This is a genomic window from Methylophilus sp. VKM B-3414 (assembly GCF_032248435.1).
Classification (GTDB): Bacteria; Pseudomonadota; Gammaproteobacteria; order Burkholderiales; family Methylophilaceae; genus Methylophilus; species Methylophilus glucosoxydans.
In genome coordinates this window covers 115344-230686 of record NZ_JAVTLI010000011.1, presented here as the reverse complement: position 1 = coordinate 230686, position 115343 = coordinate 115344, and the positions used below count along the sequence as shown (strand labels likewise).

Annotated in this window: 114 protein-coding genes and 2 tRNA genes (2 of these 116 cut by a window edge); 80 read left to right on the top strand and 36 right to left on the bottom strand. The window is 51.6% G+C overall.

Features of this window, described 5'->3' with window-relative positions:
• The 5 genes from Q9292_RS12230 to xseA all read right to left on the bottom strand — a co-directional run.
• Positions 1-757, bottom strand: the 5' portion of a protein-coding gene (locus Q9292_RS12230) for an EAL domain-containing protein (RefSeq protein WP_228518762.1). The gene continues 1316 nt to the left of window position 1, outside the view; only the first 757 of its 2073 coding nucleotides appear in the window; its start codon is at positions 755-757; its stop codon lies off the left edge, out of view.
• 269 nt (positions 758-1026) lie between these two features.
• Positions 1027-1854: a 2,3,4,5-tetrahydropyridine-2,6-dicarboxylate N-succinyltransferase gene (gene dapD, locus Q9292_RS12225; RefSeq protein WP_194748213.1), complete on the bottom strand. Its 828-nt coding sequence runs from the start codon at positions 1852-1854 to the stop codon at positions 1027-1029.
• 100 nt (positions 1855-1954) lie between these two features.
• The gene (locus tag Q9292_RS12220; RefSeq protein ID WP_313988443.1) at positions 1955-2767 is read right to left on the bottom strand and encodes a M48 family metallopeptidase; all 813 of its coding nucleotides are present in this window, start codon (positions 2765-2767) and stop codon (positions 1955-1957) included.
• A gap of 156 nt (positions 2768-2923) precedes the next feature.
• Complete coding sequence (locus Q9292_RS12215) at positions 2924-4807, bottom strand: potassium transporter Kup (protein WP_194748211.1); 1884 nt, start codon at positions 4805-4807, stop codon at positions 2924-2926.
• Positions 4808-4929: 122 nt separating this feature from the next.
• The gene (gene xseA / locus Q9292_RS12210) at positions 4930-6144 is read right to left on the bottom strand and encodes an exodeoxyribonuclease VII large subunit (protein ID WP_313988439.1); all 1215 of its coding nucleotides are present in this window, start codon (positions 6142-6144) and stop codon (positions 4930-4932) included.
• Between the two features lie 252 nt (positions 6145-6396).
• Here xseA and Q9292_RS12205 point away from each other — a divergent pair, with 252 nt between their 5' ends.
• Positions 6397-7347 carry a lytic transglycosylase domain-containing protein gene (locus tag Q9292_RS12205; protein ID WP_313988436.1) on the top strand — a complete coding sequence of 317 codons (951 nt, stop codon included), beginning with the start codon at positions 6397-6399 and terminating at the stop codon, positions 7345-7347.
• Between the two features lie 140 nt (positions 7348-7487).
• Positions 7488-7988, top strand: coding sequence for a disulfide bond formation protein B (locus Q9292_RS12200; RefSeq protein ID WP_313988434.1), 501 nt, complete (start codon positions 7488-7490; stop codon positions 7986-7988).
• Here the strand turns inward: Q9292_RS12200 and Q9292_RS12195 are convergent.
• Together Q9292_RS12195 and Q9292_RS12190 are read right to left on the bottom strand one after the other, a co-directional pair.
• Complete coding sequence (locus tag Q9292_RS12195) at positions 7933-9012, bottom strand: hypothetical protein (RefSeq protein WP_313988431.1); 1080 nt, start codon at positions 9010-9012, stop codon at positions 7933-7935. The two genes, Q9292_RS12200 and Q9292_RS12195, sit on opposite strands and share 56 nt — an antisense overlap.
• A 53-nt stretch (positions 9013-9065) precedes the next feature.
• Positions 9066-10193 (bottom strand): GGDEF domain-containing protein, encoded by a 1128-nt coding sequence (locus tag Q9292_RS12190; protein WP_228518760.1) that lies wholly within the window; start codon positions 10191-10193, stop codon positions 9066-9068.
• Between the two features lie 225 nt (positions 10194-10418).
• Between Q9292_RS12190 and cysM the strand changes: the two genes are divergently transcribed.
• Genes cysM through Q9292_RS12170 form a run of 4 tightly spaced genes read left to right on the top strand, consistent with a single transcriptional unit; the run spans position 10419 to position 14037 of the window.
• Complete coding sequence (gene cysM / locus Q9292_RS12185) at positions 10419-11312, top strand: cysteine synthase CysM (protein WP_313988426.1); 894 nt, start codon at positions 10419-10421, stop codon at positions 11310-11312.
• A gap of 50 nt (positions 11313-11362) precedes the next feature.
• Positions 11363-13297, top strand: a complete 1935-nt coding sequence (locus tag Q9292_RS12180) for a hypothetical protein (RefSeq protein ID WP_313988424.1) — start codon at positions 11363-11365, stop codon at positions 13295-13297.
• A gap of 42 nt (positions 13298-13339) precedes the next feature.
• The gene (locus Q9292_RS12175) at positions 13340-13588 is read left to right on the top strand and encodes a hypothetical protein (RefSeq protein ID WP_194748204.1); all 249 of its coding nucleotides are present in this window, start codon (positions 13340-13342) and stop codon (positions 13586-13588) included.
• Positions 13585-14037 carry a YdbL family protein gene (locus tag Q9292_RS12170; protein ID WP_313988421.1) on the top strand — a complete coding sequence of 151 codons (453 nt, stop codon included), beginning with the start codon at positions 13585-13587 and terminating at the stop codon, positions 14035-14037. The genes Q9292_RS12175 and Q9292_RS12170 overlap by 4 nt, the downstream gene beginning before the upstream one ends.
• A 90-nt stretch (positions 14038-14127) precedes the next feature.
• On the opposite strand, the gene Q9292_RS12165 is transcribed toward Q9292_RS12170, so the two are convergent.
• Positions 14128-14778 carry a porin family protein gene (locus tag Q9292_RS12165; RefSeq protein WP_275355841.1) on the bottom strand — a complete coding sequence of 217 codons (651 nt, stop codon included), beginning with the start codon at positions 14776-14778 and terminating at the stop codon, positions 14128-14130.
• Between the two features lie 318 nt (positions 14779-15096).
• Positions 15097-15222, bottom strand: a complete 126-nt coding sequence (locus Q9292_RS12160) for a hypothetical protein (RefSeq protein WP_313988418.1) — start codon at positions 15220-15222, stop codon at positions 15097-15099.
• Between the two features lie 48 nt (positions 15223-15270).
• Here Q9292_RS12160 and Q9292_RS12155 point away from each other — a divergent pair, with 48 nt between their 5' ends.
• The gene (locus Q9292_RS12155; RefSeq protein WP_313988415.1) at positions 15271-15750 is read left to right on the top strand and encodes a hypothetical protein; all 480 of its coding nucleotides are present in this window, start codon (positions 15271-15273) and stop codon (positions 15748-15750) included.
• Between the two features lie 121 nt (positions 15751-15871).
• Here Q9292_RS12155 and Q9292_RS12150 read toward each other — a convergent pair whose 3' ends face one another.
• On the bottom strand, positions 15872-16567 hold the full coding sequence (locus Q9292_RS12150; protein ID WP_313988412.1) for a hypothetical protein: 696 nt from the start codon (positions 16565-16567) through the stop codon (positions 15872-15874).
• A gap of 289 nt (positions 16568-16856) precedes the next feature.
• Here Q9292_RS12150 and Q9292_RS12145 point away from each other — a divergent pair, with 289 nt between their 5' ends.
• Entirely contained in the window at positions 16857-17645 is a 789-nt protein-coding gene (locus Q9292_RS12145; RefSeq protein ID WP_313988409.1) for a 3'-5' exonuclease, read from the top strand.
• Here the strand turns inward: Q9292_RS12145 and Q9292_RS12140 are convergent.
• Positions 17642-18130, bottom strand: a complete 489-nt coding sequence (locus tag Q9292_RS12140; protein WP_313988406.1) for a hypothetical protein — start codon at positions 18128-18130, stop codon at positions 17642-17644. The two genes, Q9292_RS12145 and Q9292_RS12140, sit on opposite strands and share 4 nt — an antisense overlap.
• 67 nt (positions 18131-18197) lie before the next feature.
• Here Q9292_RS12140 and rlmD point away from each other — a divergent pair, with 67 nt between their 5' ends.
• Positions 18198-19571, top strand: a complete 1374-nt coding sequence (rlmD, locus tag Q9292_RS12135) for a 23S rRNA (uracil(1939)-C(5))-methyltransferase RlmD (protein WP_194748197.1) — start codon at positions 18198-18200, stop codon at positions 19569-19571.
• Positions 19572-19641: 70 nt separating this feature from the next.
• Positions 19642-21042, top strand: a complete 1401-nt coding sequence (locus Q9292_RS12130) for an ABC transporter substrate-binding protein (protein WP_313988487.1) — start codon at positions 19642-19644, stop codon at positions 21040-21042.
• Positions 21043-21048: 6 nt separating this feature from the next.
• Here Q9292_RS12130 and Q9292_RS12125 read toward each other — a convergent pair whose 3' ends face one another.
• Positions 21049-21744, bottom strand: a complete 696-nt coding sequence (locus Q9292_RS12125) for a VIT family protein (RefSeq protein ID WP_313988401.1) — start codon at positions 21742-21744, stop codon at positions 21049-21051.
• Between the two features lie 156 nt (positions 21745-21900).
• Between Q9292_RS12125 and Q9292_RS12120 the strand changes: the two genes are divergently transcribed.
• From Q9292_RS12120 to Q9292_RS12070, 11 genes are all read left to right on the top strand, one after another.
• A complete protein-coding gene (locus tag Q9292_RS12120; protein ID WP_313988398.1) occupies positions 21901-22389 on the top strand; it encodes a L,D-transpeptidase in 489 nt (162 codons plus the stop codon).
• Positions 22382-23293, top strand: a complete 912-nt coding sequence (nikB, locus tag Q9292_RS12115; protein ID WP_313988396.1) for a nickel ABC transporter permease — start codon at positions 22382-22384, stop codon at positions 23291-23293. Before Q9292_RS12120 ends, nikB begins: the two co-directional genes overlap by 8 nt.
• Positions 23290-24087, top strand: a complete 798-nt coding sequence (locus tag Q9292_RS12110; RefSeq protein ID WP_313988392.1) for an ABC transporter permease — start codon at positions 23290-23292, stop codon at positions 24085-24087. Before nikB ends, Q9292_RS12110 begins: the two co-directional genes overlap by 4 nt.
• Positions 24084-24776, top strand: a complete 693-nt coding sequence (locus Q9292_RS12105; protein ID WP_313988389.1) for a queuosine precursor transporter — start codon at positions 24084-24086, stop codon at positions 24774-24776. Before Q9292_RS12110 ends, Q9292_RS12105 begins: the two co-directional genes overlap by 4 nt.
• A gap of 39 nt (positions 24777-24815) precedes the next feature.
• Positions 24816-25943 carry a class I SAM-dependent methyltransferase gene (locus Q9292_RS12100; RefSeq protein WP_313988386.1) on the top strand — a complete coding sequence of 376 codons (1128 nt, stop codon included), beginning with the start codon at positions 24816-24818 and terminating at the stop codon, positions 25941-25943.
• A gap of 23 nt (positions 25944-25966) precedes the next feature.
• Entirely contained in the window at positions 25967-27013 is a 1047-nt protein-coding gene (gene nagZ / locus Q9292_RS12095) for a beta-N-acetylhexosaminidase (protein WP_313988383.1), read from the top strand.
• 72 nt (positions 27014-27085) lie between these two features.
• On the top strand, positions 27086-27985 hold the full coding sequence (gene lpxO / locus Q9292_RS12090) for a lipid A hydroxylase LpxO (RefSeq protein WP_313988381.1): 900 nt from the start codon (positions 27086-27088) through the stop codon (positions 27983-27985).
• A gap of 112 nt (positions 27986-28097) precedes the next feature.
• Positions 28098-28784 carry a Bax inhibitor-1/YccA family protein gene (locus tag Q9292_RS12085; protein WP_275355822.1) on the top strand — a complete coding sequence of 229 codons (687 nt, stop codon included), beginning with the start codon at positions 28098-28100 and terminating at the stop codon, positions 28782-28784.
• Positions 28785-29027: 243 nt separating this feature from the next.
• Entirely contained in the window at positions 29028-31601 is a 2574-nt protein-coding gene (locus Q9292_RS12080) for a TonB-dependent receptor (RefSeq protein ID WP_313988379.1), read from the top strand.
• Between the two features lie 415 nt (positions 31602-32016).
• Positions 32017-32862, top strand: a complete 846-nt coding sequence (locus Q9292_RS12075) for a PEP-CTERM sorting domain-containing protein (protein WP_275355819.1) — start codon at positions 32017-32019, stop codon at positions 32860-32862.
• 82 nt (positions 32863-32944) lie between these two features.
• Complete coding sequence (locus tag Q9292_RS12070) at positions 32945-33766, top strand: PEP-CTERM sorting domain-containing protein (RefSeq protein ID WP_275355817.1); 822 nt, start codon at positions 32945-32947, stop codon at positions 33764-33766.
• Positions 33767-33853: 87 nt separating this feature from the next.
• Here the strand turns inward: Q9292_RS12070 and tadA are convergent, their stop codons facing one another.
• The 3 genes from tadA to Q9292_RS12055 are packed head-to-tail and all read right to left on the bottom strand — an operon-like array spanning position 33854 to position 35730.
• Positions 33854-34318: a tRNA adenosine(34) deaminase TadA gene (gene tadA, locus Q9292_RS12065; RefSeq protein ID WP_313988374.1), complete on the bottom strand. Its 465-nt coding sequence runs from the start codon at positions 34316-34318 to the stop codon at positions 33854-33856.
• 2 nt (positions 34319-34320) lie between these two features.
• The gene (locus tag Q9292_RS12060; RefSeq protein WP_194748184.1) at positions 34321-34776 is read right to left on the bottom strand and encodes a phosphate-starvation-inducible PsiE family protein; all 456 of its coding nucleotides are present in this window, start codon (positions 34774-34776) and stop codon (positions 34321-34323) included.
• A 36-nt stretch (positions 34777-34812) separates the two neighbouring features.
• Entirely contained in the window at positions 34813-35730 is a 918-nt protein-coding gene (locus tag Q9292_RS12055) for a LysR family transcriptional regulator (protein WP_313988370.1), read from the bottom strand.
• Positions 35731-35889: 159 nt separating this feature from the next.
• Between Q9292_RS12055 and Q9292_RS12050 the strand changes: the two genes are divergently transcribed.
• From Q9292_RS12050 to Q9292_RS11940, 23 genes are all read left to right on the top strand, one after another.
• A complete protein-coding gene (locus tag Q9292_RS12050) occupies positions 35890-36600 on the top strand; it encodes a pirin family protein (RefSeq protein WP_313988368.1) in 711 nt (236 codons plus the stop codon).
• 30 nt (positions 36601-36630) lie between these two features.
• Positions 36631-37203 (top strand): flavodoxin family protein, encoded by a 573-nt coding sequence (locus tag Q9292_RS12045; protein ID WP_194748181.1) that lies wholly within the window; start codon positions 36631-36633, stop codon positions 37201-37203.
• Positions 37204-37256: 53 nt separating this feature from the next.
• Positions 37257-37829 carry a YceI family protein gene (locus tag Q9292_RS12040; RefSeq protein WP_194748180.1) on the top strand — a complete coding sequence of 191 codons (573 nt, stop codon included), beginning with the start codon at positions 37257-37259 and terminating at the stop codon, positions 37827-37829.
• 67 nt (positions 37830-37896) lie between these two features.
• Positions 37897-38976, top strand: coding sequence for an alkene reductase (locus Q9292_RS12035; RefSeq protein ID WP_313988362.1), 1080 nt, complete (start codon positions 37897-37899; stop codon positions 38974-38976).
• 167 nt (positions 38977-39143) lie between these two features.
• Positions 39144-39953 (top strand): triose-phosphate isomerase, encoded by an 810-nt coding sequence (gene tpiA, locus Q9292_RS12030; protein WP_313988360.1) that lies wholly within the window; start codon positions 39144-39146, stop codon positions 39951-39953.
• A 52-nt stretch (positions 39954-40005) separates the two neighbouring features.
• Entirely contained in the window at positions 40006-40350 is a 345-nt protein-coding gene (secG, locus tag Q9292_RS12025) for a preprotein translocase subunit SecG (RefSeq protein ID WP_275355808.1), read from the top strand.
• Between the two features lie 6 nt (positions 40351-40356).
• Positions 40357-40441, top strand: a tRNA-Leu gene (locus Q9292_RS12020).
• A gap of 92 nt (positions 40442-40533) precedes the next feature.
• The gene (locus Q9292_RS12015; RefSeq protein ID WP_228518757.1) at positions 40534-40911 is read left to right on the top strand and encodes an NADH-quinone oxidoreductase subunit A; all 378 of its coding nucleotides are present in this window, start codon (positions 40534-40536) and stop codon (positions 40909-40911) included.
• A 6-nt stretch (positions 40912-40917) separates the two neighbouring features.
• Positions 40918-41397, top strand: coding sequence for a NuoB/complex I 20 kDa subunit family protein (locus Q9292_RS12010; protein WP_018985714.1), 480 nt, complete (start codon positions 40918-40920; stop codon positions 41395-41397).
• A gap of 43 nt (positions 41398-41440) precedes the next feature.
• A complete protein-coding gene (locus tag Q9292_RS12005; RefSeq protein ID WP_275355805.1) occupies positions 41441-42037 on the top strand; it encodes an NADH-quinone oxidoreductase subunit C in 597 nt (198 codons plus the stop codon).
• Positions 42038-42153: 116 nt separating this feature from the next.
• Positions 42154-43407, top strand: coding sequence for an NADH-quinone oxidoreductase subunit D (locus Q9292_RS12000; protein ID WP_313988352.1), 1254 nt, complete (start codon positions 42154-42156; stop codon positions 43405-43407).
• A gap of 47 nt (positions 43408-43454) precedes the next feature.
• Complete coding sequence (gene nuoE, locus Q9292_RS11995; protein ID WP_194748174.1) at positions 43455-43934, top strand: NADH-quinone oxidoreductase subunit NuoE; 480 nt, start codon at positions 43455-43457, stop codon at positions 43932-43934.
• Positions 43935-43944: 10 nt separating this feature from the next.
• The gene (gene nuoF, locus Q9292_RS11990) at positions 43945-45279 is read left to right on the top strand and encodes an NADH-quinone oxidoreductase subunit NuoF (RefSeq protein WP_194748173.1); all 1335 of its coding nucleotides are present in this window, start codon (positions 43945-43947) and stop codon (positions 45277-45279) included.
• Between the two features lie 26 nt (positions 45280-45305).
• A complete protein-coding gene (gene nuoG / locus Q9292_RS11985) occupies positions 45306-47738 on the top strand; it encodes an NADH-quinone oxidoreductase subunit NuoG (protein WP_313988347.1) in 2433 nt (810 codons plus the stop codon).
• Between the two features lies 1 nt (position 47739).
• Positions 47740-48768 (top strand): NADH-quinone oxidoreductase subunit NuoH, encoded by a 1029-nt coding sequence (gene nuoH, locus Q9292_RS11980; RefSeq protein ID WP_313988343.1) that lies wholly within the window; start codon positions 47740-47742, stop codon positions 48766-48768.
• A 39-nt stretch (positions 48769-48807) separates the two neighbouring features.
• On the top strand, positions 48808-49299 hold the full coding sequence (nuoI, locus tag Q9292_RS11975; protein WP_228518756.1) for an NADH-quinone oxidoreductase subunit NuoI: 492 nt from the start codon (positions 48808-48810) through the stop codon (positions 49297-49299).
• Positions 49300-49318: 19 nt separating this feature from the next.
• The gene (locus tag Q9292_RS11970; protein WP_194748170.1) at positions 49319-49942 is read left to right on the top strand and encodes an NADH-quinone oxidoreductase subunit J; all 624 of its coding nucleotides are present in this window, start codon (positions 49319-49321) and stop codon (positions 49940-49942) included.
• A 2-nt stretch (positions 49943-49944) separates the two neighbouring features.
• Complete coding sequence (gene nuoK / locus Q9292_RS11965) at positions 49945-50250, top strand: NADH-quinone oxidoreductase subunit NuoK (RefSeq protein ID WP_194748169.1); 306 nt, start codon at positions 49945-49947, stop codon at positions 50248-50250.
• 5 nt (positions 50251-50255) lie between these two features.
• Entirely contained in the window at positions 50256-52328 is a 2073-nt protein-coding gene (nuoL, locus tag Q9292_RS11960; protein WP_313988339.1) for an NADH-quinone oxidoreductase subunit L, read from the top strand.
• Positions 52328-53836 (top strand): NADH-quinone oxidoreductase subunit M, encoded by a 1509-nt coding sequence (locus tag Q9292_RS11955; RefSeq protein WP_194748167.1) that lies wholly within the window; start codon positions 52328-52330, stop codon positions 53834-53836. The genes nuoL and Q9292_RS11955 overlap by 1 nt, the downstream gene beginning before the upstream one ends.
• A 17-nt stretch (positions 53837-53853) precedes the next feature.
• Positions 53854-55299, top strand: a complete 1446-nt coding sequence (gene nuoN / locus Q9292_RS11950) for an NADH-quinone oxidoreductase subunit NuoN (protein ID WP_275355794.1) — start codon at positions 53854-53856, stop codon at positions 55297-55299.
• Position 55300: 1 nt separating this feature from the next.
• Positions 55301-55582: a DUF2818 family protein gene (locus Q9292_RS11945; protein WP_313988333.1), complete on the top strand. Its 282-nt coding sequence runs from the start codon at positions 55301-55303 to the stop codon at positions 55580-55582.
• Between the two features lie 160 nt (positions 55583-55742).
• A complete protein-coding gene (locus Q9292_RS11940; protein ID WP_313988330.1) occupies positions 55743-56276 on the top strand; it encodes a phosphatase PAP2 family protein in 534 nt (177 codons plus the stop codon).
• A 75-nt stretch (positions 56277-56351) separates the two neighbouring features.
• Here the strand turns inward: Q9292_RS11940 and Q9292_RS11935 are convergent, their stop codons facing one another.
• Complete coding sequence (locus Q9292_RS11935; RefSeq protein ID WP_313988327.1) at positions 56352-56606, bottom strand: DUF2798 domain-containing protein; 255 nt, start codon at positions 56604-56606, stop codon at positions 56352-56354.
• Between the two features lie 118 nt (positions 56607-56724).
• Between Q9292_RS11935 and Q9292_RS11930 the strand changes: the two genes are divergently transcribed.
• From Q9292_RS11930 to infA, 3 genes are all read left to right on the top strand, one after another.
• Positions 56725-57651 (top strand): LysR family transcriptional regulator, encoded by a 927-nt coding sequence (locus Q9292_RS11930; RefSeq protein ID WP_313988324.1) that lies wholly within the window; start codon positions 56725-56727, stop codon positions 57649-57651.
• Between the two features lie 259 nt (positions 57652-57910).
• Positions 57911-58117, top strand: a complete 207-nt coding sequence (locus Q9292_RS11925; protein ID WP_018985697.1) for a cold-shock protein — start codon at positions 57911-57913, stop codon at positions 58115-58117.
• Positions 58118-58218: 101 nt separating this feature from the next.
• Positions 58219-58455: a translation initiation factor IF-1 gene (gene infA, locus Q9292_RS11920; RefSeq protein ID WP_018985695.1), complete on the top strand. Its 237-nt coding sequence runs from the start codon at positions 58219-58221 to the stop codon at positions 58453-58455.
• Between the two features lie 26 nt (positions 58456-58481).
• On the opposite strand, the gene Q9292_RS11915 is transcribed toward infA, so the two are convergent.
• The 4 genes from Q9292_RS11915 to Q9292_RS11900 are packed head-to-tail and all read right to left on the bottom strand — an operon-like array spanning position 58482 to position 60795.
• On the bottom strand, positions 58482-58955 hold the full coding sequence (locus tag Q9292_RS11915) for an arsenate reductase ArsC (protein WP_313988485.1): 474 nt from the start codon (positions 58953-58955) through the stop codon (positions 58482-58484).
• Position 58956: 1 nt separating this feature from the next.
• Entirely contained in the window at positions 58957-59997 is a 1041-nt protein-coding gene (gene arsB / locus Q9292_RS11910) for an ACR3 family arsenite efflux transporter (RefSeq protein WP_313988317.1), read from the bottom strand.
• 4 nt (positions 59998-60001) lie between these two features.
• Positions 60002-60460: an ArsI/CadI family heavy metal resistance metalloenzyme gene (locus tag Q9292_RS11905; RefSeq protein ID WP_313988314.1), complete on the bottom strand. Its 459-nt coding sequence runs from the start codon at positions 60458-60460 to the stop codon at positions 60002-60004.
• Positions 60460-60795, bottom strand: coding sequence for a metalloregulator ArsR/SmtB family transcription factor (locus tag Q9292_RS11900; protein ID WP_313988312.1), 336 nt, complete (start codon positions 60793-60795; stop codon positions 60460-60462). Before Q9292_RS11900 ends, Q9292_RS11905 begins: the two co-directional genes overlap by 1 nt.
• A gap of 419 nt (positions 60796-61214) precedes the next feature.
• Here Q9292_RS11900 and Q9292_RS11895 point away from each other — a divergent pair, with 419 nt between their 5' ends.
• Positions 61215-61661, top strand: a complete 447-nt coding sequence (locus Q9292_RS11895; RefSeq protein ID WP_313988309.1) for a hypothetical protein — start codon at positions 61215-61217, stop codon at positions 61659-61661.
• 6 nt (positions 61662-61667) lie between these two features.
• Here the strand turns inward: Q9292_RS11895 and Q9292_RS11890 are convergent, their stop codons facing one another.
• Together Q9292_RS11890 and Q9292_RS11885 are read right to left on the bottom strand one after the other, a co-directional pair.
• Positions 61668-62222 carry a TetR/AcrR family transcriptional regulator gene (locus Q9292_RS11890; RefSeq protein ID WP_275355772.1) on the bottom strand — a complete coding sequence of 185 codons (555 nt, stop codon included), beginning with the start codon at positions 62220-62222 and terminating at the stop codon, positions 61668-61670.
• A 39-nt stretch (positions 62223-62261) separates the two neighbouring features.
• Positions 62262-63035 (bottom strand): hypothetical protein, encoded by a 774-nt coding sequence (locus Q9292_RS11885; RefSeq protein ID WP_313988306.1) that lies wholly within the window; start codon positions 63033-63035, stop codon positions 62262-62264.
• 182 nt (positions 63036-63217) lie between these two features.
• Between Q9292_RS11885 and Q9292_RS11880 the strand changes: the two genes are divergently transcribed.
• Genes Q9292_RS11880 through Q9292_RS11855 form a run of 6 tightly spaced genes read left to right on the top strand, consistent with a single transcriptional unit; the run spans position 63218 to position 68545 of the window.
• The gene (locus tag Q9292_RS11880) at positions 63218-64264 is read left to right on the top strand and encodes a MoxR family ATPase (RefSeq protein WP_313988303.1); all 1047 of its coding nucleotides are present in this window, start codon (positions 63218-63220) and stop codon (positions 64262-64264) included.
• Positions 64265-64273: 9 nt separating this feature from the next.
• Positions 64274-65134 carry a DUF58 domain-containing protein gene (locus Q9292_RS11875; RefSeq protein WP_313988301.1) on the top strand — a complete coding sequence of 287 codons (861 nt, stop codon included), beginning with the start codon at positions 64274-64276 and terminating at the stop codon, positions 65132-65134.
• 21 nt (positions 65135-65155) lie between these two features.
• Positions 65156-66085, top strand: coding sequence for a hypothetical protein (locus Q9292_RS11870; protein WP_313988298.1), 930 nt, complete (start codon positions 65156-65158; stop codon positions 66083-66085).
• Complete coding sequence (locus Q9292_RS11865; protein ID WP_313988295.1) at positions 66085-67053, top strand: vWA domain-containing protein; 969 nt, start codon at positions 66085-66087, stop codon at positions 67051-67053. The genes Q9292_RS11870 and Q9292_RS11865 overlap by 1 nt, the downstream gene beginning before the upstream one ends.
• On the top strand, positions 67050-67586 hold the full coding sequence (locus Q9292_RS11860; protein ID WP_313988293.1) for a hypothetical protein: 537 nt from the start codon (positions 67050-67052) through the stop codon (positions 67584-67586). Before Q9292_RS11865 ends, Q9292_RS11860 begins: the two co-directional genes overlap by 4 nt.
• Positions 67586-68545, top strand: a complete 960-nt coding sequence (locus Q9292_RS11855; RefSeq protein ID WP_313988291.1) for a VWA domain-containing protein — start codon at positions 67586-67588, stop codon at positions 68543-68545. The genes Q9292_RS11860 and Q9292_RS11855 overlap by 1 nt, the downstream gene beginning before the upstream one ends.
• On the opposite strand, the gene Q9292_RS11850 is transcribed toward Q9292_RS11855, so the two are convergent.
• Positions 68542-69699, bottom strand: a complete 1158-nt coding sequence (locus Q9292_RS11850; protein WP_313988287.1) for a metallophosphoesterase — start codon at positions 69697-69699, stop codon at positions 68542-68544. The genes Q9292_RS11855 and Q9292_RS11850 overlap by 4 nt on opposite strands.
• A gap of 109 nt (positions 69700-69808) precedes the next feature.
• Positions 69809-70681, bottom strand: coding sequence for a zinc dependent phospholipase C family protein (locus Q9292_RS11845; RefSeq protein WP_313988285.1), 873 nt, complete (start codon positions 70679-70681; stop codon positions 69809-69811).
• A 146-nt stretch (positions 70682-70827) separates the two neighbouring features.
• On the opposite strand from Q9292_RS11845, the gene Q9292_RS11840 reads away from it, so the two are divergent.
• From Q9292_RS11840 to Q9292_RS11830, 3 genes are all read left to right on the top strand, one after another.
• The gene (locus Q9292_RS11840) at positions 70828-72027 is read left to right on the top strand and encodes a glycosyltransferase (RefSeq protein WP_313988282.1); all 1200 of its coding nucleotides are present in this window, start codon (positions 70828-70830) and stop codon (positions 72025-72027) included.
• A gap of 127 nt (positions 72028-72154) precedes the next feature.
• The gene (locus tag Q9292_RS11835; RefSeq protein WP_313988280.1) at positions 72155-72523 is read left to right on the top strand and encodes a putative quinol monooxygenase; all 369 of its coding nucleotides are present in this window, start codon (positions 72155-72157) and stop codon (positions 72521-72523) included.
• Between the two features lie 137 nt (positions 72524-72660).
• Positions 72661-73383, top strand: coding sequence for an MgtC/SapB family protein (locus Q9292_RS11830; RefSeq protein ID WP_228518754.1), 723 nt, complete (start codon positions 72661-72663; stop codon positions 73381-73383).
• 106 nt (positions 73384-73489) lie between these two features.
• Here Q9292_RS11830 and pstB read toward each other — a convergent pair whose 3' ends face one another.
• From pstB to Q9292_RS11800, 6 genes are all read right to left on the bottom strand, one after another.
• A complete protein-coding gene (pstB, locus tag Q9292_RS11825; protein ID WP_194748145.1) occupies positions 73490-74269 on the bottom strand; it encodes a phosphate ABC transporter ATP-binding protein PstB in 780 nt (259 codons plus the stop codon).
• A gap of 25 nt (positions 74270-74294) precedes the next feature.
• A complete protein-coding gene (gene pstA / locus Q9292_RS11820) occupies positions 74295-75233 on the bottom strand; it encodes a phosphate ABC transporter permease PstA (RefSeq protein WP_194748144.1) in 939 nt (312 codons plus the stop codon).
• 101 nt (positions 75234-75334) lie between these two features.
• Positions 75335-76261 (bottom strand): phosphate ABC transporter permease subunit PstC, encoded by a 927-nt coding sequence (gene pstC, locus Q9292_RS11815; protein ID WP_194748465.1) that lies wholly within the window; start codon positions 76259-76261, stop codon positions 75335-75337.
• A 108-nt stretch (positions 76262-76369) separates the two neighbouring features.
• Positions 76370-77365 carry a PstS family phosphate ABC transporter substrate-binding protein gene (locus Q9292_RS11810; RefSeq protein WP_194748142.1) on the bottom strand — a complete coding sequence of 332 codons (996 nt, stop codon included), beginning with the start codon at positions 77363-77365 and terminating at the stop codon, positions 76370-76372.
• Positions 77366-77489: 124 nt separating this feature from the next.
• Positions 77490-78491 carry an inorganic phosphate transporter gene (locus Q9292_RS11805; protein WP_194748140.1) on the bottom strand — a complete coding sequence of 334 codons (1002 nt, stop codon included), beginning with the start codon at positions 78489-78491 and terminating at the stop codon, positions 77490-77492.
• Between the two features lie 9 nt (positions 78492-78500).
• Positions 78501-79157, bottom strand: coding sequence for a DUF47 domain-containing protein (locus Q9292_RS11800; protein WP_194748138.1), 657 nt, complete (start codon positions 79155-79157; stop codon positions 78501-78503).
• A 170-nt stretch (positions 79158-79327) separates the two neighbouring features.
• Here Q9292_RS11800 and prfB point away from each other — a divergent pair.
• From prfB to Q9292_RS11775, 5 genes are all read left to right on the top strand, one after another.
• A protein-coding gene (gene prfB / locus Q9292_RS11795; protein WP_194748464.1) for a peptide chain release factor 2 occupies positions 79328-80432 on the top strand; the annotation gives its coding sequence in 2 pieces (ribosomal slippage) (positions 79328-79408 and positions 79410-80432; 1104 coding nt in all).
• A 3-nt stretch (positions 80433-80435) separates the two neighbouring features.
• The gene (locus Q9292_RS11790) at positions 80436-81704 is read left to right on the top strand and encodes a hypothetical protein (RefSeq protein ID WP_313988273.1); all 1269 of its coding nucleotides are present in this window, start codon (positions 80436-80438) and stop codon (positions 81702-81704) included.
• A 4-nt stretch (positions 81705-81708) separates the two neighbouring features.
• Entirely contained in the window at positions 81709-82368 is a 660-nt protein-coding gene (locus Q9292_RS11785; protein ID WP_313988270.1) for a hypothetical protein, read from the top strand.
• A 32-nt stretch (positions 82369-82400) separates the two neighbouring features.
• Positions 82401-85178, top strand: a complete 2778-nt coding sequence (locus tag Q9292_RS11780; protein WP_313988268.1) for an ATP-binding protein — start codon at positions 82401-82403, stop codon at positions 85176-85178.
• A gap of 133 nt (positions 85179-85311) precedes the next feature.
• Positions 85312-85614 carry an EF-hand domain-containing protein gene (locus Q9292_RS11775; RefSeq protein WP_194748130.1) on the top strand — a complete coding sequence of 101 codons (303 nt, stop codon included), beginning with the start codon at positions 85312-85314 and terminating at the stop codon, positions 85612-85614.
• Positions 85615-85645: 31 nt separating this feature from the next.
• Here the strand turns inward: Q9292_RS11775 and Q9292_RS11770 are convergent, their stop codons facing one another.
• Positions 85646-86026: a YchJ family protein gene (locus Q9292_RS11770; protein ID WP_275355736.1), complete on the bottom strand. Its 381-nt coding sequence runs from the start codon at positions 86024-86026 to the stop codon at positions 85646-85648.
• Between the two features lie 283 nt (positions 86027-86309).
• Between Q9292_RS11770 and Q9292_RS11765 the strand changes: the two genes are divergently transcribed.
• From Q9292_RS11765 to Q9292_RS11755, 3 genes are read left to right on the top strand one after another with little or no spacing between them, the layout of a single operon-like run.
• Positions 86310-87953, top strand: a complete 1644-nt coding sequence (locus Q9292_RS11765) for a TolC family protein (protein WP_313988262.1) — start codon at positions 86310-86312, stop codon at positions 87951-87953.
• 7 nt (positions 87954-87960) lie between these two features.
• Entirely contained in the window at positions 87961-89163 is a 1203-nt protein-coding gene (locus tag Q9292_RS11760) for an efflux RND transporter periplasmic adaptor subunit (protein WP_313988260.1), read from the top strand.
• The gene (locus tag Q9292_RS11755; protein ID WP_313988258.1) at positions 89164-92214 is read left to right on the top strand and encodes an efflux RND transporter permease subunit; all 3051 of its coding nucleotides are present in this window, start codon (positions 89164-89166) and stop codon (positions 92212-92214) included. It abuts the gene before it with no gap.
• A 67-nt stretch (positions 92215-92281) separates the two neighbouring features.
• Here the strand turns inward: Q9292_RS11755 and Q9292_RS11750 are convergent, their stop codons facing one another.
• Both Q9292_RS11750 and acs read right to left on the bottom strand, forming a co-directional pair.
• Positions 92282-93856 carry a peptide chain release factor 3 gene (locus Q9292_RS11750; RefSeq protein ID WP_313988256.1) on the bottom strand — a complete coding sequence of 525 codons (1575 nt, stop codon included), beginning with the start codon at positions 93854-93856 and terminating at the stop codon, positions 92282-92284.
• A 134-nt stretch (positions 93857-93990) separates the two neighbouring features.
• Positions 93991-95967, bottom strand: coding sequence for an acetate--CoA ligase (gene acs / locus Q9292_RS11745; protein ID WP_313988254.1), 1977 nt, complete (start codon positions 95965-95967; stop codon positions 93991-93993).
• Between the two features lie 118 nt (positions 95968-96085).
• Between acs and glnE the strand changes: the two genes are divergently transcribed.
• Positions 96086-98803: a bifunctional [glutamate--ammonia ligase]-adenylyl-L-tyrosine phosphorylase/[glutamate--ammonia-ligase] adenylyltransferase gene (glnE, locus tag Q9292_RS11740; RefSeq protein ID WP_313988252.1), complete on the top strand. Its 2718-nt coding sequence runs from the start codon at positions 96086-96088 to the stop codon at positions 98801-98803.
• Positions 98804-98820: 17 nt separating this feature from the next.
• On the opposite strand, the gene Q9292_RS11735 is transcribed toward glnE, so the two are convergent.
• The 3 genes from Q9292_RS11735 to dhaL all read right to left on the bottom strand — a co-directional run bounded on the left by Q9292_RS11735 (position 98821) and on the right by dhaL (position 102820).
• Positions 98821-100890 carry a diguanylate cyclase domain-containing protein gene (locus tag Q9292_RS11735; RefSeq protein ID WP_313988248.1) on the bottom strand — a complete coding sequence of 690 codons (2070 nt, stop codon included), beginning with the start codon at positions 100888-100890 and terminating at the stop codon, positions 98821-98823.
• A gap of 198 nt (positions 100891-101088) precedes the next feature.
• The gene (gene dhaK, locus Q9292_RS11730) at positions 101089-102087 is read right to left on the bottom strand and encodes a dihydroxyacetone kinase subunit DhaK (protein ID WP_313988245.1); all 999 of its coding nucleotides are present in this window, start codon (positions 102085-102087) and stop codon (positions 101089-101091) included.
• A gap of 103 nt (positions 102088-102190) precedes the next feature.
• Positions 102191-102820 (bottom strand): dihydroxyacetone kinase subunit DhaL, encoded by a 630-nt coding sequence (gene dhaL / locus Q9292_RS11725; protein WP_313988242.1) that lies wholly within the window; start codon positions 102818-102820, stop codon positions 102191-102193.
• A 140-nt stretch (positions 102821-102960) separates the two neighbouring features.
• Between dhaL and Q9292_RS11720 the strand changes: the two genes are divergently transcribed.
• From Q9292_RS11720 to lpxA, 14 genes are all read left to right on the top strand, one after another.
• Positions 102961-103036: transfer RNA gene (locus tag Q9292_RS11720), tRNA-Arg, on the top strand.
• A gap of 165 nt (positions 103037-103201) precedes the next feature.
• Positions 103202-103945 (top strand): 30S ribosomal protein S2, encoded by a 744-nt coding sequence (gene rpsB, locus Q9292_RS11715; protein ID WP_194748110.1) that lies wholly within the window; start codon positions 103202-103204, stop codon positions 103943-103945.
• 184 nt (positions 103946-104129) lie between these two features.
• Positions 104130-105005: a translation elongation factor Ts gene (gene tsf / locus Q9292_RS11710; RefSeq protein WP_275355717.1), complete on the top strand. Its 876-nt coding sequence runs from the start codon at positions 104130-104132 to the stop codon at positions 105003-105005.
• A gap of 214 nt (positions 105006-105219) precedes the next feature.
• Positions 105220-105936, top strand: a complete 717-nt coding sequence (gene pyrH / locus Q9292_RS11705; RefSeq protein ID WP_194748107.1) for a UMP kinase — start codon at positions 105220-105222, stop codon at positions 105934-105936.
• A gap of 14 nt (positions 105937-105950) precedes the next feature.
• Complete coding sequence (frr, locus tag Q9292_RS11700; RefSeq protein WP_409934499.1) at positions 105951-106520, top strand: ribosome recycling factor; 570 nt, start codon at positions 105951-105953, stop codon at positions 106518-106520.
• Between the two features lie 27 nt (positions 106521-106547).
• Positions 106548-107306, top strand: a complete 759-nt coding sequence (gene uppS, locus Q9292_RS11695) for a polyprenyl diphosphate synthase (RefSeq protein ID WP_313988235.1) — start codon at positions 106548-106550, stop codon at positions 107304-107306.
• 19 nt (positions 107307-107325) lie between these two features.
• Complete coding sequence (locus Q9292_RS11690; RefSeq protein WP_275355710.1) at positions 107326-108153, top strand: phosphatidate cytidylyltransferase; 828 nt, start codon at positions 107326-107328, stop codon at positions 108151-108153.
• A 9-nt stretch (positions 108154-108162) separates the two neighbouring features.
• Positions 108163-109371, top strand: a complete 1209-nt coding sequence (gene ispC / locus Q9292_RS11685) for a 1-deoxy-D-xylulose-5-phosphate reductoisomerase (protein WP_275355708.1) — start codon at positions 108163-108165, stop codon at positions 109369-109371.
• A complete protein-coding gene (gene rseP / locus Q9292_RS11680) occupies positions 109368-110732 on the top strand; it encodes an RIP metalloprotease RseP (protein WP_313988228.1) in 1365 nt (454 codons plus the stop codon). Before ispC ends, rseP begins: the two co-directional genes overlap by 4 nt.
• A 62-nt stretch (positions 110733-110794) precedes the next feature.
• Entirely contained in the window at positions 110795-113065 is a 2271-nt protein-coding gene (gene bamA, locus Q9292_RS11675) for an outer membrane protein assembly factor BamA (RefSeq protein WP_194748462.1), read from the top strand.
• Positions 113066-113116: 51 nt separating this feature from the next.
• Positions 113117-113617, top strand: coding sequence for an OmpH family outer membrane protein (locus Q9292_RS11670; RefSeq protein ID WP_194748095.1), 501 nt, complete (start codon positions 113117-113119; stop codon positions 113615-113617).
• An 88-nt stretch (positions 113618-113705) separates the two neighbouring features.
• A complete protein-coding gene (lpxD, locus tag Q9292_RS11665) occupies positions 113706-114767 on the top strand; it encodes a UDP-3-O-(3-hydroxymyristoyl)glucosamine N-acyltransferase (protein ID WP_313988224.1) in 1062 nt (353 codons plus the stop codon).
• A gap of 8 nt (positions 114768-114775) precedes the next feature.
• Complete coding sequence (gene fabZ / locus Q9292_RS11660; RefSeq protein ID WP_194748091.1) at positions 114776-115240, top strand: 3-hydroxyacyl-ACP dehydratase FabZ; 465 nt, start codon at positions 114776-114778, stop codon at positions 115238-115240.
• A gap of 40 nt (positions 115241-115280) precedes the next feature.
• Positions 115281-115343, top strand: the 5' end (the start) of a protein-coding gene (gene lpxA / locus Q9292_RS11655) for an acyl-ACP--UDP-N-acetylglucosamine O-acyltransferase (protein ID WP_313988222.1). It continues 717 nt past the right edge of the window; 63 of the gene's 780 nt are visible here — the first part of the coding sequence; the start codon lies at positions 115281-115283; its stop codon lies beyond the right edge, outside the window.

Below are 115343 nucleotides of genomic sequence, written 5' to 3'. Positions count from 1 at the left end.
TGACGGTTTGCGTATTGCGGAAGGTCAGTTTGCTTTGCGCTAGATCGATATTGCGCTCATAAAAAATCACCAGAATAAACGAGGTGATAAATAAAAAGACCGGGACCAGAACCAGCAACAGCATTAAATAATTATCGGCTTGATCGCTGGGCTGCCCAATCAGCATATTGTTGTGCACAATACTGAGGTTGATGGCCGTGTGCGAGGCCAAAAAACCCAGTGCAATTTCTATCGAAAACATCCACTTCAAACGTTTTTCGAGTTTGCCGCTATAACCTTTGAGCCAGAGGATGGTGACAATTGCCAGGGCCGCGGTCAGGCAAGCCAGGAACAGGGAAAACAGGGCGGTCCAGCTGTCTATGCGGATATTGATGGCCCCGGCACTGATCTGATAAAAATAAGACAGCAGGTAGCCACTGATGCCGGTGGCCGCAGAAGCGGAGAGCAGATCACGTAAGGGCAGTCTTTTTTTATGGACCGTTTTGAGGATAGCGGCCGCCAACAGATAGCTGCACAGCATGCAGCCAATCAGGTCGATAGGATGTTGGCTAACCTTAGGGATATTATCTGCGAGAAACTGGTAGCCAGCATGCAGGCTGAAGATACCAGCTGCCATGACGACGGCATATTTTTTGAGCATGAAGTCATGCTCTTTGGGAGTGGCAACACGCAAACGATCAACCAGTTTGAACGCAAAAAAGCATCCAACGACGCTGGATGTAAAGAGTGCGACCAATAGCATTTGCGTTGTTATCATAAGTAATTGCACGTTTATTTTGATTGTTTAATGTGTGGCACGACTACTTGTTCTTTGTGCTTGCTCTGTATTGCTCATTGCTTTACTGCTGGGATTGCTCGGACTACTGACTCTCCAACGGGTTAACACTCAACTATTCAAGAATGCTCACGCTGTCTTGCTTGCGGGACATCTTTACGGTAATGAGAGTCACTCCTTTATCGGAACCGGCGCGCAATAACTTGAGCATGCCGGTTGAAGTGACTCTTTATTTTATGTCGCCAGGCGTATTAAATGCCGCGCAACAACTCGTTGATGCCAACTTTACCCAAGGTTTTGGCATCCACTTTTTTCACGATGACGGCGCAATACAGGCTGTACTTGCCATCGCTGGAAGGCAGGTTGCCTGAAACGACCACAGAACCTGCAGGCACGCGACCATAATGCACTTCGCCGGTTTCGCGGTCATAGATTTTAGTGGATTGGCCGATGTAAACGCCCATGGAAATCACGCAGTTGTCTTCAACCACCACGCCTTCAACCACTTCTGAGCGCGCACCGACGAAGCAGTTATCGCCAATGATGGTTGGACCGGCTTGTACAGGTTCCAGTACGCCACCAATGCCAACACCGCCGGACAAGTGCACATTTTTACCGATTTGTGCGCAGGAACCTACGGTTGCCCAGGTGTCTACCATGGTGCCTTCACCAACGTAGGCGCCAATGTTGACGTAAGACGGCATCAAGACAGCATTTTTTGCAATGAAAGAGCCTTTGCGCACAATGGCGTTAGGCACCACGCGGAAGCCACCTGCCTTGAAGTCTTCTTCGGTGTAGTTGGCAAATTTTGGATCCACTTTGTCGAAGTAGCGGGTGACGCCATCATCCATCAAATAGTTGTCTTTGAGGCGGAAGGACAGCAAGACCGCTTTTTTGATCCACTGATGCGTTTCCCATTGCTGGCTATCGCCAATCCGGGTAGCCACACGCAGTTTGCCCGCATCCAGATCATCCAGAATAGAAGCCACGGTGGCTTTGACGTCTGCCGGAGCATTGGCAGGGTTGATGTTGGCGCGGTCTTCAAAAGCCGCTTCAATAATGCTTTGACGTGGATCCATAATCTTCTCTTGTTCGATTGAAAAACAGTAAACCCGAAATTTTAACCTAATTTTGAAAGGGCAGGGGCCGTCGATGAAAGACGGCCCTTTACGCCAGCACTTACTTGCCTTTGGCAGCTAAGTAGAGCGGCATGACCTTGGGCACCAGTGCCTGCAGGTCTTTAATACGGTTTTCACTGGAAGGGTGCGTACTTAAGAATTCCGGGGGCGCTTCCTTGTTGGCCGCCATCATTTTCTTCCATAAGCTGACTGCGGCTTCCGGGTTGTAACCGGCGCGCGCCGCCAGCTCCAGCCCTATGCGATCCGCTTCACGCTCCTGTTCACGGCCATTGGGCAAGGAGAAGAACAGCTGGCTGCCCATACTGGCGCCTTGTGCCGCCATATTGCCCGCGGTGCCGCCTATGTAGGCAGCGAGTGCCTGTAAACCGAACTGCTGAACATAGGCTTGTGACATACGCTCACGGCCATGCTCACGCAATGCATGCGAGATTTCGTGACCAATCACCGCGGCTAACTCATCATCGGTGGCATTGAGTTTTTCGGCCAGACCGGAAAACACCATGATCTTGCCGCCAGGCATGCAATAGGCATTGAGCTGGTCATTTTTTTCGACATTGATTTCCCATTTCCATTTGGTGGCATCTGGCCGGAACACGCCGACCTGGGCGATCAGGCGGTGAGAAATCGTAGTCACGCGATTCAGCAAGGCCTTATCCGCGTTAAGGGTATGGTTCTTTTGCGCATCTTGCAGGGTTTGCGTATACGATTGCGCAGACATTTTATCCACGGTCGCCGATGGCAACAGCAAGAGTTGACTACGCTGTACGCCCGAGACGCTATTGTTGGTGGTGCTGGCGCAGGCAGACAACAAGGCGCACAGGCAGGCGATTCCCAGGGTTTTAATGGTCGGCATGTGTTTCTCCTCTTGTTTCTAGGTCACGTATTGGCAGTGACCATTCATTTTTATGATCATTCCATTCAGGTGCTGCGATCAGTCTACCCATTCAGTGCGGAATGCATGTCGTTGCTGATCGCTGAATGCCTGGTTCTTAAGTATCAGTCATTCCGGTTAAATTTTGACTTGCGAGCCTAGCTCTACCACCCGGTTAGGCGGTAATTTGAACTGGTTGGTAATCGACTCTGCCGTTCTAAACAAGCCAATAAAGATTTTTTTACGCCAGAACGCCATGCCGGGTTTATCTGAGGCCAGCAGGATTTCCTTGCCGATAAAGAACGAGGTATCCATGGTGTCCAGCGTGAGGCCGAATGGTTCGGTCAATGGCAGGTCACGTGGCAAGTCTGGTTCGTCCATGTAACCATAACGCAAGGTCACGCGGTAAAAACCGTAAGGCAGCACCTCCATCGAAGCGCGCTCTTCCAGCGTGGTGTAGGGGTAATCAACAAAGCGCACGGTCAGGATCACCACTTTGTCATGCAGTACCTTGTTGTGTTTGAGATTATGCAGCAGCGCATGCGGCACGCCATCCGGGTTGGGCGTCATAAATACGCCTGCACCATTGACGCGGGCGGGCGGGTGCGCCCCAATCGCTTGCACAAACGGGATCAATTCCATGGATTCGGACTTGAGGATTTGGTAGAGCAGTCTACGCCCGGTTTTCCAGGTACGCATCAGCGTGAAGATGATGATGCCGATCAATAAAGGCACCCAGCCACCATCCGGGATTTTGAGAATGTTGGCCGCAAAAAACGAGAGGTCAATGACAAGAAATAGCGAAATCAGGCAGGCCGTTTTGAGTTTGCTCCAGCCCCACAGGTGGTGGAACACCACGGCCGCCAGCAAGGTTGTGATGACCATATCGCCGGTGACGGCAATACCGTAGGCTGCCGCCAGGTCACCAGAGCTGCCAAAAATCAGCACCAGGCCCATGACTGCGACCATCAGGCCCCAGTTGACGCGCGGCATGTAGACCTGGCCCTCTGTTTGCTCTGAGGTGTGCGAAACATGCATGCGTGGAATAAAGCCAAGTTGCAAGGCCTGGCGCGAAACAGAGAACGCGCCGGTAATCACGGCCTGGGAGGCAATCACGGTCGCCAGTGTGGCCAGGATAATCAGCGGGAACAAGGCCCAGTCTGGGGCCAGGTGGTAAAACGGGTTTTGAATGGATTCTGGCTCGGCCAGAATGAGTGCGCCTTGCCCAAAGTAGTTGCAAATCAGTGCAGGCAACACGAACAAAAACCAGGCCAGGCGAATCGGTTTACGGCCAAAGTGACCCATGTCGGCATATAAGGCTTCGGCACCGGTCACGGCCAGCACCACCGCACCGAGCGCAATAAACGCAATTTTGGGCTGGGTGGCAAAAAACTGATAAGCGTAGAAGGGGCTTAAAGCCTTGAGAATTTCGGGATGATGACTGATATTGAGGATGCCCAAAATGCCTAATACCGAGAACCAGGTCAGCATGATAGGACCAAAAAAAGCACCGACGACAGCGGTGCCTTTGCTTTGTGCCCAGAACAGTACAAACAGGACGCACAAAGTAATGGGGACGATCCAGCTATCCAGTTGCGGTGCTGCCACCTCCAGGCCCTCAACCGCTGAGAGCACGGAAATGGCGGGGGTGATCATGCCGTCGGCATAAAACATACAGGCCCCGATAATGCCTAGCAGCATGATGCGTTTGCGCTGGTCGGGTTCGCCGCCAGCATAGCGGCTAGCCAAAGACAGCATCGCCATGATGCCGCCTTCACCACGGTTATCTGCCCGCATGATAAAGGCCACATATTTGAACGACACAATCAGCAATAGCGCCCAGGTGATTAGCGACAAGATGCCGTAGACATTGGCTTGTGTCAGTAATAGCGGGTGGTGCCCGACTGCAAAGACTTCTTTCATGGTGTAGAGCGGGCTGGTGCCAATGTCACCGAAAACGACACCTAGCGCGGCGAGAGCCATGGTATGGAGCGCCGTTTGCTGATTTTTTGTATGGTCCATTGTGTGAACAGCTAAAGACAAACGATTATTATCGGGTAATTTTAGAGCTTCACCAAAGATTTTGACGCAAATTATCTTGAAGACCTAAATGCATGTGGACGATTACACGAAAAGTGGAGCGCTTAGTCGGGGCTGATTTGCGTCACCACTACCTCTGCCTGACCTTGATGCAAGGTCAGTTTCAAGGGCGTCTGCAGGCTGAGTTCACTGGCAGTGGTCACTGCGCGGCCATCGGCTTTTTGCACAATGGCATAGCCCCTGGCCAAAACCTGATGCGGGTTGAGTTGTTGCAGGCTGGCGTACAGGTATTGCAGTTTGCGTTGTTGCGTTTGTAAACCTTGCTGCATCGCCAGTTGCAGTCTGTGTTGCCATTGCAGCAGTCCGCGGCGCTGTTGTTGCAGATGCTGGGTGGGGGAGATCAGGCGTCTGGACAAGTAGTCCAGGCTCTGGCTTTGCTGGCGCAAGAAAGATTGCATGGCCCGGCCCAGCCTTGATTGTAATTGCCTGAGTTGATCGCGAAGTTGCGCCTGATCCGGGCAGGCCAATTCGGCTGCCGCTGTCGGTGTGGCCGCGCGCAAGTCAGCGACAAAATCGGCAATGGTGAAATCTGTTTCATGGCCCACCCCGCTAATGGTCGGCAGGCGACAAGCGGCGATTGCGCGTGCAACCACTTCTTCATTAAATGACCATAAGTCTTCTATGCTGCCACCACCGCGGCAAATCAGCAGCGTATCCACCTCTTGCCGCTGATCAGCCAGATGAATGGCTTGCGCAATCAGTTCGGCAGCGCCTTTGCCTTGCACCGGCGTCGGGTAGATGATGACAGACATGGCCGGCGCACGGCGGCGGATGGCGGTTAACACATCGCGCAAGGCGGCGGCATCCGCTGAGGTCACCACGCCTATGCGTTGCGGATTGGCCGGAATGGCTTGTTTACGCTCGGCAGCAAACAGCCCTTCGTTTTGTAAGCGTTGCTTGAGTTGTTCATAAGCTTCATACAATTTGCCCAGGCCAGCGGGTTGCATAAATTCCACTGTCAGCTGCACATCGCCTCTGGCTTCATACAGCGTGATCGTGGCACGCGCCTCAATCAGGTCCCCTTCGCGCGGCACCATGCCTAATACGCTATTGCGCCCTTTAAACATTACACAACGGATTTGTGCACGTTCATCCTTGAGCGAAAAATACCAGTGGCCACTGGCGGCACGGGTGAAGTTTGAGAGCTCGCCCGAGATCCAAAAAAGGGGGAAACTGGTTTCCAGCAACTCTTTTGTGAGTCGGGTGAGGTCGCTGACACTCAAGATTTGTTTGAATGATGTCGATAACAAGCTAGCCATAGCTGCACATTATCCCTCAGCCCCGCTGGATTTGGCTATGTCTTTCATCGAATGGCCGGTGTCTGAGCAGAGGCGCTCTGTGAAGGGATGCTGAACACTGATTCAAGATAGAAGGGCACTTTTGCGTAAAAGCGGCGTCTTGATATGAGCAGCATGGGAATAGTTGATGACTGCCTGACCTTGAAACAAGGTCATTTCCCTCAGGATTGTATGCGAATGAAAAAATATTTATTTTTTGCGCGATCATTTTTTATGTGTTGTCTGTACACAAGTGCTGTGCATGGCTTGGGACTGGTTGCGCTGGCGCAGGCGGATGAAACGTCTGACAAATCGCCGCCCGAGACGGAAGTGGCCGCGGTCGAGACCACGAATCCTGTCATGGCCAGCTACAAGCGCGAGCAGGCGGTAATGCAGAATGACGCTTACAAGCAATTCATTAAATTACAAGTGAGTCTGGCGACAGGCACAAAAAATGCGCTTGGGATCAGCAGTTATGCCGAGGCGCACGCCCATTATTGTGCGCTTGCCGCAGAAACCCGTGATCCTGATGCGCAATTTGCCATGGGCTGGTTTTACAGCATGGGCAAAGGCGTGGAGGTCAATCATGATATTGCCGCGCGTTTTTTCAGCCTGGCGGCGATTCAAGGCCATCGCGATGCCCGGATCTGGTTGGATCAGGGCGCTGGTGATGCCTCTGTGGCCAAGCTGCCCGCCTGCATGCAAAATCAGGGGCAGTCAGCGGCTGAAGTGTTGTTCCGTAAACGCGGCCCCATTTACACGCTGGTCAAAAAACATGCGCCTGCTTATGGGGTAGACATTGATTTGGCGATGGCTGTGATTGCGGTGGAGTCCGGCTTTAATCCCAAAGCAACTTCACGCAAAAAGGCCCAGGGCCTGATGCAATTGCTACCCGAGACGCAGGCCAGGTTTCACGTCAAGGATGCTTATGATCCCGAGCAAAATATTAAAGGGGGCTTGTCCTACCTGCGCTGGTTGATCAATTACTTTGATGGCGATGTCGAGCGCGTCGTAGCGGCTTACAATGCCGGGGAACATGCGGTGTCCAGGCATCAGGGCATCCCGCCTTACCCGGAGACACGCGACTATGTGAAGCGTGTGGCGCGTTACTACAAGAAAAAACATCACGAAATCAGGCAAACTGCGGCCATGCGTGACGGGCAGAGCCCGGCGGCCAACTCCTGAATCTTTCTGCTGACTGTTTGTGCTGTTTGACCGGGAGATCCCGGCCAACTTAAAAAAACACGGAACCACCCACACCCAGGCTGCCTCTTAGCTGCGTTATCCATTACAATTTGCATTTGATCATCGGGTAGGAGCGGGCAATGGCAGCATGGTTTAAAGGGCGTGGCGGCTATGTATTGGGATTTTTGGCCGGATTTGGCATTGTGGCACTCGCTTTGTATATTCAAGTACAAAATCAGCTTGAACCCTGCCCCTTGTGTATCTCGCAACGCATCATTTTCATGAGTCTGGGCTTGTTGTTTTTGCTGCACGCCTTTGTCTCCCCCAGATCTTGGCTACATGCCGGATTGGCCCTGATTGAGGTGTTGACGGCGCTTGGCGGCGCGGGGGTGGCGATACGCCACTGGTGGCTACAGGCACACAAAGAAGAAATCTTTGCCGATTGTGGTGTCGGCTTTGATTACATGTTTGAAAACTTCCCGCTGAAAAAAGCACTCACCCTGGTATTTCGTGGTACGGGCGATTGTGCCGCCATAGACTGGACGTTTCTGGGCTTAACCTTGCCCCAATTGGGTCTGATCAGTTTTACTCTGTTTGCGGTGTATGCTGGCTGGTTATTTCGTAGCCGTCGCGCTGGATAGCAAAGGTCTCGATCTCAACTTCGGGTGTGCTTTCATCCAGCATGGCCGCTTGTTTTTCAATCGCGTCATGCCAGGCTTTAAAATGCGCTTCGCATAACTGCTCGGCTTGTTGCGAGATGCTCTCTGCCGGCACGCTGGCGGCCTTAAGCTTGGCCGTCTCGCGCTTGAGGCAACCCAGATATTTGGCTTTGGCATACACCTCTTCGGTTTGCAGACTGGCGATTGCCTGATCAGCCTGATTCAGCGATTGGCACAAGGGTATGGGTTCGCTGGGGATGGTCCAGGGCTTACCTGAGGTCTTTTGCATATGGATCACACTGGCAATATCGCGGCCACGCTGGTTAATCCAGTATTCCAGAATTTCGTTGCCACAGCGTTCATCCTGACAGCGCATCACGCTTTTTAACAACCAGGCCGCCTGCTTGGTCATGCGTTCGTCAGAAATGCCACAGTTATGGATGACGTCGTGCGAGCGGGATAGATACAATTTGTAATTGGCCCGCCAATTGGGATGGCTGGCACAGGCGACTTTATACAGCGGGTTAGAGACGCTGCACTGGTCTTGCTGCATGCTTTGCAGACGTTCCGGTGCGCGATTGCCCGTCATGCGGCATGCCAGCGAAATGGCCTGGCCGTAGGCTTGCGTCACCCCCCAGAACGACAGTCTGGCAGAGGCATAATCTGGCCGTTGCTTGAGCGTCTGATCGTTTTTCCAGTCCAGCATCTCTGAGGCAAGCTCGGACTTGTGAAACACCACTTCTCGTTCAACTTCCATCGAAAACTCGCTGCAGGAGGCTTGTACCAATTTGGTGGCAATCGTATCGTCATGATCGTCTGTACGCAGCTTGAAAAGGATAATGTCTTCGTGCTGGCCGACTTGCATGGAGTCTAAATCAACCGACACCGTCAGAAACTTTTCCCGTCCTTGCACCGTATGCCATTGTTCGGCATGCAGGGGTGGGCTGGTAAACAGGCAGCTTGTAAACAGCGTCAGACAGGCGGGAAGTGCGTTTTTAAATAGCATAAAATCAATGGTCATAGATAGAAAGCAGCGGCAAGTGGCCGCCATTGTAATGATTATTCTGCGGCGGAGATAGCGACCTGATTGCGTCCGGCCTGCTTGGCCTCATATAGTGCCTGGTCTGCTCGATGCAGCAACTGTGTCAAGCTGTCCCCCATCCGCAACATTGCCACGCCGCAACTGATGCTGATCTGGCCAATGTCGGGTAAAGATCTGGCATGCACCTGCTGCCGGATTTTTTCGGCCAGCTTTGCCGCCTGAGCAAGTGTGATGCGGGGCGCATAAATCATCATTTCATCGCCTCCCCAGCGCACGGCAATGTCAGACAGGCGCGTATTTTTCTTGATGCATTCGGCGACGGTTTTAATCACTTGGTCACCGATGACATGGCCATGCGTGTCATTGATGGATTTAAAACGGTCTATATCTATCAGAATCAGCGCATCCGAGATTTTTCTGCCGACCGTGTGGGTATGCTCAGCAAACACTGTTTCAAAGTGCTGACGATTGCTCAAGCCAGTTAAAAAGTCGGTGCTGGACAGCGTTTTTAAGTTTTCTTTTTCAACTTGCAGGGCGGTATTGGCCGCAGCCAGTTGTTCGGTCCGCTGTTTGACCAATGCTTCGAGATCGGTATTCAGGGCTTTTAAATGATTGGTCTGGCTTTCACGCAGGCATTCGTAGTTGCGGATGATGAAAAACTGTCCAAGCAGGTAGAGGCACAAGCTCAGAATATCCAGACGACCATATTCTGAGGGGAAGAGATGCGTTAAGTGATTGCCCACCACCAGCAACAGTAAAATCGCCAGCATCTGGTAGCCCATCTGCCTGCCTTTGAGGTAAAACGCTCCAGCAAGAATAAGGAGCAATAATCCGCTCCGGGTACTGTTGCCCGTCGCCAGAAAATAGACCGTCAAAAACTGGAGAAAACATAACCAGAGGGCAATGCCAGAGATCAGTTCGACGCGTTGTTTGTTGCGGCGCAAGGCCCATAGCAAGGCAAACGCAATCAGACCAAACACAATATCCACGATGCCGATGAGCGGATGCACGCGCCAGCGGATGATGCCCATGCTAAAAGATACGATGCCAAAGAAGGTGAACACGTTGTTTAGGAAAACCACCTTGTAACGCATGTGGTCCGCATCGCCGGACGCTGGAAAAAGCTTGATGGGATGCAACATCATGACAAGCACTTGGCTAAACCACTTTTTCAACATCCGGTATCCTAAAGAATAATTGTTTTTGTGATGCGATCAGATTATGTAAAATTGAGACTTTGTCGTTAGCTGTACATTACCGCTGAATTTTACATATATTAAGCTGCTGCGTGTCATCGTACGCGTGCATTCACAAATTTTTATGTTTCGGGGTGGTCTTACTTCATCCCCGAAAACAGATTATCGGTCCCTATGAAACCTTACCTGACCCTGGACAATTTTGTTGGAAACACTCCGCTGGTGGCTTTGCAGCGTATGAACCCGAATCCGAGCAATACGATCTTGCTCAAGCTGGAAGGCAATAATCCGGCCGGGTCAGTTAAAGACCGGCCTGCCTACAGCATGATTGTGCGGGCAGAGCAACGCGGGCAAATCAAGCCAGGCGATACGCTGATTGAAGCGACCAGTGGCAATACCGGCATTGCACTGGCCATGGTGGCGGCCATGCGCGGTTACAAAATGGTGTTGGTGATGCCGGAAAACCAGTCCGTTGAACGCCGTCAAAGCATGAAGGCATATGGTGCTGAGCTGATCTTGACACCCAAAGACGGCAGTATGGAGTTGGCACGCGATGTGGCACTGAAGTTGCAAGCAGAGGGCGAGGGCATTGTACTGGATCAGTTTGGCAATCTGGATAATCCGCAAGCGCATTATGAAGGGACCGGGCCGGAAATCTGGCGTGATACCGACGGAGCGGTGACACACTTTGTATCCAGCATGGGCACCACTGGCACGATTATGGGCACTTCGCGCTTTCTCAAGGAGCAAAATCCTGCCATTCAGATCATCGGCGTGCAGCCGGAGGAGGGGGCGCAAATCCCGGGGATCCGCAAATGGCCAGAAGCCTATCTGCCTAAAATTTATGACCCCAAACGCATAGACGGGTTGCGGTATGTGAGCCAGAAGCATGCGGAAGAGACCACGCGCAAACTGGCAACCAAAGAAGGGGTTTTTGCCGGGATTTCCAGCGGCGGTGCCTTGTATACGGCAATGCAACTCTCCAAAGAAGTGAACAATGCGGTGATTGTCACCATTGTGTGCGATCGTGGCGACCGCTACTTGTCTACAGGTGTGTTTCCCGATTGATGCGCCTGTGGGCACTGCTGCTGTGCTGTTGGTCGATGCCGCTTTGGGCCATGACCGAGCTTAGCCTCAGTGCCGAGAGCGTTCAGGGCGATTTCTTTCAACTCGACCACCCGCATGCGGTCGTGAACTTGCAGCGCAAACAGCATGTACAAATTCATGCCGAGCGCTTGCAGGTGGGCAATGCCAGCATCGATCACCCGGATATGACACTGGAGATCAGTACGCGCCCCAGCCTGCTGATTACCTCCGAGCAGTTAAAAATGCCTGATTACCAGGTACGCCGCCCGCGCATCTATCTGGATTACCGTCTGCAAACCCGGCAACCGTTGATGACGGTTGATGCTGAAGTCAAAGCGATGCAAGATGAGGTCTGGGGCAAATTCCACGTGTATTGCCAGTTGCCGACACAAGCCAGTCAGGAGACTTGGCAGTGTAATGATGGCTTGTATCATGATGTGCGTTCACATATCCCGTTTAATCTGACGGTGATGCCGACCTGGCACACTGCATCGAACACCAAGGCCAGCAGAGGGCTTGAGCTGCAACTGGCGGTGAAAGACGCCAAATTCAGTGATGCCGCAGGCTTGCACGCGGCAGAGAGACTGACCGGCGTGATGCATATTGCTGCGCATGAGGTACCGAATGGCTGGCGCTGGCAAGGCGTATTTGAATGGCAACAAGGCGAGTTGTTCTGGCAACCATTTTATTTTGCCGAGGGCAACAAGCGATTTGAAATCCGTGGCCTGTATGCATCGCCCATCCTGGAGATTGAAGCAGCGACCTTGTCATTGCAAGGCGTAGGCACTTTACACAGTCAAAGCCGGTTTAATCTGGATAGCCAGCGCTTTGAGTTTTTAAAGCTGGATGCCAAAGACGTCGATTTTAACGGCCTTTACCAGTCGTTTATCCAGCCTTTGCTGCCTGATTCCGTGTTCGGACAGCTCAAGGTGAATGGCAAAGCTGACTGGTCTTTTGAGGCCAAAGGCCTGCAGCCGGTGAAGTTTCAGCTGGATGTTGCGGATGCCACGGTTGAAGATCAACGTGGCAAGTTTGGCTTTGCCCATCTGAATGCGCATATTCCCTGGGATTACGATCAGCCGCAGCAGATCAGCATGGGCTATGCCTCTGGCCATGTGCTTAAGATTCCGCTCGGAAAAACGCAATGGCAGGCAAACGTGAATCGGTTCTCGATTACCAGTCCAACTTTGAGCTTGCCTATGCTGGATGGCGCCTTGATCTTTGAAGACGTGTCTGCCGCCTGGATACATCAGAGCATGGTCTGGCACCTGAAGATGGACATGCAGCCCATCAGCATGCGCACCTTTAGCCAGGCGCTCGGCTGGCCTGTCATTCGTGGTGAGATCAAAGGCCAGATTCCACTCGTGACTTATGCCAACCATGCCTTGCGCATGGATGGGGAGATGCAGTTGAGCTTGTTTAAAGGGCAAGTCGCGCTCTCTGATCTGGAAGTCGATGATCCGCTGGGGGCTGTCCCCAAGCTGCATGCCAATCTGCGCATGCGAGAGATTGATATGGGTGAGATCACGCGGACGTTTAATTTTGGTTCGATTACCGGCAAACTGGAAGGTGATGTCCAGCATTTGCGTTTACAAAACTGGAAGCCTGTCTCTATGAATGCTGTGATACAGACTGCGGATGGCCCTTTTGAGAAAAAAGTGTCTCAACGCGCGGTTGAAAACATCACTGCCTTGGGTGGTGAGGGCACGGCGGCGGCCCTGCAACGGACGTTTTTGCGTTTTTTCAAACAGTTTGGCTATGAAAAAATGGGCTTAAGCTGCGAGCTGCGTGGGGATGTTTGTAAAATGGGCGGCGTTGAGCAGATTCCGGGCGGATTCGTCATCGTCAAAGGTGAGGGGATTCCCTCAGTCAACGTGAATGGCTATACCGAATATGTCAGCTGGAAAGATATGCTGGCCCGCATGCGGCGGATCACTGATAGCAATAGCAAAATGATCGTCAAATAAGCGCACTCAATGGCGATAGTTTTAAAGAAAGGAATTCGCGTGATGGGTAGGCAACAACAAAACACGGTTCAAAGGCACAGCGTCGTTTTCAAGCGTTTGATACTCAGCCTGGCCATGCTGCTCAGTGCATGTGTCACCATTAATATTTACTTTCCCGCCGCTGCCGCTGAAAAAGCGGCTGACAAGGTGATTGATGAGGTCTGGCAACTGCCAGCCAGCTCGACCGCACCGACCCCGCCTGCGACGACTCAAGACCCTGTGTCACCCTCTGTTCAGGAGATCAAACCATGATCCATGCACTGTTTAATGCGTTGTGCCGTTATCGTCAGTCTGCAATCTCTGTGCTGACTACCATTTTGCTGGTTGCCGCACCGACTGCCGCACTGGCAGCCGCAGATTTGGATATCAACACGCCTGCACTGGCCGCAGTTAAAGCCAGCATGCAAGCGCGCCATCCGCAATTACTGCCTTACTACCAGTCAGGCGCAATTGGCTTTACCGCGGATGGCTATATTGCCATCAAAGAGGCTAGCGGAGTGCCATTATCACAACGTAACATGGTCACCAGCTTGGTCAATCAGGAGAACAATGATCGCACCCAGCTCTACCAGGGCATTGCTGCCGCCAATGGTCATCCAGAATGGACAGGCGAGATTCAGCGCACCTTTGCCCAACGCTGGATGGATAAAGCGCAAGCGGGCTGGTTTGTGCAGAAGGATGGACAGTGGCTTAAGAAATAAGCGGTCTGAACATGCAAAAGCCGAAATGGAAAGCTCCATTTCGGCTTGATTGTTTTGTGCAGACGATGTTAGCCGCCTGCCAGCAGAAGCTTAAAAGTGATACTGAAAGCCCAGAGACAACAGGTTCAGGTGTGAGTCACTGTCGCCAGCCACTCTGCCATAGTAGGCATAGGTCGCTTTAATATCGACCACTTGATTGATCGGATACTTGTAGCCAAAGCCGGCAACATAGCCCCAGCCTTTATCGTTTACTGAGCTACTTCCTACATTGTTACCCGCCGATGCGCTAATACGTGCATCCAACTCTGAGTAAATGGCACCCGCTTTAACAAAAAAATTGGGGAATTGGCTAGGGCTGAATAAGCCTGATAACTCAACGCCTTTGGCATCGTATTTGATGCTCGCTGATCTGATGTTATCAGAGGCGTCGATTTTTTCTTTAGTGGTTTTGAAGTACGCAAGTTCCAGGGAAAGATTTTCATTGACGCTGTAGCCCGCAAATATCCGTCCTGCGCCTGCATTTCTATCCTGTTTTACCGAGGGGGTTGTGCCAAACTCATCAAACCACGCTTCCTTGAAGTCACGTGTTTGATTTTTTTGCCGAAGGTAAGCGACATCCAAACCAAAATAAAACGGTGTTTGTTGCAAGCCATGCTGGCTTTCTGGCTCAGCGGCACTCACAGTGCTGGCGGCTGACATCAGCAATAGTCCCAAGAGAGAAGTTGTACGCAATAGTTTCATAGAAGTGCCTTTACGGTCTGATTGAGGAATGATTTGTTTTTTTGTTACTTTAGCAGAAAAGGTTAAATTACGTAACTTTTGGTGTGACTATGTTTGTAGGTGTGGGCTGTCACAAATCGGTCATCTAAGACCGCCGAGCAGTAAAGTGTCAGGATGGTGCATAAAACCGCGCTAAATGACTAAAAAGGCAACTTATCTACTGCCATAGATGGTCACAGTGGTGCTGTGGCTGCACAGGCCGGCTCAAAATGACCACGATGCTTATTTTTGGCTTGCCTCGTGGTGAACCGTAGGTATGTCATCAATCAAATCAATTGCTTAAAGCAAATCACCACTGCCAATAGCGCCCCCAAAGTGTGCCGCATTGAACAACTCCGGCAGGTTGCTTCTCTCATCTAGATTGAGAACAAACAGGTAAAAGTCATTGATTTCAGTTTCAGGCATGTTCATTGCATACAATCAAAGTGCGTGTCCCAATGAAAGGAGTTTGTTGTGCCAACTAATCTTTTCGTTCTACCCCGTCTGGGTGAAAGCATTCATCAGCAAGACCTGGGGATTTACTACATTCTGAATCATCACACCGGTCGGGTGCGATCATTGATCCAATTAGCGCGCGAAAACGTGCACTGGTATTTGATGCAGCTGCAACCGATTGCGGATGGACTGGATTATCGCTGGTCGGTGCTGTCGCGTGAGCAAGACTGCGCGCTCAAGGCCGCCTCCGACAAGCAAATTGCACATTACTTTTCCAAGCCTGAATACACTGAACCCTCTGGTGCATGGCAAGTCATGCGCAATGCGCACTTTGGCTTTGGTAAATTCACGCCGATGGCCGCGCCCCAGGAAGTCAGTTACGCGATTCTAACGTTTGACGGTGAAGAAATGCAAACGCCTATCCGATTGCATAAAGCGCCTGCGGAATGGCTGGAGGAAGATTCTGAGACGGATATTATGCAACTGGAATTTGCCTGATCGCGCTTTAATCAGGGGGCAAGCTTGATTCCAAATTATCGGAATCAAGCGACAACTACCACCATTACAGAGTCTCTCACAGTGGTAGTTGCGGTGGATCTGGGGCCAGATGCTGTTATCTCTAAGCCTCAGTGCTGACGACGTTCCCTGCTGGACCACGATTTTGCATGTTGGAGGATAAGGCCTGCAAAAAGCCACTCAAGCTGGCATTGCTGCTACTGCCACCGAGTGCGCTAACCAGTGACTGAAAACTGCTCTCCAGCGCACTGTTCTGGTTTGTTGATCCACTGGTGGTCGTGTTACTGGCCGTTGTGTTGCTGGAATCACTACTTGTATTTAAAGCGCTAATCAAGCTTTGTAGTTTTGCTTCCATATCTTGTTTGCCATGGCCGCCGAAATGACGGTGTACGCCTGCTGTTGTGGTGGCATCAACACTCGTCTTGTCTGTACTGTCACTCGTACTTTCTGTATTGGTGCCAGCCGTCCCCTGTGATTGCAGGGCGCCCATCAGGTTTTGTAAAAAACTGCTCAATGCATCACTTGCATCTGTACTCGTGCTTGTTGTGCTACTTGTATCTGTGCTCTCTGCGCTGGTACTTGCACTGTTAGTCCCCTGACTGCCGAAGAGAGATTCCAGACCGCCTGAAATGCCAGCACTTTTCAGCGCTGCGTCTATCGCCCCCAAAAATCCGCCGCCATCCTTACCTTGTTTGTCGCCATCTGGGGGCGGAGGCGGCGGTTGCATGCCATTACGCTGCCCCACTTGCGAAAGCGATTGAATGTAGTTGTTACTGCCGATTGAACTGATAGATGTCATGATGAGTACTCCGTAAGTTTTTAAAGGTTCAGGGCTCAAGCATTGCTTCCTGGCAATGCTCTTGTTGACTGAACGGATACAGAGTAATACGGCATCTCTAGGTTTGATAGACTGAAAAAACATAAAAAACCTTTATAAATCATATATTTAAATGTATCAATTGATACAAAAGTGCACTGATTGTATCTTTTGATACAAACGCAGTCTTTTTTCTACAAGCTGACTGCATAGATTGCTGTCAGCACTGGCGCTGTGCTATTTTAAAAGCGACTCTTTAACAGGAAATCCGATGCTTAGTTTGGTGTTTGATATTGAAACGATTCCCGATGTTGCCGGGATCCGCCAGTTACATGATCTGCCAGCCAGTTTGAGCGACGACGAGGTGGCGAATATCGCTTTTCATCAGCGGCGCCAGCAAAATGGCACGGAGTTTCTGCCGCATCATTTGCAGCGCGTGTGTGCGATTTCCTGCGCCTTGCGTGAAGGGAACCAATTTCGTGTCTGGACGCTGGGCGATGAGCAAGCCAGTGAAGCTGAAATTATCCAGCGCTTTTTTGACGGGATTGAAAAATACACCCCTAACCTGGTGAGCTGGAATGGGAGTGGTTTTGATTTGCCGGTGCTGCATTACCGCGCCATGGTGCATGGCATTGCTGCGCCACGCTATTGGGATCTGGGCGAAGACGACAAGGATTTTAAATGGAATAACTACATCAGCCGCTATCACATGCGCCATCTGGATTTAATGGATGTACTGGCCATGTATAGCGGACGTGCCAATGCCCCACTGGATGACATGGCCCAGCTGTGTGGCTTTCCAGGCAAGCTTGGCATGGATGGCAGCAAGGTCTGGCAGGCCTATCTTAACGGTGAAGTCAAGGCGATCCGCGATTATTGCGAAACGGATGTTGCCAATACGCATTTGGTGTACCTGCGCTTTTTAAAAATGCGTGGGCATTTGAATGAGGCCGGTTACCAGTCAGAAATCCAGCTGGTGCGGGATACGCTGGCAGCCTATCCTGGCGAACACTGGCAGCAGTTTATGGCTGCCTGGGACGCAATGGATTCCACTGTTTAAGGCGTCGCTGTCGGTGCGGGTTCCTCAGCGCTTTGATCGTCAGTGACCGGCTCGACAGTATCCTCATCAATCTTGTTTTTCCAATTAAGAATGATGCGTTTAGATTTTTTTGCGTCGTGCACAAAACGGTAGCGCTGCTCGCTACCCAGATAGCTGGCAACCGCCTGATATTTGCCACTTGGCAAGTTGAGCAACAGTCTCGGTGCGGCATGGTCTAGCGTAAATACTTCCTGATTTTTACTGTCCAGAATGGCCAGCTGGATATCATCAATGACGCGACCCGCCTTGCCCTCGGAAAACAGAAAATACAAATTGAATTGTTTTTTAAAGGCTTCCATGGCCTCTACTTCTTCTGAGCCTATGCCGCCAGTGACGTATTGCACCCCATGCACATCCTGCTGGATGGAAATCTCATCGGCATGGCACACCCCGGCCGCGAATAGCGAGAGGCAGATGGCGAGTGAAAGGCAATATTTTTTTAACATGGTGACCTCCTCATTTTGATTAGACCTTGAAACGATTGTATGCCCAAATCAGGTAAAATAACAGGTTATGAGAAATAGCCGTCAACGATCATCCAATTTATCCCCCGCTGCCAAGGCAGCGCAAACTCCGCGCCATGCCAGCATTGAATCACTCGACCAGGAAGGACGGGGCGTTGCCCATGTCGATGGTAAGGTGATTTTTATCGAAGGGGCCCTGCCATTTGAAGAAGTCCTGTTTGTTTCGCACCATGTCAAATCGACTTATGAGCTGGCGACCGCGACTGAGGTGCTGAAAGCTTCGAGTCAGCGCGTAACCCCTGGCTGTGCTTATTTTGGCATTTGCGGTGGCTGTGCCATGCAACATCTGGAGTTTTCGGCACAGGTCGCAGCCAAGCAACGCATGCTGGAAAATGATTTGTGGCATATTGGCCGTGTCAAACCTGCCAAGATTTTACCGCCTATCCAGGGCACCCCTTGGCACTACCGGCACAAAGCCCGTTTACGCGTGCGCTATGTCGAGAAAAAGGGTGGGGTGCTGGTGGGCTTTAATGAAAAGGGCAGCAGCTATGTCACTTTTATGGACAGCTGTGAAGTCCTGACCCAACCGGTGTCGGATTTGATCTTGCCGTTGAAAGCGTTGATTGGACAGCTCTCAGTTAAACAGTCGCTGCCACAGATTGAACTGGCGGTAGGTGAAGATGCTACGGTACTGGTGCTACGCATTCTGGAAGCGCTGACCGAGGACGATGTGGCCTTGCTGAAAACCTTTGAAGAGGCGCATGGTGTGCAAATGTGGACGCAAACCAAAGGTCCCGACACGGTCAAGCCTTTGTTTGATCATGGCGATAAATTGCACTACAGCCTGCCTGAGTTTGGTTTGGAGTATCCCTTTAATCCGACGGAGTTTACGCAGGTCAACCCTGCCATCAACCGTGTCATGATCCGTCGTGCCATGCAGTTGTTGCAGCCGCAGGCGGGTGAGCGTATCGCCGATTTTTTCTGTGGGCTCGGTAATTTTACCTTGCCGATTGCGCGTAGTGGCGCCACGGTATATGGGGTGGAAGGTGCGCAGGCGCTGGTGAAGCGGGCGATTGAAAACGCAGGCCTCAATGGCGTGACCAATGTCGAGTTTGCCGAGTCTGATCTGTTTGATATGACGCCTGAGTCATTATTGGCCTTGGGCGCGTTTGACAAATGGCTGATTGATCCCCCGCGTGATGGTGCGATTGAACTGATCAAGGCATTGCCCGAGGCTGAGGATCCGAATGACAGTCACGCGCCCTCGCGCATTGTTTATGTCTCTTGTAACCCTTCCACGCTGGCACGCGACGCTGCCATTCTGACTCAGGTCAAGGGTTACCGCTTAGAGGCGGCCGGGGTGATGAATATGTTCCCGCATACGGCGCACGTTGAATCGATTGCTGTGTTTGAGAAGGATTGATGTGCTAGCTGTTTCTCTGCGCTGGCTCAAGCTGGCGCACCTTTTGGCGTTGATCTGTTTAGGGGTAGGGGTGGCCGGCTGTTATTCCTCCAATGCACCGAATACACTGGTGTTTGCAGTGGCGCAGGCGCCACTCAATCTGGATCCGCGCTATGCTACCGATGCGGCTTCAGAGCGGGTCAATCGCCTGGTTTATCAGCGGCTGGTCGAGTTTGATGCCGCTTCACACGAGGTCGCCGGGTTGGCTTCGTGGCAGCAACTGGATGCCCTGCATTACCGTTTTCACTTGCTGCGGGCCCCAGTATTTCATGATGGCCAGCCTTTGACGGCCACCGATGTGAAAGCGACGTACGATAGCCTGCTCACACTCAAAGACTCGCCCCATACTGCCGAATTCAGACATATTCGTCACATTAGCACCCCGGATGCAAAGACCATAGACTTTACGTTGGCGCATGCCGATCCCCATTTTGCGGCGCGTATGATTGTCGGCATCCTCCCCGCACGATTAATTGCGGCTGCGCATGACTTTAGCCATGCGCCAGTGGGCAGTGGGCCGTTCAAGTTCGATGGCTGGTCATCTGCGCTGGTGCTGGAGCGATTGGGAGATGGACTCAAGGTGCGCTTTGAAGAAGTCAAAGACCCGAATGTGCGCGTGCTCAAGCTCAAGCGTGGTGAGGCCGATTTGATTCAGGGCGATTTGCCGCCAGAGCTGGTCAAGTATCTGCAAACACAAGCTAATATCACGGTGAATACCGGGGTGGGTGCCAATTATTCTTATCTGGGCATTAATGCCCAGGCAGCTTTTTTAAAGGATGCGCGCGTGCGGCAAGCGATTGCGTATGCGATTGATCCACAGGCCATCATCGATAAAGTCATGGTCAGTCAAAGTCGGCAAGCCAGTGCTATCCTGCCGCCCGAGCATTATGCGGGCAATGCGCAATTGCAGCCATATCATTACAATCCCGCTCGCGCCAGACAGTTATTGGCTGCTGCCGGGGTCAAGCTGCCGTTGACGCTGATCTATAAAACCAGCACAGACCCGCAACGGGTGCGGCTGGCGACGATTTTGCAGGCACAGATGCAAGCCGCAGGCATAGACTTGCAAATCAAGAGCCTGGATTGGGGCACTTTTTTTGCCGATGTGCAAAAAGGCAATTTTCAACTTTACGGCTTAACCTGGGTGGGCATTAAAACCCCGGAAATCTACGGCAAAGTCTTTGGTTCCAAGAGTATTCCGCCCACAGGCTTTAACCGAGGGCGGTATCAGGATGCCCAACTGGATGCCTTGCTGGAGAAAGAAGACTGGCCTGCCGTCACGCAACGTGTCCACCAGCAGTTGCCCGTGATTCCACTCTGGTATGAAGGTCAGTTTGCCGCCTATCGAGGATCAATTAAACGCTATACCCCGGCGCCGGATGGCAATTGGGATGGGTTGACCAAAGTGGCTTTTCACGCTGCGCCACATTAAGCTTGCTTAAACCGGGGCCTGAACACCAAACCAGTGGCCAATCAGCGCCGTGGCGACCATCGCCAGCGCGCCCCAGATCACCACGCGGATGACGCTTTTGCTGACACTGGCCCCGCCAGTGCGTGCGGCCACCATGCCTAGCAAGGCCAAAAATGGCAAGTTGCTGAACATCAGCCACGACTGCACTTGTGCATGCGGGGCGATCAGAGTGGTCAGCAATGGCAATAGCGCCCCGCTAGAAAAGGCTAATGCGGAGGCAAATGCGGCTTGCAGTGGTTTAGCCTGGTTGATGTCATGCAAGCCTAATTCGTCACGCGCATGTGCCCCTAAAGAATCATGTTGTGACAGCTCCTGGGCGACCTGTTTTGCCAGCGCAGGCGACAAACCGCGCTGGATATAAATGCCAGTGAGTTCGCGTAACTCGCTTTCAGGGTTTTGTGTGAGCTCTTGCGCCTCACGCGCTAGGTCGGCCTGTTCAATATCGGTTTGCGAGCTCACCGAGACATATTCGCCCGCAGCCATGGATAGCGCCCCCGCGACCAGCCCGGCAATGCCCGTCATCATTAATGCCTGTTGCGCAGTCCCTGCTGCTGCCACGCCCATCAGCAAACTGGCGGTAGAGATAATGCCATCATTGGCGCCTAATACGGCTGCACGTAACCAGCCACTGCGCTGTAAAAAATGTTTTTCATGATGTTGCATGGCGCACCTGTACGATTGAGGGGTTGCGATAGAGGGTAGAGTTTAAAAGCATTGGTGCAACGATTGTAATGCAATTTATATTGCCCCAGACGCTCGACTTGCAAATCTGCGGTCAACGGCCATGCAATTGCGATTAAATGGCTTAGAATAATAACTATGCATATTGATATTTCAATTCCGGCGCAAACGCTGACCTTGTTTGATGATCAGGGCCAGCCGCGCAAACAGTACGCAGTGTCAACGGCGGCGAATGGGGTAGGCTGTGTCAAAAACAGCGGTTGTACACCGCTAGGTACCCATATTGTTCGCGCCAAAATTGGCGAGGGCGCGCCGGAAAACACCGTATTCGTTGGCCGCCGGCCCACGGGAGAGATTTTTACACCAGCCTTGAAACAGGCGTTTCCTGAACGTGACTGGATTCTGACCCGCATTTTATGGCTCAGTGGTACCGAGCCAGGTAAAAACCGCCTCGGAGAAGTAGACACCATGCAGCGGTATATTTACATTCATGGCACGCCTGACAGCACCGAGCTCGGCAAGCCCGGTTCGCACGGCTGTGTACGCATGCGCAATTCAGACCTGATTGAGTTATTTGATCTGGTGCCTGTGGGTACCCCAGTCCATCTGCACGAGGCGGATGATTAAGCGTTTATTGACATTGCTGCCTGTGGTACTCGGGGTGCTCTGCCTGACATTCCTGCTACTACATCTGGTGCCGGGCGATCCGGTGGATGTCATGCTGGGCGAGTCTGCCAGTGTGGCCGACCGCGAGGCACTCAAAGCAGAACTCGGCCTGAATCAGCCAATGTGGCAGCAGTTTTTGCAATATACCGCCCATCTCTTGCACGGTGACTTTGGTGTCTCCATACACACGCATACCGATATTTCAACCTTGTTGCTGCAAACCTATCCAGCGACCATGCTATTGGCGGTGTCGGCCTTATGCATAGGCATCAGTATCGGTGTTCCGCTGGGCGTTTGGTCTGCACTGAAGGCAGGACATTGGCAAGACGTGATGATCACCTTGTTCAGTATCCGTGTCGCGGCCATGCCGGCATTTTGGCTAGGACCGTTACTCATGCTGGTGTTTGCCGTCTGGCTGGGCTGGTTGCCCGTGAGCGGGATGGAAAGCGCGGCAAGTGTAGTGTTGCCCGCGCTGACTCTGGGCTTGGGCTTAAGTGCCATTCTCACGCGCATGACACGCACCAGCTTGCTCGAGGTCTTGCATGAAGACTATATCCGCACGGCGCGCGCCAAAGGCTTAAGTGAGCAACAAGTGATCCTTAAACATGCCCTGCGGGCGGCCTTGTTGCCGCTGGTGACCATTGTTGGTCTGCAAATGGGCAGTTTGCTGGCCGGGGCGGTGATCACAGAAACCATTTTTGGCTGGAATGGCGTCGGCCGCCTGCTGGTGGATAGCATAGAAAAACGCGACTACCCGGTGACGCAAGCCTGTGTGCTGGTGATTGCCTTGAGCTATGTACTGATTAACCAGGGCACAGATTTGGCCTATCGCTGGCTGGATCCACGCACGCGAGGTCAGGCATGAAGACCTTTTCGCTGCTGACCCTGGCGTTTTGGCTGCTGGCGGTACTACTTGGTCGCCTGGTCGAGATGAGCCCTAACCAGATTGATCTGGATGCGATTTTGCAGTGGCCAAGTGCACAACACTGGCTGGGGACTGATGATCTGGGCCGTGACATTCTGGCACGCGTGTTACATGGCGTGGAAGTGTCATTCATGGTGACGGTGATTGTGACGACCATGACCATGGCGATAGGGCTGACGATAGGCTTGCTGGCCGGGTATCATGGCGGCAGACTGGATGATGTACTCATGCAAATCACCAGTATTTTTCTGGCGTTTCCCGGGATCTTGCTGGCGATTGCGTTTGCCGCCGTGCTGGGCGCAGGTCTCAATAACCTGATCCTGGCCTTGTGTCTGACCGGCTGGGTGACCTACGCCAGGCTATCGCGCGGGCAAGCTCTGGCGCTACGCCAGCGCCTGCATGTGCTGGCGGCCGAGTCATTAGGCGCTGGCACATGGCGCATCATGTTGCGCCACATCTTGCCGCTATTGCTGTCGATTTTAATGGTTGAGGCCGCCTACAGCATGGCCAGTGTCATGATTGCCGAAGCTTCGCTGTCCTTTCTTGGCCTGGGGATTCAGGCCCCGGAGGCCTCCTGGGGCGCCATGTTGCGTGATGCGGTGCGCTTTATGCTGGTCGCCCCCCATTATGTGTTGACCGTAGGCCTGTGCATGATGAGCCTGATCCTGGCAATTAACTTGGGGGGGGATGTCTTGCGGGACAAGCTGGATGTGCGTCAGGGAGTGCAAGCATGAAAAAACAATACCGTTATTACGACCTCATTATGGCCGCATTTGCGGTTGTGCTGGTTTGTTCCAACCTGATCGGTCCCGGCAAAATCACCGAAGTCCATGCGCCGTTGCTGGGTGCGCTCACATTCGGTGCGGGCATCATGTTTTTCCCCATCAGTTTTATTTTTGGCGATATCCTCACTGAGGTGTATGGCTATGCCGCCTCGCGCCGCGTCATCTGGACCGGCTTTATCTGCCTGGCTTTTGCCAGCCTCATGGTCTGGGTGATTGTGGCCTTGCCGCCCGCCCCGGATTGGCATGATCAGGCGGCCTATCAATCTGTGTTTGGCTCGACCGCCCGCATTGCGCTGGCCTCGCTGGTGTCTTTTGTGGCCGGTGAGTTTGTGAATTCCTTTGTCCTGGCCAAAATGAAAGTGTTGACCAGTGGCCGCTGGTTATGGAGCCGCACCATAGGCTCGACCATTTTTGGCGAGGCGGTTGATACCATGTTATTTTTTCCGCTGGCCTTTTATGGCTCAGGCGAATTCCCAGATGCCATGATGCCGCAAATTGTGCTGGCGCAATTTACGGCCAAAGTGCTGGTAGAAGTCGCTTTTACGCCAGTCACCTATAAAATCGTCGCTTTTCTCAAACGGGCAGAAAAAGAAGACTATTACGATACCCATACCGACTTTAGCCCGTTTAAGCTTTAAACTGGCTACCTTTGACAACTTCTGATTATCGGAACCCCATTGACCCTGATTAACTGGTACGAAAAAAACAAAACACAAGCCGCTGACTGGCAGTCAGAAGCGGGTAACCCTGCGCCCAAAGCCGTGGTGATTGCAGACGACACCACCAAAGCGGATGAAGCCTACCGTCTGGCGTGTGAGGGCACCGCCTTGCTATATCGCGGTGACTTTCAAAACGCCAAGCAATTGCTGCAAGCGATTACGCGGCGTGTAGACCGAAAACCAGTCAAACCGGCGGCTAGCCTGCTGGAAGCGTTTCACCAGCATCGCGCGCGCCAGATCGGTCGTGCCAATATTACGAATAAAGTATTAATCGAGCTTAAGTATGGTGCCTGCGATTTGCCGCGTGCGCCAGACGTCAAAGCGGCTGTGCAGGCGGCTTTGATTGTGGATGACAATACCGGCAAACTGCCTGCAAGACTTGTGCTCTCATTGCGTGAGTTGCTAGGCATGGTGGGCGCGCATGAGTGGCGTAAAAAAGGCGTGCCGATTCATGCGCTGAATGCCAATATACATGCGCATTACGGGGTGTATTCGCCCGTACGTGGTGAGTATCTCGACCTCATTGACCAGGCGCCGCTTAATAGTCCGCAGGTGGCCTGGGATATTGGTACCGGCACGGGGGTGATTGCCGCCATTTTAGTGGCGCGGGGCGTCAAGCAAGTCGTCGCAACGGACAACCAGCCGCGTGCATTGGCGTGTGCCACCGAAAACATCCAGCGGTTGAATATGCAAAGCAATATTCAAGTCATGCAGGCAGACTTGTTTCCAGCGGGTAGTGCGGACCTGATTGTCTGTAATCCTCCCTGGCTACCTGCCAAAGCGAATGCGCCGATTGAGCATGCCGTGTATGACCCCGAAAGCAAGATGCTGAAAGGCTTTTTAAGTGGCTTGAAAGCGCATTTAAATCCTGAGGGCGAGGGGTGGCTGATAATGTCTAATTTGGCTGAGCAGATTGGCTTGCGCCAGCCTGAGGCCTTAAATACATGGATCCATGAAGCAGGGTTGCAGGTGGTCGACAAGCTGGATATTGCGCCAACACATGCCAAGGCCAGCGATCAATCGGATCCGTTATATGCTGCCCGTGCCAAAGAAGTAACCAGTCTTTATCGGTTAAAATGCGTTTGAATTTTGAATAATAGGAATTTGTTATGTCTTTAGGTCCCGTCATGCTGGATGTGGTCGGCAAGGAACTCACCGCCGATGATATCCGCCGCTTGCAACATCCGCTAGTCGGCGGGGTGATACTGTTCGCGCGTAACTTTGAGAGTTGCGCGCAGCTCAAGGCGCTCACTGCCAGTATACATGCGGTGCGTCAGCCGCCGCTGCTGATTGCCGTGGATCATGAAGGCGGCCGGGTGCAGCGCTTCCGAGAAGGCTTTACCAAAATCCCGCCCATGCGCGAGTTTGGCCATATTTGGGACAAAAACCCACGCAAAGCGAAAGAGCTGGCGGTAGAGGCCGGGTATGTGCTGGGCGCAGAGCTAAGGGCGCATGGCGTGGATTTCAGCTTTACGCCAGTGCTGGATATGGACTATGGCGACAGCCTGGTGATTGGGGATCGCGCGTTTCACCGTGATCCGCAGGCGATTAATGAGTTGGCGTTTAGCCTGATGCAAGGCCTTAAAAAGGCTGGCATGGCTGCGGTGGGCAAACATTTCCCCGGGCATGGTTTTGTGGTGGCAGATTCGCATGTGAGCATTCCGGTGGATGACCGCGAGTTTGACCAGATTGCACAAAACGACATGCAGCCGTTTGTACGCATGATAGACGAGGGCTTGCATGCGGTGATGCCCGCACATGTGATTTATCCCAAGGTCGATGATAAACCGGCCGGCTTCTCGTCCCGCTGGCTGCAAAAAGTGCTGCGTGAGCGCTTGGGCTTTAATGGTGTCATTTTCAGTGATGACTTGAGTATGGAAGGCGCCACCGTGGCAGGTGACGTCACTGCACGAACCATGGCTGCCTTGAACGCCGGGTGCGATATGGTGTTGTTATGCAACCGCCCGGACTTGGCCGATGAATTGTTAAGCAAGCTAGCGTGGAAGATTTCTGCACAAAGTATTGCACGCCTGGCACGTATGCATGGCGGTCATCATCCGCAGGATATGGTGGCATTACGAGAGTCTGCGGCCTATGTAGAAGCGGTCAAGCGTGTGGCCATGGTCGGTCAAAAAGAGGCGGATTTGTTTGCTTGAAGCCGGACGGTTGCGGTAAGCTAGACAATTATTGATGACAATCTAATCACGGCGTAAACATCGGTATCAATTATGAAATGGATCATTCTTGGCATTTTCTTGGCTTCGGTCAGTTATGTGCACTTCAGGGGCAAGGTCAGGCACCGCTTTTATCGCCAGATATTTGACCATTCCGGCATTGTTTCGCCATTCAATGTATTTTTATATCTGTTCTCCAAAGCGCCGACCACGCCGTATTTGCCGGTGCATGACTTCCCGGAACTGAAAGCGATCACCGACCGCTGGCAGGAGATCCGTGAAGAAGCGTTGTATGTACGCGAACAGGAGCGCATTGCTGCGGCCAAGACCAATAACGATGCCGGGTTTAACTCGTTTTTTAAAACCGGCTGGAAACGTTTTTATCTCAAGTGGTATGACGCACATCATCCCTCTGCCAGCATTTACTGCCCAAAAACAGTCGCCTTACTGCAAAGCATCCCCAGCGTCAAAGCCGCCATGTTTGCCGAGTTGCCGCCTGGCGCGCATCTGCGCCCACATCGTGATCCCTATGCGGGTTCTTTACGCTTTCACCTAGGGCTTGCCACCCCTAATGACGATCAGTGTTTTATCCGCGTCGATGGCGAGGATTACAGCTGGCGTGATGGGCAGGCCGTCATGTTTGATGAAACCTATATCCATGAAGCCTATAACAAGACCAATGAAACGCGTGTGATTCTGTTTTGCGACATTGAACGCCCCATGCGCTATCGCTGGGCGCAGGCAGTCAACCGCTTTCTTGCCAATACCATCGTCACTGCAGCCAGTTCGCCAAATGAAGCCGGGGACCAGACCGGCGTCATTAACCGCCTGTTTCATTATGCCTGGGTGATCGGTCAGTACCGCCGCCGTTTTAAAAAGTGGAATAAAACCGTTTATCAAATCACGCGCATCGTGCTGATTGCGGCAGTCATTTACGGGCTGTGGAAGCTGTAAACTGAACGATTGTTCACACAAATGTCACGCAAAGCCTTGAAACTTTAGGTGTTTGCCATTATCTTAACTACAGAAGCTGTTTTTAGTTTTAATTGAAAAGAGGAAATACACTATGTCAGATATGCAAGTTTTAGGTCGTGACGGTCAATTATCCGAAACGCAAAATCGCGTACTGCGCAATACATACGCCTTGCTGGGTTTGAGCATGGTGCCAACCGTGATCGGTGCCTATGTTGGCCTGCAGATGAATTTTGGCTGGATGGCGGCACACCCGTTCATGTTCTTTATCGGTTTTATGGCTGTCATGTTTGGTATGTTTAAACTGATTGCGGTTAACCAGAACAGCGGTGTAGGCGTGTGGTTGCTGTTGGCACTGACGTTTGTCTTTGGCGTGATGCTTGGCCCTATCCTGCAATTTGCCCTGCATCTGCGCAACGGCGCTGAAATTGTCGGCTTGGCAGCTGCGGGAACTGGGATTACCTTCCTGAGTTTGGCTGGTATCGGCTCATCCCCAGCCCGTGACTTCAGCGGTATCGGCAAGTTCCTGATGATAGGTCTGATTCTGGCGATTGTCGCTGGTTTGGCTAATATGTACTTCCAGATTCCAGCCTTGTCATTGGCAATCTCTGGTGTCTCAGTGCTGATTTTCTCCGGCTACATTTTGTACGACGTGAACCAGATCGTGCGCGGCGGTCAGACCAACTATGTGATGGCGACCTTGAATCTGTATCTGGATATCTACAACCTGTTTGTGAACCTGTTGAATATTTTGCTGGCAGTATTAGGCAACCGCGACTAAGTTCTGAGTTTTGCATCTCAAAAAAACCCGCCAAGCATTTGGCGGGTTTTTTATTTGCATCAATTTAGTTCATGCGAAAAAGGAGTTTGTGATTGGTTGTTTTTAGCCATCGTGGTTTATTTCAACCAATTTATATGGTTGTTAAAGTTTAATTATTATTTAAGTGTTTGATTTAATTTGAATAAAAGTTTCGTTTTATATGGATTGATTTTTGCATTGAAGACTCCTTGATGGAGGGGTGAAGTGCTAAACAATAAAATCAAATCAATCTTATTTCTGGCGGGCTATTCTTGCCTAACAATTGCTGCGGATAACAATGATGAATCTGTAAGCCAGCAACCAAAAGCCGCAGATACTAAGGCCACTATTGAGTTGGATGAGGTGCAAGTTAAGGCGAAGCGTCGGAGAATTATTACGCCATTGCCTGGAGTGCCAATTGATAAAGCTACGGCTACGACAAACATTCAGAGTGCTACTGGTAAGGAAATTGCTGAGTCTAAAGCGCTAAATGTTACAGAGTTCATGAATAATAATTTGCAATCTGTGACGACTAATGATTATGCAGGCAATCCTTTTCAGCAGGACCTCAATTTCCGTGGGTTTACTGCTTCGCCTCAAATTGGTACTCCTCAAGGAATTTCAGTTTACTTAGATGGCGTCAGAGTAAATGAGGCTTTTGGGGAGGTTGTGAATTGGGATTTGATACCGATGAATGCTATATCAAGCTTAAATCTCATTCCTGGATCAAATCCCCTTTTTGGACTTAACACCATTGGTGGTGCACTAGCAATCCGTACAAAGGATGGGTTCTCGGATAATTATTTGCGTACTCAATATTTAACAGGCGCTTGGGGGAGAAATCAGTTTCAAATATCTAATGGGGTGAATAATGGTCAGTTTGGTTTCTTTACGGCTTACAATCATTTTGCAGAGGATGGTTGGCGAGATAATTCGCCAAGTAATGTTCGGCAATTATTTAATAAGGCAACGCTCAGATTTGATAAAGCTGAGTTTAATTTGACCGCATTAAATATAGATACCAATTTAGTCGGAAATGGAATGTTGCCATTTGAGATGGCAGACCAAAATCGCAAACAGGTATTTACTTCTCCAGATCAAGTACAAAACTCCCTAGAACATTACAATTTTAGTGGCAGTTGGTACGTGAATGATAATTTCACGCTTTCAGCGATGGCTTATAAAAGAAAGATGAGCCAAAGTGCGATTGGTGCGGATGTTTATGATGCGTATTCACGACTGGTGTCTGCCTGGGGAGATGATATTGATGGTGATGGGATTGTTGATGCTGGCAAAATTAATGGCTTGTTCAATTACTCCAACTTAAAACAGGGGAGTGATGGTTTTAATCTGCAGGCTGCTTTTGATTTAGATAAGCATCAAATTGTCGCGGGGATCTCACTAGATACGAATAAGGTAAGTTTTTTACAATCTCAACAGTTAGGGGAGATTAATGATGCAGACCATTCAGTATCGGTGGTGACTGATCCAATTTTTGAAACTTTTGGTTTTTTCCCAGCATACATGACAATTGAGCGTAACAATCTCAAAGGTACTAGCAAGACAGAAAGTATTTATGCATTTGATACATGGTCACCCACCGAAAGTTTGCATATCAGTCTTGGCGCACGTATGAATTGGGCAAATGTAAAAAATACCCTTGTTTCAGACAGTGGAAAAGAGTTTTACAATTTTACAACTAACGATTTGCGTCCAGCCAGACAAAAATGTCTTGTTCAAGGAGACACTAGCCCTAATCGTGGACGCTTTATTTGTAGTGAGGGTGATTATGATTACAGAAGTTTTAATCCTTCACTTGGTGTGACTTGGGAGGTTAAGGATAGCCTTTCTACGTATGCCAATGTCAGTCGTGGAGCAAGAACACCAACTGTGATTGAACTTGGCTGTGCGAATGATCCTACCAAAAGTAATGCGCCTGGAAGTACAAACTACCAGTTCGGTTGCTCTATTCCAACTTCCCTATCCTCGGATCCATATCTAAAGCAGATTCGTTCTACTGCATATGAGACTGGTCTAAGAGGTGAGACTGGTGGTTGGGATTGGAATGTTGGATATTTCAGAACGGAAATCACCGACGATATTTTGTTTGTTCCGCTAGGCCGAAAAAATCGCGGAGTCTTTAACAACTTTGGACGAACCTTACGTGAAGGGTTGGAGTTTGGAATCAAGGGTGATTTTGATAGTGACAAGATTAGTTTGAACTATACCTTGATGGCTGCAACATTTGAGTCCTATGCTCGGATTATCAATGATGCTAACAGTACCAACGGCCAGACTGTTTCCGCCAATGCTGCACAAGCATTTGTCGATGTTCATTCCGGGGATGAAATTCCCGGAATGCCTAATAATATTATCCAGGCGAGCTGGAATCATCGTTTTAGTGAGCGATTTGATGCAACACTGTCTATGGTCATGCACTCCTCAGCTTATGTGCGTGGAAATGAAAATAATAAACATCAGCCTAGATCAGCTTTGCCTGGAGAGCTATACGATTACATTGGAGAGGGATCTACGTCTGGATATGCAGTATTTAACTTAAGAGCGAACTATAAATTTCGTCCTGGTATCAACGCATATATTAAGTTTGATAATATTTTTGATCGAGAATACTCAACAGCGGGAGCGCTTGGTCGTAACCCATTTAGTGCATCTGGAAGCTTTCAAACAAATACAAGTCAATGGAACAATACAACTTTTATAGGTCCTGGAGCACCTAGAGCAATTTGGATTGGTGTTTCATTAGACTGGGATTGGAAGAATAAAACGTTTAAAGATTAGCAATAAGTCATCTTAATTATTTAAAAGCCATGATTAAAAATCATGGCTTTTTACTTGGTGGTTATGAGCAGCCATTCATGGTTGTTTTCAACCAGGTTGGAACTGTGACAGGCCTATGATGAGTGGTAACTAAATTAAAGGTATATGAAAGTGATGCTCACTTTAAGTTTTAATTTAAATTTTAAAACAATAGGTTACGTTCTTTTCTGGTGGCGAAGCCTAAGTCTTTCATGAATAAAAGCAGGCGGGAGAGTGTTCTGGCACAGCATTTGCAAATGTAAGCATACTGTAATAAGCCATCTTAAATGAGGCATATAAAAATTATCCCATCGGGAGCAGTGACACACGAGTATTCACCGGCCATGAAAATGCAGGTGATGAAAGAATTAATGCTTTTTTATTTAGGAGAATATGGATGAAGTTGAAAACATTAATGCTCGCAACATTGATGACACTTGGTGTCAACGCTGCGAATGCTGGTCAATTCGTTACCTTGACCAATGGTAACGGTACAAACTTGACTTTAGCTAACGGTGGATTGATTAATGGTGCCAATAGTTTAAATGCAGATAAATTCTATATTGAGAACTTATCAACAAGCACATATTTGGCAGGGTATGAGTATGGCTCAGATAACGGGACTATCGCTACGACCCTGAACTACAGAGCTTTTACTGGTGCAAACTCAACCTTTGGTACATTAACTTTGGTTGATTATAAAATTACTCAAAATGTTCCTCTGCTGCCAGGTGTGCCACAAGCGACCATTTTTGATTACGTTTATCGTGATAGCGTTGATGGTAAGCTCGTTTTCGGCACAAGGTATATGAACCTGGTTGATAACGATCAAGAGGTTAACTATTTATATCGCCAAGGTGCAGGTGGTAATGTTTCTACTTCTTGGACATTTTTGAGTGACTTCGACCTTCGTATGTATCAGGCAGGTCAAACAAATGACACAACTTATAACTCTTCTGTGCAATATGTAAACGGTGTTGTACGTCAGAAGGCTGACATTAGTGTATCTGAAGGCAATCCATGGTCTGGATTGTATCTTGTAAAGTCTGATGCAGTTAATTACGCGCTGGGAAATAATGCAATTGGCTTCTATCAGGCGGGTGAAGAAGGTCAGGTTGTAGTCGGTAACTATATCAGTGGTTTCTTGGCAGCCCCTATTCCTGAGCCTGAAAACTATGCTTTGATGATGTTGGGCATGGGTGTTATTGCAGCCGCACGCCGTCAGAAAAAACAAACTAAATAATAAAAACTAAGTTCACTTTAAACTTGAAAAATATTTTTTAAATAAGGGCGGTAACTCCGCCCATTTCTTGAGGGGAATCTCTATGAAAAATGTAATTAAAACTTCTGTACTGGCTGCATTGTTGGCTCTGTCAGCTCAAGCCTCTGCTAAAACTGCAATCTTTGATTTGAACTTTATTGCTACAAATAACTACGGCACAACTTCAAGCAGTGTAGGGTCCGTTACGATGACTGATTTGGCAGACTTGAACTTGGGTGACGGTGCCAGTGGTGTTCGTGTAACCGTGCGATTGAATAATCTGAGCCAGTTTGCTTCTGGTAACACCGGTGCAGTTTGGATTTCATCTTACGAGATGAACTTTGCAGGTACAGATACTTTAGGGAATGATAACTACCGCAATGTGGCTGGTTTAGGTACAAACGATATTGAGTGGGAAGAAAATGGTTGCGTTAGCTACGGCACAAACTGTGGTACTCCTCAAAAAGGTTGGGGTGGTGCGACGGGTGATGCTGCTTGGGGACAAGAAATCAATTTTGCAACCAGCACTTTTACCAATGGGCAATTCTCAACGATTGATTATCTGAACGGTGGTGTTGCTGGCTACACAGGTTTCTCAGTGGATCAGTTTCTGGCAAATGCTGTAAGCAATAATGGCGACACTAATGCGCCTGATGCATATTTCTGGATTCGTATCCGTGGTAACACCGCTCAAAACGGTGGTGGTATGGCTTCAAGTGGCTACTGGGGTAATAGCATCACTAACAGTTCTGGTAATGGTTTGAACTACCGATTGAATGTGTTGGCTACAACTGCAACCGTTGTACCAGAAGCTGAAACATTCGCCATGATGATGGCAGGCTTGGGTCTGATTGGTGGCATCGTTCGCCGTCGCAAAGCTGTTTAATTTTAAGCTGTATCCGTTGTAAAACAAACCCGCCTTTGGCGGGTTTATTATTTTATATGGCTGTGATAAGCGCTTGTGATCTGGTCGTTATCCATTTGATTTGGCTAAGCGACGCTGCCTGAAGAAATCACTTAATAACGCGCCACACTCATCAGCCAAGACGCCATGACTCACCACACAGTGATGATTGAGTTTCTGCTCCGCCATCAAATTCACTACACTGCCGCAACAACCCGTTTTGGGGTCGCTGGCACCGTAAACCAGACGCGCAATTCTGGCATGTTGTATGGCGCCGCTACACATGGCACACGGCTCAAGGGTGACGTATAAAGTGCAGCCAACCAGTCTATAGTTACCTAAGTGCTGCGCTGCTTCACGCATGGCCTGGATTTCCGCATGGGCGGTGGGGTCATTAAGGCTGATGGGGGCGTTGCGGCCTTTGCCGATAATCTGCCCCTCTTTGACCACAATCGCGCCGACCGGGACCTCGCCCAGGTTTGCTGCCTCATTTGCCAGCGCGATGGCAATGCGCATAAATGCTTCGTCTTGCATGCTTATCTACTACTATTTTTATCGGCGAGGCGGATCAGTATGTACACCAGCCCCATGACAAATGCGCCGGCCAGCCAGATGGCGATTTCTTCATAAGTCGGTGTGGCATCTTGTACAGGGAGCACAATCAGTTTGCGCAAAAACATGACCAGTACCACCTCGACAAAGGTTTCTACCAGTAATTTGTGGCCGCGCAGGTAGCGAATTTCTGCCGAGATGAGGGCAGAGATGGACCATAACAGCATCAAGGTGCCCAAGGCGCGCAAAAAGCCATGAACCAGATTATGTGCGTAAGCCGCTTCCTTCACGTCGAGGAAAAATAGCCAGGTAAACATCAATACAGAAGTGGCCAGAGCAAGGCCGATAATAATATGCGCGAACCCATTGAGCCAAAGCATGGCCTTGATGGCGATGCGGTTGAGTGGTGCAAATTCTTCAGGTAGTTGTTCTTGCGACATATTGGATCCAATCAATGCGACAGCAAGGATGATAAATCATTTGCTAAGCAATTGCTCCAGTGGAATCTCGCAACAGGCTTTGAGCAGCCATTGCATGGCTTTGCCCATTTCGCTGGGCCGCTGTTGGCGCCAGGCAATAAAAGTGGGTCCCACCGGTTTCGGTTCTGATACCTGTTTTAGCACAAGTTTGCCCTGCGCAGCGGCCGCTTGTGCCATAAATTTGGGTAGATAGCCGATGGCAATTCCTGCCATTTGCGCCTTTAATTTTGTCTGCATGTCAGGCACGGTGAGTACATCCTGGCCAGAAAGAATGCCTGAGGTCCTTGGGGGCAGGTTGCGTGAACTATCTGCGGCCGCTACAACGCGATACTGCACAATATCACTGGCGCTGAGCGGCTCTGGTAATGCAGCAAGCGGATGATGCGGGGCCACAGCAAACACAAATTCCAGTTGTCCGAGCAAATGTGTAGAGAAGCCGCCGCCAGGCGGCGCATCTCCTGGAGCGCCGATAGAGATATCAGCTCGCCCCGACTGTAATGCATCCCAACTCCCGCCATACACCTCACGGACCAGCTTCACACGGGTGCCAAAGCCCTGCTGGTAAAAGGCTTGTAGGAGATTGAGTACCGGGTCAAAGTCGAACAAATCGCTAATCGCAATGGCAATATCAGTTTCAATACCGGTCGCAACGCGTTGTACGCGGCGCTCCAGCGCATGGGCGGCATCTAGCAAATAACGGCCTTCTTTAAGCAGTTCGGCACCGGCTTCGGTCAGCGTGGCGCGGTGGCCACTGCGGTCAAAAAGCTCCAGCCCCAAATCTTCTTCCAGTCTGCGGATGGTGTAGGTGAGTGCCGAGGGGACACGGTATAGCGACTCAGCCGCGGCGGCAAAACTGCCTTTGCGGTCAATCGCATCAATGACTTCAAGGGCTTCCAGACTCAGTTTAATGGCCATAGCTGAAGGGATAAGGTTGAAAAAGGGCGGGGTGGTTCATCGCAGTTTAAGTGCTAACAGCTTCATCAAAAAATCTGAACAAGTGATGCAAAATGTTTTGCTATCTAAAGATTAAGTGTTTTTTTATCATACATTTAAACTTTCAAATGGAGTGAATAAATGTTGCATGTTCGCCCTTCAAATAGTCGTGGTTATGCGAATCATGGCTGGTTACAAAGCTTTCACAGTTTTTCTTTCGCCAGTTATTACGACCCTGAGCATATGAGCTACTCGGTGTTGCGGGTGATCAATGACGACAAAATCGCCCCTGACACGGGATTTGGTATGCATGGCCACCAGGACATGGAAATTATTACCTACATGTTGGCGGGGGAGTTGCGCCATACTGACAGCATGGGCCACAGCGCAGTGATTCGCGCGGGGGATGTGCAGCGCATGAGTGCGGGCACGGGTATCCGTCATAGTGAGATGAACGCCTCCTCGCAGACCACGTCCCATTTGCTACAAATCTGGATCACCCCTGATACGCAAGGCTTGGCCCCGGCGTATGAAGATAAAACCATATCGCTGGCTGACAAGCAAAACCGCTGGGCCTTGATTGCTTCGTCTGATGCCCGCGCCGGGTCATTAAAAGTACATCAGGATCTGTCATTGTATGCCACGGTACTGACAGCAGAGGCTGCTTTGCCGGTTCAGGTCAATGCGGGACGCTGTGCTTACCTCCATATTGCATCCGGCGCAGTGGTGATCGATAGCCAACAGTTGCAGACAGGGGATGCTCTCAAGGTAGATGCCCCGGTTTCTCTCTCGATACTTGCTGCGCAAGACAGCGAAATATTATGGTTTGATCTGCCTGAAATAGTCGAATAATCGTTTTACATTTTTTAAAGGAGCAATGACATGACTCAAGTTTCAATTGTTTATCACAGTGGGTATGGTCATACCGCTGAGCAAGCCAAAGCCGTGGCCCGTGGCGCGCAAAAGGTTGCGGGTGTGACCGTCAATCTGTTAACTGTGGATGAGGCGCAGCAGCAGTGGGATCTGCTCAAGGCCAGCGACGCCATTATCTTTGGCAGCCCAACCTATATGGGTTCGGCTTCAGGCCAGTTTAAAACCTTTATGGATGCCAGCTCCAAGGCCTGGTATACCCGTGACTGGAAAGACAAGATTGCGGCTGGCTTTACCACTTCTGCCAGCCAGAGTGGTGACAAGCTTAGTACCTTGATCCAGTTGGCTGTGTTTGCCGCGCAGCATGGCATGATTTGGGTGGGCCAGGATTTGCTGCCGGGGAACAATAACAGTAATGGTTCGGTCAACGACTTAAACCGTCTGGGCAGCTTTTTAGGTGCCATGGCGCAGGCGAATGCTGACCAGGGCCCGGACTTGGCGCCGATTCAGAGTGACTTGCTCACGGCAGAGCACCTGGGTGAGCGTGTGGCCAGTGTTGCGTTACGTTTTGCGAAAGCCGCTTAACCACGGCCTCATTAAAAACCTATCCTAATTCACGATCTAACAAGGAGAACTCAGTGAAAAAGTTAATTTTGACGCTCGGCTTGATGATGGCTACTCAGGCCTGGGCGGTGACCGATACCTACAATATCGATGGCACCCACAGTTTTGCCAATTTCAGTATCCGTCATGTTGTTTCCAAAACTTCAGGGACTTTTAATGATGTCAGTGGCGTCATTACCCTGGATCCTACCAATCTGAATACGGCGACCGTACGTGCTGCGATCAATGTCAGCAGTGTGAATACTGGGTTTGGCAAACGTGATGAACATATCAAGGCGGATAAGTATCTGGATGTGGGCAAATATACCCAGATTTTGTTTGAGAGCACCAAGATCACGGCCAGCAACCAGACGCAGGCAGTGATGCAGGGTAAGCTGACCATGCATGGCGTGACCAAACTGGTGGATATTCCCGTGAAAGTGTTGGGCTATGGCGCCGATCCATGGGGTGGCCAGCGCGCAGGTTTTGAGGGGCATTTGACCATCAAAGCTTCTGATTATGGTTTTGGCTGGGCGACGGGCGCAAATGCGCCGGTCGGTGACGACATTGAAATAACCTTGTTGGTTGAAGGTGTGAAAGCAAAATAATTTTAAATCCATGCGCGGACGTTTTGTCCGCGCAGTGTTTATTGTATGCAGGGAATGAGGAGCGAGTATGACATTGGATTTATTTTCCCCGGGCAAACTGGGCAGCATTGAGATCAAAAACCGTATTGCAATGGCCCCACTGACACGTAACCGTGCAGGCGAGGGCGGTGTACCACAAGCAATGAATGTCACCTATTATGAGCAGCGGGCGACTGCCGGGCTGATTATTACCGAAGCGACCCCGATCTCACCGATGGCGCATGGCTATCCTGCTTTGCCAGGCATTTATACTGATGCGCAGGTGGCTGGTTGGAAAAAAGTGACTGATGCTGTGCATGCCAAGGGCGGAAAAATCGTCATTCAGTTGTGGCATGTAGGCCGTATTTCACACCCCAGCCTGTTACCCAATCAGGCATTGCCAGTGGCGCCTTCAGCAATTAAGCCTGCCGGCCAGGCATTTACCTACCAGGGTTTACAAGATTACGTGACCCCGCGCGCACTGGAGGTGTCCGAATTGGCTGGCATCGTGCAGGATTATATTCATGCCACAAAATGTGCCATTGCAGCGGGTTTTGATGGTGTAGAAGTGCATGCGGCCAATGGTTATCTGCTAGACCAGTTTTTGCGCGACGGTAGCAATCAGCGCCAGGATCAATATGGCGGGCCGGTAGAAAACCGTATGCGATTACTGCTCGAGGTGGTGCAGGCGGTGGTGGATACCATAGGCGCAGACAAAGTGGGGGTGCGCTTGTCACCGGTGAACCCATTTAATGATATGCATGATAGCCAGGCGCAGCAAACATTCAATCATGTCACGGATGCCCTGAATCGCTTCAAGCTGGCCTATCTGCATGTGGTGGAAGGGGGCATTCATGGCGGTGGCAAAGCTGAGCCATTTGATTTTGCGGCGATGCGTAAATTGTTTAAGGGCGGTTATATCGCAAACCTGAGTTATGACAAGGCGCGCGGGAATGCGGCGATTGCCAGTGGCCATGCAGATGCAGTCGCTTATGGTGTTCCGTTTATTGCCAACCCGGATCTGGTTGAGCGGTTTGCAAAAAATGCTCCACTCAATGAGGCTGATTCCAAAACGTTTTACGGCGGTACCGAGCATGGCTACACCGACTATCCCTTCTTGAGTGCCTGATCGTACTCGTGTCTATCTTGTGTTGACGGGGTAGACACGCTCTACTTGGCGACTAATGCTTGCTGCTCAGGAGGCGCGAGCGTAAAATCCGCACAACCGAATATTTGCGGGCCTCTCTGGCTCGTTATATATGCATCCACATCATGCCTCTGCGAGCTTAATTCTGCATGTCTAGCACCAGCACTGTTTCATCTACTCCAATATCCCTGGCCTCAAGAAAGCTGGTGGTTGCCAACTGGAAAATGCATGGCAATCTCATGCGTAACCAGCAATTGATTCAGGCCTACCTGCCAGCTTTGGCCGCTTGTACGCGCACTGAGGTCGTGGTCTGCGTGCCTTATCCCTATCTTGCGCAAATTCAAACCCTGTTGACGGGAACTTCTGTCGCTTGGGGCGCACAAAATGTTGCGAAATATGAGGAAGGTGCCTACACCGGTGAAGTAGGGGCGCAAATGCTGACCGATTTTGGCGCCAGGTATGTGATTATTGGCCACTCGGAGCGCAGCACGGCTTATTGTGAGTCCGATGAAAATATCGCTGAAAAATTCATGATGGCCAAACGGCATGGCTTAACACCTATTTTATGTGTGGGTGAAACGCTGCTGGAGCGTGAAGCAGGCGTCATGGAACGTGTGGTTGGCAAGCAGCTGGAAACCATCATCCGCTTATTTGGCGGTGAGGCCTTTGCTGGCAGCATTGTTTCTTATGAGCCGATCTGGGCGATTGGCACCGGGCTGGCGGCCACTTCGGAGCAGGCGGTCGCCATGCATCAGTTTATTCGAGAGACGGTTGCCGCCTCTGATAAAACCGCGGCTGACACGCTAAAAATCCTCTACGGGGGCAGCGTAAACCCGCAAAATGCGGTACAATTGTTGAATCAGAAGGAAATTGATGGCGCGCTGGTCGGTCGTTGCTCGCTAGATGCAGAGCAATTTATAAAAATATGTCAGGCCGTCCCTGAAAATAGCGTCATCTAGATAGCGAAAGAGCCAAAAGCCAAATCGTTATTACTTAATGGATTAAAGAAATATGGAAAACGTCATTCTCGTCATTCATGTGCTGGCAGCTGCTGCCGTGATTGGCCTGGTCTTATTGCAGCATGGTAAGGGTGCCGATATGGGCGCCGCTTTTGGCAGTGGAGCCTCCGGCAGTCTGTTCGGCGTGTCTGGTTCCTCTAATTTGCTGAGCAAGCTGACATCGATTTTTATTTCAGTGTTTTTTGCAACTAGCTTGACGCTGGCCTTTATGTCCAGCCATAAAGCAAGTTCTGGCAGTGTGGTTAAATCCACAGTGACCCAACAGGCTCCGGCCAAAGGTGAGGCTGCAGAAGTGGCCAAGCCGGTTGAAAATACACCCAAAGATATTCCTAACTAAACATTGGCCGTCGTGGTGAAATTGGTAGACACGCTATCTTGAGGGGGTAGTGACGAAAGTCGTGCGAGTTCGAGTCTCGCCGACGGCACCAGATAGAGTTGCTTGCAACTTTGCTCTGGCAGGGAATAGATGGTTTGGGAGTGTTTTAATGGGCGGCTAGCTGCATTGAAATAACTTGTTAACATGATCGATGAAGGCAAATCAGTGTTAGAAAACTATTTCCCGATTTTGATGTTTATCCTGGTGGGGCTGGGCGTTGGTCTTGGTCCGTTGCTTGCCGGTAAAATTCTCTCTCCGCACAAACCTGATGCGGAAAAAAACTCTCCATACGAATGTGGTTTTGAAGCCTTTGAAGATGCGCGCATGAAGTTTGACGTGCGCTACTATCTGGTCGCCATTCTGTTTATTCTGTTTGATCTCGAAATCGCGTTTCTTTTTCCATGGGCGGTGGTGATCCAAGAAATTGGTTCTGCTGGCTTCTGGGCAATGATGGTGTTTTTATTTGTATTGGTGGTCGGCTTCATCTTTGAATGGATGAAGGGCGCCCTTGAATGGGATTGATGCAAAATGAGCATTGAAGGCGTATTAGAAAAAGGCTTTGTTACCACCACGCTGGATACGGTGATTAATTACACCCGTACTGGTTCATTGTGGCCGATGACGTTCGGTCTGGCTTGCTGTGCGGTTGAAATGATGCATGCCGGCGCTTCGCGTTACGATCTGGACCGTTTCGGGATTGTGTTCAGGCCCAGCCCACGTCAGTCTGACGTGATGATTGTGGCGGGCACGCTGGTGAACAAAATGGCCCCTGCGCTGCGCAAGGTGTATGACCAGATGGCAGAGCCGCGCTGGGTAATTTCCATGGGCAGTTGTGCTAACGGTGGCGGCTACTATCACTACTCTTATGCAGTCGTGCGCGGCTGTGACCGGATTGTGCCGGTGGATGTATATGTGCCTGGGTGTCCTCCCACTGCCGAGGCCTTGTTGTACGGCATCATCCAGTTGCAAAAGAAAATCAAGCGTACCAATACGATTGCCAGAACCTGATGGTGACGCGCTCTGACAACATACTAAGCCCTAGAAATTAACTATGTCTGCAAAACTCGAACATTTGTCTGCACAGCTCAAGTTGGCCTTGGGTGAGGGTGTGGTCAGGCTGGAGCAACAGTTGGGTGAACTCACGGTGGAAGTCCATGTGAAACACCTGCTGGCCGTGGCTGAAAAATTGAAAACCCATGCGGAGCTCAAATTTGAGCAACTGATTGACTTGTGTGGGGTGGATTATCTGGAGTATGGCGATGGCCGCTGGGAAGGTCAGCGCTTTGCTGTGGTGCTGCATTTGCTTTCGGTCAGTTTGAATCAGCGTGTGCGTATCCGTGCGTTTGCAGCTGACGATGACTTTCCTGTGTTTCCGACCTTGGTCGATATCTGGCCGGTCGCCAACTGGTTTGAGCGTGAAGCCTTTGACCTCTACGGCATTATGTTTGAAAATCACCCCGATTTGCGTCGTTTGCTGACAGATTACGGTTTTGTCGGTCATCCTTTCCGTAAAGATTTCCCCATGATTGGTAACGTTGAAATGCGTTATGACCCTGTTCAGCAGCGCGTCATCTACCAGCCGGTATCGGTAGAGTTGCGCAATAATGTGCCAAGGATTATTCGTGATGAAGGTGCTCACCATGGCTAATCACTTGCAAGCTTCAATCCAATGCGGCGTTGTCATTGCTTGCCGTATTGACTCATACAGTCTGTGCAATTCCGCCTTGTTTTGGGCTGAATCTTGCAAGCTGAGGAATGGTTAGTATGGCTGAAATTAAGAACTATACGATGAACTTCGGCCCGCAGCACCCTGCGGCACACGGTGTGTTGCGTTTGGTGCTGGAGCTGGATGGTGAAGTGATCCAGCGCGCCGATCCACACATTGGCCTGCTGCACCGTGCCACTGAAAAACTGGCTGAGAACCGTACTTATTTGCAAAGTGTGCCTTACATGGACAGGCTTGATTATGTCTCCATGATGGCCAATGAGCACGCCTATGTCATGGCGATTGAAAAAATGCTCGGCATTGAGGTGCCAGTGCGCGCGCAGTATATCCGCGTCATGTTCGACGAAATTACCCGTATTCTCAACCACTTGCTGTGGCTGGGCGCACATGCGCTGGACGTCGGCGCCATGACGGTTTTCCTGTATGCGTTCCGCGAGCGTGAAGATTTGTTTGATGTGTATGAGGCCGTGTCTGGCGCCCGTATGCATGCGGCGTATTACCGCCCGGGTGGCGTATATCGTGACCTGCCGGAAAAAATGCCGCAACACGAAACCACCAAATTCCGTAGTGCAGAAGAAATCAACAAGCTCAATGAAAATCGTCAGGGTTCCATGCTGGATTTCATTGAAGACTTTACCAATCGCTTCCCGACGTATGTCGATGAATATGAAACACTCTTGACCGATAACCGTATCTGGAAGCAGCGGACAGTGGGTATTGGCGTGGTGACACCGGAGCGTGCCTTGGCGCTGGGTATGACAGGTGCGATGTTGCGTGGCTCTGGTATTGCGTGGGATTTGCGCAAGAAGCAGCCGTATGAAGTCTACGACAAGATGGACTTTGATATCCCGATTGGCGTCAATGGCGACTGTTATGACCGGTATCTGGTGCGTGTGGAAGAAATGCGTCAATCCAACCATATCATCAAACAATGCATAGACTGGTTGCGCAAGAACCCAGGGCCAGTCATTACAGATGACAATAAGATTGCCCCGCCAAACCGCGAAGGCATGAAAACCAATATGGAAGACTTGATCCACCACTTCAAGTTATTTACCGAGGGTTTCCATGTCCCAGCAGGGGAGGCCTATGCCGCGGTTGAGCATCCCAAAGGCGAGTTCGGGATTTATATGGTGTCAGATGGTGCCAATAAACCCTACCGCCTGAAAATCCGTGCGCCGGGCTTTGCCCATTTGGCTGCATTGGATGAGATGACCAGAGGCCACATGATCGCCGACCTGGTAGCCATCATTGGGACACAAGATATTGTGTTCGGTGAGATCGACAGATAATCCGAACAACGTGATAGCGCGGATCGAAAAGATAGTAAGGTAAAAGCATGCTCAGTGCAGAATCGATTGAAAAGATTGAATACGAACTGTCCAAATATCCAGCTGACAGGCGTCAGGCAGCGGTGATGTCTGCATTACGCATCGTCCAGATGGAGCGTGGCTGGTTATCCAAGGAAAGTATTTCCGAAGTAGCCAAGTACTTGCGCATTCCGGAAATCGCGGCGTTAGAAGTCGCTACCTTCTACAATATGTATGATCTCGAGCCAGTCGGAAAATACAAAATTACCGTCTGTACTAATATTTCTTGCATGTTGCGTGGCTCGGATGAGATTGTCGAGCACTTGCAGCACAAGTTGGGTGTGGGATTCAACGAAGTCACAGCGGATGGCAAATTCTGCCTGAAAGAAGGCGAGTGCATGGGCTGTTGCGGCGGCGCACCGTTACTACATGTGAATAACAGTGAAATGCATGAATTTCTGACCACCGAAAAAGTGGATGCCCTCATTAACGAGCTAAACAAGGGCTAGGATACGGAATATGGCTAAGACTTCAAATGCTTCCTTGAATAGTAAACCAGTGATCAAAACTGATTTGGCCGGCCAGACTTTGGTGACTTTGCGTACACTTAGCGAAGACAATCCTGCCGCCCTGGCAACGTATGAGAAATTAGGCGGCTATGCCCAGCTCAAGCGCTTGGTGACCGAAAAAGTGAAGGCCCCAGATATCATCAGCCAGGTCAAGGTGTCCAATTTGCGTGGTCGAGGTGGTGCAGGCTTCCCGACTGGCCTCAAATGGAGCTTTATGCCGCGTTATTACGACGGCACCAAATATCTGGTTTGCAACACAGACGAAGGCGAGCCAGGCACATTTAAAGACCGTGACATTATCCGTTATAACCCGCACCAGTTAATCGAAGGCATGGCGATTGCCGCTTATACGCTGGGTGCTCGCGTGGGGTATAACTATATCCACGGTGAAATCTGGCAGGATTATGAGATTTTTGAGGCTGCGTTAGCTGAGGCGCGTGAAGCTGGCTACCTGGGTGAAAACCTGTTCGGCACTGAATTTAGCTTTGATCTCTATGCTGTCCATGGATACGGTGCTTATATCTGCGGTGAAGAAACGGCCCTGATTGAGTCGATTGAAGGCAAAAAAGGGCAGCCTCGTTTCAAACCACCATTTCCGGCTAGCTACGGTGTATTTGGCAAGCCAACCAACGTCAACAATACCGAGAGCTATGCCTCCATCCCCTGGATCATGCAGCATGGCGGTCAGGCATTTGCAGATTTAGGCGTGCCTAATTCTGGCGGCAGTAAGTTATTCTCGGTGTCTGGTCATGTTGAAAAACCAGGTAACTACGAGATCAAAATGGGGACGCCTTTTAAGGACTTGCTGGCCATGGCCGGCGGTGTTTGGAAAGGTCGCAAGTTAAAAGCGGTGATTCCTGGCGGCCCTTCCACTGCGGTCATGCCAGCGAGCGCCATTGAAAATGCCACCATGGACTATGATGGCTTGAGCAAAGCCGGCTCCAGCCTGGGTGCGGGTTCCATGATTGTGATGGACGAAACCACCTGCATGGTGAAAACACTCAAGCGCTTGAGCTATTTCTTTTATGAAGAAAGCTGTGGGCAATGCACGCCTTGCCGTGAAGGCACCGGTTGGGTGTATCGCATTATCGAGCGTATTGTCGATGGTAAAGGCAAGATGGAAGATCTCGACTTGCTGACAGATTTAAGTAATAACATTTCTGGCCGAACCATCTGTGCTTTGGGTGATGCTGCAGCAACGCCTGTGTTGAGTTTCATCAAGCACTTCCGTCCCGAATTTGAGTATTACATCCAGCATGGCAAATCCATGGTAGATGGTAAATAAACGGTTTTAAGCTTAACGGTAATCACATGCTAAACATCGAAATTGACGGCAAACCTCTAGAAGTCGAACATGGCAGCACCATTATTGATGCGGCCGATGCGGCAGGGATCGCCATCCCGCGTTTTTGTTACCACAAAAAGCTGTCGGTGGCCGCCAACTGTCGTATGTGTCTGGTGCAGGTAGAAAAATTCAACAAACCGCTGCCTGCTTGTGCCACCCCGGTGGCGGACGGCATGAAGATTTACACCCGCAGTAAGTCTGCCGTGGAAGCCCAGCAAAGCGTGATGGAGTTTTTGCTGATTAACCACCCGCTGGATTGCCCAATTTGCGACCAGGGCGGTGAATGTGACTTGCAGGATATTGCCGTCGCTTATGGCGCGTCTGGCTCACGCTATACCGAAGAAAAACGAGTGGTCTTCAATAAAAACATTGGTCCGCTGGTCAGCACTGACATGACCCGTTGTATTCAATGTACCCGCTGTGTGCGCTTCCTGAAAGAAGTGGGGGGCATGCAGGAGCTAGGTTTGGTCAATCGTGGCGAGCATGCCGAGATTACCGCTTATGTTGACCAGTCTGTGAACTCTGAGCTCAGCGGCAATATTATTGATTTGTGCCCGGTGGGCGCGCTGACCAGCAAGCCTTTCCGTTACTCTGCACGCAGCTGGGAGCTGGTGCGCAGACCTTCGATTGCGCCACACGATGGCTTGGGTTCGCACATTGAAGTCCACGTCAAAGATCATAAAGTCATGCGTGTGTTACCGCGTGAAAAAGAGTCGATTAACGAATGCTGGCTGTCTGACCGTGACCGTTTCTCCTACGAGGGCTTGAACAGTCCGGACCGCCTCAAGGTGCCCATGATCAAGCACAACGGGCAATGGCAGGAAACTGACTGGAAAACAGCCATTGAGTTTGCAGTGGGACAGCTCAAAGACATTACCAAACAATATGGCGGTGATGCCTTGGGCGTGCTGGTTTCTCCGAATAGCACCATGGAAGAAGGCTACCTGATCAAGCAGCTGGCAGATGGCCTGGGCTGTGGCAACGTGGATTACCGCCTGCGCCAGACAGACTTCCGCCTGGATGGCAAACGTACCGGCACCCCATGGATGGGCTGCAATATTCAGGAAATCGAAGAGCTGGATCGCATCCTGCTGATTGGTTCGAATATCCGCAATGAACATCCTTTGCTGGCACAACGTATCCGCAAAGCCGTTTCCAGAGGGGCTGAATTATGTATTGTCAGCCCGCTCGATAACGATCCATTGATGGACATTGCACATAAAGTCATTGTGCGCCCGAACGACATGGTGAATGTGTTGGGTCAGATCCTCAAAGCCATGTCCGGGTTGCAAAAACTGTCGCTATGCTTGCCACCCACACTGAACAAGTTACTCGAAGAAATCCAGGTACGTCCCAATACGCAAAAAATTGCAGAGTGCTTGGCGGGTATCAGCGACGACTTGATCCTGATTGCACCCAAGGTTGGTATTTTTCTAGGTAATATGGCCTTGAGTGATCCCCGTTTTACCGAGATGTACAGTATGGCTGAAGCCATTGGCGGCATCAGCGGTGCGAAAGGCGGTATTTTACCGCCAGCGGCAAACAGCACCGGCATGCATTTGATGGGTGTCATGCCTACAGCCACTGGCATGCACGCGCGCGCCATGCTGGAAGTCCCACGCAAAGCGTATCTATTGCTCAATATCGAGCCTGAGCTGGATTGTCAGCATGCCGCACTGGCAGCCGATGCCATCGCTAAAGCCGAGTGCGTGATTGCCTTGACGGCTTACAAGTCTGCAGCACTCGACAACGCCGATATCCTGCTACCGATCACGCCATTCACCGAGACCTCAGGCAGCTTTATGAGCATGGAAGGGCGTGTACAGAGCTTCCAGGCCGTGACGCGTCCTCTCGGCGAAGCGCGCCCAGGCTGGAAAGTCCTGCGTGTGCTGGCAAATACGCTGGACTTGCCTGGCTTCGAATACAACAGTTCCGACGAAGTGAAAAATGCCATCTTTAATGGTGAGAAGCCCTCGGCCGTGGTCTGGCGCAGTCTCAACAACAACCTCAAAGAGCTGGTAGAAATTCAGGTGAATATCAAGAAACAAGGCCTGCAGCGAATTGGTGAAGTGCCACAATACGAGTCTGACCCGATCGTGCGCCGTTCTGCGCCCTTGCAAAAAACCAAATACAACATCCGTCCGATGGCACGGATGCATGCTGACCAATTGGCCGAGCTTGGCTTGCAAGATGGCGACATCGTTGTCGCCCGTCAGGATAAAGGCAGTGCTGTGCTTAAAGCGCGTCTGGATAACCACGTTGCCAAAGGCTGTGTGCGTGTGGCTGCAGCGCATCCACTCACTGCGGGTCTGGGCGATTTGATGGGGGACATCACCATTGAAAAAGCTTCTGCCGAGCAAGTGGCAATTTACGAAAAACAACTGACCGAGATGGCATAACATGCATTTCTTTGCTGAATTATTTGGTTCCTACTGGACAGACGTACAACTGGTCGTGTGGACACTGATTAAAATTGTGGCGATTGTGCTGCCATTGATGATAGGCGTTGCCTACCTTACATTGGCCGAGCGTAAAGTGATTGGTTACATGCAGGTGCGTATCGGTCCCAACCGTGTGGGCTACTGGGGCTTGTTACAACCATTGGCAGATGGCCTCAAATTGCTGTTTAAAGAAATTATCCTGCCGACTGCGTCTAATAAAGCATTGTTTTTTATTGGCCCAGTGCTGGCAATTGCTCCGGCGTTTGCAGCTTGGGCCGTGGTGCCTTTTGATGCCACACTGGTGTTGGCCAATGTCGATGCAGGCTTACTCTATATACTGGCCATGACCTCAGTTGCTGTCTATGGCGTGATTATCGCCGGGTGGGCGTCCAACTCAAAATATGCGTTTCTGGGGTCCTTGCGTTCCGCAGCACAAATTGTCTCGTATGAGATTGCCATGGGGTTTACACTGGTCGGTGTGTTGATGTGTGCCAACTCACTGAATTTGGGCAAGATTGTGATGGGGCAAGAAGGGGGCTTCTGGCACTGGTATTTCCTGCCGTTGTTCCCTCTGTTCGTCGTCTATTTTATTAGTGCGGTGGCTGAAACCAACCGTGCACCGTTTGACGTCGCCGAAGGTGAATCTGAAATCGTGGCAGGTTTCCATGTAGAGTACTCTGGCATGGCCTTTGCGGTGTTCTTCCTGGCTGAGTATGCCAATATGATGCTGGTGTCCATGCTGGCCGCATTGATGTTCTTGGGCGGTTGGTTATCCCCGGTGCCGTTCTTGCCTGATAGTATTTTATGGTTGCTGGCAAAAGTCGCTTTCCTGTTGTTCCTGTTCTTGTGGTTCCGCGCTACCTTTCCACGTTATCGCTATGACCAGATCATGCGTTTGGGTTGGAAAGTATTTATTCCCATCACGCTGGTCTGGATTATTGTGGTCGGTGGCATGATGCAAACCCAGTGGGCTTATTTATTCCACTAACTGGACAATCGCACGGACAACGTATTTGGAAACCTTACCATGTTGAACGCAATTAAAAATACATTAGGCAGTTTGATGTTATGGGAGATGCTCAAAGGCATGGCCCTGACCGGACGCTATTTCTTCGCCAAGAAAATTACTATTCAATACCCGGAAGAACGTACGCCGCAGTCCAACCGTTTTCGTGGCTTGCACGCGTTGCGCCGCTACCCGAACGGTGAAGAGCGCTGCATTGCCTGCAAGCTGTGTGAAGCAGTCTGTCCGGCGATGGCGATTACGATTGAATCCGAGCAGCGTGATGATGGCACCCGCCGTACCACGCGTTATGACATTGACCTGACCAAGTGCATTTTTTGCGGTTTTTGTGAAGAATCCTGCCCAGTGGATAGCATCGTGGAAACCCGGATTTTTGACTACCACGGCGAGCAGCGCGGCGACCTGCTCTATACAAAAAAAATGTTGCTCGAAGTGGGTGACAAATACGAGGCGCAAATTGCAGCAGACCGCGCCCAGGATAAAGCTTATCGATAAGCGCGGACAGGAATCCTAAATGTTATTTACCGATATTGTTTTTTATGTGCTGGCAGCGATTCTGCTGTTCTCTGGCATCCGCGTGATTACTACGCGTAACCCCGTGCATGCTGCACTGTTTCTGGTGCTGGCATTTTTTACGGCGGCAGGCATCTGGTTGTTGCTTGAAGCTGAGTTTCTCGCCATTGCCCTGATTCTGGTGTACGTGGGGGCGGTGATGGTGCTGTTCCTGTTTGTGGTGATGATGCTGGACATCAATATCGACAAATTGCGTGAAGGCTTCTGGTCTAACCTGCCATTGGCGTTGACCTTTGGCGTGGTCATGATGGCCGAAATGGTGATGGTGCTTTCCGCCAAAAACCTCAATCCCAGTCAGGCGGTGTCTGCACCGGCAGGCTTCAGTAATACGGCTGCGTTGGGCAAGGTATTGTATACCGACTACTTGCTCCCGTTTGAACTAGCGGCGGTCGTGTTGCTGGTGGCGATGATTGCCGCCATTGTGTTGACCTTGCGTGAACGTAAAGACAACAAATCCATGAATCCGGCCGAGCAGGTCAAAGTGAAGCGTAACGACAGATTGCGTATTATCTCTATGCCTGCTGAAGTTGAAGTACCGGCACCGTCTGCAGAGGAGAGTAAATAATCATGGTCGGTTTGTCTCACTACCTGATTTTGGGGGCGCTGATGTTTGCCATCAGTGTGATTGGTATTTTCCTCAACCGCAAAAACGTCATTATTTTGCTCATGGCAATTGAGTTGATGCTGTTGGCCGTTAACCTGAATTTTGTGGCTTTTTCGCATTACCTCAATGATATTGGTGGTCAGGTATTCGTCTTTTTCATCTTGACGGTGGCTGCAGCGGAGTCTGCAATTGGTCTCGCGATTCTGGTCGTATTGTTCCGCAACCTGCGTACCATCAACGTCGATGATCTGGATCAATTAAAAGGTTAAGCGTCATGACAATAAAACAAATCCTGATCTTGATTCCGATGTTGCCTTTGCTGGCTGCGGCCGCTGTTGGCCTCTTCAGGAATTACTTACCGCGCTGGGCCGCACATGTGTTGACCATCGCTGGCGTCGGCGCGGCATTCGCCTTGTCTGCCTACATTTTTAACCAGACCCTGAATGGCTTCACGCTCAACGAAGCGGTGTATACCTGGCTCAACTCGGGTGACGTGCATTTTGAAGTGGGCTTCCTGATTGATAACCTGAGTGCCATGATGATGGTCGTGGTGACTTTTGTGTCACTCATGGTGCATATTTATACCATCGGCTACATGGAAGAAGACCCAGGCTATAGCCGCTTCTTCAGCTACATTTCGCTGTTTACCTTCTCCATGCTGATGCTGGTCATGAGCAACAACTTCATGCAGTTGTTCTTTGGCTGGGAGGCGGTCGGTCTGGTGTCATATCTGCTGATTGGTTTCTGGTTTACACGTCCCACCGCCATTTACGCCAATTTGAAAGCCTTTCTGGTTAACCGGGTAGGGGACTTCGGTTTCCTGTTGGGTATAGGCATGGTGCTGTATTACTTTGGTAGCCTGGATTACGCCACCGTGTTTCAGCGCGCCCCTGAGTTTGCCAATACACAAGTTAACTTGATTGGTAGTTGCAACTGGTCCCTGATGACAGTCACTTGCCTGTTATTGTTTGTCGGCGCCATGGGTAAATCTGCACAAGTTCCGCTGCATGTCTGGCTGCCAGACTCCATGGAAGGTCCAACACCAATTTCTGCGCTGATTCACGCGGCGACCATGGTGACCGCTGGTATTTTTATGGTGGCACGCATGTCACCTTTATATGAATTGTCTACCACGGCCTTGTCGACCGTGATGGTGATTGGTGCGATCACTGCGCTGTTCATGGGCTTCCTGGGCATTATCCAGAACGATATCAAGCGCGTGGTGGCCTATTCGACCTTGTCGCAACTCGGGTACATGACTGTTGCATTGGGTGCATCAGCCTATTCCGTGGCCATTTTCCACCTGATGACCCATGCGTTCTTTAAGGCGTTGTTATTCCTGGGTGCCGGTTCGGTGATTATGGGTATGCACCACGACCAGGATATCCGCAACATGGGTAACCTCAAGAAATACCTGCCGGTCACCTGGATCACCTCTTTGATCGGTTCTCTGGCCTTGATTGGCACGCCGTTCTTTGCCGGGTTTTATTCCAAGGACAGCATCATCGAAGCGGTTGAGTTGTCGCATATCCCTGGCAGTGGTTTTGCCTATTTTGCCGTGATTGTCGGTGTGTTTGTCACCGCATTCTATTCATTCCGTTTGTACTTCCTGGTATTCCACGGTGAGGAAAAGTGGCGCCATGCCAAACATGATGACCATGCACATGTCGCACATGCAGACGCACACCATGCCGACGCGCATCATGATGACCATGCACACGACGAAGAACATCATCATGGCCTGGGACCAAACGATGATCCGCATGAGCCAGGCTGGGTCGTTACCTTGCCATTGGCGTTGTTGGCGATCCCATCACTGGTGATTGGTTACATTGCACTGGAACCGATGCTGTACGGTGATTTCTTCAAAAATGTGATTTTTGTGAATCCTGAAGCGCATCCTGCCATGGAGCACCTCGCCCATCACTACCACGAGTTCATGCATAGTCCGGCTGGCATGGCGATTCATGGCTTTACCAGCCTGCCATTTTTCCTGGCGGCCTCCGGGGTGGCACTATCATGGTTCTTCTATATGAAGCGTCCGGACATCCCTGCTGCAATCAAAGCCCGCTTTATCGTGATTTACAACATCCTTGAAAGCAAATACGGTTTTGACAGCTTTAACGAGAAGTTTTTTGCCGGAGGTTCACGCTGTCTGGGCGGCTTGTTGTGGAAGTTTGGTGACATCACGTTGATTGATGGCGCCATGGTCAACGGCACCGCCAATACCATGGGCAAGATTGCTGCCAAAATACGCACGCTGCAATCCGGTTTAATTTATCACTACGCCTTTGCCATGATTATTGGCGTATTCCTTCTTATGACTTTCTTTATCAAAATTAACTAATGATGCAAGCCGACCTCACAAGTATTTCCTGGTTAAGTCTGGCCGTCTGGCTGCCGGTATTGTCTGGCGTGCTGGTGTTGTTGCTAGGCGGTGACCAAAAGGCCACATTGACTCGATGGCTGGCATTGGTAGGTAGCCTGGTCAGTTTTCTGGTGACTGTACCGTTGTACACGCAGTTTGATATTCACGACGGCTTCTTCCAGTTTGAAGAATTGCTGCCCTGGGTACCGGCCTTCAATATGCATTACCACCTGGGGGTCGACGGCTTCTCAATGCCTTTGGTGCTGTTAACCAGTTTTACCACGGTCATTGTGGTACTGGCAGGTTGGGAAGTGATTACCAAACATGTGGCACAGTACATGGCGGCCTTCCTGATCATGAGCGGGATCATGATTGGTGTGTTCACCGCGCTTGATGCGATTCTGTATTACGTCTTCTGGGAAGCGATGCTGATTCCGATGTTCCTGGTGATTGGCATCTGGGGCGGGCCTAACCGCGTCTACGCTACCATCAAGTTTTTCCTGTATACCTTGCTGGGCTCCTTGTTGATGCTGGTCGCTTTTATTTACCTGTATCACCAGACTGGCAGTTTCGAGCTGGCTGATTACTATTTGTTACCGCTCAGCCTGCAAGCGCAAATCTATATTTTCATCGCCTTCTTCATGGCATTTGCGGTGAAAATCCCGATGTGGCCAGTGCATACCTGGTTGCCGGATGCGCACGTTGAGGCACCTACGGGTGGTTCTGTGGTGCTGGCGGCCATTGCACTGAAACTTGGCGGCTACAGCTTTCTGCGATTTGCCATGCCGATTGCTCCGGATGCAGCCCATTACTTCACTTCAGCCATGGTCGCGCTGTCGCTGATTGCAGTGGTCTACATCGCACTGGTCGCGCTGGTGCAAAAAGACATGAAGAAGCTGATTGCTTATTCTTCGATCTCGCACATGGGCTTTGTCACTTTGGGCTTCTTCATGTTTAGCCAGTTGGCGCTTGAGGGGGCCTTGGTGCAAATGATTTCACATGGCTTTATTTCTTCTGCGATGTTCCTGAGTGTAGGTGTGTTATACGACCGCGTTCATAGCCGTGAAATTTCCGCGTATGGTGGCGTGGTTAACAAGATGCCTGTGTTTGCCGCATTCGCTGTGTTGTTTGCCATGGCCAACAGTGGCTTGCCTGGCACCTCCGGCTTTGTGGGCGAGTTTATGGTGATTCTGGCCGCAGTCAAATTCAATTTCTGGGTGGCTTTCTTTGCCGCGACGACCTTGATATTTGGTGCAGCCTATACGCTGTGGATGACCAAGCGTGTGTTCTTTGGCAATGTGACGAATCATCACGTGGCCGAACTGAGCGACCTCAGCAAACGTGAGTTCCTGATCTTGGGTATTCTGGCCATCTTGGTGATTGGTTTCGGCGTCTATCCACAAGCACTGACCGAAGTGATGCAGGCAACCAGCACAGAGTTCCTGAAACATATGGCGATTTCCAAATTGCCCGTCACAGGCTATTAAAAGCAGGATTTTAAAAAATGGATAATATGCAATTTGACTTGCTCGCCCTGTTGCCGGAAATGGTTGTATTGGGCATGGCCATGTTTATTTTGTTGCTGGATTTGTTCATCCTGCCACAAAACCGCTTCATGATTTATGGCTTAAGCCAGCTGACCTTGCTTGCGGCAGCCTTCCTGACTTTTAAAACACATACACCAGCGGTGGGTTTTGCCTTCTCGCATATGTTTATTGACGATACGCTGTCAGACGTTATCAAAATGATGATGTATCTGGGTACCTCGTTGATCCTGGTATATACGCGCAAATACTTGCAAGACCGTAACCTCTATCGTGGTGAATTTTATGCCATGGTCCTGTTCGGCTTGCTCGGTATGATGATCATGGTGTCAGGCCACAACCTGCTGACGATTTATATGGGCCTGGAATTGCTGTCACTGTGCCTCTACTCTCTGGTAGCCTTTGATCGCGATAATCCAAGAGCGTCCGAGTCGGCCATGAAATACTTTGTGTTAGGTGCACTCGCTTCAGGGATGCTGCTATATGGCATGAGTATGCTGTATGGCATGACTGGCAGCCTGGATGTCAGTGATATTGCCAACAGTATTAGTCAGCAGCCCAAGAGCCCGGTGCTCATCATGGGCCTGGTGTTTCTGGTCGCCGGTATTGCCTTCAAGTTTGGCGCTGTCCCGTTCCAGATGTGGGTGCCCGATGTCTATCAGGGGTCGCCAACTCCGATGACCCTGCTAATCGGCTCCGTGCCAAAACTGGCGGCTTATGCAATGACCGTGCGTCTGTTGGTGCAAGGCCTGCATCCGCTAGCCATGGACTGGCAGGATATGCTGATGTTAATGGCGGTGTTGTCCATCATCATCGGTAATTTTAGCGCGATTGTGCAGACCAACCTCAAGCGTATGTTGGCATATTCCACCATTTCGCATGTCGGTTTCATCCTGTTCGGCATGATGAGTGCCAATGCCAATGGTTTTGCTTCCAGCTTCTTTTACATCAGTGCCTACGTCCTGATGTCAATTGCCGGCTTCGGTATCATTCTGCTATTGAGCCGTCAGGGCTTTGAAGCCGAAGAGATCAATGATCTCAAAGGGCTTAACCAGCGCCATCCATGGTTTGCTTTCCTCATGTTGATCATTATGTTCAGCATGGCCGGTATTCCGCCTACCATTGGTTTTTATGCCAAATTCACCGTATTGCAGGCCGCCTGGCAAGCCGGGTTCACCTGGCAGGTGGTGTTTGCCGTGCTGATGGCGACCATTGGTGCGTTCTACTATCTCAACATCGTGCGTAAAATGTATTTTGATGCACCGGAAGACCATACCCCGCTGTCCGCACCGATGGACATGCGCTTTATCCTCAGTGTGCATACCTTGGCGTTGCTGGGCTTGGGCTTATTCCCTGAAATTCTATTAGGCGTCTGCGGGCATAGCTTGCTGATGAGTCTGCAATAAAATGGCTACCAAACTCATTTTTTTGTTGCTGATGTTGTTTTTGGCAAACCTGGCCTGGATTTCGGATAAGTGGCTGGGTTTGGTCGGCAATATTCAGCAGCTATGGCAGCGTTTTGCCGCCATGTTGCCTGCCTATTTCATCACGCTGCTGATTGGCTTCCTGGTTGAGCGTTATGTGATGGGACAAGTCTGGCCGCAAGGCTGGGAGTTTTACAGTGTCACGATATGCCTATTTCTGGTGTTGTCATTCCCGGGCTTTGTCTATCGGGTACTCTGGAAATAAAGCCTGCGTGAATGTACAAGGGCTACTCCTTGGCATGCGCTCATCGCATAAGCACTCGTCATATTTAATTCATCAATCTTTCACGCTAATTTAAAGCATCCGGTTCAGACTATGCTTACCCAACAAGCATAGTCGGGGGAAGCCCCGGAAAGGACCTGCGATGCTGAAACTACAACAAACACTGGGATGGGTGCAGTCGGTCGATAGCCGACTGTGTGTCAAAGTCAGCCATACCGGACAATATCGCCTGATACGCAACCTGTTTCGCGCCATTTCGCGTATGGGCGATGGCATGTTCTGGTATTTGCTCATGCTGGTGATTGCCATCAGCCAGGGCCAGCACGGTCTTTACGTCTGCCTGCATATGTTGACCGTAGGACTGAGCGGTACACTGGTCTATAAATGGTTGAAACATCGCACCAGTCGTCCACGACCCTTTCAGGTGCGTCAGGATGTCTTGTTGAGCGGCACACCGCTGGATTACTTCAGTTTTCCTTCAGGGCATACCTTGCACGCGGTGGCGTTTGGCATGGTGGCCGTGCATTATTACCCGCAACTGTTTCCTGTCGTTTATCCGTTTGTCGTGTTAGTTGGCATCTCACGTGTGGTACTGGGTTTACATTATCCGAGTGATGTCTTGGCAGGGGGCTTGATTGGGTACACGCTGGTAGCTTTGTACGCGCCGCTGTTTTAATCGCCATACACATGCGGTAGCATGCGTAAAAACGGATACCTTGGTATCCGTTTTTGTTTGTGGCCGCTCACGCCATCAATGGGTTTCGACCAACTGATTCACCAAATGCATGACAATAGGCCGCACAATCAGCACACAACAGAAAGCGACAGGCATCGCGAGTGTATAAGCATGGATGACACGCGTCACATAACCGGCTTGCAAGCCACTGTTGGCGGCTACAATGACCATAGACATCAAAAAGGCCATGATGCCTGCCATAAAAAAGGCAAACACATATGGCGTAAATTGCTTTGGGATCTTGCGGAAAGTCGTTCTGGTTTGATTCATGGTGGTTCTCCTAATGTGTGGTGACACTATAAAAGCTCATCCAGTTGCCGGGTAGAGGCTTGAAGATTTAATCACTATAAAGTTAAACTATCGAATCAATCATACTATTCGATAGTTTATGGATACCTTAAGAAGCATAGAAAGCTTTGTAAAAGCGGTACAGGCCGGCAGTATTGCGGCGGGTGCGCGTTTGCAAGGCATTACAGCGGCAGCGGCCAGCCAGAATATCCAGCGGCTGGAAAAGTCATTGGGGACGCGCTTGTTGATGCGAACCACGCGCAAGCTGGCGCTGACAGAAAGTGGTGCGCTTTATTATGCAGAGGTCCAGCATCTGGTAGACGTGCTGGCCAGGGCACAATCGGCCATTACCGAGTTTCACGGGCAACCGCAGGGGCGCTTACGGATTGGTTCCTCGGTGGCTTTTGGCCGTCATGTCTTAATGCCGTTGATCCCGGCATTTAGCCGCCGTTTCCCGCAAGTGTCTCTGGAGCTGATTCTGTCTGATCGTAGCCTGGATCATGTGGCAGAGGATATCGATATCAGCATCCGTTTCAAACAGCAGCTAGAGCCAGGACTGATTGCCAGGAAAATCGCGACCGTCCCCGTACTGTTTTGTGCTGCACCGGACTATCTGCAACGCAAAGGCCTGCCTCAGACCCCAGAAGACTTATCGCAACATGATTGCCTGTTGTTCCGCATCCCGGTGGATGGACGCTTGTTGAACTGGAGTTTTAACCGCAATGGCATGTTATACGAGCCTGAAATCATCCCTAGCATCGTTTGCAATGATATCGACTCCATTTTTCAACTTGCTTTGGCGGGGGCGGGAATTGCGCGCCTGGCCGCATTCGTCGTCAATCACGCGATTAAAAAGGGAACGCTGATCCCGCTGTTTCAGCCTTCCGCCCAACAGCCGGAGGCGATGGCAGCCGAGAGCGTCCCCTTAGAGTTTTATGCCTGTTATCGCGACAAGTACGCCATGACCAACAAGGTACGCGCATTTATGGATTATCTGGTGAGCGCGATCCCGCAGTCTTGGGAATGAGGCCCAATGCGGCACGCCAAGCCTGAGCCTTGATCAAGGCAATATGCTGTTTTTGACGAAGATTGTCGCGGCATCTTTCAATTTGTCAAATACTTGTTGCTAATATTTGATATTACGTGCATAGTACCAACTCACGAAGTTCAAGTAGTGTTGTTGTTCCCCGGTTCTATCTTTTGGTTCTATCGTTACTTCTCGCCATCTTGATCCTCGTTTTAATGGGCAACCGCCCGCATTTTTATTTTTTGTACAAGGATTTATTATGGTGACAGGTTCTGTTAAATGGTTTAACGACTCTAAAGGTTTTGGTTTTATTACTCCGGATAACGGCGGCGAAGATTTGTTCGCGCACTTCTCTGCAATTCAATCTGCTGGCTTCAAAACACTCAAAGAAAACCAACGCGTAAGCTTTGAAGTGGCAACAGGCCCTAAAGGCAAACAAGCGGCAAACATTCAAATCATTGAGTAATTCAATGGTTTTCGGCAAGGCTGTGTATGCAGCCTCCGAGAAAAGCCCGGAGTTTCCGGGCTTTTTTATTTTGAAACGACTTACTTTTTAGGGGGATAGCGATGGCTAAAGAAGAATTAATCGAAATGCAGGGTGCAGTGACGGAAATTTTGCCTGATGCCCGTTATCGGGTGAAGCTGGATAATGGTCACGAGTTGATCGCTTATACCGGCGGCAAGATGCGCAAACACAAAATCCGTATTTTGGCTGGCGATAAAATCACCATTGAAATGTCCCCTTATGACATGGACAAAGGCCGGATTATTTTCCGCCACCTTGAGCCGCGTAAACCTTTTTAAGCGCTGTCACCTAGCATACGCGCTACTTAACTGAGTTGACCTATCTGCTGCAAGACGGTCTGTAGCGCTACTCTGTCCTGATATATTGTGTTTTCCAACTTAAGGAAGGCTTCAATACGCGTGCGCAGAATCCGGTAGGCTTGCTCAAAGCTGGCCGCAATCTCAGCCTCGGTGCCAGTCGCCTTGGCTGGATCATCCACCCCCCAATGTGCCCGGAGCACATTGCCTAGATAGGCAGGGCAGGTTTCACCGGCTGCGTTGCTGCAGACGGTGATGACAATGTCAGGTGTTTCCCCAATCTCGTCCCAGGACTTGCTGAAATAGCCTGTTGTGGCAATGCCTTTGGCCTGCAGCAGGGCAATTGAGCGAGGATGCACCTCACCCGTAGGATGGCTGCCGGCACTTTGTGCCCGCATGTCTGCCGGCGCAAGGTGATTAAAGGTGGCTTCGGCAATGATGGAGCGGCAGGAGTTGCCGGTACATAAAAACAGGATGCGCATATTACACACTTTCATACCAATGTTTGGAACGGTTTACGATGGCGACGATAGATAGCATGACTGGCACTTCTATCAACACGCCGACCACTGTTGCAAGTGCGGCGCCCGAGTCAAACCCGAACAAAGCAATCGCTGTCGCCACAGCAAGTTCAAAAAAGTTAGACGCGCCAATCAGTGCAGAGGGGCCCGCCACACAATGGGCGACCTTGAATTGTTTATTCAGCCAGTAGGCCAGCAGGGCGTTGAAATAGACCTGGATCAAAATCGGCACTGCCAGCAAGGCAATCACCAACGGTTGCGACAGGATTTGCCCGCCTTGAAAAGCAAATAGCAACACCAGCGTCAACAATAATGCCGCCATGGAAAAGGGTTGGATGGTTTGCAGGGTGGCTGCGAATCGATGAGGCCCTTTTGCCAGCAGCCAACGCCGTAGCAGTTGGCTCAATATCAGTGGCACAACGATAAACAGGCTCACTGACACCAGCAAGGTTTGCCAGGGGATGATGATGCTGGAGAGGCCCAGCAGGAGTGCGACCAGGGGGGCAAACGCGACCAGCATGATGGCATCATTGATAGCCACCTGCGACAAGGTGAATTTGGGCTCACCCTGGCATAAATTGCTCCAGACAAATACCATCGCTGTACAGGGTGCGGCGGCCAGTAAAATCAGCCCGGCAATATAACTGTCAATCTGCTCGGCGGGTAACCAGTCGGCAAACAGGTGACGAATGAACAGCCAGGCGAGCAAAGCCATGGAAAACGGCTTCACCAGCCAGTTAATCACCAGGGTGACCGTGATGCCTTTGGCATGCCCCAGTACCTCGCGCATGGCGCCAAAATCCACCTTGAGCAGCATGGGGATAATCATGAGCCAGATCAGGGCGGCCACGGGCAAGTTCACCTCTGCCCATTTCAACGCTCCCAATGCCTGAAAAAAATCTGGGGCAAGTTTGCCCAGTGCGATGCCGGTGATAATGCACGCCAGTACCCACCAGGTCAGATGGCGCTCAAAATTTCCAATACCTGAAGCTTGATTTGTCATCGGCTTAAACATCCTTCTTTTTGATTTGAATACTGACTGGCTGTGCCATCGGGGTGCAGCAGGGGGCTGAAGCAGTTGTTTTCCCTGCATCGTTAAACGTAGGTGCACTTTCCAGCGTCAAATAGCTTTCCCAGGCCAGGCCAGAGGGGTCCTGCACCCAATGTTTATCCGATTTGGCATAACAACAAGTGGTGTCGGTTTGTGATAACACCGCCATGTCTGCCGCTTGCAATCGTGCCTGAATCACTTCCAGTTCATCGGCGGTTTCTACTTGTATGCCAACGTGATCCAGCCCAGGTGCCTGGCCGCGGGCACTGATGGCAAAATTCACGCGCGGATCTTCAAGCATCCATTTGGCATAGTCTGCCTTTTCAACGCTAGGACCAATCCCAAACAGCATTGAATAAAAGCGGATGCTCTGTGGCAGATCGGTTACGCGGACATGCAGGTGCATACGTTTCATCAGGTTTCCTTGGAGGTTGGTAAACATTGTAGCTCAGGGCAACAGGTGCTATCGCCGCCACAGCAGTTTTCGGTGAGATAAGCCAGCAAGCCATTCATCTGTGCATAGTTGGCCGTGTAATAAATAAAACGGCTTTCCTGGCGGGCGCAAATCAGGTTGGCATGGGTCAGCGCCTTCAAATGAAAAGACAGCGTGCTGTTCGCAATCTGTAATGAGTCTGACAGCACGCCGGCCGCCAGGCCTTCCGGCCCTGCCTGGACCAGGCATCTAAAAATGTCCAGTCGTGCTGATTGGGCAATGGCAGACAGTGCAGTGAGCGCTTGTTCTTTATTCATGTTTCTATATTTCCACAAATATGGAAACATATCAAGTGCTGTGTCTGCTGAAAAAATACAGCAGGGATTGCAGCGAAGAAAAAGCCCTGCAAGGCAGGGCGGATGTGTTAATTCAGGGGAGCCATTGGGTTAAGCTTAGCAGCCAAGTTGTGATCAACAAGATGCTGACAGAATTGGCAATTTTCTAGTGTCAGTTCGAATGACATTGGCTGTAAAAAGAACGGTAGCCAAGGTTTGCGGTAAGGCGGGCAGCTCGGTAGTCATGTATATATTCTATGTCAACGCTTTTTTCAGTGCGGCCTCCTGAGTGCTCCCCCTTGCTGGAATCTCTGCCAATATATTTATGAATATGGCCGTAAGAGTACGCTGATGGAAGCGATGCAGATGAACAAGGCACGGCCTATGCTTGCAAGGAAGCGTTGTACCAGAAGGCCGTCGAGCAATACGTGCAAGGGTCTGCCGCCTTTCTGGTAGCGGCGCTGAGCCAGCCGACCGCGCGACAGGTGATAGAGCACATCCCTACGCAAGCCGCCACTATGCTGGCTGAAACCCACCATCCTGCAGGGTGTCAGGTTACACAAGGCGCACTGGCTTGCAGCACCGAAGCCGAAGTCATGAAAGCCTTTTTGAATGGCTATCGCATGACCATGGAGCAGAAATTAGGCAAGCGCTTTTCGATTGCGGTACAAGCGGGAGAAATTGCGGCTAGTGTAGAGATAGGCTTGCTGGCCAACCTGGTAATGACCGTCCATCAAGGCATGACCATACAAGCCGTGCATGGCGAGTCAGGAGGCGCTTGCGTCGATAGCCAGCACCATGGGCCGGTGATTGACGCAAGACTTCATGCCGACCCAAACAACGACTGAGCTTCGTTAAATGGCATTACGCACCAAGGTCATGGCCGCCAGTTTGGCACGGTTGGCGGCGCCAGTATTGGGTGTGAGGCGCTCCACCAGGGCAGCGCCTTCAAACAGAATGGTCAACTGCTGGCCGAGCGCCTCTGGGTCTTTGGCCCCTGCGTCTCGGGCAATCTTGCATAAAAAGCCTTGCAACTCCTTGGACAGCACCACTGAGTATTGATTGATCGGATGATCTTGCTCAGGAAATTCGACGGCGGCAATGTGAAAGGGCAGGCCGCGAAACGCGGGCTGGCTGATCCATTGCTCCATCAATTCACACAATAACAGCAATAACTCCAGCGACTCTGCCTTGCGAGAGGTGAGTTGAGCGGTGAGCCAGGCGTAAAATTTGTCCGATTTGTCACGCAAATAGGCGGTAATCAGCAGATTCTTGCTCGGAAAGTGTTTGTATAGCGTCGCCTTGGCAACTCCGGCTTCGAGGATAATGGTATCCACGCCAGAAGCCTGGATGCCACGGCTGTCAAACAGCGTGCTTGCAATGTTCAGAATTTTATCTCGCATGTTCATCTGGTATATCCCTTTTTTCCCGATTCAGGGCTAGTATTTTTATTCTCTTGGTAAACGATCCCGTCCTTGCGGACGCATCAACTCTTGCGGATACAAGCAGTTGACATAGCCCAGGGCTTGTCTTAAATGCTCCACTTGGTCCACATCCACCTTGCCTTCAGTCACAAACATCAAAAAGGCCTGACGCTGGGCTTCTGGTAACATCGCTGCCTGAGGTAACTGGCAACTGCCACTTTGCATTTTCTGGTAGGCCAGGTTGAGTAAACTCAATGTCACCGGGTCTGCCGTGCCGCCGCCAGCATGGCTGACTGCGGTCTCTAATGGGGAGGCCTCTTCTGTGACAGGCTTGTGTGGGGCCGTACTCAAGCTCATCCAGATCACGCAGAGGCTGACCAGTGCACCAAATGACCAGCTGCGCTGCCATGTTGTGCTGCCCAATTGGCTATGCACAGACTGCTCAAACAATTGCCATGCACGCGCTGAGCCTGTTTGTGTATGCACCTGTATGGCGCCAACGGCCAGGAAAAACCACTGGTCGAGCAGGGAGGCTGGCAGGGCTGCACTGGATTGCTGTTGCGCCTGCTCCAGTAATTGCCGCAATGCCGCAATATCCTGCGCATTTAACGCAACCGCCTTGCCGCTGCGTTGAATGCGTTGCTGGTTCCAATCCATCAGTGCATCACGCAACTGGTAAAACGGGGCATGTTTTGCCCATTGCCGCAGCCCCAAGCGCCACAGCGCCTGGCTGGCATAGGTCATGCCCCTGCGCGTCATGGACTGCCTGGTCTGATTCACAATCGCTAAAAAATTCACCCGGTGACCCCTAAAATTCGCTTGCTTTTTTTTTGTTGGCTGAAGTAGACTGGAAAAAAGTGAACAGACCTGTCTGCATATTATCGTGTGACTGGCTAAAATGCAAGCAGGGGTTCATTCATCTTTTCAGCGGCCCGATTGGCATCATAGCCCTGGCTGCATTGCTTAACAAGGGATAGACAATGACATCTGCATCTGTAGCAAGCCAACTGGCGGACTGGCGCGATCATGCGCTGACGCTGGAGCATGAAGTGAAAAAAACGGTGGTGGGTCAGGACCAGGCCATCCGCGCCATTAATATTGCCATTTTTGCCCGCGGTCATGTCTTGCTCGAAGGTGGCGTGGGGGTGGGTAAAACCACCTTGCTGCAATCGATTGCGCGGGGGCTGGGCGGCGCTTATGAGCGCATTGAGGGCACGGTAGACCTGATGCCCAATGACCTCATTTACCATACTTTTCTCGGTGAAGATGGTCGCCCCAAGGTCGAAGAGGGGCCGTTGCTGCGCGCCGGTGAGCAACTGTCGGTCTTTTTCTTCAACGAAATCAACCGTGCCCGCCCGCAAGTTCATGCCTTGATGTTGCGGGTCATGGCCGAGCGTCATGTCAACGCCTTTAAAAAAGAATACCGCTTGCCGCATATGCTGGTCTTTGCGGACCGTAACCAGGTCGAGAAAAATGAAACGTTCGAGATTCCTTCCGCGGCGCGAGACCGGTTCATGATGGAAATCCCGATTGATATTCCAGATGATCGCGACTTGCGCAAGGCCCTGATGTTTGATGTCAAATTCCAGCATGCAGAGCGCCTCACGCAGCAAGTCCAGTCCGGCGTGCTGGCTTATGATCAGCTGAATGCGTTTTCAGATGTGCTGCAAAGCCATATTCAGGCCAGTGACGTGTTACAGGAGTATGCGCTGGATTTGTGGCAGGCGACGCAATCCCCGGCAGCGTTTGGCGTGCGTCTGGAGAGTGTGGATGTTAACCGCCTGATTCATACCGGCGCCAGCCCGCGCGGCATGGGGATGCTGCTCAAGGCCGCGCGCGTGCATGCCTGGCTCATGCAGCGCGAGCATTTGTATCCAGAGGATATCCATGCCGTCTTTCATGAAATCATCGCGCACCGCCTGGTATTGAATCCGATGTTCGAGAGCCGCCGTACGCAACTGTCCCGAGAGCTGACCCAGCAGATTCTTGCCACGGTCAGTGTCCCGGAACGGGCCAAAGCCGCATGATGCCAGACCATGATGCCCGATAAAGTACAGTCCTTTTTTTACCAGGTGCCGTGGCGTTCAGCCAGTGTGCATAGCGGAGCGCATCAGGGGGTTCAGCGCGGCATTGGTGATGAGTTCAGCAAGCATGTCTCGCTGGTCGATTATCCAGATGCCAGACGGCTGGATTTGCGGCAAACCTTGCGTGACCCTTATGAACAGATCCAGATCCGGGTTTTCAAGCAAGAGGCTTCCACACCGCTGTATGCCTTGTGTGATTTGTCCAGTTCCATGCAGTTCAAGGGGCACGTCAGCAAGTATGAAACCTTGCAGGCGATAGCGGCTGCGGTTGCCTGCTCTGCCCATGAAAACAGCGATTTGTTCGGCATGGTTTGCTACCAGCATCGAGTGCTGCCAGAGCTCAGCCTGGCGCCCGGGCACCACGCCCAGCAATCCTTTGACACCATTGCGCAACTGACAGAAGTTGAGGCGGGGCCTCAGGATGGACAAGGGATTGTAGAGGCGACGGCCTGGCTGGGGCAGCAAAAAGGACTGGTGTTCTGGATCTCGGATTTTCACCTGCCCTTGTCGCTGATTGAGCAAAGTCTGAACAGTCTGTCTAACCATCAGGTGATCCCGCTGGTGTTATGGGATCCGCAGGAATATGAGCGCTTGCCACGGTTGGGCTTTGGCAATTTGCAAGATCCCGAGACGGGACAGCAAAAAACCATTTTTTTTCGGCCCGCTTTGCGTGCCCGCTTTGTGGCGCAGTTTGAGCAGCGCAAGCAAGCGCTGGATCAATTATTCGCCAGGTTTGAGATTCGCCCGTTGTATGTCACAGGCGCGTTTGAAGCGGCGATGCTTTCCGATTATTTTGAACAACTTATTCAATAGCGTGTGGCGATGAATCCATTTTTGATAGTTTGCTTAACCGGCTTGATCTGGATGGCACCAGTCAAGGCCGAATCCCTGGCCAAAGAGGATACGTCTGCCCCTCAAGCGGTCGCCTCCTCTGCAGCCCAGGCCATCCAGGTGTTGCATCTGCAAAATCCTGCGCACTATGCAGGCATTCAGATTGGCGATGTCCTGCAACGGCGCATCACGCTGTCCGTCCCTGAGTCGCTGCAACTGCAGCCCGACAAGCTCCCAATCAAGGGCGTGCAGCGTAACGGTATCGAGTTAAGGCAGGTGCAAGAGACGCATGCCAGAGAAGCGGGCAAAACGGTGTATACGCTGACGTTTGAGTATCAGGTGTTTGCCAGCAGCGGCCAGCCCGTGCAATTAGCCTTACCGCCCGAACCGATTGTGTTTACGAGTGGCGCCAGCGTGACGCTACCCGCCTGGCGCTTTTGGCTGATGGCGCAACTGCCTGACCGGATGCAACCGGCCAAACCTACCTTGCTGGGCCAGCACCGCGCAGTCTTACTGGACACACACCCCTTAAGCCTAGGCTTGCTGGTCAGTGGGGGGCTGGCTTTGCTGGGCAGTTTAATTTTGCTATACCGCAATGCCAGCTGGGCCTGGTTGCCCATGCTGAATGGCCCGTTCGCTCAGGCCTATCGGCGCCTGCAACGCTTGCCCGCCACCCAGGAGGGGGCAACCCGGGCAGCACTGGCGATGCAGCAAGCCTTTAACCAGCATTTTGGCCAGCAGATGCTGGCCAGTCAGGTCCCTATGTTTGTCGCCAAACAGCCTGCATTTGCGGCGTATACCGACCAGATTCAGCAGTTTTATGCGCAATCCAATACGCTGCTTTATGGTGACCAGCTGCCTGCGGCAGCCGATTATCTGCAGCAATGCAAGATGTTGACACGTCAGTTGCGCAGTTGTGAGCGGGGCGTCTGATGCACAGCCTGAGTCCCTGGTTTTTACTCCTGTTGCCGGTGATTGCCATCCCGTTTTTGCTGACCAGCCGCCATGCGCAAACTTACTCGTGGCTGGAGATGGTGCCGGACGATCCGTTCTCCGAGCGCATTCATCTGCTGGTCAAGGTCGCAACGGGTCTGATGCTATTGTGTCTGGTGCTGGCCCTGGCCGGATTGCAGGGCGATAGTCATCAGGAAAAGAAAATAGGCAAGGGCGCGCAAAGCGTGTTTGTGATTGACCGCAGCGTCAGTATGGACCATCCGTTTGCCGGGCAAAGCGTGGGCGGGCGCGCCGCTGAAATCAAGTCTGCGGCGGCCAGACGGCTGATTACCGCCTTTATTGACTCACGGCCTGATGACATGATGGGGGTGGTGGGGTTTACCAATTCAGCGTTGTATGGCATGAAAATCACCACCAACCGCGACGGTATTCACGCTGCGATCCAGGCAGCGACGGGGCCAGCCATTAACCAGACCAATATCGGGGCGGGTATTACGCATGCCGTGACCCTGTTCGAGCAGATTCCCAGTACCGGCTCACGCGCGATTGTGCTGCTGTCCGACGGCGCCGGTAAGTTAAGCCCGCGCGTCAAATACCAGATCCGCAAACAGCTGGTGGGTAAAAAGCTCAATTTGTACTGGATTGTGTTGCGTGAGCCGGACGACATCAGCATTTTTACGCAAAACAGCTATGACGATGACCATCTGCCCGAGGCGATTGCGCTGGACCGTTTTTTTCAGTCGCTCAATATCAAATACAAGGCATTTGAAGCGGATAACGCCACCGCACTTGAATCCGCCTTGCGTGAGATTGACGCCAAGGAAAAGAACCTGATTCAGTACGACATCATGATTCCGGGCCATGATTACGCCAGGGATTTGATCATCGTAGCGTTATTGCTGGGGCTGGCCCTGTTGTTGATTAAACAGATAAAGGTATACGAATGAGCATCTATCGCAAACATGCCAATACACTCTGGCTGGGCCTGACGCTGGCAGGCCTGGCAGGAACACTGTATTTTGGCTGGCAATTACACGCTACACGCGTACTCAACGCCAAGATCGACGCTGGCGAGGTGATTAAAACGGGCGGCCAGGCTTATCTGCAGAAATTTACTGCGGCGTATGACCAGGGTCAGCATGGCGACTATAAACATGCGGTGCAAACCTATGGCCAGGCCCTTGAGGCATCGCCGCCTGCCAATGCACTGCCGCATATCCATTTTAATATTGGCAACAACCTGTTTTTGTCCGGCCTCGTACGCACGGTTAACGAAGATGGCTCGTTTCAGGATGAAGCCCGCTATGCGTTTAGCCAGGCCAAAATTGCTTATGAGCAGGCCTTGCGTTTGCAACCGGATGACCAGACGGCAAAATTCAACTTGTCGCTGCTGCATTCGGTCATGGCACGTGGCATGCAAGCCGGTAGCAAGGAGCAATCGCATATGGAACTCAGTAACTTACCGATAGGATTACCCTGATGCGTGGATGGGCGTGGTTAAGCAAACATTATGAGCCGGTCTGCTACGGTTTGGCCCTCGGCCTGCTCGGCTTGGCGCTGCTCAAGCCTGAGGTCCAGCTCAAGCAGCAGGTGCAGCATTATTTGATGATTGCCGATGTGTCACAAAGCATGAATGCAGAGGATGTGCTGCTGAATCAGCAGACTGTGAGTCGCCTGGCCTATAGCCAGCATTTAATGAAGCAGTTGGTGCAGCGATCTCCTTGTGGCACATACTTTAGCCTGGGCATTTTTGCCTCGGATAATATCGCCATGCTGCAAACGCCGCTGGAGGTATGCAAAAACCTGGATGTGATTACCGACGGCATCGACCACCTGGAATGGCGCATGGCCTGGAAAGGCAACAGTCGCCTGAGCTTTGCCGTGCATGCGGCGACCCATGTCTATGATGCGCTCAATCAACCGGCGCAAATGCTGTTTTTTACGGATGGCGATGAAGCGCCGCGCGTCAATGTGACGATCAAACAGGACTTGAGCGGGGTACAGATTGGTGAGTTTTTCACCTTTGTAGGTGTAGGCGGCGCAGAAAAAGTGGCGATTCCGCGCTACAACTCTGCCAATAAACGCGTCGGGGACTGGCCGGTGAGTGACAACAATAACGCGGGGGCTGTTGGCGTGACCTATGCCGACCCCAGCCAGGATGAGCCAGATCCACCTGTGGCTTACGCCGAGTATGACCGCATGTTGTCGCAGTTGGAGGAAGACTATTTAAAATCACTGGCGGCCGAGTTTAAAGGTAGTTATGTCAAAGGCGTAGACCAGCCAGCTTTTTACCAGGCATTGGCGGCCAAGCCAGCCACCGCCAGCTTTGTCACCGATTACCCTTTACGCAGCTTTTACCTGCTGTCTGCCCTGGTGCTGATACTGGCGACTTATGTGCCCGATTTGCGCATGCGGCGAACGGCAGGGGCGCGCAATTAATCCTGTGCAGGCATCAAGGTCAGGCAGGTAATTTCAGAAGGGGAACCAAAGCGGTTGGGGGGTCCCCAATAGCCTGTGCCGCGACTGACATAAATCCATAAGTCTTGCAGGCGGTGCAGCCCGGCGACATAGGGTTGTTGCAAGGGCACAAAGTATTTCCAGGGCCAGAACTGGCCACCATGTGTATGCCCGGATAGCTGCAAATCAAAGCCGGCCGCCTGGGCGGCTTCGGCAGAGCGTGGCTGATGCGCGAGCAGGATTTTAGGCGCCGCCACAGGCGCACCGGCAATGGCGGCCTGAGGGTCGCTGTGGTGATCCTCGTAAAAGCTGCCAGCCGTATAGTCTGTCACACCCGCCACCACCAAGGTGGCTTCTCCGTGCAGCAGTTGCACATGCTCATTGAGCAAAACGCGTATGCCAAGACGTTCCAGTTCATGAATCCAGGCCAGGGCGCCGGAGTAATACTCATGATTGCCGGTGACAAAAAAGCTGCCATGGCGCGCTGATAACTGCGCCAGTGGGCGCGTGTGTTCCGCCAGTTCATGCACACGCCCGTCCACCAGGTCGCCGGTAATCGCGATCAAATCCGCTTCGAGCGCATTGACTGCTTGCACGATGCGTGACAGATAGGGCTGCTTGATGGTCGGGCCGACATGAATATCACTGATTTGTGCAATCTTGAAGCCATGCAGGGCGGCCGGCAAGTTGCGTAACGGCACGCTGACATGGATGACGCGAGCCAGTTTACGTGCGTGAAAAAAACCAATCAGGCTGATAACGCAGGCAATCAGCAAGGTAGCGAACGCGGTTTGCCGTTCCAGCCATAAAAAGTCCACCTTAACGACTCCTGTCGCATGTAAGCCGGCGACGGCCAACAGCAATCCATCCCGAAGCACAGTGAATACAAGCAAAGACGAAAATAGCCCCATCACCGTCATGGCGATCCAGCTCACTCGGTCTCGGAGGGTTTCGCTACGTAAACCCCGTGCCAGGAAAGCGACAGGTTGTAGCAAGGCGGAGAGTGCCAGTGCCAGCCATCCCAGCCATAACACTGTGCTTGACCAGTCCAGGCCAGACAACAAGCGGCTGCCAATGTAGTAATGCAGTAACCCGACCAGGGTTGTGGTGATGATTAAAAAACGCAGGGGAGGCATGGTTGAGCTGGAATCTTTTATGAGGAGGTCTTAGCTTAGATGGCGTTTAAACGTTAAGTTTCAAGCCATGCGGTGTGGATGACCGCTTGAGCGGCCTGATTGCGTGGCGTCAGCAATCAGGCTGGTTAAACCATTGGTGCTGATATTGCTCAAAGGCCTGGATCGCCCTCGTAGGCCTTAAGCGGGCATCTTGCAGGCATTTGCGGCGCCAGTCATCCAGCTGCTCCATACTCAGGTGAATATGTTCAGCATGCAAAGACGGAAAGTGGCCATTGAGCAGCTGCGGCATATCGTGCAGGGCGAGCGAGACCTGGCTGCGGTAATACGCCAGTTTGTGTTCAAACTCGTTATCCAGCCTGCGATAACGTTGTAACAGGTAATTCGGGATGCGAGAAAAACGCAAGGCCTGGTCGGCACTGGCCAGGCGGCTGACGGCGCGCTGCACGATGCTGGCATCACAATGCAGGCCCTGGCTCAGGGTGTCGACAATGGTATTACGATGTATGCGCAACAGTTTGCCTGGGGTCGGAATCTCGGGCTGGTGCAAATAGGCATCCATGGCCCACTCGGCCGCGGCGTGCGTGAGCAGGCTGTGGTGTTGCCACTTGGCCTCAAACGTCGGCACAAAGTGCTGGTGGGCCACTACGTCTGTGAGCAGATGCAGGTTATAGCCCACGCCCAATGCACGCTGGCGCTCATTTTTGCTTTGCAGGAGCTGTTGGCCGATGCCCCAGCCATGGCTATGGCTGAATGAGCGAGAAACCACAGCCAGGTCGGGCAGACAGGCACCAGCCATCACCAGTGAAGGGTAACGCTGGATCACGCCCAGCCAGGACAAAGGAAGCAAGGGCAGTGTTTGTAACGGCAGGCTTTGTAACCACTGGTGAGTGTATGCCACATGCGAATACAATCCCCAGGCATGCGCTTCACCAGGTAGGGCGAATAACAGGCAACAGGTGATCAGTAAGGCTCGCAGTAACATGGGCGCACTTTGCGCCTGCTAAGTGACAGTTGCATGAAGTCTGTATGACATTGATATGAAAGTGATTTTGGTCATAAAACCATCATGAAGCGTTGTTAGACTCTGTAAAGTTTTTAATATGGAATCTGTGCAATACAGCATTTGTCATGAAAATATTAATGATTTCAGATGTCTACTTTCCACGCGTCAATGGCGTATCCACCAGCATCCGCACATTTGCGCAAAGCTTGCGCCAGCAAGGCCATGTGGTGCATCTGATTGCGCCCAAATATCCGGTGGCGATTGAGCAGTCTCAAACAGAAGACGAGCAGTGGATTACGCGCATCGATGCCCGCAAGATCGTATTTGATCCCGAAGATTATTTGATGAAATGGTCCGCCTTGATGGACTATGCCGGCCATTTGCATACGGGTGACTACGACCTTGTCCATATTCATACGCCGTTTATTGCGCATTATGCGGGGCTTAAAATTGCCAAACAATTGCAGGTGCCTGCGGTAGAGACCTACCACACCTTTTTTGAGGACTACATGCACCACTATTTGCCCTGGGTGCCTCGCAGTCTGGCGGTGCGGATTGCACAATCGGTCTCGCGCAAGCAATGCCAGCAGGTGGATACCGTGGTATCGCCTTCGGCGCAAATGCGTGATGTGTTGCAACAATACGGGGTGACGACACCGATTACCGTGATCCCGACCGGGCTGGATGCCTCACGTTTTATTCCCGGTGATGGTGCCGCTTTCCGTGAGAAGTATGGCATTCCCGCTCAGCGTCCGTTGTTGCTGTTTGTTGGCCGCGTTGCATATGAAAAAAATATCCAGTTCCTGCTCGAAATGCTTTCTCTGGTGATTCAGGATCATCCTGAAGTCTTGCTGGTGATCACGGGTGAAGGCCCGGCAGAAGCCATGCTGAAGAAAATGAGCCGCGACAAGGGCTTGCAACAGCATGTCATGTTCCTGGGCTACCTGGACCGTGCCATTGGGCTCAATGCGGCCTATCAGGCGGCAGATATTTTTGTGTTTGCCTCCAAGAGCGAGACTCAAGGGCTGGTGCTACTTGAAGCCATGGCGCAGGCCACGCCCGTGGTCGCGATTGCCGAGTTGGGCACGGCTTCTATCCTGCGTCAGGAGCAGGGCGCCCTGATTGCCAAAGATGACGAACTGCATTTCGCCGAACAAGTCCAAACCTTGCTCATTGATCGCCAATTGCGCGAACGCATCGGTAAACAGGGCAAGCGCTATGTGGAGCAAGTCTGGTCCAGCGATGCGCAGGCGACCAAGTTGATTGAGTGCTACCAGCGCCTGGTGCTCTCGCATTTGAGTCTTGCTGCTTCCGCAACGGCTTAATACGCCGACGCGCGCCTTTGTCTGCGATCGGGAAGATTGACGCTTGACGCTCGGGCATTGCCCAGCCAAGATGTGTGCAAGTTTGTGTTTAACAAACTCAATATAAAACACATCAGGAGAATCAAACATGTTTACAACCGATCAATGCTGTACGCTGGTGCCTTATTTTGAGGTACAAGCCGAACATCTGGCAGCATTCAAAGCACTGGGCGCAACATTCGTGGAAAAAACACGCCAGGAAGCAGGTTGCCTGCACTACGCTTTTTCGTTCAATGGTAATATCGCGCATTGCCGTGAAGGCTACCGGGACGCTGAATCATTGCTCGCACATCTTGAGAATGTGGCCGCCCCCTTAGCCGAGGCACTGAAACTGGCCAAAATTATCCGTCTCGAAGTGCACGCGCCTGCCGCCGAGATTGAAAAACTGAAACAGCCGCTGGCAGCGTTAAATCCTGACTTTTTTGTCCTTGAACCAGGGTTGCGCCGTACCGCCTGAATCACGATCATCATCTGATCCTGGTTGAGCGTCTGATCAAAGCGCCACGAGTTTCGTGGCGCTTTTTTATTGGACGTTCTTCACACAGACCAAGCGTGTTGTTTTGACAAGAGTGTTGTTAGGAAAAGGGATGTTGCATGACGTTGCAAGCGATGCAAAATATTAATCTGGTGTCGTTGCTCGACTCATTGTTGAGCTTGTCGACGGCCTTTGTTTGCGGGGCTATTATCGGCTTTGAGCGGCAATACCGCCAACGCACCGCCGGTTTACGCACCAATGTGCTGGTGGCCATTGGCGCCGCCATTTTTGTGGATATGGCCAACCGGCTCATGTCGCATGATGGCGCGGTGCACGTGGTGGCCTATGTCGTCTCCGGTATCGGGTTTCTGGGCGCGGGCGTGATCATGCGTGAAGAGGGCAATGTGCGAGGCTTGAATACGGCAGCTACGCTATGGGGTTCTGCGGCCGTGGGGGCGTGTGCCGGTGCTGACCTGTTGCTGGAGGCCTTCTTGGGCACCTTGTTTGTGCTGGCGACCAATACCTTGTTACGCCCGGTCGTCAATCAGATCAACCGCAAACCCATCAATACCTTGCATGTGGAGGCGACAACGACGGTGTATGTGATTGCTGCGCGCCGTTACCAGAAAGAGGCGATGAGCTTGCTTGAAAGCACGCTGGAGCAAGCCAAATATCCGACCAAGCATTTGCAGATGCATGCGTTTGGTAACGATTGTGTTGAAATTGAGGCCATGTTGCTGGCCAGTGCCATCCGTGAAGCCGAGCTGGAAGCGGTGATTCAGCAATTGTTGACCTCACCTTATGTCTCGCAGGCGTTCTGGAGTCCAAGCATGCTGGATTAGCCGTTGGGCTGAAGGCGGCTCACTGCGCAACACGTGTTATGAAAGCGCATGATTAACGCGCATAAAAAAACGCCGCAATCTGCGGCGTTTTTTATAGGACGGGCAATTAACCAAACTTGCCGGTGATGTAGTCTTCGGTTTCCTTGCGGCTGGGGTTGGTGAAGATCTTGTCAGTGTCATCATACTCGATCAACTCACCCAGATACATGTAAGCGGTGTAGTCGGACACACGAGCTGCCTGCTGCATGTTGTGCGTCACCACCAGAATAGTCAGTTTGCTGCGCAGTTCGACCATCAGTTCTTCAATGTTGGCTGTTGCAATTGGGTCCAGCGCAGAGGTGGGCTCGTCAAACAGCATGATTTCTGGATCAGTGGCCAAGGCACGGGCGATACATAACCGTTGTTGCTGACCACCAGACAGGTTAAAAGCGAGGTCATGCAAGCGGTCTTTGACTTCGTTCCACAACGCCGCGCCTTTCAATGCTTCTTCAACCTTGTCATCCATAATGCGTTTGTTGTTTTCACCACGCACACGCAGGCCATAAGCCACGTTTTCATAGATGGATTTTGGGAAGGGGTTAGGCTTCTGAAACACCATGCTAATGCGCATACGCACTTCGATGGGGTCTACGCCTGAATCCAGCACATTGGTGTTGTCTGGATGCATCACGATCTGGCCCTGGTATTTGTTGCCAGGATATAAATCATGCATGCGGTTGAAGCAGCGCAGGAAAGTGGACTTTCCGCAGCCTGAAGGGCCAATCAGCGCGGTGATTTTGTTCTCGTACAAAGGCATGGAGATACCTTTGAGTGCGCGTGCGCCGTTGCTATAAAAAAAGTTTAAATCGCGTGCTTCGGCTTTAATTGCAGTAGTGACAGTGGCCATGAAGTTTCCTAATTCTTGTGTGGCATTACCATTTAATATTTTTACGGATTTTATAGCGCAACCAGATGGCTGTACCATTCATTAACAGCGTGACGATGATGATCAGCGCCCCGGTGGCTGCCGCATTGACATGGAACGCATGGTCAGGGCGGGACAACCAGTTAAACATTTGAATCGGCATCACAGTAAAGCCTGAAGATAACCATTCGAAATTCAGGAAAGGCGGCTCCAGCGTGATCGGGCTGGGTGGCAGGAAGGCAATAAAGGTCAGCGCACCAATGGTAATGATGGGGGCTGTTTCACCCAACGCACGTGCCATGCCAATAATAATACCGGTCAGGATACCGCCATAAGAGTATTTAAACACGTGGTCATAGACGACTTGCCATTTGGTTGCGCCAACGCCGTAGGCCGCCTCACGGATAGACAGTGGGATAGAGCGGATCGCTTCTCGGGTTGAGACAATGACAATCGGTAAAATCAGCAACCCCAGGGTAAGGCCTGCGGTCAGGATGCTTTGACCAAAGTCCAGCATGTAGACAAACAGACCCAGCGCCAGCAGGCCGTAGATAATCGAAGGCACACCGGCCAGGTTGGACACGTTAATTTCAATCAGGTCGGTAAACCAGTTTTTCGGCGCATATTCTTCGAGATAAAGGCCAGCAGCAACCCCGACAGGGACTGCGGTCAGGAAAGTAACGGACATCACTAGCAAAGAACCTACCCAGGCAGACAGCAGGCCGGCTCTGGCCGCACGGCGTGATGGGAACTCAGTCAAAAAGTCCAGATTGAATTTTGGATAGCCATCCGCAATCAGTTGCCAGAACAGCAGCATCAGCGTAATCAGGCCCAGCATGAGGCAGATCAGGCCGATGGCGGCAAACAGGGCGTCATTACGCTTATGACGTTTAATCATGGCGCGGACTTCGGCCAGATTTTCGAGGACTGAGGCTTTATGTTCCATTTGGTATAACTTCCGCAAGTGCCGGTAAGCAAGGGTTACCGGCAGTGTATGGTGGTGATATTTCAGTAATAAGACAACGGGCAGACTTTACGAGTCTTTGTTTAGTAATTTTCGCGGTATTTCTTGCGTACCCAGTGACCTACGATATTGAAAGACAGTGTCATGATCATGAGTACCAGGCCGGCGGCAAAAATACTCTGGTAGCCTATGCTGCCATGCGGCAAGTCACCCATGGCCACCTGTACGATGTAGGCGGTAATCGTGGCAGCGCTGTCTAGCGGATTAAAGGTCAGGTTAGGCTGTTGGCCTGCTGCAATGGCAACCACCATGGTTTCACCCACTGCACGAGAAATCGCCAGAATATAGGCCGCCACAATACCTGAGACTGCGGCGGGTGTGACCACTTTAATCGCGGTCTGGAAACGGGTTGCACCCATGGCATAAGAACCTTCACGCATGCTCATGGGCACGGCGCGCATGGCATCTTCGGACATGGAAGCAATGTAAGGAATAATCATGACGCCCATGACAATCCCGGCGCCCAGCATGTTAAAACTGGGTAGCTGAGGGTAAATGGCTTGCAGCATGGGAGTGACAAAAAACAAGGCAAAGTAACCAAAGACAACGGTAGGGACCCCCACCAGCAATTCCAGAATCGGCTTGATGGTTTCACGGGTTTTATGTGAAGCAAATTCTGACAGGAAAATTGCCGAAACGGTGCCAATTGGCACAGCCACGGCCAGCGCAATCGCAGAGGTGGTCAAAGTGCCGGAAACCAGCGGCATGATGCCGTAGTGCGCATCTTCAAACAGTGGCGTCCATTGGCTATCGGTTAAAAAATCGACGACAGACACTGTTTTAAAGAAACTCAATGATTCAAACAGCAAAACCCCCACAATTGCAAACGTGGTTGCCACTGCGACCAGCGCGGCGGTCATCAGGATGAATTCAATAATACGTTCTTTGACGTTACGACGAATATTCTTCGCCAGTCGTGGGCTGATAGTCAGTTGCGCAGGTACTTGCATTGCTTGAGTCGCCATAGTGTGATCTGTCAGGGGTGGATTTTAGCGGATAATCGGTTGTTCAGGCCGGCTTGTCAGTAAAAAAGGGGCATTTAAGCCCCTTTGTCATCATTACTTGATTCGGGACAACAAATCAGTAATTTTGATACCGACTTCTGCTGTGCCGTTAAACCCTGTGCCTGGTTTCATGGCTTTGAAGTGTGTTTTCACTGCTTCGTAATCTTCTTTTGGCAGTGGCACGTATTTGACTTCTTTCACCAGTAGTGGCGCATTTTCCAGGTAGTAATTCACAAAGGCTTTCACTTCTGGTTTAAACGCAGCAGCTGTCGCGTTCACGTAAATGAACAGTGGACGTGACAATGGCTGATAAGTCCCGTCCATCACAGTCGTTTCAGAAGGCAACACTGGTTTAGCCCCTTCTTTGGCAACCACTGGCACCGCTTTCAGCTTGTCAGTGTTTTCCTGATAGTAGGCCATGCCGAAGTAGGCCATGCCACCCACGTTACCGGCAACGCCTTGCACCAGTACGTTGTCGTCTTCTGACGGTGTGTAATCTGTGCGGCTAGCTTTTGCCTTGCCGTTAACTGCTTCGGTAAAGTAGTCAAACGTACCGGAAGCCGTGCCTGGACCGTACAGGTTGATGGCTTTGTCTGGGTAAGTGGCGTTCACTTCTTTCCAGTTTTTCACTTTGGAACCTGGTTCCCAGATTTTTTTCAGTTCGGCGACGGTGATTTGTTTCACCCAGTCGTTTTTGCTGTTCACAACCACAGTCAGTGCATCATAAGCGATAGGCAGTTCGATGAATTGAACGCCACCTTCTTTACAGGCGTCGATTTCTTTTTGTGAGATCGGGCGGGAAGCATCGGAAATATCGGTTTCGCCGCGGCAGAATTTTTTGAAGCCGCCACCAGTGCCAGATTCGCCAACCGTGACTTTCACGCCTTTGCTGCGTTGAAACTCTTCGGCAACGGCTTCGGTGATTGGGTAAACCGTGCTGGAACCATCAATTTTGATGATTTTGTCCGCAGCCGCTGCGGTGTGCGCGAAGGTAAAGGCCTGTGCGACCAGTGCGGCTATCATGGTATTGCGGAACAAACGGGTTTTCATCTAAGGACTCCTGTATTTGAGTGTGGTTTGTATGTGATGACGGAATCATAAAAACTTAATATGACAGAAATGTGACAAAAGCCAAAAAAGACCTTGGGCAGGTCCTTTTTAGCTTACGTCAGGCTTACAGCACACTTTCGCCAATATGGTAGGCGATGGCTGCCATGATGGCGGCACAAGGAATCGTCAGCACCCACGCCCAGACAATGCGTGACGCCAGGCCCCAGCGCACCGCGGTCATGCGGCGCGAGAGGCCGACGCCGACAATGGCGCCGGTAATGGTGTGCGTGGTCGACACCGGGATGCCCAGGCTGGTGGCCAGGAACAGCGCAATCGAGCCTGAGGTCTGGGCCGCAAAGCCGCCAGTGGGGCGGATTTTGGTAATGCCCATGCCCATGGTGCGCACTATGCGCCAGCCCCCAAACAGTGTGCCCAGCCCCATGGCCAGCTGACAGGCAATCACCACCCAGAAGGGCACATGAAAGTCACCTTGCAGATAGCCATTGGCAAACAGCAGCACGGTAATGATGCCCATGGTTTTTTGCGCATCGTTGGCGCCATGGCCAAGGCTGAATAAAGAAGACGAGATAAATTGCAGCTTGTTAAAGCGGCTTTCGATTTTATAGGGCGAGGATTTCTGGAACGCCCACATGATGCCGATAGAGAGCAACAGCGCCAGCAACATGCCAAATAACGGCGACAAGATAATGGCAATGCCGGTGCTGATGAGCTTACTGCCGAAAATGACGCCTTGGGTGCCGGAGTGGGCCATGCCTGCGCCAATCAGGCCGCCGATCAACGCGTGGGAGGACGAGGAGGGGATGCCGAACCACCAGGTAATGACATTCCAGGCAATCGCCCCGAACAAGGCACCAAACACTACGGTATTGTTGACGATGTTAGGGTCTATGATGCCTTTGCCAACCGTGTCGGCCACATGCAGGCCAAAAAACAGAAAGGCAACAAAGTTAAAAAACGCGGCCCAGATCACGGCCGCCTGTGGCGTCAGTAAACGGGTAGACACCATGAGCGCAATCGAATTGGCCGCATCGTGAAAACCGTTCATAAAGTCAAAGATCAGCGCCACGATGACCAGCACTGCCATGACCACAATCACATGATCCATGGTCGTGTCCTAGATGCGTTCTAGCACGACACCGTGAATCACGTCAGCGACGTCTTCGCAGCTGTCGACCGCTTCTTCAAACAGGTCATACAGTTTTTGTGAGCGGATCAAACTGCGTGCGTCACTGTCTTCGGCAAACAGCCTGTGCATGCCTGAGCGCATGATGTGATCGGCTTCGCCTTCGATCTGGCTGATCTCTTCACAGGTGCGCAGAATGCGTTCGGCATTTTTCATGTCTGACAGCATATGCACCGCATCCCTTACCTTTTCTGCTGCCCTTAATAAGATCTGTGCCAGGGCGACCATTTCGGGGGTGAACTTGCTGTGACCATAAATCTCGGCGCTTTGCGGAATCGCTTCCATAAAGTCAATGATGTCATCTAGCGCCATCGCCAGTTCACGGATTTCGCGGCGGTCAAACGGGGTAATAAAGGTTTTATGCAGTGAAAGCAGAATTTCCTTGGTGTATTCATCTGCCTCGGATTCGATTTTGCGGATTTCGGCAAAATGCGTTTCAAAGCCTGCCTGATCAACAACGGCCGCCATCAGCGCAAGGACTTTGGAGCCACGGACTGCACAATCAGCCAAACGGTTAAACAGGACAAAATAGTTATCGTTTCTGGGGCTGATCGCGGCCATGATGCGGCCGAAAGTGGCATTCGCCATTGAGGACTCCCTATACGTTCAAAAGTTTTGTGACAGTAATTTTACTATTTTGTGACAATCATTGTGACAAAAATATGGGGCCGTCTGACTGTGGGCAGCGTAAGTTACGCCTGAACCAAGGGCATAGCTGCGTTATAATGCTGGTTTTTACATTTTTATACTCACAGAAAATGGAAGCCGAACACCTTAATAGTATTGCCAATGCACTGAGCGACCTGACCCAACGCCACGAAGCGCTTCGGGGGTATCTTTGACTACGAGAACAAGCAGCAACGCTTAGCCGAAGTTAACGGCCTGCTCGAGGATCCTAAAGTCTGGGATAACGCCGAAAAAGCGCAAAATCTGGGCAAGGAAAAACGCATGCTTGAAAGCGTGGTCATGACGTTGGATGATGTGTCTCAGTCATTGTCCGATAGCCGTGAATTGTTTGACATGGCGCGTGAAGAGGGTGATGACGACACATTGCTGAGTGTGGAGGCTGATGCCCAGAAGATAGAAAAAATCGTTGCCGAGATGGAATTCAAGCGCATGTTCTCGCAGCCGATGGACGCCAACAATTGCTTTATTGAGTTTCAGTCCGGCAGCGGTGGCACTGAAGCACAAGACTGGGCCGGCATGTTGCTGCGCATGTACTTGCGTTACGTAGAGCGCAAAGGTTTCAAAGTCGAGGTGCTTGAGGAATCTGAAGGCGACATTGCCGGGATTAAAGGCGCATCGATTAAAGTGACTGGGGATTATGCGTTTGGCACCTTGCGTACCGAAAGCGGGGTGCATCGCCTGGTCCGTAAGTCGCCCTTCGATGCCAACTCCAAGCGTCATACCAGCTTTGCCAGCGTGCAAATCTTCCCGGAAGTGGACGATTCGATTGAAATTGAAATCAATCCTGCAGATTTGCGCATTGATACTTATCGCGCCAGTGGTGCCGGTGGTCAGCATATTAACAAGACTGATTCTGCCGTGCGGATTACCCACTTGCCAACGGGGGTGGTCGTGCAATGCCAGAATGACCGTTCACAGCATAGAAACAAAGAAGAAGCGATGAATATGCTGAAAGGCGCCTTGTATAACCTCGAACTCAGCAAGCGTAATGAAGAAAAGCAGGCGCTGGAAGATGCCAAAACCGATATTGGTTGGGGTCACCAGATCCGTAGCTATGTGCTGGATCAAGGACGGATCAAAGACTTGCGTACCAATGTTGAAATCGGCAATACGCAAGGCGTGCTCGATGGTGATCTCGATCCGTTTATCATGGAAAGCTTGAAGCAGGGCCTGTAATAGATGTCAGAAGTCAGTGATGTAAACGCGTTTGAGGAATTCCTCAAACCGGGAGTCTATGTTCAGGATATTGATGCATTGTTTCCCCTGTTGCAGTCCTCACACATCATCGATGTGCTGATCGGGCTGTTCCGCGGCGGCCGTGATGAAGTGATGATTCGCCTCGCCGTGATGCGTGAAATTGCAGCCCGGGCAGAGTTGCCCGAGTGGACGCCAGCCCAGTTGCAAAATCATCTTTCTTTTATTGATGCTACCAAGCTGGAAACCGTGTTGCACCGCTTGCGCAGCCACGACTTGCTGCAATGGGACGCAGACCGCCGTGTGTACCAGATTTCTGCCGCGGGCCGCATGGTGTTGTCTGCCATCAGTGGCTTGTTGCGGTTTGGCGAAGCCGATGACGAGTTGGGCTACCTGATGTCGCAGGCGGCGGGCGGCAGTGCCGTCGGTGAACTCAGTGCCGAGCACTTGAGTCACGTGCTGGCCAAACTCACCGAATACGAACATTTTTTCCAGGAAGCGATTGCCTCAGGTTCCGAGTTCAGGCTGAAGTCGGCGCAGGCCAGATTGAGCAAGGCGCAACCCTGGATTGAAAAAGCCACGGCACTGATCAATACCATTTCAGAAAACGGCATGGATGATGCCGGTTGGCAAATTGTGCATAAAATTGCCAACCAGCAGTCGCGTTTACTCAATATGGCCTCGGTCTTTCAGCGTGAACTGGCCAAAGTGGCCAGGCAGCGGGTCATGCTGTCGCAAGGCGGCCTGAGCTCCACCGAGTTATCCGCCTGGTTGCAGCAACGCAGCGTTGAGTCGCTGGCGCAAATGGGCGCGCGGATGGCAGTGACACCAGAACCACTGTTTGTGCTGCCCGACGTGATGCTGGATATTGCCGATGACGTGCTCGAACGTGAAGTGGCAGTGCCTAAAGTCTCTGTCATGCCCCCGGATGTGGAAGTCACCCCTGCGCAAACCGAAGCCTTTTCTTACCCGCCACAACTCACCGACCTTACGCGTGTGCTGGCACAACTCGAGGACGATAGCGCATTGCCAGACGTGGTCGTTGGTGGTGGCTTTGCCCAGGCGTCTTACCGCTATTCCCTGCTGACCTTTTTAGGTGAAAAACATGAGGATGCCGACTTGAATGCGCTGGCAGAACAACCGTTCCGCCTAACGCACGCACTGGATGCGCCACTGCAAGCCGTACATCGAAACGAGGTGGCCGCCATGACCGCCGGTCAATTAATTAAACATACGCCAGCCAAGGAGGGTTAACCGCATGCAACAAACAAGCGAACAACTGGCCGCCAGACTGATTGCTCATCGTTATTTACCGCGTTCTGATGAAGTCATCAGGCGCGTGCTGTTCGACCTGGACTTTCGGGTCTCGCTCGAAAACAACCTCAAGGCCTGCGGTTTGCGCTTGCTGGATAATCCTTACGCCAGCCACGTGGCGGTGGGGCTGCACCAGGACGCAGAACGTGCTGTGATGGATGATGGTCAGCAATGGCTGAGTAATAATATTGGGTTGCCCAAAGATACACTGGCCCTGACCGTGGTGCTGTGGGCCTTGATTATCCTGCCCAAGCGCGAACGCCAGTTGGGGCGGGAAGCCGCACTGGAGTCACAAGGCGAGTTATTTGGCACGCTAGTCAAAGCCGAGCCGTCAGAGGAGTTGTCACGCGGCATCCCGGAAAACGTGTTGCTTGAGGATTTTGGCAAGTTGCTAGGCGGCAAAGGCCGTATCAGTAATTTTGCCTTGCCACAGTTATCGCGCCTGGGACTCATCGAACGCCGTAACAAGATTATTTACGAAGGTCCTTTACTCGACCTGGTGTTTGACTATGCCGAAATGGCCCCGCGCATCATCCAGGGCGCCCTGGGTGATCTGATCCGCGAACAGTCGCAGAGCGCTGGCGCGGGTCAGGCAACTCCTTAAATCAATGAACACACAGAAAGACGATCAATAAGATGTTCAGGCTAAATCGACTGGAAGTCGTACATTGGGATTACTGGCAACGTTTTGTGGTGCCGCTGGATGCTTCCATTATTACTATTGTCGGGCCCAATGGCTCGGGCAAAACCACGCTGCTGGATGCCATGCGGACCTTGCTGGCGCTGGAATGCTCAGGCTCTGGTTCAGGGAAACGGGATTACAAGCGCTATGTGCGTCGCAACGGCGAAGATTTTTGCTGGTTGCTGGGCGTGGTAGACAACAGTCGCCCTGTCGGGAGCAGCAAGCGCCCATTCGGCATTCCGTTCATGCAGGACAAAATCACACTGGCTTGCCATATCGAGAAAAAAGGCGGTGACTGGGTACGGCATTACTGGGTGGCCGATGGTGAAGTGGCACTCAAGGACATGGCGCAACAGGGCCAGGAATTTGGGGTGCGCGATTATCAGCGTCTGCTGCATGAGGCCGGATTGTCGCCCGCCATTGCCCGTGTGCTGTCACTCGAGCAAGGCCAGACCGACAAGTTATGCGAATACAAGCCACGCGAGTTGCTCGATTTGGTGTTTGATGTGTTTGGTGACAAAGAGATTCTGACCCGCTATCAGGAGGCCAGGCAGCATCAGCGGGCCACCGAACAGGAGTTGCAATACACACAAAATAACCTGAAGGCGCTGGAACACAGCCTGCAAACCCAGGAGCAGCGTGTGAACCGCTATCTGGAATGGCAGCAGCTGACCCAGGAGCAGGCCTTGCTGGTGGAAGAGGTGAAACCCCGGCTGGAGTTTTACCAGTTGCAGGAAGAAGCGGAGCGTGCGGCCCGCAGCCTGGATGCCAACCGTAAAGAGCGTGAAGGTCTGCAGGCAGACCTGACGGCCAAGACCAGTGAACTGGACTATCACAAAACCCAGGCAGAGCATTTGCAGAGCCAGCAGCAAGCCACGCGTCTGCATGAAGCCGACTTGAGCCAGCAGGTTAACCAGCTCAACAAGGAGGAGGGCAAGCTGGAAGCGGTCCTCGAGCAGAAGAAGCAGCTTGAAGCACAAGCGGCATTGAGTGCCGACGTGGTGCAAGCAACGACCGAGCTGGGGCAGCTTGAGCAGCAGCGTAGTGCCTTGCAAAACCGGTTGTGGGCCAAACAGCAACAGCAGCAGCAATGGCAACATACCCTGGAAAACCTGAGCAGCGGGCGCCGGGCAGATCCACACGAAGTGACGGAGTTCAGGCAGGCGCTGAGTAAGGCTAATATTGCGCATGACACACTGGCCGATATTCTGGAAGTGACGGATGCCGGTTGGCAAACAGCCGTTGAGGCGGTATTGGCACCGTTTGCGCATGTCATCATGCTGCACAGTGAAAAACAGGCCGAGACGGCCTTTGCGCTGGGTGAAAGTCTGAAGTATCGTCACCTGATTGTGCCGGAAAGACAGTTGGCCGGTTTGCCACCCAAAGGCTCTTTGCTGGAAGTGATAAAACTCAAACAACCGGTGGCGCCCTGGATGCTGGCGATGCTGGAACGCACGCAACGGGTGGAAGATACTGCCGCCGGCGTTGCCTTGCCACGCGGTGAGGACTGGGTGACACGTCAGGGCTACTTGCGCGAGCGTCGTGGTGGCCGGCATGCGGCCCCGAATGAACCTAGGTTTGGTAAAGCCAGGCTGGACAGTTTGCGCCAGAACCTGCAACAGATCGAAACCGAGATCAATGTCTTGCAGGATGAACTGCATCCGTTGCGACAGCAGATTCAAACCCTCAAAAATGCGCTGGCCGGGGTCGATGCAGCCGCACAACTGGCGGCACGTGCCGAGCAGTTTGCCAGCGTTGAGCGGCAGTATGCGGACGTCAAGGCACAACGGCAGGCGGTCGGCGAGAAGTTGTATGAAGTGTCGCAACTGAATACACAGCTGGAGGAACGTATCCGCGAGTCTATCCGTGCTCAGGAAAGCATACGCAACAAGATTGCCCAGTTGCAAAAAGACATTGTCGATAAAGAAAACCGCGAAGGCTGGGCTGAGCAAGAGCGTCGGCTGGAGCGTATCCGTCACGACCAGCAGAAATTGCCCGCAGACTGGCAGGAAACTGCGGCCAACAAGCAGCTGCTCGAAAAGTGGGAGAGCCCACGCTTGGTGGATATTCAAATTGAACAGATAGCCAAGCGACTGGAAACGCAAAGTTGGGAGACCGACCCTTATGTAATCGCCATGCGCGACAAAATGCAGGCGGATTACCTGACGCAAAAAGAGGATGTTGAAAGCCGCGAACGTGACAACCGGGCTGCACAAACGCAAACCGAACATGCCCGTGAAGCCTATATTGGCCGCTTGCGTTACTCTGTGAGCAAGTACAGCAAAAACCTTAAAGAGCTGGCCAAAATGGCCGATGTCGATGTCGATTGTGCGCCGGTCGCGCTGGAGGCAGATGATCTGACCTTGTCACAAGCCGGGCTCGAAGTGCGGTTTGGTTTTGACGACAAAGGCTTGTCTGGCATGAATGATGGGGATGCTTCTGGCGGTCAGCAGGTCATGAAGTCACTGATTTTGCTGGTGGCGCTGATGATGGAAGAAACCCGGCCAGGTGGGTTTGTCTTTATTGACGAGCCGTTTGCACACCTGGATATTTTCAACATCAAGCGCGTGGCCAGATTCCTGCAGGCGACCAAGGCACAATACCTGCTCACGACGCCGGTGACTCATAACGTCGATGTGTATGACCCTTCGATGTTGACGCTGGTCACCGCCAAGAAGCAGGCGAATGCCGGCTGGGCGCCGCGGGTTGGCGTGCTGGTGCGCGAGCATTAGTCTCCGATTGTCCGGTTATGCCCGGGCCGGACAATCGCCATTCGATACAAACCGCTACATTACGATACACCGTTGCCGTTATGCCGCGCTTACAATGGCCTGGTGATGATGACATCAAGCAGGAGGTGGCGACATGGCGAGTATTCTTTGTACTGTGAGTGCGCAAATCACACAAAACATCTTTTCGCGCATCGATTTGGAACACTGCGGCTTTTTGGATCAGCGTGCCTTGCAGCGCGCGTTGAAAGACCTCAGTCAAGCAGAGGTGCGCAGTTTACTCCACAGGTTAGACCAGGATGGGGATGACCGCATTTCCCCTTATGAACTCAATCTGGCGATTATCGACTGGTTGAGTCAGACGCAACTGCAGTCCAGGCAGGCACCGGTCAGTCCCCTGTTTGCCCGATTGGTCAGTGATTACGGTCCTGCGCACTAATCTGTTTGTATCAGGCGCATAGCAGCCGTTTTTAAGCCTCTACCTGGCCGCAATACAGCCAGCGCCCGTCTAGATATTCAAAACGGCTGTGTTCAGTCATGGTCGTCTTCTTTTGCTGACCACTTTGATAAGTCGCCACAAAAGTGACTTCAGCATGGGTGGCATCCTGTTGGTGATGTGCAAGCACCTCGAGTTTTAACCATTTAATTCCCTGCAAATCTGCTTGTGTCAGGCTATTCGGCCGTGTCTCAGTGTGCCAGGTTTGTAAAATATAGTCAGGCAATCTGAGGGCATAAGCGCTGTAGCGAGAGCGCATCAGGCGCTCGGCATCGGGGGCGGGTAAGCCTTGGTGTAAAGGCTGGCAGCAGGCTGCATAAGCATTTCCGCTGTAACAAGGGCAGGCATGTTTCAAATTTGGGTATCCTGGTAAGTAAAATACATTCAGCCGTGATCAGCACTGAATGCTGTTTTAAAATGTTTAAATCTGTTTACTCGTTTGAGAGAAGATTCTAAACTATCGCCCACTCAGGTGTCCTATGCATATTTTTAATTTTCTCCCCGCAAACCGCCGACCATGTTTATGTCGCTGCAATCCTCTACATGGACACGCTTTCAATCTATCCCCGCTGGTTGCCCCTGTTCTTCAGCATCCTTGAACATCCCTTTAGGTTATTTATGCACAAAAAACGGATTGATTGGATGAAGCACGTGAGGTATACGCGGCGTGGCTCTATCTGGTTATCCTTGAGGGTTGTTGTGTAATGGGGCTGGATGCGCTGATGCACGGCGTGCGTTTGATCCGTCAGTCAGATCGACTGGTGCGACTTCTGGCACGCTGGCAGATGGCCAGGGCGGCTAGAGTCGCAACGCTAGTCTCAGGCATGCGCACAACGACGGTGAGTGTGCTGGTGGCGGTCAGCTTGAGCGCGTGCCTTCATACCGAGATGCCTGCACTGGATACACCAGCACCGGCTCAGTGGCGTCAGGCGCGCACCACATCGGCCACGCAACTGTCAGCGGCCGAAACAGCGTGGTGGCTTGCATTCAAGGATCCGCTGCTAAACCAGCTCATGCAAACCGCCCTCAAGCAAAATCTTACGCTACAGCAAGCCAGTGAGCGGATCAGCTATGCCCGTTCTTTGCAGGCACATGAGCTGGCGACCGAAAAACCGCAGCTCAGTTTATATGCCGGTCCGAATAGCCTTTCGCGCATGCTTGCAGTGGGGAATAGCTCCTCCGGTCAATCGCGCCATGCCGCTTCCGGGGCATTTCTGGCTGGCTTTGACCTGATTTGGGAGCTGCCTATCTTTGGCCAGGGCGCCGGTCAGCGGCAAATTACGCAGGCTGATTTACAAATTGCAGAGGCAGACGTGTCCAGCAGGCAATTGTCATTAGCGGCTGAATTGGTCCGCGTTTACGCTGAGCTGGATGCAGCTGTCCAGCGTGAAAAGCAGTTGGCACTCGCCGAAGCGGGATATGCCAACTTGCGGACACTGTCGAATAAAGGCGTGAGCGGTGGGTTTACTTCTCCAGAAACTGCTGAGTCGTTTATGACGGAAGTTCAGGGTGCCCAGCGCATGCGCAGGCAAAACCGCCTTAACCAGGAAATGGCCTTGCAAAGACTGGCTGTGCTCTGTGGCCAGGCGGAACCAGCTGAGGCTTGGTTGACAGAATTACAGTCACGTCCAGCTGGCAAGCTTGCCGAGGATGTGCAATCCATCTCGTTACCAATGCGCGTCCCTGCAGAAATTATCCGCCAGCGTCCAGATATCAAGATGGCAGAGTCACAGGTGTTGAAAGCAACCGGGGCGTTGGGTATCGCCAAATCTGACCTGTATCCAAAATTATCTATTGAGGGCGCTCTGATGGTTGCCGGGCGGGTGACGGGTGAAAGCTTGAGGCACACTGGATCATTGACCTATATTGCCCCTTCTATCAATATCCCCCTGCTGGATTGGGGGTTAAGACGGGAAGTGGTAAATCAGCGTGAGTCGCAACTGCGGGAGGCATTGCTGGCTTACAAGGAGGCTGTATTACTGGCAATTGAAGAAACTGAAAATGCGCTGGTGAATTTTAATGAAAGCCGAGCACAGCTACTGGCGGAAGAGCAAGCTTTGAGCCGGTGGCAGGCACAGTCTGCCAAGTTACAACGTGCGGTGGATGTCGGCTATCTGAGCAAGATGGATGTATTCAAGCAGGATATGCGAAACCAGCAGACCTTATTACAATATATAGACGCCAAACAGGCCTGGATGAGGGGGTATGCTTTTGCAAATAAAGCGCTCTCCGGGACTGTCAGTCTGAATCCTGATCAACAGGCTACGGAAAATACACAATAAGGTACGAATGAACAATCGGCTCATCGATCAATTGCCCCTGTTTTTGCGCACACGTATGGCTTTAGCCATTGTGGTGCTGACCTCGATCTTGATGGTCTGGCACTTTAGCACGCACTCAGAATCTGCCAGACCCAGCAATGCAGGACTGACGGTGACAGCCATCACCGTGGAAAACAAACCGCTCAATTCGACATTGGAGTTGTTTGGTAAAGTGGTTGCGCAGGAGCAGGTGCCGGTGTACGCGGACATGATGCAAGGCCGGATTACCAAAGTGTTAGTTGACGAGGGCGATCACGTCAAGGCCGGTCAGCAACTGGCGGTGGTGGATACCCAATTGGCCAAAGTGCAACGGGTACAATCGCTTGCCAGCAAGCAGCGGGCGATTGTGGCGTTTAGTGAAGCGGAAGCGGCGCTCGATGATGCCAAGAAAACGCTTGACCAGGCGCGGACTGAACGCGTCCGCGGTGAAAAAGTCGCAGAGGATGGGCTGATTTCAAAAGAGTTACTGGAGCAACGTATCCAGACCGAACAGGCCGCAGAGAGCAAGCTTAACACGGCCCGCAACCGTTTAAGGATGGCCTTATCCGATCTGTTGTCAGCCAATGCGCAGGTGGATGAAGCGGATCTCAAAATCAAACAGGCAGAGTTGGTGGCCCCGGTGTCAGGGCTGGTGATTCAAAGAAATGCGGTCGTTGGCCAATTGCTCAGTCAAACCAATCAATCCCAGTTTTTACTGGCCAAAGATGGCACGCTCGAGGTCGACATCGAAACCAGCGTTGAGGTGGCTGCGTCCTTAACGCATGGCATGCCAGTGCAGGTGAAAATCAAGGATGCAGAACGAAGCTATGCTGGCCATATCCGTAAAAAAGGCATCATGGTGCACGATGAAAACCAGATGTTGCATCTCAAAGTTGCTTTTTCCAAAGCCCCGGCGCTGAGCCCAGGACAAGCCGCCACCGTGCTGGTCACCCTGCCGCAACGCAATGCCATCCGTGTGCCAGATAGCGCCATTGCCGTAGAAGGCGACCAGTATTATGTCTACAGCGTCGAGCAAGGACATGCCAAGCGCATTGCCGTTACTATCGGGCAGCGTTTGGATGGGGAAGTGGAGATACTGTCCGGGGTCAGCCCTGGCATGCGCCTCATTGATAAATTTGCCGGTTTTATCCGCGAAGGTGAACCAGTCAACGTCATTGCGGCAGTACACTAAGTGAAATTAAAGCTTTCTTCCTGGGCGATCGCCAACCCTTTGCTGATTGCCTTGGCGACCTTCATCCTGCTTGTTTGGGGCGCGGATTGTTTCCATCGTTTGCCGGTAAACGGCATGCCCACGGTCAGAATTCCAGTGGTCTCGGTATCGATTGCGTTGCCGGGCGCCTCCTCCTCAACCATTGAGCGGCAGGTGACCATCCCGGTAGAAAATGCCGTGGCCAATATCCCGAATATCAAGCATGTCACGTCCTATATCGAAAACGGCGTCTCGGTCACGCAGATTGAGTTTCGATATGGCACCAATATCCGTACTGTGTTGTCACTGGTGCGCGAGAAAGTTGCCAGCCTACGCCGTCAATGGTCCAGCGATGTTGGAGAACCCCTGATCCAGCAGTCCGAAGATGACAATACGCCATTAATGACCTATGCCTTTCAATCCGGCACGCTTTCACTGCCCTCGCTGACACAACAGGTAGACAAAGGCCTGGTCAGCGCTTTAATGGCGGTGGAGGGCGTGGAGAAAATTGAACGCCAGGGCGGCTATGACCGTGAAATTCACATTGAGCTGTTACCGGAGAAGCTATATGCACTGGGTGTCAGTGCCGCCACGGTGAATAAGCAAATACAGGCCTATATTGCGCAGGCTCCGGCTGGGCAGTTTAGCCTGGGCAGCAAACAGACATCGCTACGCGTGCAAGGGGATCCGCAATCTGTGGATGCCCTGGCGCATCTGGAAATTGCTGTGGGAGAGCATCGCTATGTCACCTTGTCCAGCCTCGGCAATCTGCTTGATACCTTCAAACCTGCCCAGCAATTAACGCGGCTTAATCGTCAGCCAGCCATTGGTATTGCGATTTATAGAACGGCGAAAGCAGATGAATTAAAAGTCGCAGAGGCGATTGAGCAGGCCATACAGCGCTGGCAAGAGACGCAGCCGCATATCCAGGCCGATCGGGTGCAGACGCAGATCGACTTTACCAAAAAAACGTATTTTTCTGCCATGATGTCCTTTTTGGAAGGCGTGTTGTTGGCAGGTTTGGTGGTGTACGCCTTTTTGCGCTCCACCCGTGCCACCCTGATTGCCGCCATTGCCATTCCCCTCTCTGTGATCCCGACGTTTATTGTCATGCACTGGCTGGGGTTTTCCTTGAACTTGGTCAGCATGCTCGCCCTGTCACTGGTGTCGGGGGTCTTGGTGGATGATGCGATTGTCGAGATTGAAAACATTATCCGCCATATGGAAACCGGCCAAGCGCCTTATCCAGCCGCCATGCGCGCGGCGGATGAAATTGGCCTGGCCGTGATTGCCACCAGCTTTGCCATTATTGCCGTCTTTGTCCCGGTCAGTTTTATGGGCGGGCTGGTAGGCCAGTATTTCATTCAATTTGGCATCACGGTCGCAACGGCGACTTTTTTCTCCTTATTGGTCGCACGTTTCATCACACCGGTGATGGCCGCCTACTTTCTAAAGTCGACTCCGCCAGTGGCACAGCAAGGCCGCTGGTATCACTTTTATCAAGGATGGTTGGAACAGTCGCTCAAGCATAGACGGATCAGCCTGTTGCTGGTGGGGCTGTTACTGCTGCTTTCGGCCAGTCTGTTATTGATCTTGCCAGCAGACTTTATGCCGCAAGAAGATAAAGCCTTTTTCATGTTGCAGGTGGAGCTGCCTGCGGAAGCACAGTTAAAACAAACCGATGCTGCGATTGAGCAGGTGACTGAAGCCTTGCTAAGCAAGCCTGAGGTTAGCAGCGTGTATTCCTGGATTGGTGGACGTGACGCCGAGACCATGGTTGCAGGACAAGTCAATCGCGCGACCATGATAGTCAAGCTGGTGGCGCGGTCACAGCGCAACATCGGTGTCGATCAGTTCAAGCTGCAAGCGTTATATGAGTTGCGCCGCGTACCCAATATGAGACTGAGTGCCTTAAATGAAAATGGCAGCAAGGCTTTTGGTCTGGTATTAACCGGGCATGACTCGCAACGTTTGTACCGCACTGCGTTGGCACTGGAACATGACATGCGCAAACTGCCGGCGTTTTCTAACGTGTTGTCCACGGTGCCGGCCATGAAAAGCAATCTGGTGGTGACGCCCAAGCCTCATGAAGCGGCGCGTCTGGGCGTCACCACCAGTGCGATTGCCGAGGAGCTGCAGATCGCCTTGAAAGGCGGCAGTGAAGAGCAACTGGCACATGTGTTGCTGGATAATCAGTCCGTCCCGGTCCGTTGTGCTGTCAGAGTTCCTGAACAGTCTGCGCTGACATTCTTGCGTCAGCTGCCGGTGACGACCAATACCCAGCAGATTGTCGCGCTGGATGCTGTGGCCAATTTGGCATTGATGCATGACTATGCCAGCATCACGCGCTATGACCGTATGCCGCAAATCGTCATTTCTGCCGACCTGAATGGCATTTCCTTGGGCGATGCGATGCAGACGGTGCGGCAATTGCCGACCCTGCAGCAGTTGCCTGCGGGCATCAGCCTCAGTGAAACTGGCGATTCCGAAATGCTGAGTGAAATGTTCAGTACCTTTAGCATGGCCATGCTGAGCGGCTTGTTCCTGGTATGGATGGTGTTGGTACTGCTGTTCAGAAAGCTCTTGCAGCCCTTCACCATCATGATGGCCTTGCCCTTATCCATCTGTGGCGCGCTATTGGCGCTGGCGCTCACCCATCAGGCGCTTTCTCTGCCTGCAGTGATCGGCATTCTCATGTTGATGGGCATCGTCGGCAAAAATGGCATCCTCATTGTCGATGCCATCATTGAATGTCGCTCCGCAGGCTTGTCCAGAGTTGAGGCGATCATTGCCGCCTGCCAGCAGCGTAGCCGACCGATTATCATGACCACGATTGCCATGATTGCGGGCATGCTGCCAGTGATCATCGGCGCCGGGGCGGGGACTGGATTCCGTACGCCGATGGCTTATGCGCTGATAGGGGGGCTGGTGACCTCCACCTTGTTAAGCCTGATTGTCGTACCGCTGATTTATACGCTGATGGATGATCTTGAGCAACGGGTCAAAAGTCGTCTAAACACTGCGCACGAGTAAAAGAAACGCCCCGCAAGCGGTGCTTAACGGGGCGATGACGAGGCTAAACGAATAATAAAGCGATTCGCTAGGCGATTTCGCGCGTTTCCATAAACTGGATATCCGGGTAACGTTCCTGCGCCATTTGCAGGTTGACGCGGTTGGGTGCCAGGTAGACATAATCATCCGCGCTATCCAGGCCAACGTTAAAGCCATATTTATCTGCAATGGCTTTCAAATCCGCATCCGAGCCTTTGAGCCAGCGCGCGGTATAGCAGTCATAGGGCTCAAACACCATATCGACGCCATATTCATGCTCAAGACGGTGCGCCACTACGTCAAACTGCAGCATCCCCACTGCGCCCAAAATCAGGTCATTCGACAGCAGCGGACGGAATAATTGCGCCGCGCCTTCTTCGGATAACTGCTTGAGGCCGATTTGTAGCTGTTTCATTTTCATCGGATTTTTAATCCGTGCCCGCCGGAAAAATTCAGGCGCAAATGACGGAATGCCAATGAACTTGAGAGCCTCATTTTCGGTAAAGGTATCGCCCAGTTTGATGGTGCCGTGGTTGGGAATACCAATAATGTCACCAGAATAGGCTTCATCCATGATGGTGCGGTCTTGCGCCATAAAGGTGATGGCGTTGTTAACGTTGAGCATCTTGCCGGTGGCGACTTGCTTGATTTTCATGCCACGTTCAAAGCGGCCAGAGCACACGCGCAAGAAGGCAATGCGGTCCCGGTGTTTGGGATCCATATTGGCCTGAATTTTGAAGACAAAGCCGGCAAACTTGTCTTCATTGGCGGCGACTACGCGTGTCGCCGTGTTGCGTGCCTGGGGCGGTGGCGATAAATCTACCACTGCATCCAGCAAGGATTGCACGCCAAAGTTGTTCACCGCGGAGCCAAAAAACACTGGCGTTTGCTTGCCGCTCAAATAGCGCTCTTTGTTGAATTCGTTGGAAGCACCGCGGACCAGCTCAATATCAACGCGCAATTCTTGCGCCTGGTAGCCAATCAGCTCGTCCAGACGTGGATTATCCAGGCCTTGAATTGTTTCCGACGTGCCTTTTTCAGCACGGGGATCAAAGAACAGGATGCTGTCATTCACCAGGCTGTAGACGCCGCGGAAGGTCTTGCCCATGCCAATCGGCCAGGTCATGGGCGCGCATTCCATCCCCAAGGTGGTCTCGATTTCATCAAGTAACTCTATCGGTGCGCGGCTTTCACGGTCCAGCTTGTTGATAAAGGTAATGATGGGCGTGTCGCGCATGCGGCAGACATTGAGCAGCTTGATGGTTTGCGCTTCGACGCCGTTGACCGAGTCAATGACCATGACGGCCGAGTCCACGGCGGTCAGGGTGCGGTAAGTATCTTCGGAGAAGTCATCGTGGCCGGGGGTATCCAGCAAATTCACCATATGTTCACGATAGGGAAACTGCATCACAGATGAGGTAACGGAAATGCCGCGTTGTTTTTCCAGTTCCATCCAGTCCGAGGTGGCATGGCGGGCGGCTTTACGACCACGCACTTCACCCGCGACCTGAATCGCGCCACCAAACCACAGCAGTTTTTCGGTGAGGGTGGTTTTACCCGCATCCGGGTGCGAAATAATGGCAAAGGTACGGCGGCGTTCAACTTCTTGCTGCAGACTGGACATGAAAAAATAGCGCTTTGGAAAAAAGCGCTATTTTAACCTAATCAAAGACTTGGCCGGATTATTTTCGCATCAGGAAAATAGCGACCGCTGCGAAAATAATCAGAATAATTAACCCTTCCATCGTCAGTAGACGGTTAATTCACGGCCTGTTTCAACTGTTCTAGGATGGCCGGGTTATCCAGGGTGGAAATGTCAGAGGTAATCTCTTCCCCTTTGGCCAGGCTACGCAACAAACGGCGCATGATTTTGCCCGAACGCGTCTTGGGCAGGTTGTCGCCAAAGCGGATTTCATCCGGCTTGGCAATCGGGCCAATTTCTTTACCGACCCAGTCACGCAATTCGGCCACGATCTTCTTGGCTTCTTCGCCTTCTGGGCGCTTGCCTTTCAGTACGACGTAAGCCACCACAGACTCACCTTTGATCGGATGTGGTTTGCCGACCACGGCAGACTCGGCGACCAAATGGTTGGCGACCAGTGCAGACTCGATTTCCATGGTACCCAGGCGGTGGCCGGACACATTCAATACGTCATCAATGCGGCCCATGATGGTGAAATTACCGGTGTCGGCGTCACGCACGGCGCCATCCCCCGCCAGGTACAGGTTGCCACCCAGTTCAGCCGGGAAGTAGCTGGCTTTGTAACGCTCGGGATCGTTGTAAATGGTGCGGATCATGGAGGGCCACGGCTTTTTGATCACCAGTAGACCGCCATTGCCCCAGGCAATGGCTTTGCCGGTTTCATCTACGACGTCGATATCAATGCCAGGGAAGGGCAGGGTGCAGGAGCCTGGTACTAGTGGGGTCGCGCCTGGTAGCGGGGTTATCACATGGCCGCCGGTTTCGGTTTGCCAGAAGGTATCTACAATCGGGCAGCGATTGCCGCCCACTTGTTCATAGTACCACATCCAGGCTTCGGGGTTGATGGGCTCGCCGACGGTGCCCAGCAAACGCAGGCTGGCTAAATCGAAGTGGTTGGGGTGCGTGGTAAAGTCGGTTTCACCGGCTTTGATCAGGGAGCGGATCGCGGTGGGCGCGGTGTAGAACACGCTGACTTTGTGGCGCTGAATCATTTCCCAGAAACGCCCTGCATTCGGATAGGTCGGAATACCTTCAAACACAATCTGGGTCGCCCCCATGGCAAGCGGGCCGTAAGCGACATAGCTGTGACCGGTGATCCAGCCCACATCGGCCGTACACCAGTAAATATCGTTGGGCTTAATATCAAAGGTCCAGCGCATGGTGTTCATGGCGTGCAGCAGATAGCCCGCCGAGCTATGTTGTACGCCTTTGGGTTTACCGGTCGAACCTGAGGTGTAGAGCAGGAACAACGGATGTTCTGCGTCTACCATCACCGGCTCACAGGTGTCGGCTTGGCCTGCAATCAGGTCATGCCACCAGACACAGGTACTATCCCAGGCGACGTCCATGCCGGTTTTCTTGAACACCACCATATGGCGGATGCTGTCACAGCCGCCCATGGCAATGCCTTCGTCGACTGCTTGTTTGAGCGGCAGCGTTTTACCGCCACGGTATTGGCCGTCTGAGGTAATCACCGCCACCGCGCCAGCATCGATAATCCGCTCATTCAGGCTTTTGGCAGAAAAGCCGCCAAACACCACCGAGTGAATAATGCCCAGACGGGCACAGGCCTGCATGGCGACCACGGCTTCAATGCCCATGGGCAGATAGATAATGACGCGGTCACCCTTGACCAGCTTGAGTGACTTGAGGCCATTCGCAAACTGGCAGACCTGGTGGTAGAGTTCTTTGTAGCTCACACTGCGCACATCGCCGTTATCCGCCTCAAAAATAATGGCGGTTTTGTTGGGGATGGTTTGCAGGTGCTTGTCCAGGCAGTTGGCGGACACATTTAACTCGCCATCTTCAAACCATTTGTAGAAGGGGGCATGGTCCTGATTAAGTGTCTTGGTAAACGGTTTGTGCCAGATTAATAGCTCGCGAGCCAGTTTGGCCCAGAATCCTTCGTAATCCTGTGCCGCTTCCTGGCACAGGCGTTGGTATTCCTCCATGCTGCCGATCGCGGCCTGGCTTGAAAACTCTTTGCCCGGCGCGAATACGCGGTGTTCATGAAGTACAGATTCGATAGACATAGCGTCCCCCAAAAATCAATGTCAAAAAATGAAAGTGTGAGCGAACCTCAGGTGTTATTATTTTGGTTCTGATTGACAAACTCTCCGAGCACACATCCCGTTACTAGAGCCACAGCCCATGCAACAGCTTGCCCAAATTCTAACAGAAAAGCAGGTCGCGTCTACAGAGGCCGCCTATTTGCTGCATGCGGCTGCTTGTAGCCCCTTTTTTGCCAGATTCGTTACAAAACATCCAGATTTTGTAACTGATCTGTTAGATAACTTATATAAGACATATAAGACTCAAGATGTCAAAGATCTGTTTTTAATTGAAAAAAATAGTGAAGAATCTGTTTTTCTGCAACAAATCCGCTTGATCAGGCAGCGCTTGATGGCACATTTGATCGTGCGTGACCTGAATGGTCTGGCGGATTTTGCCGAGGTGGTGGAAATCACAAGCGCGCTGGCCGAGTCGGCAATTGCTGCGGCTATCACCTTCTACCACGCCCGCCTGGCTGATATCTATGGTCAGCCTTGCTCAGCCAAGGGCGCGCCGCAGCAACTGATCGTGGTCGGCATGGGCAAACTGGGCGGGCGTGAATTGAATGTCTCCTCTGATATAGACCTGATTTTTGCCTATGAAGAAGAGGGTAACACCAACGGAGAAAAGTCCATCAGTAACCAGGACTTTTTTACGCGGCTGGGTAAAAAGGTCATTGTGGCGCTGGATGAAGTCAGGGCGGAAGGCTTTGTCTTTCGCGTGGATATGCGCTTGCGCCCGTTTGGCTCGGAAGGCGCGCTGGTTTGCAACCTCGATGCGCTGGAGGATTACTACCAGAATTATGGGCGGGAGTGGGAGCGTTACGCCTGGATTAAAGGCCGGGTCATCCATGGGCCAGAAGCTGCGCTGACCAAGCTGATCAAGCCGTTTGTGTTCCGCAAGTATCTGGATTTTAACGCTTATGCCTCCATGCGCGACCTCAAGCTTCAAATTCAGCGTGATGTGCTGCAGCGCAAGCTCTCGGACAATATCAAGCTGGGGCGGGGCGGCATCCGCGAGGTCGAGTTTATCGCGCAGTTGTTCCAGCTGATCCGTGGTGGTCAAGTGCCGGATTTGCAAATCAAGCCGACGCTGGCGGTGCTCGACTGCTTGGCGATGCGCGGCATGTTGCCCGCAGACGAAGTCTCTGCCCTCAAGCAAAGTTATGTCTATCTGCGCAACCTAGAGCATAGACTCATGTACATCGACGATCAGCAAACCCAGGATTTGCCTGAGTCTGAGACCTACCGTGGTTACTTGCTGCAGATGCTCAAGCAGCCGGACTGGTCCAGTTTTATAGTCGAACTCAATCTGCATAGAGACCGCATACAACGTTTTTTTGATGAAACCTTTAAGGACGAACAGCAACAGGATTTACAACAGGAAACGGCTGTTTGGCAAGGGACGCTGAGTGCCGCTGACAGTGAGCAATGGCTTGCTGCGCAAGGCTATACGCGTGGCAGCGATATCGTGCATTTGTTGCAGCAGACGCGGGCGAGCCAACGCATCCAGCAATTGCCCGAGCAAAGCCGTCGCCGGCTGGATCAACTGATGCCATTACTGTTGCGGGAAGCTGCACAGCAACAGAGCACCACGCCGGATACCGCGCTGATTCGCACGCTGGACTTGCTGGAAAGTATTTGCCGCCGCGCCAGCTATCTGGCTTTGTTGGCAGAGTTTCCTGATGCACTGTCGCTGATCGTCAAACTGTGTGCCGCCAGCCCGTGGATTGCACAGTATGTCTCTGCCCACCCCATTTTGCTGGATGAGTTGCTCAATAAGCAGACCTTGTTCAAGCGACTGGATGCAGCCCAATTGAAAACCGAGCTGCTAAGCCAGATGCAAGCCTTGCATGGCGATGTGGAAGCGCAAATGGATGCCATGCGACATTTCAAGCATGCCAGCGTGCTTAAAATTGCGGCACAGGATGTGATGACGGCGTTGTCACTGGAGGCGATTTCGGACGACTTGAGCGCACTGGCCGACGTGATCTTGCAGGTCAGTGTACAGACAGTGTGGCAAAACCTGGCGATCAAACACCGCGATACGCCCCAGTTCGCCGTGATCGGCTACGGCAAGCTGGGCGGCAAAGAATTAGGCTATCTCTCGGATCTGGATATTATTTTTCTATATGAAGATGACGCGGAGCAGGCCCCTGAGGTCTATGCGCGCTTTGCTCAGCGCCTGAATACCTGGTTTAACACGCTGACCAATGCCGGCTTGCTGTATGAGACCGACTTGCAGTTACGCCCAGATGGCAATAGTGGTTTGCTGGTCAGTACGGTGGCCGCGTTCAGGGAGTATCAGCATCATAAAGCCTGGGTATGGGAGCATCAGGCACTGACGCGTGCACGTTTTGTGGCGGGCTTGGAACACATCGGCGCGGCCTTTGAACAGATCCGCCGTGAGATCATCGTGCAGCCACGAGACGCAACTGCGCTCAAGCAAGATATTGTGCACATGCGCGAGAAAATGCGCGAAGCCCACAAGTCCAAGCTTGGCCGCTTTGATCTCAAGCAAGGGCCAGGCGGCATTATTGATGTCGAGTTTATGGTGCAATATCTGGTGTTATTGCACGGGGCTAAGCATCCCGGCCTGGCCGAAAATATTGGCAATATCGGCTTGCTGGAGCGCTGTGCCGAATTGGGGCTGATTGACTCTGCAACCATGGCAGAAGCGGTTGCGGCAGCCTACCGTGAATACCGGAGACTGATCCATCACACCAAGTTGCAAGGGCAAGATGCCATTGTTGAAGATGCGGAATTACTGCCGCAGAGAACCGTGGTCAAGGCACTTTGGCAGCAGTTACTGGGTTAGTCTGACTGAGAAACGCGTTATTCGCCTGCATTCCAGGCTTGCGCATCTGTGACGGGTGGTTGCCATTGGCTGTTGTAGCAAATTACCCGGTTACGTCCGGTTTGCTTGGCCTGATAAAGGGCCAGGTCGGCATGCTTATAAAGCAATTCATAGGCATAAATCGTTTCATTCGCGCACGAAATGCCTATGCTGATCGTCGTGCTGAATTCATGGCCGCCCTGTGGGGTAAAAAAGCGTAACTCTGCGATCGAGGTACGGATGCGTTCAGCAATCACGCGCGCTTCTTCGGCTGTTGTGGCGGGTAAGACCACGGCAAACTCCTCACCGCCCAGTCTACCCAGCAAGTCCTTGTCGCGGATGGCATTTTCAATCGTCCGTGAACAGGCAATCAGCACCTGGTCGCCTTGCGGATGGCCGTAAGAGTCATTGATCACTTTGAAGAAATCAATATCCAGCATCAGGAAGCAAAGTGGTGCACCGGTATGGTCTGCTTGTTGCAGTATGGCTTTGGCGCGGTTATAAAAAGAGTGGCGGTTGGGGATTTGCGTCAGGCTGTCTATGGTAGCCTCTTTTTCCGCTTTGTCTTTTGCCTGCTGCAACGCCCGGGTTCTGATTTTTACTTGATCTTCCAGCGAATGGTTCAGGCGTTGCATCTCATTGCGGTATTGTTGCAAGCTGCCAGACATGCTTTTGAACATCCTCGCCAGCTTGCCAATCTCGTTTTGCAACTTAAAGGGCAAGGGTAGGGTGTGGTTGGTGATTTTTTCATACTGCTGAGCTTCAATGGCGCTGGAAGCTGCCATAAACGTCTCCAGCGGTTGAATGACTTTTTTCCTCATCACCAGATACAGCATGATCAGCTCTATCACCAATGCCAGTACACTGACAATCAGGATAAACCTGGCGGCACTCATGGACGGTGCAGACAATAAAGATTTTGGGTAGACCGTGACAAACCACCAGCCAGGGCCTTCTATTTGTGTGGCTGCCAGAAATGCGTCATCATCCTCAACAATAAAATAAGCCTGTTGCCTGTTTTTGATGGATTGAGTCAGGACCTGAAACTGCTGGCTCAAGTGCGCGTCTTTGAGGTCAGGGATCATCAGCATGCCCCGTGTACGGTTCATTTCTGTCTCTTTGGCCGGGTGGGCAATCAAGCGCCCATCTTCGCGGAAGATAAAATTGTAGGTCCCTGACAGATGGTCATTAAACACGCGGTCAAACAGGGCATTGAGCAAAATGTCATGTCCCACATTCAGCGTGTTTGTCTCAGTGATATCAATAGGGGTCTCCAGTGACACCATCCATTCATTGGCGGTCGGGTCAAAGTAGAGGCCAGTCCAGACACTCTTGCGCTCAGGATTGCTCTGCCGGGTGGTGATGTAAACCCACTCTTCAGTGAGAACATCCAGTTTGCTACTGGCGTTGTCAGCCCAACGCATGCCTGGCCAGTACACAATATTGACATTTTCTGGCATGGAGACATACAGGTTGGCAAACTGCTTGGTCCACGACGTGCCAAAGTGATCGACCATGACATACGACAACAGTAATTTCTTCCTGAAATCCTCATTGGCAATCGGGGCCTTGGCGCCGATATATGCGGTGACGTCTTTGCTGATCAGGCCGGATTGGTTATAAAAGCCATCGTAGGCTTTTTTTTGCAGGTGTATGGTGTGGTCTGGCATGCGCTGGAAGACTTGCCAGAAGAAGCGGTCATTGTAGAAAAAATCTTGTTGCCAGTGCGCGAGAAACGTAGCCCTGAAAATCTGGTGATTGGACTCGGCCAACTTGAAAATGGCACTTTCACGCTGGCCGCGTTCCTGAATGTAATGTTCTAGGCCATCAATGGTGGAGGCCACCAGCGTTTTGTAGATGTGCCAGTAAGTGAGCGCACTGACCGCGACGATGACGATGCTGACCCTGATCGCCATTTGCAACATGACATCCAGCGTCAGCGATTGTTTGTGGTTGAGCAGGCGCTTCATCAGGCGGTCCAGTCTGATTTGCAGAAAAATGAAGCCGAGACTGAATCTGAATTCAGGAAGTCTGCCACAGGTTTGTTGCTGCCATGCATCATCACTCAAATATACTGCTTTTGTTTATTGTTATGTCCACACTGATATGAACAGTGGATTTGCATCCCTTGGATTAACATACACCTGCCGCAAGCAGGAAGCAATCATAATGTGAGAGAAAGTGGCGATTTAAAATAAATTAATGCAGGTGCCTTTGCTGCCTGTGAGCGGACTGACTATGGTCAGCGTTTAAGGTAGCTAATCGTGTTAGCAGCCCCAGCGCAAGCCAGCGGTATGCACTGGGCTGTCCCAGTGCTTTAGGATTTCCTGATCCAGCAGGCAAACCGTGATTGAGGCGCCTGCCATGTCAATGGCGGTGGTGTAGTTGCCAACCAGACTGCGGGTGACTTGATAACCTTTGGCGGTCAGCTGTTCTGCGGCTGCGTGATAAATCAGGTATAACTCCATTAGCGGTGTCGCGCCCAGGCCATTCACCAAAAGCAGGATATCGCCCGCACCAGGCAGTTGCTTGGCTTCAATATCATGCACAATCGCGGCGACCATGTCCGTGACGATGGCGTCTGCTGCATGCATGGCTTCACGGCGACGACCTGGTTCACCATGGATGCCTACCCCCATTTCAATTTCAGCTTCAGTGATATCGAAGGTGGGTCTCCCTGCCGCAGGAACAGTGCAGCTGGTCAGGGCGACGCCTATGCTGGAAGTGCGTAGATTGATTTTATCGCCAAGCGCCTTGCAGGCAGCGAGGTCAGCGCCGCTTTCCGCCAGGCTACCGACGCATTTTTCGACAATGACGGTGCCTGCCACGCCGCGGCGACCTGAGGTATAGGTGCTATTGACGACGGCACAGTCATCCGAGGTCAGCACCGTGGCATGCTCAAACGGCAGCATTTCAGCCGCCATTTCAAAATTCATGACATCCCCGGCGTAGTTTTTCACGATAAACAGGACGCCTTTATCCGCATGCACCGCTTCGGCTGCCGCCAGCATCTGATCTGGGGTAGGTGAGGTGAATACCTGGCCTGGACAGGCGGCATCCAGCATGCCTTTGCCCACATAGCCCGCGTGCAAAGGTTCATGGCCTGAACCGCCACCGGAAATCAGCACGACCTTGTTTTGTGCTTTTTGTTTGCGGCTGACAAAGGTCGGCTCAAATTGCACTTGCACCAGCTCGCGATGTGCAGTGGCAAAGCCAGCCAGACTTTCAGTCAGCATCTGGTCAACCTGATTTAAAAATTTTTTCATTTTTCGCTCCGTGATTAAAACCGTGCACAGCTGGCTAAGCTAAGCCTGATACCCAGTGCGCCGCGTAGAGGGGTGAGTGGGGAAAACTTGATCTGTAATGCCCTTAACCGGCAAGCACGAGATCGCACACTGCATGAATCATGACCTGGCAGCTTTTTGCCCCCGCATCGAGATGACCAATGGCGCGCTCACCCAATCCAGCCGCGCGACCTTTGGTGGCCAGCATATTACGCGTGGACTCAAGACCTTCACTGGCTGTCTTTTTCAGGGCGGCTGCAATTTCCGGGCGGGTGTGGCCTTGTTCTGCCATGTGTTTAAAGGTCTGGGCGACGGGGACCAGCACATCCAGCATGGTTTTTTCACCGGCCTGGGCTTTGCCCCGTTGCATAATGGCTTGTACGCCAGCGTCAAATGCGGCGGCAAAGTGGTTGATGCTGATTGTTTCACTGGTTTTAAGCGATTTACCCATGGCCATAAAAAAGCTTGCAAATAACGGCCCAGATGCCCCGCCTATGGTGCTCAGTAATTTCATGCCAATTTTATTCAGGGCATCAGATGCGTCTAGGCCATTGAGTTCGTTTGCCAGTCCTGCAATCGCTTCACAGCCACGCTTCATATTAATGTAGTGGTCGCCATCGCCTATTTCGCGGTCCAGGCATTCGATATCCGCTTCATGCGCAACAATTGCCTCGCGTATCGCCGAGGCATAACGATTGATAGAGTTAGTATCCATATCTCTGTCTGTCAGTTAGAAAGTTTGTAGGTGCATGTTACTCACAGCCATCGGGCTCGGCAAGCTGGCTGAGAGAGGCGTCAGCGATTTTGAATAACAGGGTGGTCGTTTTGCAGACAAGCGTTTAAAATAGCGCCGCTGTCCTCGTGGTGAAACAGGATATCACCAGCCCCTCCTAAGGGCTAGTTTCAGGTTCGAGTCCTGACGGGGACGCCAGCTTAGCTGGAAATGCTTAAGTGCTTGATAGTATTCGGATTAAGCGCTATAATTTTGGATTGACTTTTTTGTCAAACACTTGCTTGCAATCACATTGGGTGCCGTTAAATACGGTGTTTTTGATTGCAAGTTTATGAATAACCCTTTGAATGGAAAGATAAAATCATGTCCGTGACTATGCGTCAAATGTTGGAGGCCGGTGTTCACTTTGGTCACCAAACTCGTTACTGGAACCCGAAAATGGCAGAGTTCATTTTTGGCGATCGTAACAAAATTCATATTGTTAACCTGGAAAAAACCCTGCCACTGTTTGAAGAGGCACAGAAATATGTGCGCACTTTGGCAGCAAACAAGGGCCGTATTCTGTTTGTGGGCACCAAGCGTCAAGCCCGCGATATCGTGAAAGAAGAAGCACAGCGTGCTGGTTGTTCATACGTGAACCATCGCTGGTTGGGTGGTATGCTGACCAACTTCAAAACCGTGAAGCAATCTATCAAGCGTTTGCAAGACTTTGAAGCCATGATGATTGATGGCAGCATTGACAAGTTCGGTAAAAAAGAAGCTTTGGGCATCAAGCGTGAAATCGAAAAGCTGGAGCGTTCCATTGGTGGTATTAAAGAGATGGGTGGCTTGCCAGATGCGATTTTCGTGATCGACGTTGGTCATGAAAGCGGCGCGATTACTGAAGCACGTAAACTGGGTATTCCAGTGATTGGTATCGTGGATACCAACAACTCACCAGATGGCATCACTTATGTCATCCCTGGTAACGATGACTCTTCACGCGCAATCCGCTTGTACGCACGTGGCATGGCTGATGCCGTATTGGAAGGTCGTGCAAACGCGATTTCTGAAATCGTGAAGGCTGCACAGGAAGAAGCTGCACCTGCTGAGGCAGTGGCTGAGTAATTCCCGGTGGCATGAAAAGGGGCGCATCGCCCCTTTTTCTATTGTGTCTTCTGTTGCATAGGCTGACAGAATGGGCACGTAAATGCGCTGGTGTCTGGCGCAATCTGGCTGTCACACAGTCTCTGTATAGTGAAAAGAATATTGATGGCGGCCGCTCAGGTCGTTGAATAAAAGGAGCAAATAAATGGCTGAAATTACCGCAAGCATGGTGAAAGACTTACGTGAGCGCACCGATGCCCCAATGATGGACTGTAAAAAGGCTTTGACAGAAGCTGAAGGCGATATGGCTCGTGCGGAAGAAATTCTGCGTGTACGCTTTGGTAACAAGGCAAGCAAAGCGGCTGGTCGTGTGGCTGCAGAAGGCACCGTAGGCATCAGCATCACCGCTGATGGCAAACTGGGTACACTGATCGAAGTGAACTCTGAAACTGACTTCTGCGCCAAGAACGAAGAATTCCTCAAGTTTGTGAGCGAATTGGCGCAAACTGTGAACGAAAACAATCCTGCTGACATTGACGCGGTAGGGGCTTTACCATTGCGTGGCGAAACAGCGGAGTCTGTGCGTGCGCAACTGGTTGGTAAAATTGGCGAAAACATCACCCCACGTCGTTTTGTGCGTACACAAGCACAAGGCCAATTGTTCAGCTATGTGCATGGTAGCAAAATTGGTGTGCTGGTTGATCTGGTGGGTGGTGACGAAGCGCTGGGTAAAGACATTGCAATGCATATTGCTGCAGCCAAACCAAAATCGCTGGATGCCAGTGGTGTGGATGCTGCGCTGATTGAAGCCGAGCGTCGTGTGGCTATCGAAAAAGCCAAAGAAGCTGGCAAGCCAGAAGCCATGCTGGAAAAAATTGCAGAAGGTACGGTGCAGAAGTTCTTGAAAGAAGTGACTTTGCTGAGCCAGGCCTTTGTGAAAGATGACAAGCTGAGCATTGAGCAATTGCTGAAATCCAAAGGGGCAAGCGTGGCTTCTTTCAGCATGTACATCGTGGGTGAAGGCATTGAAAAAGCCGTAGTCGATTACGCGGCTGAAGTGGCTGCTGCTGCAAAAGTCTAATTGACTGGCTAGTAGCGTCTCACAAAAAGTGGAATCTTAGGATTCCACTTTTTTTATGGCTGAATTTTGTTTTATGGCTGAATTTTGGTTTTTATGGATCAGCCTTGTAGTTTTACCGCGAATCACTAGTTTTATTTCTAATTGCGCCTGCAACATCCAAAAAATGACGTTTTTGTGATTAAATAGGCACATTTTTGAGTTTGGGAAAATAATTATGGCACAACCTGTTTTCAAGCGCATATTACTCAAGTTATCAGGTGAAGCGCTGATGGGCGATGACGCATATGGCATTAATCGCGAAACAGTGACGGCTATTGTTGCGCAAGTCAAAGAAATCGTCAGTATGGGCGTACAGGTCGGCATAGTCATCGGCGGTGGCAATATTTTTCGCGGTGTTGCCCCTGCCGCAGAGGGCATGGACCGGGCGACTGCGGATTACATGGGTATGCTGGCCACGGTGATGAACGCGATGGCCTTGCAGGATGCCATGAAGCACGCAGGCTTGCCGGCACGTGTGCAGAGTGCATTGAATATTGAGGCGGTGGCTGAGCCTTATATCCGCGGTAAAGCCATTCGTTACCTGGAAGAAGGTAAAGTGGTGATTTTTGGCGCGGGTACTGGTAACCCGTTTTTTACCACGGACACGGCAGCTGCTTTGCGCGGCGTTGAGATTGATGCCGAAATTGTATTGAAGGCGACCAAGGTCGATGGCATTTACACGGCAGATCCGAAAAAAGATCCGACAGCGACCCGTTATGATATGGTGACCTACGACGAGGCGATCAATAAAAACCTCAAAGTGATGGATGCAACTGCATTTACGCTGTGTCGAGATCAGAAAATGCCGATTGCGGTATTCAGTATCTTTAAAGAAGGCGCGTTGAAGCGTGTCATTCTGGGTGAAAATGAAGGTACACGCGTGATGGCTTAAGCCCCGCGTGTCGATTGGAGAATCAAATGGTTGAAGACATTAAAAAATCTGCCGAGCAGAAAATGCATAAATCGCTGGAATCCCTGAAAGTGGATCTGGCAAAAATCCGTACTGGCCGTGCACACACCGGCTTGCTGGATCATGTGATGGTGGAGTATTACGGCTCTATGGTGGCAGTCAATCAAGTTGCGAATGTCAATTTGGGCGATGCACGTACCTTGAATGTGCAGCCCTATGAGAAAAACATGATTGCCAAAATAGAAAAAGCGATCCGAGACTGTGATTTAGGGCTTAACCCTGCTACCAATGGTGATTTGATTCGCGTACCTATGCCTATGTTGACCGAAGAGCGTCGCCGCGACCTCGCCAAAATTGTGCGTCAGGAAGGCGAGGGCGCCAAAGTGGCGATCCGTAATGTGCGCCGTGATGCAAACGATGCGCTGAAAAAACTGATTAAAGACAAAGCTATTTCTGAAGATGATGAGCGCCGCGCACAAGATGAAGTGCAAAAAATGACAGACAAAGCTGTGGCGGAAGTCGATAAAATTCTGCAACAAAAAGAAGCGGACCTGATGGCTGTTTAACAGCCATTTGCGCGAACGGAAACTGTTTTGGGTTTTTTCTCCAGCTCTACCAAAGAAGTCCCGCCTGTTCAGGAAGTGCCCCAGCACGTCGCCGTCATTATGGATGGCAATGGGCGCTGGGCCAAAAAACGTTTTTTGCCCCGTGTCGCCGGGCATCAACGTGGCCTGGAATCTGTGCGCGCCATGGTCAAGGCCTGTGTCCGGCTGCAAATCAAATACCTCACCCTCTTTGCGTTTAGCAGTGAAAACTGGCGCCGCCCGCAGGAGGAAGTGACTTTTTTGATGAGCCTGTTTCTGGAGGCCCTGGACCGCGAAGTCAAGAAACTGCATGACGCCAACGTGATCCTGAAATTGATTGGTGATCGTAGTGCCTTTAACGCGGCATTACAGCAAAAAATGATCGAGGCCGAAGCGAAAACGGCTGCCAATACCGGATTGGTGTTGACGATTGCTGTCAATTACGGTGGGCGCTGGGATGTGGTCAATGCCATGAACCAGTTAATGCAGGCACAACCCGACCTCAAGCAGATCGAGGAGTGTGATCTGCTGCCTTACCTTTCCATGCCATATGCGCCAGAGCCGGATTTGTTTATCCGCACCGGCGGTGAAACCCGTATCAGTAACTTTTTACTCTGGCAGTTGGCTTACACTGAATTGTATTTTACGCCCACCTTGTGGCCCGATTTTGATGATGACGCCTTTGAAGTCGCACTCTCTTCATACCGTCAACGTGAACGCCGCTTTGGCCGCACCAGTGAGCAACTGGTTGATGGTAGCGACGCCTAGAGAGACTAAAAGCAAGGATATGCTAAAAACAAGAATTGTGACCGCGGTTGTCTTGCTGGGATTGTTTTTGCCAGCCTTATTTTTGCTGCCATTGCTGGCTTGGGCCCTGATTATGTTGGGATTGTCGCTGGTCTGCCTGCGTGAATGGTCTGGCTTTTTGCAGTTTAATCGTGTGCAAACCACGGTGTATCTGGCAATTTCTAGTCTGGCGGGCGTGGTCCTGTTGTTTGGCCTGCTTAACCTGGGCTTTCACTGGTTTTTTTATCAATCGTTACAGGTATTTGCACTTGCCAGCCTATTCTGGCTATTGATTGTGCCAGTGGCCTTGTACTTCAACACTTTTTTTAACAGTGCCTTTGTGAATGCATGGGTGGGTGCCGGACTGATGCTGTCGTTATGGATGGCGCTGGTTGTCGCAAAAGCGGTGAATCCCTATGTGCTGCTGGTGATTATTTCCACCATTTGGCTGGCTGACAGTGCGGCTTATTTTGCGGGTAAACAATTTGGCCGTCACAAACTGGCGCCAGCAATTAGTCCAGGCAAAACCTGGGAGGGCGTGCTTGGGGCGTTAATCGCCGTCACAGGCTATGCGGGGATTTTGTATGGCAGCGGCTGGGTGGCTACAGGCTGGATTTTTCCAGGCTTGTGGCTGGTGACGGTGGTGGGTATTTATGGCGATTTGTTTGAGTCATTTTTCAAGCGCCGAGCCAACCTCAAGGATAGTGGACAGTTTTTGCCTGGGCATGGCGGCTTGCTGGATCGGGTCGATGGCGTTGTGCCAGCGTTGCCGGTCGGGCTGTGCCTGCTGTTCTGGTTTCACTTCTGCGCGCAAGCTCATTCATTTTAAGAGGTTGATTTGCAATACGTCACCATACTAGGCAGCACTGGCACCATCGGTCAGCAGACGCTGGATGTGATTGCCCAGCATCCTGAGCGCTATGGCGTGTTCGCGCTGGCCGCACACAGTCGGGTCGACCTCATGTTGCAACAGTGTGCCCAATACCGGCCAAGATTTGCTGTGATGCAGGATGCGGAAGCCGCGCGACAACTAAAACAATGCCTGGCTGCTGAGCAACTGCCAGTGGAGGTATTGTCTGGCGTGGATGGTTTGAGTGAAGTCGCTGCCCATGAAGACGTCAGCATCGTGATGGCGGCCGTGGTTGGGGCTGCCGGATTGTTGCCTGCCTTGGCCGCGGCCCGTGCGGGTAAGAAAATCCTGCTGGCAAATAAAGAAACCCTGGTGATGGCTGGCCAATTGTTTATGGATGCTGTCAAGCAAGGTCAGGCCACTTTGTTGCCGATTGACAGCGAGCATAACGCGATCTTTCAGGCCATGCCGCGTCAGAGCTATCAAGCGCTGGCAGATGTCGGTGTGAATCAGATTATTCTCACCGCGTCAGGCGGCCCGTTCCGCGGGTATACACAGACACAATTGCAGGAAGTGACGCCTGCCTTGGCGCTCAAGCACCCTAACTGGGTGATGGGTGCAAAAATTACGATAGACTCCTCCACCTTGATGAACAAGGGGCTGGAAGTGATCGAGGCGCGCTGGTTGTTTGATGCGCGTCCAGATCAGATAGAAGTCGTTGTGCATCCACAAAGTGTGATTCACTCTATGGTCTCTTATGTGGATGGCAGCATTCTGGCGCAACTGGGTAATCCAGACATGCGCACGCCGATTGCCTATGGCTTGGGCTATCCAGAGCGTATTGCCTCTGGCGTCAAACCCTTGAGTTTGATTGACGTCGCCAAGCTGGAGTTCGAGGCGCCTGATACGCAACGTTTCCCCTGTTTGCGTCTGGCTTATGAGGCCTTGGCTGCAGGCGGCACGGCGCCAGCAATCCTGAATGCCGCCAACGAAGTGGCGGTCGCTGCCTTTTTGCAGGAAAAAATCCATTATCTGGATATTCCATGCCTGATAGAACGTACCTTGCAATCGCTGCCGGTCGAAACAGTCAGCTCGATTGAGCAATTGCTGGCGGTTGATCAGCAGGCCAGACAGTTTGTCGAGCATGCGCTGGCTGCGCAGGCGGTCAGCCCCTTGCGCAAGGTGGCGAGTGTATGACTTCAGTCTGGGCTTTTATTGTCGCCATAGGCGTGCTGGTGACTATCCATGAGTTTGGCCACTATTTGGCCGCCCGCAGTTGTGGCGTGCGTGTCCTGAAATTTTCCATCGGCTTCGGTCGGCCGATTTTCAAGTTTCAAGCCCATCCCCAGGCCACAGAATGGGTGCTTTCCTGGATCCCGCTCGGCGGCTACGTCAAAATGCTGGATAGCCGTGAAGCGACTGAAATGCCTTCTCGTCCCGATGTGGATTGGTCACAGGCTTTTGATCGTCAGTCCATTGCGGCCAAAATGTGGATCGTATTTGCCGGCCCGCTGGCCAATCTGCTCCTGGCATTCGTGTGTTATTGGGGATTGATTGCGCAAGGCGAGACTGGCCTGAAACCCTTGATTGGTCCGGTGGAGCCTGGCTCATTGGCAGCGGCCGCCAAACTGCGCCAAGGCGACCTGATTGTATCGCTGGATGGTCAAGCGGTGGCGACCTGGCAAGAGGTGCAGTGGCAAATGCTGGATCAATGGATGGCACACCGTAGCCTGCGTGTCGTGACCAAAACCCCGCAAGGCGAGCTGCATCAGCATCAGTTGCCGTTGCAACGGTTAGCAGGCGAGCCAGATGGCGAGGTGATGCAGAAAGTGGGATTGGCCGTCTTGATGCCGACGGTGCCAGCAGTGATTGGCGAAGTCTTGCCTGGCTCGGTGGCTCAGAAAAGTGGCTTGCAGCCTGGGGATCGTATCCTCAAGGTGAATCAAAAGCCGATTGCAGACTGGCAGCAATTCGTCAAACTGGTCCGTGCGAGTCCCGAGCAAGCGCTCAAGTTGGAATACCAGCGGGCTGAAAGGTCCTATGAAGTCAAACTGTTGCCAGAATTGACCCTGCAAGGCGGTCAGAAAATTGGCCGTCTGGGGGCGGCTGTGGATATGGCAGCAGTCGATTTGACGCCTTATCAAGTGGTCAGGCACTTTAGTCTGATGCAGGCGGCGGGCCGTGCATTGGAAAAAATGCAGGAGACCATTGCCTTCACCCTCAAAATGCTGGGAAAAATGGTCACGGGTCAGGCATCACTCAAGGCGATCAGTGGCCCGGTCAGTATTGCCGATGCGGCTGGTGAGTCGGCCGATATGGGCATTAAACCTTACATCGGCTTTATTGCTTTGCTCAGTATCAGTATTGCCGTCATGAATCTGCTACCGATTCCAGTATTGGATGGCGGTCATTTGTTGTATCATATGGCGGAGTTGATACGAGGAGAACCGTTACCTGAACGTGTGCTGGCGATTGGTCAGCGACTGGGTTTGGGTATATTGGGCGCGTTAATGTTAATTGCTTTTTTTAACGACATTAATCGCTACCTGATTGGTTGAAAGCATAGTTAATGAGAATAAAATCAAGTTCCAAATTGTGGTTGGGTTTGTTAGCTGGGGTGATGCATTTCAGCGCTTACGCCACAGAACCGTTTGTCATTTCAGATATCCGCGTTGAAGGTTTGCAACGCACCGAGGCGGGGACTGTATTTAACTACCTGCCCATGCAGGTGGGCGATGTCATGAGTGATGAAAAAGCTGCGCAAGCGATTAAATCCCTCTATGCCACCGGATTTTTCAAGGATGTGCGTATTGAAAATGAAGGCGATGTCCTGGTTGTCACCGTTCAGGAGCGTCCCTCTATCTCACAAATTGATTTTAGCGGAAACAAATCGTTTCAAACGGACAAAATCAAAGAGGGCCTGAAGCAGATCGGCATTGCCGAAGGGCAGATTTTTGATAAAGCCCAGTTAGATCGCGCAGAACAGGAAATCAAGCGCCAGTATCTGTCGCAAGGCAAGTACAGCGCAGAGGTTAAAGCCACGGCAAGTCCGCTGGAGCGTAACCGCGTCGCTATCCGCTTTGAGATTACCGAAGGCCCTGCAGCCAAAATCCGCGATATTAATATCGTGGGTAATCATTTGTTTACCACGCAGGACTTGCGTGCCAACTTTCAACTGACGACTCCAAACTGGATGAGCTGGTGGAACAAGGATGACCAGTATTCCAAGCAAAAGCTGACGGCGGACCTGGAAGCCTTACGTTCGTTTTACATGAACCAGGGCTATCTGGAGTTTGCGATTGATTCCACGCAAGTTTCCATTTCGCCAGACAAGCGGGACGTGTATATCACCATCAATATCACCGAGGGTGATAAATACAATATCAGCAAAACCAAGCTGGCTGGCGAGACATTGCTGCCAGAAGACGATCTGCGCAAACTGATTAATATTCAGGATGGCGAAGTATTCAATCGCCAAAAAGTCACCGACGCCAGCAAAAACATTAATGACAAGCTGGGCGAAGAAGGCTATGCCTTTGCCAATGTCAACGCGGTGCCCGAGATCAATAAGCAAGAGCATACTGTTGCATTTACCTTCTTTGTTGATCCTGGCCGTAAAGTTTATGTCAGACGGATTAACGTACAAGGGAATACACGTACGCGTGACGCTGTGGTCAGACGCGAGATGCGTCAACTGGAGTCTGCCTGGTATGCAGGTGATAAAATCAAGCGTTCAAAAGAGCGTATCCAGCGCTTGAACTTCTTTGACACGGTCGAGCTGGAGACGCCTTCTGTCCCTGGCATCAATGATCAGGTCGATATGAACGTGACGGTTGCAGAAAAGGCCACTGGCAGCGTACAGTTTGGTGCCGGTTTGTCCAGTAGCAGTGGCGTGATTCTGGGCTTCAACGTCAACCAGCCGAACTTCCTCGGCACCGGTAACCGTGTCGCGTTGGTAGTCAATACCAGTAACTACAACAAAACCTACTCGTTATCCTATACCAACCCATACTTCACCCCAGACGGGATCAGTCGTGGTTTTGATATTTACCGGCGTGATGTCAACACTGGTAATACCAATAGTAGTTTGTTAAATGTGGGTACCTATAGCAGCCGTTCTTATGGCGTGGGTGTTAACTTTGGTATGCCGCTGTCAGAAAGGGACTTTGTCAATGCCGGGCTGACGCTAGACTTTACCAATGTCAGCTTGAGTAGCAGCAGTCCGATCCAATACATTAACTTCTGCGGTAATACCAGTGGCTGTGACAGCAACTCCTTAGTGGCCAATGCCAGCTGGACCTTTGACTCCAGAGACAGCATTCTTTTCCCGCACCGCGGTGTGTTACAAAGACTCTCTGGCGAGGTCAGTGTGCCGGGGCTCAATCTGCAGTATTACAAAACCACTTACCAGCATGCCTGGTATAAAGAGTTAAATGATAACTTTACCTTCATGCTAAACGGGCAAGTTGGCTATGCGAACAGTTATGGTGGTAAAAACTATCCTTTCTTTAAAAACTTTTATCTGGGTGGTGTAAACAGTGTCCGCGGTTTTGTGAACTCTTCATTAGGCCCTAGAGGTATAAACCCAACGTCAGGTTCAACGTATGCGCTGGGCGGCACCAAAGAGGTTTTAGGCAATGCGGAATTGTTTATGCCAGTGCCGTTCGTCACCCAGTCTAGTCAGTTCCGTCTGAGTGTGTTCTTGGATGCGGGGGGAGTTTACGGGCAAGATGATCCGATTAACTCGGAATATTTGCGTTTCTCAACCGGTGCAGGCGTGACCTGGGTGTCGCCATTTGGACCGTTGAAATTGGTACTGGCCAAGCCTTTGAATAGTAAAAGTTATGACAACACACAAGTGCTGCAATTCCAGTTTGGACAGCAGTTCTAACGCATGCTGTGTCAAATCACTCATCATGCTGGCGCGGAAAGGAGGACTCTCATGAGAAGCATCTGGTTTAGCGTGCTAGCGATTGTATTGTCTTGTGCACATGCACAAGCCGCCGATTATTACAAAGTCGGGTATGTACAGGTGGACAAGCTTCTGCAAGAGGCACCGCAAACCGCCGAGACGGGTAAAAAGCTTGAAAAAGAGTTTAGTCCGCGCTCACTCGAGCTTGATAAGCTGCAAAAACAGATTCGTGAGTTGGAAACGCAGCTCGATCATGATCGTTCAAATTTGACTGAGTCAGATCGCCGCCTGAAAGAGCGTCAATTGAACAATTCACGCCTTGAATTTCAGAGCAAGCAGCGTGAATTGCGTGAAGATATTAATTTGCGCAAAAATGAAGAGCTGGCCTTGTTGCAAGAACGTATCAATAAAGCGGTTCAGACCGTGGCTGAGAACGAAGGCTATGATCTAGTCGCCTACAGTGGAGTTGCTTATGCCAGCAAGCGTATTGATATCACGGATAAAGTGCTGAAATTGCTAGGTAAAAAATAGAGATTTTGCCTGGCTTTGGGTTGTCCGCTGCTTAGTCATGTTGTTTTCGAGTTATTTTTCTAAAGTTGTTTTCTAGGGTTGTTTTTTTATGGCGCAACACTATACATTACAAGAGATTGTTGCGTCTCTGGGCGGTGAGCTATGGCTAGGCGAGCAGTCACAACATGCGAGCGCCCTGACCGTGTCTCGCATGGCTTCCTTGTCGCAGGCGCAGCCAGGCAGCATTGCTTTTTTTAACGATACCAAATATACACAATCCTTACAGGCCACCCAGGCATCTGCCATCATTTTACGGCCTGAGCATCAGCATTTAACGGCTCTGCCGTGTATTCTGACGGATAATCCTTATGCCTACTTCGCAAGGCTGTCCGCGCTATTGAATCCGCCGCGTACTTACCAGAACCAGATTCATGCAACCGCCGTGCTTGGGCAAGGGGTGCAGCATGGGTCCGAGTTAACCGTTGAGGCGCAGGTCTATATTGGTGACCGCGTTGTGCTGGGCGAAGGGGTCAGAATTGGTGCCGGTTGCGTGATCGAAGACGATGTAAGCATTGGTGCGCATACCGTGCTGGAACCGCGTGTGGTGGTCAAGCATGGCAGTAAGATTGGTAGCCATTGCCATTTGTTTTCTGGCTGTATTATTGGAAATGATGGCTTTGGTTACGCAGAAGCGCAGGGCGAATGGGTTAAAATACCGCAGATAGGCCGGGTAGTGATCGGAAATCACGTGGATGTCGGTGCAAATACCACAGTCGATCGCGGCGCTTTGGATGACACTGTGATTGCAGACGGTGTGAAGTTGGACAATTTAATACAGGTCGCCCATAATGTCCGCATTGGCGCGCATACGGTGATTGCTGGCTGCGTGGGCATCGCAGGAAGTGCAGTGATCGGTGAACATTGCAAAATCGGTGGCGCGGCCATGATTTTGGGCCATCTGCAGATTGCAGATGGTGTCACCATCTCGCCTGGTTCCATGATTATGCGCTCTATCCAGCAGGCAGGCACTTATACGGCGCTCATGCCATTCCAAAAACATGCAGACTGGTTGCGGACCGCGGCCAATATCCGGCATCTGGAACAATATCAGCTCAAGCTCAAGCAGCTTGAGCAAGCAATTAGCAATATACAGAGACATTCAAAAGATTGAGAGAGACTATGGCTGAGAACCCAATGAATAGCATGGATATTCATGAGATACTAGAACATTTACCGCACCGTTATCCGTTTGTGCTGGTTGACCGCGTACTGTCTATGGAGTTGGGTAAAGAGATCACCGCCGTCAAAAATGTTTCGGTCAACGAGCCTTATTTTCCAGGCCATTTTCCATACCACCCTGTGATGCCGGGCGTGTTGATTGTTGAGGCCATGGCACAGGCGGCAGCCATCCTGTCTTTTAAAACGATGGGTACCAAGCCGACCAATGACTCTGTGTATTATTTTGCTGGTATAGACAATGTGCGCTTTAAAAAGCCGGTGTCCCCAGGCGATCAGATCGTGCTCAATGTCAAAATTGACCGTATCCTGAAGGGCATCTGGAAATATGTCGCCGTGGCCAAAGTAGGAGACGAAGTGGTGGCCGAGGCCAACATGATGTGTATCCTGAAAGCCATTGAAAAATAACGATATGATACTGCGCTCATGAGGGCGTAGCAGGCGAAACATGCAAAGTTTGATTCATCCTACCGCAATTATTGATCCCAAAGCCGAGCTGGATAGCTCGGTC

What these genes read in the sequence shown, in the direction of transcription:
- dapD (WP_194748213.1), bottom strand. Translation starts at nt 1,854, where the DNA reads ATGGATCCACGTCAAAGCATTATTGAAGCGGCTTTTGAAGACCGCGCC.
- Q9292_RS12220 (WP_313988443.1), bottom strand. Translation starts at nt 2,767, where the DNA reads ATGCCGACCATTAAAACCCTGGGAATCGCCTGCCTGTGCGCCTTGTTG.
- Q9292_RS12215 (WP_194748211.1), bottom strand. Translation starts at nt 4,807, where the DNA reads ATGGACCATACAAAAAATCAGCAAACGGCGCTCCATACCATGGCTCTC.
- xseA (WP_313988439.1), bottom strand. Translation starts at nt 6,144, where the DNA reads ATGGCTAGCTTGTTATCGACATCATTCAAACAAATCTTGAGTGTCAGC.
- Q9292_RS12205 (WP_313988436.1), top strand. Translation starts at nt 6,397, where the DNA reads ATGTGTTGTCTGTACACAAGTGCTGTGCATGGCTTGGGACTGGTTGCG.
- Q9292_RS12200 (WP_313988434.1), top strand. Translation starts at nt 7,488, where the DNA reads ATGGCAGCATGGTTTAAAGGGCGTGGCGGCTATGTATTGGGATTTTTG.
- Q9292_RS12195 (WP_313988431.1), bottom strand. Translation starts at nt 9,012, where the DNA reads ATGCTATTTAAAAACGCACTTCCCGCCTGTCTGACGCTGTTTACAAGC.
- Q9292_RS12190 (WP_228518760.1), bottom strand. Translation starts at nt 10,193, where the DNA reads ATGATGTTGCATCCCATCAAGCTTTTTCCAGCGTCCGGCGATGCGGAC.
- cysM (WP_313988426.1), top strand. Translation starts at nt 10,419, where the DNA reads ATGAAACCTTACCTGACCCTGGACAATTTTGTTGGAAACACTCCGCTG.
- Q9292_RS12180 (WP_313988424.1), top strand. Translation starts at nt 11,363, where the DNA reads ATGACCGAGCTTAGCCTCAGTGCCGAGAGCGTTCAGGGCGATTTCTTT.
- Q9292_RS12175 (WP_194748204.1), top strand. Translation starts at nt 13,340, where the DNA reads ATGGGTAGGCAACAACAAAACACGGTTCAAAGGCACAGCGTCGTTTTC.
- Q9292_RS12170 (WP_313988421.1), top strand. Translation starts at nt 13,585, where the DNA reads ATGATCCATGCACTGTTTAATGCGTTGTGCCGTTATCGTCAGTCTGCA.
- Q9292_RS12165 (WP_275355841.1), bottom strand. Translation starts at nt 14,778, where the DNA reads ATGAAACTATTGCGTACAACTTCTCTCTTGGGACTATTGCTGATGTCA.
- Q9292_RS12160 (WP_313988418.1), bottom strand. Translation starts at nt 15,222, where the DNA reads ATGCCTGAAACTGAAATCAATGACTTTTACCTGTTTGTTCTCAATCTA.
- Q9292_RS12150 (WP_313988412.1), bottom strand. Translation starts at nt 16,567, where the DNA reads ATGACATCTATCAGTTCAATCGGCAGTAACAACTACATTCAATCGCTT.
- Q9292_RS12145 (WP_313988409.1), top strand. Translation starts at nt 16,857, where the DNA reads ATGCTTAGTTTGGTGTTTGATATTGAAACGATTCCCGATGTTGCCGGG.
- Q9292_RS12140 (WP_313988406.1), bottom strand. Translation starts at nt 18,130, where the DNA reads ATGTTAAAAAAATATTGCCTTTCACTCGCCATCTGCCTCTCGCTATTC.
- rlmD (WP_194748197.1), top strand. Translation starts at nt 18,198, where the DNA reads ATGAGAAATAGCCGTCAACGATCATCCAATTTATCCCCCGCTGCCAAG.
- Q9292_RS12125 (WP_313988401.1), bottom strand. Translation starts at nt 21,744, where the DNA reads ATGCAACATCATGAAAAACATTTTTTACAGCGCAGTGGCTGGTTACGT.
- Q9292_RS12120 (WP_313988398.1), top strand. Translation starts at nt 21,901, where the DNA reads ATGCATATTGATATTTCAATTCCGGCGCAAACGCTGACCTTGTTTGAT.
- nikB (WP_313988396.1), top strand. Translation starts at nt 22,382, where the DNA reads ATGATTAAGCGTTTATTGACATTGCTGCCTGTGGTACTCGGGGTGCTC.
- Q9292_RS12110 (WP_313988392.1), top strand. Translation starts at nt 23,290, where the DNA reads ATGAAGACCTTTTCGCTGCTGACCCTGGCGTTTTGGCTGCTGGCGGTA.
- Q9292_RS12105 (WP_313988389.1), top strand. Translation starts at nt 24,084, where the DNA reads ATGAAAAAACAATACCGTTATTACGACCTCATTATGGCCGCATTTGCG.
- nagZ (WP_313988383.1), top strand. Translation starts at nt 25,967, where the DNA reads ATGTCTTTAGGTCCCGTCATGCTGGATGTGGTCGGCAAGGAACTCACC.
- lpxO (WP_313988381.1), top strand. Translation starts at nt 27,086, where the DNA reads ATGAAATGGATCATTCTTGGCATTTTCTTGGCTTCGGTCAGTTATGTG.
- Q9292_RS12085 (WP_275355822.1), top strand. Translation starts at nt 28,098, where the DNA reads ATGTCAGATATGCAAGTTTTAGGTCGTGACGGTCAATTATCCGAAACG.
- Q9292_RS12075 (WP_275355819.1), top strand. Translation starts at nt 32,017, where the DNA reads ATGAAGTTGAAAACATTAATGCTCGCAACATTGATGACACTTGGTGTC.
- Q9292_RS12070 (WP_275355817.1), top strand. Translation starts at nt 32,945, where the DNA reads ATGAAAAATGTAATTAAAACTTCTGTACTGGCTGCATTGTTGGCTCTG.
- tadA (WP_313988374.1), bottom strand. Translation starts at nt 34,318, where the DNA reads ATGCAAGACGAAGCATTTATGCGCATTGCCATCGCGCTGGCAAATGAG.
- Q9292_RS12060 (WP_194748184.1), bottom strand. Translation starts at nt 34,776, where the DNA reads ATGTCGCAAGAACAACTACCTGAAGAATTTGCACCACTCAACCGCATC.
- Q9292_RS12055 (WP_313988370.1), bottom strand. Translation starts at nt 35,730, where the DNA reads ATGGCCATTAAACTGAGTCTGGAAGCCCTTGAAGTCATTGATGCGATT.
- Q9292_RS12050 (WP_313988368.1), top strand. Translation starts at nt 35,890, where the DNA reads ATGTTGCATGTTCGCCCTTCAAATAGTCGTGGTTATGCGAATCATGGC.
- Q9292_RS12045 (WP_194748181.1), top strand. Translation starts at nt 36,631, where the DNA reads ATGACTCAAGTTTCAATTGTTTATCACAGTGGGTATGGTCATACCGCT.
- Q9292_RS12035 (WP_313988362.1), top strand. Translation starts at nt 37,897, where the DNA reads ATGACATTGGATTTATTTTCCCCGGGCAAACTGGGCAGCATTGAGATC.
- tpiA (WP_313988360.1), top strand. Translation starts at nt 39,144, where the DNA reads ATGTCTAGCACCAGCACTGTTTCATCTACTCCAATATCCCTGGCCTCA.
- secG (WP_275355808.1), top strand. Translation starts at nt 40,006, where the DNA reads ATGGAAAACGTCATTCTCGTCATTCATGTGCTGGCAGCTGCTGCCGTG.
- Q9292_RS12015 (WP_228518757.1), top strand. Translation starts at nt 40,534, where the DNA reads ATGATCGATGAAGGCAAATCAGTGTTAGAAAACTATTTCCCGATTTTG.
- Q9292_RS12010 (WP_018985714.1), top strand. Translation starts at nt 40,918, where the DNA reads ATGAGCATTGAAGGCGTATTAGAAAAAGGCTTTGTTACCACCACGCTG.
- Q9292_RS12005 (WP_275355805.1), top strand. Translation starts at nt 41,441, where the DNA reads ATGTCTGCAAAACTCGAACATTTGTCTGCACAGCTCAAGTTGGCCTTG.
- Q9292_RS12000 (WP_313988352.1), top strand. Translation starts at nt 42,154, where the DNA reads ATGGCTGAAATTAAGAACTATACGATGAACTTCGGCCCGCAGCACCCT.
- nuoE (WP_194748174.1), top strand. Translation starts at nt 43,455, where the DNA reads ATGCTCAGTGCAGAATCGATTGAAAAGATTGAATACGAACTGTCCAAA.
- nuoF (WP_194748173.1), top strand. Translation starts at nt 43,945, where the DNA reads ATGGCTAAGACTTCAAATGCTTCCTTGAATAGTAAACCAGTGATCAAA.
- nuoG (WP_313988347.1), top strand. Translation starts at nt 45,306, where the DNA reads ATGCTAAACATCGAAATTGACGGCAAACCTCTAGAAGTCGAACATGGC.
- nuoH (WP_313988343.1), top strand. Translation starts at nt 47,740, where the DNA reads ATGCATTTCTTTGCTGAATTATTTGGTTCCTACTGGACAGACGTACAA.
- nuoI (WP_228518756.1), top strand. Translation starts at nt 48,808, where the DNA reads ATGTTGAACGCAATTAAAAATACATTAGGCAGTTTGATGTTATGGGAG.
- Q9292_RS11970 (WP_194748170.1), top strand. Translation starts at nt 49,319, where the DNA reads ATGTTATTTACCGATATTGTTTTTTATGTGCTGGCAGCGATTCTGCTG.
- nuoK (WP_194748169.1), top strand. Translation starts at nt 49,945, where the DNA reads ATGGTCGGTTTGTCTCACTACCTGATTTTGGGGGCGCTGATGTTTGCC.
- nuoL (WP_313988339.1), top strand. Translation starts at nt 50,256, where the DNA reads ATGACAATAAAACAAATCCTGATCTTGATTCCGATGTTGCCTTTGCTG.
- Q9292_RS11955 (WP_194748167.1), top strand. Translation starts at nt 52,328, where the DNA reads ATGATGCAAGCCGACCTCACAAGTATTTCCTGGTTAAGTCTGGCCGTC.
- nuoN (WP_275355794.1), top strand. Translation starts at nt 53,854, where the DNA reads ATGGATAATATGCAATTTGACTTGCTCGCCCTGTTGCCGGAAATGGTT.
- Q9292_RS11945 (WP_313988333.1), top strand. Translation starts at nt 55,301, where the DNA reads ATGGCTACCAAACTCATTTTTTTGTTGCTGATGTTGTTTTTGGCAAAC.
- Q9292_RS11940 (WP_313988330.1), top strand. Translation starts at nt 55,743, where the DNA reads ATGCTGAAACTACAACAAACACTGGGATGGGTGCAGTCGGTCGATAGC.
- Q9292_RS11935 (WP_313988327.1), bottom strand. Translation starts at nt 56,606, where the DNA reads ATGAATCAAACCAGAACGACTTTCCGCAAGATCCCAAAGCAATTTACG.
- Q9292_RS11930 (WP_313988324.1), top strand. Translation starts at nt 56,725, where the DNA reads ATGGATACCTTAAGAAGCATAGAAAGCTTTGTAAAAGCGGTACAGGCC.
- Q9292_RS11925 (WP_018985697.1), top strand. Translation starts at nt 57,911, where the DNA reads ATGGTGACAGGTTCTGTTAAATGGTTTAACGACTCTAAAGGTTTTGGT.
- infA (WP_018985695.1), top strand. Translation starts at nt 58,219, where the DNA reads ATGGCTAAAGAAGAATTAATCGAAATGCAGGGTGCAGTGACGGAAATT.
- Q9292_RS11915 (WP_313988485.1), bottom strand. Translation starts at nt 58,955, where the DNA reads ATGCGCATCCTGTTTTTATGTACCGGCAACTCCTGCCGCTCCATCATT.
- arsB (WP_313988317.1), bottom strand. Translation starts at nt 59,997, where the DNA reads ATGACAAATCAAGCTTCAGGTATTGGAAATTTTGAGCGCCATCTGACC.
- Q9292_RS11905 (WP_313988314.1), bottom strand. Translation starts at nt 60,460, where the DNA reads ATGAAACGTATGCACCTGCATGTCCGCGTAACCGATCTGCCACAGAGC.
- Q9292_RS11900 (WP_313988312.1), bottom strand. Translation starts at nt 60,795, where the DNA reads ATGAATAAAGAACAAGCGCTCACTGCACTGTCTGCCATTGCCCAATCA.
- Q9292_RS11890 (WP_275355772.1), bottom strand. Translation starts at nt 62,222, where the DNA reads ATGAACATGCGAGATAAAATTCTGAACATTGCAAGCACGCTGTTTGAC.
- Q9292_RS11880 (WP_313988303.1), top strand. Translation starts at nt 63,218, where the DNA reads ATGACATCTGCATCTGTAGCAAGCCAACTGGCGGACTGGCGCGATCAT.
- Q9292_RS11875 (WP_313988301.1), top strand. Translation starts at nt 64,274, where the DNA reads ATGATGCCCGATAAAGTACAGTCCTTTTTTTACCAGGTGCCGTGGCGT.
- Q9292_RS11865 (WP_313988295.1), top strand. Translation starts at nt 66,085, where the DNA reads ATGCACAGCCTGAGTCCCTGGTTTTTACTCCTGTTGCCGGTGATTGCC.
- Q9292_RS11860 (WP_313988293.1), top strand. Translation starts at nt 67,050, where the DNA reads ATGAGCATCTATCGCAAACATGCCAATACACTCTGGCTGGGCCTGACG.
- Q9292_RS11855 (WP_313988291.1), top strand. Translation starts at nt 67,586, where the DNA reads ATGCGTGGATGGGCGTGGTTAAGCAAACATTATGAGCCGGTCTGCTAC.
- Q9292_RS11850 (WP_313988287.1), bottom strand. Translation starts at nt 69,699, where the DNA reads ATGCCTCCCCTGCGTTTTTTAATCATCACCACAACCCTGGTCGGGTTA.
- Q9292_RS11845 (WP_313988285.1), bottom strand. Translation starts at nt 70,681, where the DNA reads ATGTTACTGCGAGCCTTACTGATCACCTGTTGCCTGTTATTCGCCCTA.
- Q9292_RS11840 (WP_313988282.1), top strand. Translation starts at nt 70,828, where the DNA reads ATGAAAATATTAATGATTTCAGATGTCTACTTTCCACGCGTCAATGGC.
- Q9292_RS11835 (WP_313988280.1), top strand. Translation starts at nt 72,155, where the DNA reads ATGTTTACAACCGATCAATGCTGTACGCTGGTGCCTTATTTTGAGGTA.
- Q9292_RS11830 (WP_228518754.1), top strand. Translation starts at nt 72,661, where the DNA reads ATGACGTTGCAAGCGATGCAAAATATTAATCTGGTGTCGTTGCTCGAC.
- pstB (WP_194748145.1), bottom strand. Translation starts at nt 74,269, where the DNA reads ATGGCCACTGTCACTACTGCAATTAAAGCCGAAGCACGCGATTTAAAC.
- pstA (WP_194748144.1), bottom strand. Translation starts at nt 75,233, where the DNA reads ATGGAACATAAAGCCTCAGTCCTCGAAAATCTGGCCGAAGTCCGCGCC.
- pstC (WP_194748465.1), bottom strand. Translation starts at nt 76,261, where the DNA reads ATGCAAGTACCTGCGCAACTGACTATCAGCCCACGACTGGCGAAGAAT.
- Q9292_RS11810 (WP_194748142.1), bottom strand. Translation starts at nt 77,365, where the DNA reads ATGAAAACCCGTTTGTTCCGCAATACCATGATAGCCGCACTGGTCGCA.
- Q9292_RS11805 (WP_194748140.1), bottom strand. Translation starts at nt 78,491, where the DNA reads ATGGATCATGTGATTGTGGTCATGGCAGTGCTGGTCATCGTGGCGCTG.
- Q9292_RS11800 (WP_194748138.1), bottom strand. Translation starts at nt 79,157, where the DNA reads ATGGCGAATGCCACTTTCGGCCGCATCATGGCCGCGATCAGCCCCAGA.
- Q9292_RS11790 (WP_313988273.1), top strand. Translation starts at nt 80,436, where the DNA reads ATGTCAGAAGTCAGTGATGTAAACGCGTTTGAGGAATTCCTCAAACCG.
- Q9292_RS11785 (WP_313988270.1), top strand. Translation starts at nt 81,709, where the DNA reads ATGCAACAAACAAGCGAACAACTGGCCGCCAGACTGATTGCTCATCGT.
- Q9292_RS11780 (WP_313988268.1), top strand. Translation starts at nt 82,401, where the DNA reads ATGTTCAGGCTAAATCGACTGGAAGTCGTACATTGGGATTACTGGCAA.
- Q9292_RS11775 (WP_194748130.1), top strand. Translation starts at nt 85,312, where the DNA reads ATGGCGAGTATTCTTTGTACTGTGAGTGCGCAAATCACACAAAACATC.
- Q9292_RS11760 (WP_313988260.1), top strand. Translation starts at nt 87,961, where the DNA reads ATGAACAATCGGCTCATCGATCAATTGCCCCTGTTTTTGCGCACACGT.
- Q9292_RS11750 (WP_313988256.1), bottom strand. Translation starts at nt 93,856, where the DNA reads ATGTCCAGTCTGCAGCAAGAAGTTGAACGCCGCCGTACCTTTGCCATT.
- acs (WP_313988254.1), bottom strand. Translation starts at nt 95,967, where the DNA reads ATGTCTATCGAATCTGTACTTCATGAACACCGCGTATTCGCGCCGGGC.
- glnE (WP_313988252.1), top strand. Translation starts at nt 96,086, where the DNA reads ATGCAACAGCTTGCCCAAATTCTAACAGAAAAGCAGGTCGCGTCTACA.
- dhaK (WP_313988245.1), bottom strand. Translation starts at nt 102,087, where the DNA reads ATGAAAAAATTTTTAAATCAGGTTGACCAGATGCTGACTGAAAGTCTG.
- dhaL (WP_313988242.1), bottom strand. Translation starts at nt 102,820, where the DNA reads ATGGATACTAACTCTATCAATCGTTATGCCTCGGCGATACGCGAGGCA.
- rpsB (WP_194748110.1), top strand. Translation starts at nt 103,202, where the DNA reads ATGTCCGTGACTATGCGTCAAATGTTGGAGGCCGGTGTTCACTTTGGT.
- tsf (WP_275355717.1), top strand. Translation starts at nt 104,130, where the DNA reads ATGGCTGAAATTACCGCAAGCATGGTGAAAGACTTACGTGAGCGCACC.
- pyrH (WP_194748107.1), top strand. Translation starts at nt 105,220, where the DNA reads ATGGCACAACCTGTTTTCAAGCGCATATTACTCAAGTTATCAGGTGAA.
- Q9292_RS11690 (WP_275355710.1), top strand. Translation starts at nt 107,326, where the DNA reads ATGCTAAAAACAAGAATTGTGACCGCGGTTGTCTTGCTGGGATTGTTT.
- rseP (WP_313988228.1), top strand. Translation starts at nt 109,368, where the DNA reads ATGACTTCAGTCTGGGCTTTTATTGTCGCCATAGGCGTGCTGGTGACT.
- bamA (WP_194748462.1), top strand. Translation starts at nt 110,795, where the DNA reads ATGCATTTCAGCGCTTACGCCACAGAACCGTTTGTCATTTCAGATATC.
- Q9292_RS11670 (WP_194748095.1), top strand. Translation starts at nt 113,117, where the DNA reads ATGAGAAGCATCTGGTTTAGCGTGCTAGCGATTGTATTGTCTTGTGCA.
- lpxD (WP_313988224.1), top strand. Translation starts at nt 113,706, where the DNA reads ATGGCGCAACACTATACATTACAAGAGATTGTTGCGTCTCTGGGCGGT.
- fabZ (WP_194748091.1), top strand. Translation starts at nt 114,776, where the DNA reads ATGGCTGAGAACCCAATGAATAGCATGGATATTCATGAGATACTAGAA.